The organism is Roseovarius mucosus (assembly GCF_002080415.1).
In the GTDB taxonomy this organism is placed as follows: domain Bacteria; phylum Pseudomonadota; class Alphaproteobacteria; order Rhodobacterales; family Rhodobacteraceae; genus Roseovarius; species Roseovarius mucosus_A.
In genome coordinates this window covers 223995-334835 of sequence record NZ_CP020474.1, presented here as the reverse complement: position 1 = coordinate 334835, position 110841 = coordinate 223995, and the positions used below count along the sequence as shown (strand labels likewise).

At 60.8% G+C, this 110841-nt stretch carries 109 protein-coding genes and 3 tRNA genes (2 of these 112 running past the window's edge); 81 read left to right on the top strand and 31 right to left on the bottom strand.

Annotated elements, in window-relative coordinates; all coding sequences use genetic code 11:
* A protein-coding gene (locus tag ROSMUCSMR3_RS01630) for a zinc-dependent alcohol dehydrogenase (RefSeq protein WP_237183511.1) crosses the window boundary here: on the top strand, nt 1-800 show its 3' portion. It extends 166 nt beyond the left edge of the window; 800 of the gene's 966 nt are visible here — the last part of the coding sequence; its start codon lies beyond the left edge, outside the window; its stop codon occupies nt 798-800.
* Nucleotides 790-1842: a glycosyltransferase family 4 protein gene (locus ROSMUCSMR3_RS01625; RefSeq protein ID WP_081506233.1), complete on the top strand. Its 1053-nt coding sequence runs from the start codon at nt 790-792 to the stop codon at nt 1840-1842. Before ROSMUCSMR3_RS01630 ends, ROSMUCSMR3_RS01625 begins: the two co-directional genes overlap by 11 nt.
* Here the strand turns inward: ROSMUCSMR3_RS01625 and ROSMUCSMR3_RS01620 are convergent.
* Complete coding sequence (locus tag ROSMUCSMR3_RS01620; RefSeq protein ID WP_008281088.1) at nt 1839-2846, bottom strand: GlxA family transcriptional regulator; 1008 nt, start codon at nt 2844-2846, stop codon at nt 1839-1841. The genes ROSMUCSMR3_RS01625 and ROSMUCSMR3_RS01620 overlap by 4 nt on opposite strands.
* Nucleotides 2847-2994: 148 nt before the next feature.
* Between ROSMUCSMR3_RS01620 and ROSMUCSMR3_RS01615 the strand changes: the two genes are divergently transcribed.
* The 7 genes from ROSMUCSMR3_RS01615 to ROSMUCSMR3_RS01585 all read left to right on the top strand — a co-directional run bounded on the left by ROSMUCSMR3_RS01615 (nt 2995) and on the right by ROSMUCSMR3_RS01585 (nt 10687).
* Nucleotides 2995-4230, top strand: a complete 1236-nt coding sequence (locus tag ROSMUCSMR3_RS01615) for an N-acetylmuramoyl-L-alanine amidase (RefSeq protein WP_081506232.1) — start codon at nt 2995-2997, stop codon at nt 4228-4230.
* A 112-nt stretch (nt 4231-4342) separates the two neighbouring features.
* A complete protein-coding gene (locus ROSMUCSMR3_RS01610; protein ID WP_037297660.1) occupies nt 4343-6847 on the top strand; it encodes a penicillin-binding protein 1A in 2505 nt (834 codons plus the stop codon).
* Nucleotides 6848-6917: 70 nt separating this feature from the next.
* The gene (prfB, locus tag ROSMUCSMR3_RS01605) at nt 6918-8045 is read left to right on the top strand and encodes a peptide chain release factor 2 (protein WP_081506231.1); all 1128 of its coding nucleotides are present in this window, start codon (nt 6918-6920) and stop codon (nt 8043-8045) included.
* Nucleotides 8046-8206: 161 nt separating this feature from the next.
* Nucleotides 8207-8431 (top strand): twin-arginine translocase TatA/TatE family subunit, encoded by a 225-nt coding sequence (locus tag ROSMUCSMR3_RS01600; protein ID WP_008281084.1) that lies wholly within the window; start codon nt 8207-8209, stop codon nt 8429-8431.
* A 7-nt stretch (nt 8432-8438) separates the two neighbouring features.
* On the top strand, nt 8439-8921 hold the full coding sequence (gene tatB / locus ROSMUCSMR3_RS01595) for a Sec-independent protein translocase protein TatB (protein WP_081506230.1): 483 nt from the start codon (nt 8439-8441) through the stop codon (nt 8919-8921).
* Nucleotides 8918-9847 (top strand): twin-arginine translocase subunit TatC, encoded by a 930-nt coding sequence (tatC, locus tag ROSMUCSMR3_RS01590; RefSeq protein ID WP_081506229.1) that lies wholly within the window; start codon nt 8918-8920, stop codon nt 9845-9847. The genes tatB and tatC overlap by 4 nt, the downstream gene beginning before the upstream one ends.
* Nucleotides 9848-10687: an ATP-binding protein gene (locus tag ROSMUCSMR3_RS01585; protein ID WP_008281081.1), complete on the top strand. Its 840-nt coding sequence runs from the start codon at nt 9848-9850 to the stop codon at nt 10685-10687.
* A gap of 26 nt (nt 10688-10713) precedes the next feature.
* On the opposite strand, the gene ROSMUCSMR3_RS01580 is transcribed toward ROSMUCSMR3_RS01585, so the two are convergent.
* The gene (locus tag ROSMUCSMR3_RS01580; RefSeq protein ID WP_081506228.1) at nt 10714-11145 is read right to left on the bottom strand and encodes a hypothetical protein; all 432 of its coding nucleotides are present in this window, start codon (nt 11143-11145) and stop codon (nt 10714-10716) included.
* The gene (locus tag ROSMUCSMR3_RS01575; RefSeq protein WP_081506227.1) at nt 11145-11513 is read right to left on the bottom strand and encodes a DUF6152 family protein; all 369 of its coding nucleotides are present in this window, start codon (nt 11511-11513) and stop codon (nt 11145-11147) included. The genes ROSMUCSMR3_RS01580 and ROSMUCSMR3_RS01575 overlap by 1 nt, the downstream gene beginning before the upstream one ends.
* Nucleotides 11514-11731: 218 nt before the next feature.
* Between ROSMUCSMR3_RS01575 and uvrA the strand changes: the two genes are divergently transcribed.
* Nucleotides 11732-14590: an excinuclease ABC subunit UvrA gene (uvrA, locus tag ROSMUCSMR3_RS01570; protein WP_008281078.1), complete on the top strand. Its 2859-nt coding sequence runs from the start codon at nt 11732-11734 to the stop codon at nt 14588-14590.
* A gap of 2 nt (nt 14591-14592) precedes the next feature.
* Entirely contained in the window at nt 14593-15591 is a 999-nt protein-coding gene (locus tag ROSMUCSMR3_RS01565) for a DUF4105 domain-containing protein (protein WP_081506226.1), read from the top strand.
* An 18-nt stretch (nt 15592-15609) separates the two neighbouring features.
* On the opposite strand, the gene ROSMUCSMR3_RS01560 is transcribed toward ROSMUCSMR3_RS01565, so the two are convergent.
* The 4 genes from ROSMUCSMR3_RS01560 to ROSMUCSMR3_RS01545 form a co-directional block, all read right to left on the bottom strand.
* Nucleotides 15610-15927 carry an excinuclease ABC subunit A gene (locus tag ROSMUCSMR3_RS01560; RefSeq protein WP_081506225.1) on the bottom strand — a complete coding sequence of 106 codons (318 nt, stop codon included), beginning with the start codon at nt 15925-15927 and terminating at the stop codon, nt 15610-15612.
* 87 nt (nt 15928-16014) lie between these two features.
* Complete coding sequence (locus tag ROSMUCSMR3_RS01555; protein ID WP_008281075.1) at nt 16015-16218, bottom strand: YgaP family membrane protein; 204 nt, start codon at nt 16216-16218, stop codon at nt 16015-16017.
* Nucleotides 16219-16329: 111 nt separating this feature from the next.
* A complete protein-coding gene (gene xth / locus ROSMUCSMR3_RS01550; protein ID WP_081506224.1) occupies nt 16330-17112 on the bottom strand; it encodes an exodeoxyribonuclease III in 783 nt (260 codons plus the stop codon).
* Between the two features lie 63 nt (nt 17113-17175).
* Nucleotides 17176-17499 carry a HesB/IscA family protein gene (locus ROSMUCSMR3_RS01545; RefSeq protein WP_008281073.1) on the bottom strand — a complete coding sequence of 108 codons (324 nt, stop codon included), beginning with the start codon at nt 17497-17499 and terminating at the stop codon, nt 17176-17178.
* 80 nt (nt 17500-17579) lie between these two features.
* Here ROSMUCSMR3_RS01545 and ROSMUCSMR3_RS01540 point away from each other — a divergent pair, with 80 nt between their 5' ends.
* The 8 genes from ROSMUCSMR3_RS01540 (at nt 17580) to ROSMUCSMR3_RS01505 (ending at nt 27588) form a co-directional block, all read left to right on the top strand.
* Nucleotides 17580-18830, top strand: a complete 1251-nt coding sequence (locus ROSMUCSMR3_RS01540) for a deoxyguanosinetriphosphate triphosphohydrolase (RefSeq protein WP_081506223.1) — start codon at nt 17580-17582, stop codon at nt 18828-18830.
* Nucleotides 18831-18931: 101 nt separating this feature from the next.
* Entirely contained in the window at nt 18932-19573 is a 642-nt protein-coding gene (locus ROSMUCSMR3_RS01535; RefSeq protein WP_081506222.1) for a hypothetical protein, read from the top strand.
* A 51-nt stretch (nt 19574-19624) separates the two neighbouring features.
* Entirely contained in the window at nt 19625-21370 is a 1746-nt protein-coding gene (gene argS, locus ROSMUCSMR3_RS01530; RefSeq protein WP_081506221.1) for an arginine--tRNA ligase, read from the top strand.
* A gap of 72 nt (nt 21371-21442) precedes the next feature.
* Entirely contained in the window at nt 21443-22372 is a 930-nt protein-coding gene (locus ROSMUCSMR3_RS01525; RefSeq protein WP_081506220.1) for an SPOR domain-containing protein, read from the top strand.
* Nucleotides 22369-23376, top strand: a complete 1008-nt coding sequence (gene nagZ, locus ROSMUCSMR3_RS01520) for a beta-N-acetylhexosaminidase (RefSeq protein WP_081508518.1) — start codon at nt 22369-22371, stop codon at nt 23374-23376. The genes ROSMUCSMR3_RS01525 and nagZ overlap by 4 nt, the downstream gene beginning before the upstream one ends.
* Nucleotides 23369-24157, top strand: a complete 789-nt coding sequence (locus ROSMUCSMR3_RS01515) for a segregation and condensation protein A (protein ID WP_081506219.1) — start codon at nt 23369-23371, stop codon at nt 24155-24157. The genes nagZ and ROSMUCSMR3_RS01515 overlap by 8 nt, the downstream gene beginning before the upstream one ends.
* A 4-nt stretch (nt 24158-24161) precedes the next feature.
* Entirely contained in the window at nt 24162-24818 is a 657-nt protein-coding gene (scpB, locus tag ROSMUCSMR3_RS01510; RefSeq protein ID WP_081506218.1) for an SMC-Scp complex subunit ScpB, read from the top strand.
* Between the two features lie 520 nt (nt 24819-25338).
* Nucleotides 25339-27588, top strand: coding sequence for a class I SAM-dependent methyltransferase (locus ROSMUCSMR3_RS01505; protein WP_081508517.1), 2250 nt, complete (start codon nt 25339-25341; stop codon nt 27586-27588).
* 37 nt (nt 27589-27625) lie between these two features.
* On the opposite strand, the gene ROSMUCSMR3_RS01500 is transcribed toward ROSMUCSMR3_RS01505, so the two are convergent.
* Entirely contained in the window at nt 27626-28642 is a 1017-nt protein-coding gene (locus ROSMUCSMR3_RS01500) for a hypothetical protein (protein WP_081506217.1), read from the bottom strand.
* Between the two features lie 104 nt (nt 28643-28746).
* Here ROSMUCSMR3_RS01500 and ROSMUCSMR3_RS01495 point away from each other — a divergent pair, with 104 nt between their 5' ends.
* Genes ROSMUCSMR3_RS01495 through ROSMUCSMR3_RS01485 form a run of 3 tightly spaced genes read left to right on the top strand, consistent with a single transcriptional unit; the run spans nt 28747 to nt 34140 of the window.
* Complete coding sequence (locus tag ROSMUCSMR3_RS01495) at nt 28747-30801, top strand: AMP-binding protein (protein WP_081506216.1); 2055 nt, start codon at nt 28747-28749, stop codon at nt 30799-30801.
* Nucleotides 30802-30851: 50 nt separating this feature from the next.
* Nucleotides 30852-32639, top strand: a complete 1788-nt coding sequence (locus ROSMUCSMR3_RS01490) for a polyketide synthase (RefSeq protein ID WP_237183510.1) — start codon at nt 30852-30854, stop codon at nt 32637-32639.
* A gap of 4 nt (nt 32640-32643) precedes the next feature.
* A complete protein-coding gene (locus ROSMUCSMR3_RS01485; RefSeq protein WP_198385565.1) occupies nt 32644-34140 on the top strand; it encodes a class I adenylate-forming enzyme family protein in 1497 nt (498 codons plus the stop codon).
* On the opposite strand, the gene ROSMUCSMR3_RS01480 is transcribed toward ROSMUCSMR3_RS01485, so the two are convergent.
* Nucleotides 34135-34914: a class I SAM-dependent methyltransferase gene (locus ROSMUCSMR3_RS01480; protein ID WP_087148857.1), complete on the bottom strand. Its 780-nt coding sequence runs from the start codon at nt 34912-34914 to the stop codon at nt 34135-34137. The genes ROSMUCSMR3_RS01485 and ROSMUCSMR3_RS01480 overlap by 6 nt on opposite strands.
* Before the next feature lie 70 nt (nt 34915-34984).
* Between ROSMUCSMR3_RS01480 and ROSMUCSMR3_RS01475 the strand changes: the two genes are divergently transcribed.
* Together ROSMUCSMR3_RS01475 and ROSMUCSMR3_RS21405 are read left to right on the top strand one after the other, a co-directional pair.
* Nucleotides 34985-35272 carry an acyl carrier protein gene (locus ROSMUCSMR3_RS01475; protein ID WP_081508516.1) on the top strand — a complete coding sequence of 96 codons (288 nt, stop codon included), beginning with the start codon at nt 34985-34987 and terminating at the stop codon, nt 35270-35272.
* Nucleotides 35273-35504: 232 nt separating this feature from the next.
* Nucleotides 35505-35681, top strand: coding sequence for a hypothetical protein (locus ROSMUCSMR3_RS21405; RefSeq protein ID WP_008281056.1), 177 nt, complete (start codon nt 35505-35507; stop codon nt 35679-35681).
* Between the two features lie 4 nt (nt 35682-35685).
* Here the strand turns inward: ROSMUCSMR3_RS21405 and ROSMUCSMR3_RS01470 are convergent, their stop codons facing one another.
* The 8 genes from ROSMUCSMR3_RS01470 to ROSMUCSMR3_RS01435 form a co-directional block, all read right to left on the bottom strand.
* Entirely contained in the window at nt 35686-36759 is a 1074-nt protein-coding gene (locus ROSMUCSMR3_RS01470) for a 2'-deoxycytidine 5'-triphosphate deaminase (protein ID WP_081506212.1), read from the bottom strand.
* A gap of 80 nt (nt 36760-36839) precedes the next feature.
* Nucleotides 36840-36916: transfer RNA gene (locus ROSMUCSMR3_RS01465), tRNA-Pro, on the bottom strand.
* Between the two features lie 67 nt (nt 36917-36983).
* Nucleotides 36984-37868: a MerR family transcriptional regulator gene (locus tag ROSMUCSMR3_RS01460; RefSeq protein WP_081506211.1), complete on the bottom strand. Its 885-nt coding sequence runs from the start codon at nt 37866-37868 to the stop codon at nt 36984-36986.
* A 14-nt stretch (nt 37869-37882) separates the two neighbouring features.
* Nucleotides 37883-38185, bottom strand: a complete 303-nt coding sequence (ihfA, locus tag ROSMUCSMR3_RS01455) for an integration host factor subunit alpha (protein WP_008281053.1) — start codon at nt 38183-38185, stop codon at nt 37883-37885.
* A gap of 111 nt (nt 38186-38296) precedes the next feature.
* Nucleotides 38297-39271, bottom strand: coding sequence for a beta-ketoacyl-ACP synthase III (locus ROSMUCSMR3_RS01450; protein WP_008281052.1), 975 nt, complete (start codon nt 39269-39271; stop codon nt 38297-38299).
* A complete protein-coding gene (gene plsX, locus ROSMUCSMR3_RS01445) occupies nt 39268-40374 on the bottom strand; it encodes a phosphate acyltransferase PlsX (RefSeq protein ID WP_008281051.1) in 1107 nt (368 codons plus the stop codon). Before plsX ends, ROSMUCSMR3_RS01450 begins: the two co-directional genes overlap by 4 nt.
* A gap of 23 nt (nt 40375-40397) precedes the next feature.
* Nucleotides 40398-40604, bottom strand: a complete 207-nt coding sequence (gene rpmF / locus ROSMUCSMR3_RS01440) for a 50S ribosomal protein L32 (RefSeq protein WP_008281050.1) — start codon at nt 40602-40604, stop codon at nt 40398-40400.
* 159 nt (nt 40605-40763) lie between these two features.
* On the bottom strand, nt 40764-41327 hold the full coding sequence (locus ROSMUCSMR3_RS01435) for a YceD family protein (RefSeq protein WP_081506210.1): 564 nt from the start codon (nt 41325-41327) through the stop codon (nt 40764-40766).
* Between the two features lie 88 nt (nt 41328-41415).
* Between ROSMUCSMR3_RS01435 and ROSMUCSMR3_RS01430 the strand changes: the two genes are divergently transcribed.
* The 3 genes from ROSMUCSMR3_RS01430 (at nt 41416) to ROSMUCSMR3_RS01420 (ending at nt 44549) form a co-directional block, all read left to right on the top strand.
* Nucleotides 41416-41874 (top strand): outer membrane protein assembly factor BamE, encoded by a 459-nt coding sequence (locus ROSMUCSMR3_RS01430; protein WP_081506209.1) that lies wholly within the window; start codon nt 41416-41418, stop codon nt 41872-41874.
* Nucleotides 41875-41952: 78 nt separating this feature from the next.
* Nucleotides 41953-42690 (top strand): GNAT family N-acetyltransferase, encoded by a 738-nt coding sequence (locus ROSMUCSMR3_RS01425; RefSeq protein WP_081506208.1) that lies wholly within the window; start codon nt 41953-41955, stop codon nt 42688-42690.
* A gap of 41 nt (nt 42691-42731) precedes the next feature.
* The gene (locus tag ROSMUCSMR3_RS01420; protein WP_081506207.1) at nt 42732-44549 is read left to right on the top strand and encodes an ABC-F family ATP-binding cassette domain-containing protein; all 1818 of its coding nucleotides are present in this window, start codon (nt 42732-42734) and stop codon (nt 44547-44549) included.
* Nucleotides 44550-44552: 3 nt separating this feature from the next.
* Here the strand turns inward: ROSMUCSMR3_RS01420 and ROSMUCSMR3_RS01415 are convergent, their stop codons facing one another.
* The 4 genes from ROSMUCSMR3_RS01415 to ROSMUCSMR3_RS01400 all read right to left on the bottom strand — a co-directional run bounded on the left by ROSMUCSMR3_RS01415 (nt 44553) and on the right by ROSMUCSMR3_RS01400 (nt 49218).
* Entirely contained in the window at nt 44553-45308 is a 756-nt protein-coding gene (locus ROSMUCSMR3_RS01415) for an SDR family NAD(P)-dependent oxidoreductase (protein ID WP_008281044.1), read from the bottom strand.
* A 108-nt stretch (nt 45309-45416) separates the two neighbouring features.
* The gene (locus tag ROSMUCSMR3_RS01410) at nt 45417-46469 is read right to left on the bottom strand and encodes an AbrB family transcriptional regulator (RefSeq protein WP_008281043.1); all 1053 of its coding nucleotides are present in this window, start codon (nt 46467-46469) and stop codon (nt 45417-45419) included.
* Between the two features lie 43 nt (nt 46470-46512).
* Entirely contained in the window at nt 46513-48753 is a 2241-nt protein-coding gene (locus ROSMUCSMR3_RS01405; RefSeq protein WP_081506206.1) for a xanthine dehydrogenase family protein molybdopterin-binding subunit, read from the bottom strand.
* A gap of 3 nt (nt 48754-48756) precedes the next feature.
* Complete coding sequence (locus ROSMUCSMR3_RS01400; RefSeq protein ID WP_081506205.1) at nt 48757-49218, bottom strand: (2Fe-2S)-binding protein; 462 nt, start codon at nt 49216-49218, stop codon at nt 48757-48759.
* A 112-nt stretch (nt 49219-49330) separates the two neighbouring features.
* Here ROSMUCSMR3_RS01400 and ROSMUCSMR3_RS01395 point away from each other — a divergent pair, with 112 nt between their 5' ends.
* The 9 genes from ROSMUCSMR3_RS01395 (at nt 49331) to ROSMUCSMR3_RS01355 (ending at nt 62851) form a co-directional block, all read left to right on the top strand.
* On the top strand, nt 49331-50230 hold the full coding sequence (locus ROSMUCSMR3_RS01395; protein ID WP_081506204.1) for a hypothetical protein: 900 nt from the start codon (nt 49331-49333) through the stop codon (nt 50228-50230).
* 53 nt (nt 50231-50283) lie between these two features.
* Nucleotides 50284-50359, top strand: a tRNA-Thr gene (locus ROSMUCSMR3_RS01390).
* Nucleotides 50360-50377: 18 nt separating this feature from the next.
* A complete protein-coding gene (locus ROSMUCSMR3_RS01385; RefSeq protein WP_217521283.1) occupies nt 50378-51835 on the top strand; it encodes a DUF6538 domain-containing protein in 1458 nt (485 codons plus the stop codon).
* A 137-nt stretch (nt 51836-51972) separates the two neighbouring features.
* Entirely contained in the window at nt 51973-53298 is a 1326-nt protein-coding gene (locus tag ROSMUCSMR3_RS01380) for a hypothetical protein (RefSeq protein ID WP_081506202.1), read from the top strand.
* 470 nt (nt 53299-53768) lie between these two features.
* The gene (locus ROSMUCSMR3_RS01375) at nt 53769-56762 is read left to right on the top strand and encodes a TrlF family AAA-like ATPase (RefSeq protein ID WP_081506201.1); all 2994 of its coding nucleotides are present in this window, start codon (nt 53769-53771) and stop codon (nt 56760-56762) included.
* Nucleotides 56763-57188: 426 nt separating this feature from the next.
* Entirely contained in the window at nt 57189-57737 is a 549-nt protein-coding gene (locus ROSMUCSMR3_RS01370) for a recombinase family protein (protein WP_081506200.1), read from the top strand.
* Between the two features lie 103 nt (nt 57738-57840).
* On the top strand, nt 57841-58287 hold the full coding sequence (locus tag ROSMUCSMR3_RS01365) for a hypothetical protein (protein WP_081506199.1): 447 nt from the start codon (nt 57841-57843) through the stop codon (nt 58285-58287).
* A gap of 184 nt (nt 58288-58471) precedes the next feature.
* On the top strand, nt 58472-58792 hold the full coding sequence (locus ROSMUCSMR3_RS01360) for a type ISP restriction/modification enzyme (protein ID WP_198385563.1): 321 nt from the start codon (nt 58472-58474) through the stop codon (nt 58790-58792).
* An 876-nt stretch (nt 58793-59668) separates the two neighbouring features.
* Nucleotides 59669-62851 carry a Hint domain-containing protein gene (locus ROSMUCSMR3_RS01355; protein WP_237183509.1) on the top strand — a complete coding sequence of 1061 codons (3183 nt, stop codon included), beginning with the start codon at nt 59669-59671 and terminating at the stop codon, nt 62849-62851.
* Nucleotides 62852-63089: 238 nt separating this feature from the next.
* On the opposite strand, the gene ROSMUCSMR3_RS01350 is transcribed toward ROSMUCSMR3_RS01355, so the two are convergent.
* The 4 genes from ROSMUCSMR3_RS01350 to ROSMUCSMR3_RS01335 form a co-directional block, all read right to left on the bottom strand.
* Nucleotides 63090-63166: transfer RNA gene (locus ROSMUCSMR3_RS01350), tRNA-Arg, on the bottom strand.
* 56 nt (nt 63167-63222) lie between these two features.
* On the bottom strand, nt 63223-64614 hold the full coding sequence (locus tag ROSMUCSMR3_RS01345) for a sensor histidine kinase (protein ID WP_008281035.1): 1392 nt from the start codon (nt 64612-64614) through the stop codon (nt 63223-63225).
* Between the two features lie 27 nt (nt 64615-64641).
* Nucleotides 64642-66060, bottom strand: coding sequence for a dihydrolipoyl dehydrogenase family protein (locus tag ROSMUCSMR3_RS01340; RefSeq protein ID WP_081506198.1), 1419 nt, complete (start codon nt 66058-66060; stop codon nt 64642-64644).
* A 2-nt stretch (nt 66061-66062) separates the two neighbouring features.
* Complete coding sequence (locus ROSMUCSMR3_RS01335; protein ID WP_081506197.1) at nt 66063-66803, bottom strand: TVP38/TMEM64 family protein; 741 nt, start codon at nt 66801-66803, stop codon at nt 66063-66065.
* Between the two features lie 294 nt (nt 66804-67097).
* Between ROSMUCSMR3_RS01335 and rpmH the strand changes: the two genes are divergently transcribed.
* From rpmH to ROSMUCSMR3_RS01305, 6 genes are all read left to right on the top strand, one after another.
* Nucleotides 67098-67232: a 50S ribosomal protein L34 gene (gene rpmH, locus ROSMUCSMR3_RS01330; protein WP_008281032.1), complete on the top strand. Its 135-nt coding sequence runs from the start codon at nt 67098-67100 to the stop codon at nt 67230-67232.
* A 23-nt stretch (nt 67233-67255) separates the two neighbouring features.
* Entirely contained in the window at nt 67256-67696 is a 441-nt protein-coding gene (gene rnpA, locus ROSMUCSMR3_RS01325) for a ribonuclease P protein component (RefSeq protein WP_081506196.1), read from the top strand.
* Nucleotides 67693-67941 carry a membrane protein insertion efficiency factor YidD gene (gene yidD / locus ROSMUCSMR3_RS01320; protein ID WP_081506195.1) on the top strand — a complete coding sequence of 83 codons (249 nt, stop codon included), beginning with the start codon at nt 67693-67695 and terminating at the stop codon, nt 67939-67941. The genes rnpA and yidD overlap by 4 nt, the downstream gene beginning before the upstream one ends.
* A 78-nt stretch (nt 67942-68019) precedes the next feature.
* Complete coding sequence (guaB, locus tag ROSMUCSMR3_RS01315; protein ID WP_008281029.1) at nt 68020-69468, top strand: IMP dehydrogenase; 1449 nt, start codon at nt 68020-68022, stop codon at nt 69466-69468.
* Between the two features lie 39 nt (nt 69469-69507).
* Nucleotides 69508-70659: an RsmB/NOP family class I SAM-dependent RNA methyltransferase gene (locus ROSMUCSMR3_RS01310; RefSeq protein ID WP_081506194.1), complete on the top strand. Its 1152-nt coding sequence runs from the start codon at nt 69508-69510 to the stop codon at nt 70657-70659.
* 98 nt (nt 70660-70757) lie between these two features.
* Nucleotides 70758-73067 carry an ATP-binding protein gene (locus ROSMUCSMR3_RS01305; protein ID WP_081506193.1) on the top strand — a complete coding sequence of 770 codons (2310 nt, stop codon included), beginning with the start codon at nt 70758-70760 and terminating at the stop codon, nt 73065-73067.
* A gap of 27 nt (nt 73068-73094) precedes the next feature.
* Here ROSMUCSMR3_RS01305 and ROSMUCSMR3_RS01300 read toward each other — a convergent pair whose 3' ends face one another.
* Nucleotides 73095-73748 (bottom strand): gamma-glutamyl kinase, encoded by a 654-nt coding sequence (locus ROSMUCSMR3_RS01300; RefSeq protein ID WP_081506192.1) that lies wholly within the window; start codon nt 73746-73748, stop codon nt 73095-73097.
* Nucleotides 73749-73939: 191 nt separating this feature from the next.
* Between ROSMUCSMR3_RS01300 and recA the strand changes: the two genes are divergently transcribed.
* From recA to ROSMUCSMR3_RS01275, 5 genes are all read left to right on the top strand, one after another.
* Complete coding sequence (gene recA / locus ROSMUCSMR3_RS01295) at nt 73940-75013, top strand: recombinase RecA (protein WP_008281025.1); 1074 nt, start codon at nt 73940-73942, stop codon at nt 75011-75013.
* Between the two features lie 137 nt (nt 75014-75150).
* Nucleotides 75151-77826, top strand: coding sequence for an alanine--tRNA ligase (alaS, locus tag ROSMUCSMR3_RS01290; protein WP_081506191.1), 2676 nt, complete (start codon nt 75151-75153; stop codon nt 77824-77826).
* A 9-nt stretch (nt 77827-77835) separates the two neighbouring features.
* On the top strand, nt 77836-78120 hold the full coding sequence (locus ROSMUCSMR3_RS01285) for a DUF1330 domain-containing protein (protein ID WP_008281023.1): 285 nt from the start codon (nt 77836-77838) through the stop codon (nt 78118-78120).
* A 24-nt stretch (nt 78121-78144) separates the two neighbouring features.
* On the top strand, nt 78145-78432 hold the full coding sequence (locus ROSMUCSMR3_RS01280) for a DUF1330 domain-containing protein (protein ID WP_081506190.1): 288 nt from the start codon (nt 78145-78147) through the stop codon (nt 78430-78432).
* Nucleotides 78433-78485: 53 nt separating this feature from the next.
* On the top strand, nt 78486-79031 hold the full coding sequence (locus ROSMUCSMR3_RS01275) for a histidine phosphatase family protein (RefSeq protein WP_081506189.1): 546 nt from the start codon (nt 78486-78488) through the stop codon (nt 79029-79031).
* Nucleotides 79032-79067: 36 nt separating this feature from the next.
* Here the strand turns inward: ROSMUCSMR3_RS01275 and typA are convergent, their stop codons facing one another.
* The gene (typA, locus tag ROSMUCSMR3_RS01270) at nt 79068-80888 is read right to left on the bottom strand and encodes a translational GTPase TypA (RefSeq protein WP_008281019.1); all 1821 of its coding nucleotides are present in this window, start codon (nt 80886-80888) and stop codon (nt 79068-79070) included.
* Between the two features lie 317 nt (nt 80889-81205).
* Nucleotides 81206-81718: a single-stranded DNA-binding protein gene (locus ROSMUCSMR3_RS01265; RefSeq protein WP_081506188.1), complete on the bottom strand. Its 513-nt coding sequence runs from the start codon at nt 81716-81718 to the stop codon at nt 81206-81208.
* A gap of 192 nt (nt 81719-81910) precedes the next feature.
* Between ROSMUCSMR3_RS01265 and ROSMUCSMR3_RS01260 the strand changes: the two genes are divergently transcribed.
* Nucleotides 81911-82501 (top strand): lytic transglycosylase domain-containing protein, encoded by a 591-nt coding sequence (locus ROSMUCSMR3_RS01260; RefSeq protein ID WP_081506187.1) that lies wholly within the window; start codon nt 81911-81913, stop codon nt 82499-82501.
* A gap of 12 nt (nt 82502-82513) precedes the next feature.
* Here the strand turns inward: ROSMUCSMR3_RS01260 and ROSMUCSMR3_RS01255 are convergent, their stop codons facing one another.
* Nucleotides 82514-84175 (bottom strand): ABC transporter substrate-binding protein, encoded by a 1662-nt coding sequence (locus tag ROSMUCSMR3_RS01255; RefSeq protein ID WP_081506186.1) that lies wholly within the window; start codon nt 84173-84175, stop codon nt 82514-82516.
* A gap of 93 nt (nt 84176-84268) precedes the next feature.
* On the bottom strand, nt 84269-85075 hold the full coding sequence (locus tag ROSMUCSMR3_RS01250) for a helix-turn-helix transcriptional regulator (protein ID WP_008281015.1): 807 nt from the start codon (nt 85073-85075) through the stop codon (nt 84269-84271).
* A 206-nt stretch (nt 85076-85281) separates the two neighbouring features.
* Between ROSMUCSMR3_RS01250 and ROSMUCSMR3_RS01245 the strand changes: the two genes are divergently transcribed.
* From ROSMUCSMR3_RS01245 to ROSMUCSMR3_RS01230, 4 genes are read left to right on the top strand one after another with little or no spacing between them, the layout of a single operon-like run.
* The gene (locus ROSMUCSMR3_RS01245; protein ID WP_008281014.1) at nt 85282-86445 is read left to right on the top strand and encodes an isovaleryl-CoA dehydrogenase; all 1164 of its coding nucleotides are present in this window, start codon (nt 85282-85284) and stop codon (nt 86443-86445) included.
* Complete coding sequence (locus ROSMUCSMR3_RS01240) at nt 86442-86918, top strand: lysozyme inhibitor LprI family protein (RefSeq protein ID WP_081506185.1); 477 nt, start codon at nt 86442-86444, stop codon at nt 86916-86918. Before ROSMUCSMR3_RS01245 ends, ROSMUCSMR3_RS01240 begins: the two co-directional genes overlap by 4 nt.
* Nucleotides 86919-86922: 4 nt before the next feature.
* Nucleotides 86923-87213, top strand: a complete 291-nt coding sequence (locus ROSMUCSMR3_RS01235) for a hypothetical protein (RefSeq protein ID WP_008281012.1) — start codon at nt 86923-86925, stop codon at nt 87211-87213.
* A gap of 5 nt (nt 87214-87218) precedes the next feature.
* On the top strand, nt 87219-88787 hold the full coding sequence (locus tag ROSMUCSMR3_RS01230; RefSeq protein ID WP_081508514.1) for an AMP-binding protein: 1569 nt from the start codon (nt 87219-87221) through the stop codon (nt 88785-88787).
* Nucleotides 88788-88858: 71 nt separating this feature from the next.
* On the opposite strand, the gene ROSMUCSMR3_RS01225 is transcribed toward ROSMUCSMR3_RS01230, so the two are convergent.
* On the bottom strand, nt 88859-89470 hold the full coding sequence (locus tag ROSMUCSMR3_RS01225; RefSeq protein ID WP_008281010.1) for an OmpW/AlkL family protein: 612 nt from the start codon (nt 89468-89470) through the stop codon (nt 88859-88861).
* A gap of 137 nt (nt 89471-89607) precedes the next feature.
* On the opposite strand from ROSMUCSMR3_RS01225, the gene ROSMUCSMR3_RS01220 reads away from it, so the two are divergent.
* The 29 genes from ROSMUCSMR3_RS01220 to nuoL form a co-directional block, all read left to right on the top strand.
* Nucleotides 89608-91212 (top strand): carboxyl transferase domain-containing protein, encoded by a 1605-nt coding sequence (locus tag ROSMUCSMR3_RS01220; RefSeq protein ID WP_081506184.1) that lies wholly within the window; start codon nt 89608-89610, stop codon nt 91210-91212.
* 170 nt (nt 91213-91382) lie between these two features.
* Nucleotides 91383-91817 carry a thermonuclease family protein gene (locus ROSMUCSMR3_RS01215; RefSeq protein ID WP_217521282.1) on the top strand — a complete coding sequence of 145 codons (435 nt, stop codon included), beginning with the start codon at nt 91383-91385 and terminating at the stop codon, nt 91815-91817.
* Between the two features lie 69 nt (nt 91818-91886).
* Nucleotides 91887-93827, top strand: a complete 1941-nt coding sequence (locus ROSMUCSMR3_RS01210) for an acetyl/propionyl/methylcrotonyl-CoA carboxylase subunit alpha (RefSeq protein WP_081508513.1) — start codon at nt 91887-91889, stop codon at nt 93825-93827.
* Nucleotides 93824-94483, top strand: coding sequence for a glutathione S-transferase family protein (locus ROSMUCSMR3_RS01205; RefSeq protein WP_081506182.1), 660 nt, complete (start codon nt 93824-93826; stop codon nt 94481-94483). Before ROSMUCSMR3_RS01210 ends, ROSMUCSMR3_RS01205 begins: the two co-directional genes overlap by 4 nt.
* Entirely contained in the window at nt 94483-95349 is an 867-nt protein-coding gene (locus ROSMUCSMR3_RS01200; protein WP_081508512.1) for a hydroxymethylglutaryl-CoA lyase, read from the top strand. Before ROSMUCSMR3_RS01205 ends, ROSMUCSMR3_RS01200 begins: the two co-directional genes overlap by 1 nt.
* Nucleotides 95350-95362: 13 nt before the next feature.
* Nucleotides 95363-96145, top strand: coding sequence for a crotonase/enoyl-CoA hydratase family protein (locus ROSMUCSMR3_RS01195; RefSeq protein WP_081506181.1), 783 nt, complete (start codon nt 95363-95365; stop codon nt 96143-96145).
* A gap of 220 nt (nt 96146-96365) precedes the next feature.
* On the top strand, nt 96366-96731 hold the full coding sequence (locus ROSMUCSMR3_RS01190; protein ID WP_037297635.1) for an NADH-quinone oxidoreductase subunit A: 366 nt from the start codon (nt 96366-96368) through the stop codon (nt 96729-96731).
* A complete protein-coding gene (locus ROSMUCSMR3_RS01185; RefSeq protein WP_008281002.1) occupies nt 96722-97255 on the top strand; it encodes a NuoB/complex I 20 kDa subunit family protein in 534 nt (177 codons plus the stop codon). The genes ROSMUCSMR3_RS01190 and ROSMUCSMR3_RS01185 overlap by 10 nt, the downstream gene beginning before the upstream one ends.
* The gene (locus ROSMUCSMR3_RS01180) at nt 97252-97854 is read left to right on the top strand and encodes an NADH-quinone oxidoreductase subunit C (protein ID WP_008281001.1); all 603 of its coding nucleotides are present in this window, start codon (nt 97252-97254) and stop codon (nt 97852-97854) included. The genes ROSMUCSMR3_RS01185 and ROSMUCSMR3_RS01180 overlap by 4 nt, the downstream gene beginning before the upstream one ends.
* The gene (locus ROSMUCSMR3_RS01175) at nt 97854-99074 is read left to right on the top strand and encodes an NADH-quinone oxidoreductase subunit D (RefSeq protein ID WP_008281000.1); all 1221 of its coding nucleotides are present in this window, start codon (nt 97854-97856) and stop codon (nt 99072-99074) included. Before ROSMUCSMR3_RS01180 ends, ROSMUCSMR3_RS01175 begins: the two co-directional genes overlap by 1 nt.
* Entirely contained in the window at nt 99074-99436 is a 363-nt protein-coding gene (locus ROSMUCSMR3_RS01170; protein ID WP_081506180.1) for a hypothetical protein, read from the top strand. The genes ROSMUCSMR3_RS01175 and ROSMUCSMR3_RS01170 overlap by 1 nt, the downstream gene beginning before the upstream one ends.
* Nucleotides 99433-99666, top strand: coding sequence for a hypothetical protein (locus ROSMUCSMR3_RS01165; protein WP_081506179.1), 234 nt, complete (start codon nt 99433-99435; stop codon nt 99664-99666). The genes ROSMUCSMR3_RS01170 and ROSMUCSMR3_RS01165 overlap by 4 nt, the downstream gene beginning before the upstream one ends.
* A complete protein-coding gene (locus tag ROSMUCSMR3_RS01160; RefSeq protein ID WP_008280997.1) occupies nt 99663-99944 on the top strand; it encodes a hypothetical protein in 282 nt (93 codons plus the stop codon). Before ROSMUCSMR3_RS01165 ends, ROSMUCSMR3_RS01160 begins: the two co-directional genes overlap by 4 nt.
* Nucleotides 99945-99946: 2 nt before the next feature.
* On the top strand, nt 99947-101137 hold the full coding sequence (locus tag ROSMUCSMR3_RS01155; RefSeq protein ID WP_008280996.1) for an NADH-quinone oxidoreductase subunit E: 1191 nt from the start codon (nt 99947-99949) through the stop codon (nt 101135-101137).
* 35 nt (nt 101138-101172) lie between these two features.
* Nucleotides 101173-101850 (top strand): NADH:ubiquinone oxidoreductase, encoded by a 678-nt coding sequence (locus ROSMUCSMR3_RS21845; protein ID WP_008280995.1) that lies wholly within the window; start codon nt 101173-101175, stop codon nt 101848-101850.
* Nucleotides 101847-102086: a DUF5337 domain-containing protein gene (locus ROSMUCSMR3_RS01145; RefSeq protein WP_008280994.1), complete on the top strand. Its 240-nt coding sequence runs from the start codon at nt 101847-101849 to the stop codon at nt 102084-102086. Before ROSMUCSMR3_RS21845 ends, ROSMUCSMR3_RS01145 begins: the two co-directional genes overlap by 4 nt.
* Before the next feature lie 4 nt (nt 102087-102090).
* Nucleotides 102091-103386, top strand: a complete 1296-nt coding sequence (gene nuoF, locus ROSMUCSMR3_RS01140; RefSeq protein WP_008280993.1) for an NADH-quinone oxidoreductase subunit NuoF — start codon at nt 102091-102093, stop codon at nt 103384-103386.
* 10 nt (nt 103387-103396) lie between these two features.
* Entirely contained in the window at nt 103397-103849 is a 453-nt protein-coding gene (locus ROSMUCSMR3_RS21550; RefSeq protein WP_081506178.1) for a TM2 domain-containing protein, read from the top strand.
* Between the two features lie 64 nt (nt 103850-103913).
* Nucleotides 103914-104240: a hypothetical protein gene (locus ROSMUCSMR3_RS01130; protein WP_237183508.1), complete on the top strand. Its 327-nt coding sequence runs from the start codon at nt 103914-103916 to the stop codon at nt 104238-104240.
* A 124-nt stretch (nt 104241-104364) separates the two neighbouring features.
* The gene (locus ROSMUCSMR3_RS01125; protein ID WP_237183507.1) at nt 104365-104775 is read left to right on the top strand and encodes a DUF5333 domain-containing protein; all 411 of its coding nucleotides are present in this window, start codon (nt 104365-104367) and stop codon (nt 104773-104775) included.
* Nucleotides 104776-104781: 6 nt separating this feature from the next.
* Nucleotides 104782-106770, top strand: coding sequence for an NADH-quinone oxidoreductase subunit NuoG (nuoG, locus tag ROSMUCSMR3_RS01120; protein ID WP_081506176.1), 1989 nt, complete (start codon nt 104782-104784; stop codon nt 106768-106770).
* A gap of 2 nt (nt 106771-106772) precedes the next feature.
* Nucleotides 106773-107156 carry a hypothetical protein gene (locus ROSMUCSMR3_RS01115; protein WP_081506175.1) on the top strand — a complete coding sequence of 128 codons (384 nt, stop codon included), beginning with the start codon at nt 106773-106775 and terminating at the stop codon, nt 107154-107156.
* A gap of 7 nt (nt 107157-107163) precedes the next feature.
* Nucleotides 107164-108201 (top strand): NADH-quinone oxidoreductase subunit NuoH, encoded by a 1038-nt coding sequence (gene nuoH, locus ROSMUCSMR3_RS01110; protein WP_008280988.1) that lies wholly within the window; start codon nt 107164-107166, stop codon nt 108199-108201.
* A gap of 3 nt (nt 108202-108204) precedes the next feature.
* Nucleotides 108205-108699 (top strand): NADH-quinone oxidoreductase subunit NuoI, encoded by a 495-nt coding sequence (nuoI, locus tag ROSMUCSMR3_RS01105; protein WP_008280987.1) that lies wholly within the window; start codon nt 108205-108207, stop codon nt 108697-108699.
* Nucleotides 108696-109109 carry a carboxymuconolactone decarboxylase family protein gene (locus ROSMUCSMR3_RS01100; protein WP_008280986.1) on the top strand — a complete coding sequence of 138 codons (414 nt, stop codon included), beginning with the start codon at nt 108696-108698 and terminating at the stop codon, nt 109107-109109. Before nuoI ends, ROSMUCSMR3_RS01100 begins: the two co-directional genes overlap by 4 nt.
* Entirely contained in the window at nt 109106-109714 is a 609-nt protein-coding gene (locus ROSMUCSMR3_RS01095; RefSeq protein WP_008280985.1) for an NADH-quinone oxidoreductase subunit J, read from the top strand. The genes ROSMUCSMR3_RS01100 and ROSMUCSMR3_RS01095 overlap by 4 nt, the downstream gene beginning before the upstream one ends.
* A complete protein-coding gene (locus ROSMUCSMR3_RS21770; protein WP_008280984.1) occupies nt 109714-109848 on the top strand; it encodes a hypothetical protein in 135 nt (44 codons plus the stop codon). The genes ROSMUCSMR3_RS01095 and ROSMUCSMR3_RS21770 overlap by 1 nt, the downstream gene beginning before the upstream one ends.
* 4 nt (nt 109849-109852) lie before the next feature.
* Nucleotides 109853-110158: an NADH-quinone oxidoreductase subunit NuoK gene (nuoK, locus tag ROSMUCSMR3_RS01090; RefSeq protein ID WP_008280983.1), complete on the top strand. Its 306-nt coding sequence runs from the start codon at nt 109853-109855 to the stop codon at nt 110156-110158.
* 4 nt (nt 110159-110162) lie between these two features.
* Nucleotides 110163-110841 carry the start of an NADH-quinone oxidoreductase subunit L gene (gene nuoL, locus ROSMUCSMR3_RS01085; RefSeq protein ID WP_008280982.1) on the top strand. 1406 nt of this gene lie beyond the right edge of the window, so 679 of the gene's 2085 nt are visible here — the first part of the coding sequence; it begins with the start codon at nt 110163-110165; the stop codon falls past the right edge of the window.

The following is a 110841-nucleotide window of genomic DNA, read 5'->3' as shown; positions in this document are numbered from 1 at the left end:
AGCATGGCACGATGCGCGCGCCCTTGCAGGAGGGAGATTTTCCCTATCCTGTCAAATATGGGTACTGCGCCGTGGGGCGCGTGACCGGCGGGGCTGCGACGGGGCAGGTGGTGTTCGTGCTGCATCCGCATCAGACGCGGTTTGCCTGTCCTGCACCGATGGCGGTGCCGGTGCCCGAGGGCGTGCCGCCGGGGCGTGCGGTGCTTGCGGCCAATATGGAAACCGCGCTCAATATCCTGTGGGATGCGCAGATCGCTGCCGGGGACCGGGTGGCGGTTGTGGGTGCGGGCACGGTGGGGGCGTTGGTTGGATATCTTGCAGCGCGGGTGCCGGGCACAGAGGTGACCTTGATTGATCGCGACGCGGCGCGGGGGCCTTTGGCTGAGGCGTTTGGCTGTGGCTTTGCGGCACCGGAGCAGGCCGAGGGCCGCGCGGATGTGGTGATCCATGCGACGGCCAGCGCAGCGGGATTGGCCACAGCGATCCGCCTTGCTGGGATTGAGGCGCGGGTGGTTGAGGCCAGTTGGTATGGCAGCGGCGATATTCCCGTGGCGCTTGGCGGGGCATTTCATCAGCGGCGGTTGCAGGTTGTCTCGTCGCAGGTGGGGCGAATTCCGGCGAGCCATGCGGCGCGGTGGGATTACCGGCGGCGGATGGAGGTTGCGCTGCGACTGCTGGCCGATCCGGTGCTGGATGCGTTGATTTCGGGGGAAACGCGGTTTGATGATCTGCCGCGCGCCTATGCGGGGATCTTGGCGGCGGCGGGGACGCTGTGCCATCGGGTGCGCTATGGCGACTGAGGAGGGGCGCGACATCGCCTTTGCCGTGCCGGGTGATCCGGGGTTGACGACGGGCGGCTATCTTTATGATCGGCGGTTGGGAGAGGCGCTGGTTGCGCGGGGTCTCAGGCTGCGGCATCTGCGGCTAGGCGATAGTTTTCCGCATCCCGATGCGCAGGATATGGCGGATGCCTTGGCGCAGCTTTCGGCGTTGCCGCGTGATTGCCCGGCCTTGGTGGATGGGCTGGCGTATGGTGCGCTGGATCCTGAGGGGGTGGCGCGGTTGGCGGCACCCATGGTGGCGCTGGTGCATCATCCGCTGGCGCTGGAGCCGGGGTTGAGTGCGGCGCAGGCTGCGGATATGGCGGCGCGCGAGCGGGCCAATCTGGGCCGGGCGCGGCATATCGTGGTGACAAGCGGGCATATCGCAGGCCTTTTGCGCGAGGCCTATGGCGTGGCCCCAGAGCGGATCAGCGTGGCGCGACCGGGGTTCGTGGCACCCCGAGCTAACGCAATGCCCGATGTGCCGCCACTGATCCTGTCGGTGGGATTGCTCGCGCGGCGCAAGGGGCATGATGTGCTGTTGCGGGCCTTGGCGCGGATTGCCGATCTGGACTGGCGGGCGGTGATTGTCGGGCGCTTGCATGAGCCCGAGACGGTCACAGAGTTGCAGGGGCTGCGCGATGTCTTGGGGCTGGCGGAGCGGGTCGAGATTGCGGGGGAGGTATCGCAATCGGATCTGGACTCGCTTTATGGGCGGGCGACGGTTTTTGCACTGGCGACGCGCTATGAAGGTTATGGCATCGTGTTTGACGAGGCGATGGGCCACGGGTTGCCGATCGTGAGCACGCAGGCGGGGGCGGTGCCGGATACCGTTGCCGCCGGTGCGGGAATTTTGGTGCGCCCCGAGGATGACGCGGCCTTTGCAGAGGCGCTGCGGCGGATGCTGAGCGAGCCTGCGTTGCGGGCGGGCTGTGCCTGCGCGGCGCGGAAGGCGGCGCAGGGTTTGGGCGATTGGGCAGCGGCGGCAGAGGTTGTGGCGGCGGCGCTTAACCGCCCTTAGACATCGGCGGAGTAGTCAAGCACGCGTTCGCGGTGTTTGCCGCGCATATCCGAGGGCGTGACGCCGTAGAATTTCTTGAAGGCGGTGGCGAGCGTGCCGGTCGAGCCAAAGCCGGTGGCGGTGGCGATGTCGATCAGCGGCAATTTCGTGCTTTGGATCAGGTGATGGGCACGGCGCACGCGCAATTGCTTGTAATAATGCCCCGGTGAGGTTTCAAACACCGCGCGAAAGCGGCGCTCGAGACAGCGTTGCGAAGTGTCCACCTCATCGGCGATTTCCGCGATGGAGAGTGGATCGGTCAGATTGTCCTCCATGATGGCGAGCGCATCTGACACGGCCTTGTCGTAGAATTTGTGAAACGCCTCGGGGGCGAAGGGCTGAGTGCTGGAGCTGGTGCGGATTTCCGGCAAGAGCAGGTGGCGGCCAATCTCGGTGATGTCGGACACGGGCAGATCACGGGCCAGAAGGCCGATGACAAGCTCTGCTGTGGCGCCGCGTCCCGCGGCCGTGATGATGCCGTTGGAAAATTCTGACAGGTTTTCCGTAAGGCGCGGTTGATCTTGGGTCTCGCGCAGCACCACGGCATCGGCCCAATGGGTGGTGACCGCGCCCGTCTCGATTTGGGTGCGGGCGATGAAGGTGGTGGAGGCATCCGCCAAGAGGATCACCGAGCGCCCGAGCCGCCGCATGCTGCGGATGCGGGCCATCCAGACGGCGGGATCGGCGGTTTTCGATGCGATGACAATCAGGAAATCGGCCATGCAGTGATCGGGGATCACCGGCTCTGCGCGCACGAGACAAACGCCGTTACCCTGAACGAGCCCCGGTCGGTCCGAGATGATCCGCCAGCCAAAATGCGCGGAGCCATGCACCATATTGGCGGTTTGCAGGGTGTGGATGACCGACGCAAGTTCGAGATCGCAGAATTTTCGCTGCACAAAGATTTCAAAGAGAACCTTTGGGTCCTCATGGGTGACAACGGGGCGTGGCGTCTGGTTGGTCATGGCGATTCTATAGACTGGAACGTGCGGGATAAAAACCTTGATTGAATGCGCGGCAGGATCAAGCGCTTGTTACAGGTGGGACATCGGGGCTGTTGCGCGGGGCGGTGCTCGTGTATTCTGCGCGGGAAAACGAACCGGGAAACGGCGTATGAGCAGGATCATTGGCATAGGGCTAGCGCTTGCGCTGGTGATGGGCGGCGCGGCTGTGCGGGCGCAGGAGAGCGTGTTTAGCGGTTTGGCGCGGCTGGAGGCGGAAACCAGCAGCATCACGGACAGCCGGCGCGGGGTGGAGGTGACCTTGAGCCTGTCGCAGGGAGTGCCCTATCGCGTCTATACGCTTGATGCGCCGCCGCGTCTGGTGCTTGATTTTCAAGAGGTGGATTGGCAGGGCATCGGGGCTGGGGATTTGATCGCTGGCGCGCGCGTCAAAGGCTTGCGACTGGGACAGATTCGGCCGGGCTGGTCGCGCATGGTGGCCGATCTGGACGCGCCTTATCCGCTGGAGCAGGCGGGGTTGGAGATTGACCGCGTGAGCGGGCGGGCGACGTTGAAGGTTGCCCTTGGGGCGGCGGATTCCGAGCGGTTTGCCGCCACTGCGGGCACGCCTGCGTTGCCCGGCTGGGACCTGCCCGATCCCAAGGATGCGCTGGCGGCGGTGCCTGTGGGGGTGCCGGGCGAGGGGCCGTTGGTGGTGGTCCTTGATCCGGGCCATGGCGGCATTGATCCCGGAGCACAGGAGGGAGAGCTGACCGAAAAGGCGCTGATGCTGCAGTTTGCGCAGGAATTGCGCGATGAATTGCTGCGCGCTGGCGGATTTGAGGTGGTGTTGACGCGCGAGCGTGACGAATTCGTGAGCCTTGAGCGGCGGGTCGCCCTAGCGCATTGGGCCGGGGCGGATGTGTTCTTGTCGCTGCATGCGGATGCGCTGTCGGGGGCGCAGGCGCGGGGGCTGTCGGTTTATACCCTGTCCGAGAGCGCCTCGGACAAGGCGAGTGCGGCGCTTGCCGAACGGCACAATCGTGCCGATATGCTGGCGGGTGTGGACCTGAGCGGTAAGGATGATGTGGTGGCAGATGTGCTGATGGATCTGGCGCGGGTCGAGACGCAGCCGCGCACCGCGCATCTGGCCCAAGCCTTGATCGAGAGCTTTGCCGCGCATGAGCTGCCGCTGTTGTCGCGCCCCCTGCGGGAGGCAGGGTTTTCGGTGCTGAAAGCCCCTGATATTCCATCTGTTTTGATCGAATTGGGGTTTCTGTCTAGCCCGCGTGATCTGGCGCGGTTGCGCGATGAGGAAGGGCGGGCCCGGATCGCCGCAGCGCTGCGCGCGGCGCTGACTGCCTGGCGCGACGCCGATGCGGCGCGCGCGGGATTGGTGCGGCAATGAGGGGGACGCGCGGCGATACCCGGCGGACAGTGACGCGACGCTTGGCCCATTCCCTTTTGACCCTGAGGCCCACTAGGCCTATACCCGGCGCAGCAAGCATGCGGGGGCCCTTGTGATACGTGCGATTCTCAGCCTTTTTGGGACTGTGTTCAGTTTGATCACGCTGGTTGTGGTGGTGATCGGCCTGAGCATTGGTGCCGTGCTGCATATCTATGGTCAGGATTTGCCGAGCCATGAGAGCCTTGCCAATTACACGCCGCCGACCATCAGCCGGATTTATTCGGGCGAGGGGCGGATCATCGACGAATTCGCGCGCGAGCGGCGGTTGTTCACGCCCGCTGAGGATATTCCTGATCTGGTAAAGCAGGCGTTCATCAGCGCGGAGGACAAGAATTTCTACACCCATGGCGGCTATGACGCCGTGGGTATCGCCTCGGCTATCGTGGATGCGGTGAAGTCGCGCGGGCGCAATGTACGCGGTGCCTCGACCATCACGCAGCAGGTGATGAAGAACTTCCTTTTGTCCGGCGACCGGCAGATGGAGCGCAAGATCAAGGAGATTATCCTTGCCACGCGGATTGAGGAAACTCTGAGCAAGGATGATATCCTTGAACTCTATCTCAACGAGATTTTTCTGGGTCAGAACAGCTATGGCGTGACTGCCGCGGCACAGACCTATTTCAACAAGACCCTCACGGACCTTGCGCCGCATGAGGCCGCCACCATTGCTGCGATGCCGAAAGCCCCGAGTGATTATCATCCGGTGCGCGAGAAGGAGCGGTTGCTGGAACGGCGCAATTTCGTGCTGCGCGAGATGTGGGAGAACGGGTATCTGACGCAGGCCGCCTATGAGGAGGAGCGGGCCGCACCGCTGCGCTCTGTGCAGAATGGGGATTTTCCGCCGTTCAGCGCCGAATTGCCGCCGCGCGACTATTTCACCGACGAAATCCGACGGCAGCTGAGCCTTGATTTCGGTGAGGGCGAGTTCTTTAGCGGTGGTTTGTCGGTGCGCGCGACCATTGATCCCGAATTGCAGGTTCATGCCGCGCGGGCGTTGCGGCGGCAGTTGGAAAATTATGACCGGGGGCAAGGACGATGGCGCGGCACGGGCGAGAGCCTGCCCGCCGAGGCGTTGGGGGATGAGGCCGCTTGGCGAGCGGCGCTGGCAAGCGTCAGCGTGGCCCGGGATGTGGATCTGGATGGGGTCTGGCATCCGGCGGTAGTGCTGGGCATCGGCGATCAGGCAATGCAGGTGGGCATTGAGGGCGTCGACGGCGTGCAGGAGGTGCCGCGCAGCGATATCAAATGGTTGCCCGGCGATTTCGAGGCGACCTTTGATCTGGGCGATGTGGTGCATGTGCGTGCCGTGACCCAGGAGGGGACCTTTGTGAATTGGTCGTTGCGGCAGGTGCCTGAGGTTCAGGGCGGCTTTGTCGCAATGGATGTGAACACGGGCCGCGTGATTTCCATGCAGGGCGGGTTTTCCTATCAGGCCTCGGTCTTTAACCGCACGACGCAGGCGTTGCGGCAGCCGGGATCGTCGTTCAAGCCGTTTGTGTATGCGGCTGCGCTGGACAGCGGCTATTCACCCGCCACCATCGTAATCGACGCCCCGATTGAGATCAACACGCCGCAAGGCCTGTGGAGACCACGGAATTCGTCGAACAAGTTTTACGGCCCCACGCCGTTGCGCACAGGCATCGAACAGTCGCGGAACCTTATGACCATCCGTCTGGCGCAAGAGGTGGGCATGGATGTGGTCGCGGATTATGCCGAGCGGTTTGGCGTCTATGAAAACATGGGCCGGTTTTTGGCCAATTCGCTGGGGTCCGAAGAGACCACGCTTTATAATATGGTTGCGGCCTATGCGATGTTTGCCAATGGCGGCGAGCGGGTGCGCCCAACGCTGGTTGATCGCGTGCAGGACCGTTATGGCAAGACAGTTTACCGCCATGATCAGCGCGATTGCGTCGATTGCGGTGATGCCGGAATCCCTGCGGATCGCGGCCCGCGCATCGTGTCGGATCGGGAGCGGGTGATGAATGCGGTCACGGCCTATCAGTTGACCTCGATGCTCAAAGGCGTGGTGGATCGCGGCACGGCGTCGGGGGCCATCAACCTGCCGGTGCCGGTGGCGGGCAAGACCGGCACCACCAATGACGCGCGCGATGTGTGGTTCGTGGGCTTTACCAGCAATATCGCGGCGGGCTGTTACATTGGCCATGACCAGCCTCGGGGCCTTGGACGGTCGGCCTATGGCTCGTCGCTGTGCGGGCCGGTGTTTCAGGATTTCATGGTCGAGGCTGTGAAGAAATATGGCGGTGGTCCGTTCGAAGTGCCCCCCGGCGGGCATTTCATCAAGATCGACCGGTTCACCGGCGCGCGGCTGCCGGATACTGCCGAGGGCGACAATGTGGTGGCCGAATATTTCCGCGACGGCGAAGAGCCGGTGTTTGGTGTGGCCTATGACGGGGGCTTTGCCATGGGCAATGACCTTGAGCTGTTCAGTGCGGGCGAACGCGAGCAGGTTCAGGAGGTTACGACCTCGACCGGCGAAAAGGCGCGTGTGGGGGGCAAGGCCAGTTTCGGGTCTATGAGTTCGGGCGGGCTTTACTAGGCTTCGGGCTCTCTTGCCCGGCCCGGCGCGCTGCGCTATCACCCGCACCTGACCAGACAAGGACATTCCGATGCGCGCAGAAACCCAGAACCTCGTGGCTGAGATCGAAAAGTCGTTGGAGCTCTTGCGGCAGCGGCTGGGGTGGGAAACGGCCCGCCACCGGCTGGAGGAATTCAACGCGCGTGTCGAAGATCCCACGCTTTGGGATGATCCCGCGCGGGCGCAGACACTGATGCGCGAGCGGCAGGCGCTGGTGGATGCGCTGGAGACCCATGACAGCATCAAGAACGAGCTAGAGGATAATCTTGGGCTGATCGAGCTGGGCGAGGCTGAAAGTGACGCCGAGGTCGTGGGCGAGGCCGAGGCCGCGATCAAGGCGCTGGCCAAGGTGGCCGCCGCCAAGGAGTTGGAGGCGCTGCTGGATGGTGAGGCGGATTCCAACGATACGTTTCTGGAGATCAACGCAGGCGCTGGCGGCACCGAGAGCTGCGACTGGGCGTCGATGCTGGCGCGGATGTATGTTCGCTGGGCGGAAAAGCGTGGCTATACGGTCGAACTGCAATCGGAATCGGCGGGTGACGAGGCGGGGATCAAATCCGCTGCCTATAAAATCAGCGGTCACAATGCCTATGGGTGGCTGAAATCCGAATCGGGCGTGCATCGTCTGGTGCGGATTTCGCCGTTTGATTCGGCGGCTAAGCGGCACACATCGTTTTCGTCGGTCTGGGTTTACCCGGTGGTGGATGACAATATCGAGATCGAGGTGAACCCGTCTGATATTCGCATCGACACCTATCGTTCGTCTGGTGCGGGTGGGCAGCACGTGAACACCACCGACTCGGCGGTGCGGATCACGCATATGCCCACGGGCATTGTTGTGACGAGCAGCCAGAAATCGCAGCATCAGAACCGCGACATCGCCATGAAGGCGCTGAAATCGCGGCTTTACCAGTTGGAATTGGACCGGCGCAACGCGGCCATCAACGAAGCCCATGATGCCAAGGGCGATGCGGGCTGGGGCAATCAGATCCGGTCGTATGTGTTGCAGCCCTATCAGATGGTCAAGGATCTGCGCACCGGTGTTGAAACATCGGATACCAAAGGTGTGCTGGATGGTGATCTGGATGAATTCATGGCCGCCACGCTGGCGATGAATGTGAGCGGCAAGAGCCGGGCCGAGGCGCAGGGGGGTGATTGACCCATGCGGGTCGGCCTGCGTAGGGTATGGTCCGGGCAAATAAGTAGGGAATCCGGGGGGCATCGCTGCTTTGCCGCTTTTATCCGCCGGGATGACCCATTAGATACGAAGCTGAAATTCCCGGGGACGACAACCGACCCCCGAGAAAGGGAGAAATTGAAATGCTGAACAATATTGGCCTTCCGGGGCTTCTTCTGATCGCGGTGGTGGTGCTTGTGCTTTTTGGGCGCGGCAAGATTTCGTCGCTCATGGGCGAAGTGGGCAAGGGTATCACCTCTTTCAAAAAGGGCGTGGCCGAGGGCACCAAGGAACTGGATGACACCAGCAAAGAGTCTGCTGAGACCGCGCGCGACGTGACCCCGACCGAAGACAAAGACAAGGTCTGATCCTTAAATGTTCGATCTTGGCTGGACGGAGCTTTTGCTTATCGGCATCGTGGCCTTGATCGTGGTGGGCCCCAAGGACCTGCCGGGAATGTTTCGGGCTGTGGGGAATTTTGTGGGCAAGGCCAAGGGCATGGCCCGCGAATTTAGCCGCGCGATGAATGATGCCGCCGATCAATCCGGCGTTGGCGACATTCAAAAAACCTTTAAATCCGCGGCAAACCCGATGAAGACCGCGATGGATGAGGTGCGCAAGACGACGGACAGCGTCACGCGCGATCTGAACGATGTGACCAAGCCCACACTGAGCCCCGAACAGCAGGCCTCGGCCGAAAAGGGCCGCGCCGCCACCGCTGAGATGGCAGAGGCGCGCAAGGCTGCGAAAGCCGAGGCTGAGGCCGCACCGGAAAAGGTGGCGTCCAAGCCCAAGGCCGCCGCGAAGCCCAAGGCTGCGCCGAAAGGGAAGACGTCCAAGCCAGAGGACGAGGCATGACCCCGCGCGACGAGATCGAGGACAGCAGTGCGCCGCTGATCGAGCATCTGGCCGAGCTGCGCACCCGGCTGATCCGGTCGGTGATCGCCTTTATCATCGGGATCTGTTTGGCCTTTGCCGTGGCCGAGCCGATTTTGCAATTCCTGCTAGAGCCGATCGAGGCGACATTGCGCGAGTTGGGCGACCCATCGCCCACGATGCAATATACCAGCCCGCAGGAATATCTCTTTACGTTGTTCCGCATTTCGATGGTGTTCGGCTTTGCGCTGGCCTTTCCGGTGATCGGGTTCCAGATGTGGCGCTTTGTGGCGCCGGGGCTTTATAAGCAGGAAAAGAACGCGTTTTTGCCGTTCATGATCGCGTCGCCGATGATGTTCCTGTTGGGGGCATCCTTTGCGCATTTGGTGGTGACGCCACTTGCGATGGCGTTCTTTCTTGGCTTTGCCGATGTGCCCTCGATCATTGCCGATCTGATGACCGGGTTGGTTGGGCCAGAGGTGGTGCCGGGGGCGGCGGCGGCCCCTGAGGCTACGGGCATTCGCATCACCTTTTTTGGCAAGGTCAACGAAAGCCTTGATATCACGCTGAAATTCATCATCGCCTTTGGGCTTTGCTTTCAATTGCCGGTCTTGCTGACGCTGATGGGGAAAGCGGGGCTGGTGAGTGCGATTGGTCTGAAATCGGTGCGCAAATATGCCGTGATCGGTATCCTTGTTCTGGCCGCGCTGGTGACGCCGCCTGATGTGGTGACGCAACTGATCCTTTTCGTGGTGGTTTACGGCCTGTACGAGATTTCAATCCAACTGGTTACTTGGGTTGAGAAAAAGCGTGAGGCGGAATTGCGCGCGCAGGGGCTGTGGTTTGACGAGGAAGAGGCGGCGGATGCTGCTGAGGCCGACGCGTCCGAGGAAAAAGGCAAGAATTGAATGAGTGATCCGTTGGACCGTATCGCCGCCGCGCTGGAGCGGATGGCCCCGGCACCGCTTTCGGCCCCTGATTTCGATACTGCGGATGCCTTTGTCTGGCATGTCAGCCCGGATAGGTTGGAGCCTGTGCGCCACGTGAGCCGGGTCGATATGGGCCTTTTGGTGGGGGTGGATCGGTCGCGCGATACGCTGTTGCAAAACACGCTGCAATTCGCGCGGGGGCTGCCCGCCAATAACGCCCTCTTGTGGGGCGCGCGGGGCATGGGAAAATCCAGCCTTGTGAAAGCGGTGCATGCGGCGGTGCGGGCAGAGGGCCTGCCGCTCAAGATCGTGGAATTGCAGCGCGAAGACTTGCCGTCGGTCAGCCGGTTGCTGAACCTCTTGCGCGGTGCGCAAACCCGGTTCTTGCTGTTTTGTGATGACCTCAGTTTTTCCCATGACGATCAGCATTACAAATCGCTCAAGGCGGTTCTGGATGGCGGGATTGAGGGGCGGCCAGACAATGTGGTGTTCTATGCCACCTCAAACCGTCGGCATCTGATGCCCCGCGACATGATCGAGAATGAGCGGTCATCGGCGATCAACCCGTCTGAGGCGGTCGAGGAAAAGGTGTCTTTGTCGGATCGGTTCGGGCTTTGGCTTGGGTTCCATGCCTGCGATCAGGATCAGTATCTGGCGATGATCCGGGGCTATTGCGATGCCTACGGTGTCGAGATTGACGAAGACACGCTGCGCGCTGAGGCGATTGAATGGCAGGCCACGCGCGGGGCGCGGTCGGGCCGGGTGGCGTGGCAGTATTTCACCGATTTGGCGGGGCGGCGGGGCGTCAGCGTCGCTTAGGGGCGGGATGCCGTGCCTGCTGCGCCTCAGGAATAGGCGATGATCCGACCGCAGAGCAGGACGGCGATCCACAGGCAAAGCGACAGTATGGCCGCCGCGCATTGGCGGGGGCGTGACAGGGCCAGCGGATGCAGATGCAAGGCCGCGTTCACCAGAGCCGCGACCAAAAGTGCGATTTTCCAGCGGAACCAGCTATTTGCCACATAGTCCGACGCTTGCGCCGCAAAGAGCAGGCTGCCGCAGGCAAGCGCGAGACAGAGCCCGCCAATCGCATAGACGCGCAGCATCCTGATCGCGCGCAGATCGCCGCGCAAGAGCCGGACATCCATGGGCACGACGGCCCCGATCAACAGGGCCAGACCAAGGATGTGACCCGCATTCACCAGCGGATATGTCCAGCGCGAGGCCCGCAGGGCCTGAGCGAAGGGCTGGGCCTCAAGCGTTGCCGCCCAATCCATCAAAGGCGTTCGGGGTACAGCTCAAAGAGCGCGCCTAAAAGCTCGATCGCCTCGGCCTTGACCAGACGGTCCTTGGGATCAGCGGCGCGTTTGCCAATGATCTTTATGTCTGTGCCGGGGGCAAGCATGGCGTCGGTTAGACCGGCGCGTTCGTTGCGCCAAGGCTGGCCGACCTCGGCCTTCCAGATCTCGCCCTCTGCGTCGATGGTCAAGACGCCATGCGGATTGCCCAAGCGTGCCTCGGTGATGAGGCCCCGCAATTCGAACCGCCCATCGTCGGTCCAGCGCCAGCCGTGATGGGCGTTGGCGGGCCGGGCAAAGAGGAGCGCGGGTAGGCCAAGCGCGATGAAACGGCGTGTCAGGGTCATAGCGGTCTCCTTTCGTGCTGTGCCAAGTAGGTGGGGGCGCGGCAGGGCCAGGTCAAATGAATTTTGCCTGACCATCTTGCGGCGCGGTTCTGTACGGGCGGCGATGTGCCGAGGACGGGCAGGGCGATTGTTGCATGTTCGCGCTATGTTCACAAAATTACCTTGGAAGCGGCGCGGCTCTCGCCTATGTGTGGGGAATGGTGATCCGGGGGGTCAGAATGGCCGATCTGAAATATATCGAGGTGCGCGGGGCGCGCGAGCATAACCTCAAGAATATCGACGTGGATATTCCACGCGATCAGCTGGTGGTGATCACCGGGCTGTCGGGCTCTGGCAAATCCAGCCTCGCCTTTGACACGATCTATGCCGAGGGGCAGCGGCGCTATGTCGAGAGCTTGAGCGCCTATGCGCGGCAGTTCCTCGACATGATGGAAAAGCCGGATGTGGATCATATCAGCGGTCTGAGCCCGGCGATTTCGATTGAGCAAAAGACGACAAGCAAGAATCCCCGTTCGACCGTGGGCACGGTGACGGAGATTTACGACTATCTCCGGCTGCTTTTTGCCCGCGTCGGCACGCCCTATTCGCCCGCCACCGGCCTGCCCATCGAGGCGCAACAGGTGCAGGATATGGTGGACCGGGTGATGGCGATGGAGGAGGGCACGCGCGCCTATCTGCTGGCCCCCATCGTGCGCGACCGCAAGGGCGAGTATCGCAAGGAATTTCTGGAACTGCGCAAATCCGGGTTTCAGCGGGTTAAGGTCGACGGGCAGTTTTACGAATTGGATGAACCGCCCACGCTCGACAAGAAATTCCGCCATGACATTGATGTTGTGGTGGACCGGCTGGTGGTCAAAGACGGGTTGCAGACCCGGCTTGCGGATAGTTTCCGCACGGCGCTTGATTTGGCGGATGGCATTGCCGTGCTGGAAACCGCGCCCAAGGAGGGTGACCCGGAGCGGATGATCTTTTCCGAGAAATTCGCCTGTCCGGTCAGTGGCTTTACCATTCCGGAAATCGAGCCGCGGCTTTTTTCGTTCAACGCGCCCTTTGGGGCCTGTCCCGAGTGTGACGGGTTGGGGGCGGAGCTGTTCTTTGATGAGCGGTTGGTGGTGCCGGATGAGGCGCTGAAGCTGGCGGATGGGGCGATTGCACCCTGGCGCAAGGGCAAGAGCCCCTATTTCACGCAGACCATCAATTCCATTGCCAAACATTACGAATTTGATCGCAACAGCCCGTGGAAAGACCTGCCTGCGCATGTGAAGCAGGTGTTCTTGCACGGGTCTGGTGAGGAAGAGATCGGATTTCGCTATGATGAGGGCGGGCGTGTCTATCAGGTGAGCCGGGTGTTCGAGGGCGTTATTCCCAATATGGAACGCCGCTATCGTGAGACCGATTCAAGCTGGGTGCGCGAGGAATTCGAGCGCTATCAGAACAACCGCCCTTGCGGGGCCTGCGGTGGCTATCGCCTGCGGGCCGAGGCGCTGGCGGTGCGGATTGCGGGCCTGCATGTGGGCCAAGTGGTGCAGATGTCGATCCGCGAGGCGCTGGAGTGGTGCCGCACGGTGCCGGATCATCTGGGCAAGCAGAAGAACGAGATTGCGCGCGCCATTCTCAAGGAAATCCGCGAGCGGTTGGGGTTTCTCAACAACGTGGGGCTGGATTACCTGACGCTGAGCCGCAATGCGGGCACGCTGTCGGGTGGTGAGAGCCAGCGCATTCGGCTGGCCAGCCAGATCGGCAGCGGGTTGACGGGCGTGCTTTATGTGCTGGATGAGCCGTCGATTGGCCTGCATCAGCGCGACAATGGGCGACTGTTGGAAACCCTGCGCAATCTGCGGGATCAGGGCAATACGGTGATCGTGGTCGAGCATGACGAAGAGGCCATTCGCACCGCCGATTACGTGTTTGACATCGGCCCCGGTGCCGGGGTGCATGGCGGCCGGGTGGTGAGCCATGGCACGCCTGACGCGGTGGCGGCTGATCCTGCGTCGCTGACCGGGCAATACCTGTCTGGCGCGCGCGAGATTGCGGTGCCCGAGGTACGGCGCAAGGGCAACAAGAAGAAGCTGACGGTGGTCAAGGCGACGGGCAACAACCTCAAGGAGGTGACGGCGACTTTTCCGCTGGGGCAGTTTGTTTGTGTGTCGGGCGTGTCGGGTGGGGGAAAATCCACGCTGACGATTGAGACGCTGTTCAAGACCGCCTCGATGCGCCTCAATGGCGCGCGGCAGACGCCCGCGCCCTGTGAGACGATCAAGGGGCTGGAGCATCTCGACAAGGTGATTGATATTGATCAGCGGCCCATCGGGCGCACGCCGCGTTCGAACCCCGCGACCTACACGGGGGCGTTTACACCGATCCGCGATTGGTTCGCCGGTCTGCCAGAGGCCAAGGCGCGCGGCTATAAGCCGGGGCGTTTCAGCTTTAACGTCAAGGGCGGACGCTGCGAGGCCTGTCAGGGTGATGGTCTGATCAAGATCGAGATGCATTTCCTGCCGGATGTCTATGTGGAATGCGAGACCTGCAAGGGCGCGCGCTATAACCGCGAGACGCTGGAAATCCGCTTTAAGGGCAAGAGCATAGCGGACGTTCTTGATATGACGGTGGAAGAGGCGCAGGAGTTTTTCAAGGCGGTGCCAAGCATCCGTGAAAAGATGGACGCGCTGATGCGCGTGGGGCTTGGCTATATCAAGGTGGGCCAGCAGGCGACGACCCTTTCGGGGGGCGAGGCGCAGCGGGTCAAGCTGTCGAAAGAGCTGGCCAAGCGGTCCACGGGTCGCACGCTCTACATCCTTGACGAGCCGACGACGGGGCTGCATTTCGAGGATGTGAACAAGCTGTTGGAAGTGCTGCATGAATTGGTCGATCAGGGCAATTCGGTCATTGTGATCGAGCATAACCTTGATGTGATCAAGACGGCTGATCATATTATCGACATTGGCCCCGAGGGCGGCGATGGCGGCGGCGAGATTGTGGCAGTGGGCACGCCGGAAGAAGTGGCCGAAGAGCCCCGCAGCCATACCGGGCGCTATCTCAAGGAGATATTGGCGGCGCGGCGCGTGGCTGCGGAATAGGGATGCGGCGCGCTGCGGCGATCTGTGGACGCGGCTTGGGGATCGCTTGGCTTTTGGGGCTTGCGGTCTGGATTGGGCTAAGCCTGCATTTCCAGATCGCGGCACCTTGGGTTTATCTGCTCTATCTGGTGGGAGTGTTCGTCTGGCTTGCGCTTGTGCGGATTCTGTTGCGGGGGCGTTTGCGCCTGGCCTTGGGGCTGAGTGCCGTGGTTTTGGCGGTCTGGGCGCTGTGGTGGGGCGGGATTGCGCCGCGACAGGACCGGGATTGGATGGCGGAAGTGGCGCGCGGCGTCACCGCAGAGCCGGCGCGCGAAGGCGCGGTTCTGGTGCGCAACATCCGGGATTTTCGCTGGTCAAGCCCGACCGAGGCGGTTGAGCGCTGGTATGATCTGGAGGTTCAGCCGGAGCAGATCACCTCTGTTGATATGATCATGTCGGTCTGGGATAGTCCGGAGATCGCGCATACGCTGGTCAGTTTCGGGTTTGCCGATGGGCGGCATATCGTGTTTTCCGGCGAGATCCGCAGGGAAGTGGGCGAAGAATTTTCGGCCATTGGCGGTTTTTTCAAGCGGTATGAGCTGGTGTTGATCGCAGCCGACGAGCGCGACATCGTGCATCTTCGCACCGATGCGCGAGGCGAGTCAGTGTCGCTCTATCCGGTGGCGATGGGTGCTGGGCAGCGCGCGGCGTTGTTTCGGGCGTTTCTGGACTATGGCAACGCCTTGGCCGAGGAACCGCGTTGGTATCACACGCTTTGGACCAATTGCACGACAATGCCCTATCGGTTGGTGCGCGGCATTGCGGAGGGTCTGGTGTTTGACCTGCGGGTCATCTTGTCGGGGCGGTTGCCCGGATATCTTTATGATCTGGGGGTTTTGCCGGGGGCAGGGACGGTGCCCTTGGCAGAGCTGAAAGCGCGCGCCGTCTTGCCGCCCAGCCCGGTTGACGGGCTGAGCAGTCAGGAGTATTCGCGGCTGCTGCGGCAGGGGTGGCGCGACTAGCGCCTTGTCGCGAAACGGTCAGTTCAGAACCGCCGCCGCAGCGCCGATCAGGTCGAGAATTTCGCGTGTTTCGCGGTTCACGCGGTAAATCTGATCGCCAACGCGGTAGTAGGTCTCGTTCCGGTCCAGACCGTAGCGACCGGGATTAAGCAGAATGATGTAATCCTCGTTGATGCGGTCGCCGATGCGGTAATATCCTTGCTTCTTCGCCTGACCGGGGGGCTGACAGCCGTTGTGTTTCTTGGCCAGTCCCGGCGGGCAATGGCCGTTGCCCGCAAAGGCCGGGGCCCCGCCAAAGGTGATACCCAATATCAACAGGATCATCGTGTGTTTCATGGCCTGTCCTTTCGTGTGTACGACAGACATGGGCCGTGTCACGCCCGGTGCCAAGACGGGGCGTGCGCCTTGGGCGAAACCTTGCCGTTATTTCTTGAGCGGGCAGGTCGAGAGGCCGAGGATCGAATAGAGCGGGCAGGAGGACATGAGACCTGTCACCAGCGGGATGATCCCGATCAGATAGAGCCAGCTATAGGCGCCCTCGCGGTTGAGCGCGAAACCTGCCAGCAGCGCGAGGCCAAAGAGGATGCGCAGGGCGCGGTCGATAGAGCCAACATTTTTCTTGAGCATGGGATCACCTATGGATTGAGGGGCGCGGAGGCCCGGTTGATGCGCCATAGTCGCATGCGGGTGGGGGCAGCGTCTGTGATCTGGTCACAGAGGGGGGGATAGATTGGTGGCTCAGGCGTTGAGTTCAACCCAGAGCGGGACGTGATCCGAGGGTTTGTCGCGGCCACGTATATCCTTGTCGATGCCGCAATCGGTCATCAGGTCTGCTGCCTGCGGGCTGAGCAGGAAGTGGTCGATTCGAATTCCGTCGTTCTTGTTCCAAGCGCCGGCCTGATAATCCCAGAAGGTGTAATGCCCCGGCCCCTGCACCTGCGCGCGAAACGCCTCGGTAAAGCCGAGGTTGAGGATGCGGCGAAAGGCGGCGCGGCTTTCGGGGCGGGCCAGCGCATCCTCGCGCCATGCGTCGGGGCGGGCGGCATCCTCATCCTGCGGGATGATGTTGTAGTCGCCGCCCATCAGCACCGGTTCTTCGCTGGCCAGAAGGTCGCGGGCGCGGGCGTGCAGGCGGTCCATCCATGCGAGTTTATAGTCGTATTTCGGCCCCGGTGCGGGATTGCCATTGGGTAGGTAGAGACCGCAGAGGCGCAACGCGCGGTGATCGCCGACAACTGTTGCCTCGATCCAGCGGGCCTGTTCGTCTGTGTCGTCGCCGGGCAGACCGCGCGTGACATCCTCGAGCGGGCGCTTCGAGAGGATCGCCACGCCGTTAAAGCCCTTTTGCCCATGGGTTTCGACGTTATAGCCGCGCTCTTCGAAAATCTCGCGCGGGAAGCCGTCATCGACGGATTTGATCTCTTGCAGAAGGACCACATCGGGGGACGCCTCGTCAAGCCAAGCGGGCAGGGCGTCAATCCGGGCTTTGATGCCGTTGATATTGAACGTGGCGATTTTCATGGCGCGGCCCCCTTTTGTCCTCTGGCAGTCTCTATCGCGCAGGGGGGCGGGGGTGACAAGCGGTCACATCGAAAACGACGTGCCGCAGCCGCAGGACGAGGAGGCGTTGGGGTTGTCGATGATAAAGCGCGCGCCAATCAATTCCTCGGAGAAATCAATCGTGGCCCCGGCAAGAAACGGCAGGGAGGTGGAATCAACCACGACCTTTTGCCCGTCGCCTTCGAGAATCAGATCGTCTTGGGCGGGCTCGTCGAGTTTGATTTCGTATTGAAAGCCAGAGCAGCCGCCGCCCTCGACGGCGACGCGCAGGGCTTGACCCTGATCGCCTGCACCGATTTCGGCGAGGCGGGCAAAGGCGCGGGGGGTCACCTTGGGCGGCAATTGCATCGGAATGCTCCTGACTGGTTCACGTTTGCTGTCAGGTGCAATATATGGGGCCTGACCTCTGGCGACAAGGATAAGCAGCGATGACGGCCCCCTATGCCTCTGATCCCGCGCAGGTGCGTGGGCGGCGTGTTGCGGAAGAGGAAAGCGCGTTTCGCTCGCCCTTTCAGCGCGACCGGGATCGCATCATCCATTCCAGCGCGTTTCGGCGGCTCAAGCACAAGACGCAGGTGTTTGTGGCGCATGAGGGGGATTATTTCCGCACACGGCTGACCCATTCCATCGAAGTGGCGCAGGTCGCGCGCACGATTGCGGGTGCGCTTGGGCTGAATGGCGAGCTGACCGAGGCGGTGGCGCTGGCGCATGATCTGGGGCATCCGCCCTTTGCCCATGCGGGTGAGGACACGCTGGATGCGTTGATGGCGCCCTATGGCGGGTTCGACCACAACGCGCAGGCGGTACGGATCGTGACATCGCTAGAGCGGCATTACGCCGAGTTTGACGGGCTGAACCTGACATGGGAGACGCTGGAGGGGTTGGCCAAGCATAACGGGCCTGTGACGCCCCTCCGGGGCGATGGGCCTGTGACGCCCCTCCGGGGCCATGGCCCTGTAACGCCCCTCAGGAGTGATGACCCTGTGACGGGGTCGTTGCCCTATACCTTGGCGGATTACAATGCGCGGCATGATCTGGAATTGCACACGCATGCCAGTGCCGAAGCGCAGGTGGCGGCCCTGTCGGATGATATCGCCTATAACAATCACGATCTGCATGACGGGTTGCGCGCGCGGTTGTTTGACGATGACGAAATCGCAGGATTGCCCATTGTGGGGGATTGTTATGCCGAGGTGGACCGGCTCTATCCCGGGCTCGATCGCAAACGCCGCAGGCATGAGGCGCTGCGCCGCGTGTTTGGGGTGATGGTGGGCGATGTGATCACGCGGTCACGGTATCTTTTGGAAGACGCTGCTCCGGCTTCGGTGGCGGAGGTGCGGCATCTGGGGCGTCCGGTGATCCGGTTCTCGGATGCGCTTTGGGGGGATTTAAAGCAAATCCGGGCGTTTCTTTTTGCGCGCATGTATCGCGCGCCCGAAGTCAACGACATGCGCCTGCGGGTGCATGGGGTGGTGAGCACGCTGTTTCCCCATTATCTGAACGCGCCGGATCACCTGCCCGAGGAATGGCGCCGCGACTTGGCGCAGGCGGCGGATGAGACCGCGCTGGCGCGGCTGGTTAGTGACTATATCGCAGGGATGACGGATCGGTTTGCCCTGCAGGAATATGCAAGCCTAACGGGTGAAGGCGCGCGTGATTTCTCCGATAACGGTGTCTAAGCTCTTATAACGAAAAAGTTTATACGCTTCTGCGTGCAGCCTGCGTTGTGTGCTGTGCGGCCTGATGCTAACCATCTCATGCTATTTGGGGCGCTTTGGTGATGGTGGGTTTCGCGGAGCATGTTGCGGGCAAGACCGTGCTGATCGCTGCGGCGGGCTGTGCGGCGGGTGTTGTGCTCGCGCAGGGGTTGGCGCGGGCCGGGGCGCAGGTGATCGTGATTGACCGTGAAGATCGGCGGTGTCAGGCACTGGCGCGGTTGGTTCCGGGGCGCATCGAGACGCTGGCGCTGGATGTGCTGCGCCCGTCGGTCTGCGCGCGGTTGGGGGCGCTTTGGGGGCAGACACCGATTGATTTGCTGATCCATTTGCAACCTTTGCGCATGGCGGCGCGCTTGGGGGCGGTGACGCTGGGCATTGCCGGGTTGAGCCGCGCGCTGCGCCCCGGTTTGCGGGCCGGGCAGGGCCGGAGCTTGATTGTCAACGCAGTCCCCTGCGCGGGGGCAGGGGCGGCGGAACGGGCGTGTCGTCTGGGTCTGGATCATTTGGGCGGCTATCTGGCGCAAGAGGCAGGTGGTGCGCAGCCGGTGCATACGCTGCGTTTGCTGCGGGCCGAGGGGCTGCGACGGGGTACGACGGCTGCGCTGTCGGTGGTGTTAGAGCCTGCTATATTTCTTGGCTTTGCACCCGGGGGCAAGGATGGGGTGCAGTCGTCTTGCGTGACGGTTTGCGCCGCTTGTGATTGACGCGCCGCGCGCCGTTGGATAACCCGAGCCAAGGCAGCAAGGATAGCTTTTATGAACCTTTTTACCGATATGCGCGACCTCGTGCTGGAAACGCTGGCGGCAATGCAGGCAGGCGGCCAGTTGCCCGCTGGGCTGGATATGGCCAGTGTGACGGTCGAGCCGCCGCGCGATGCGGCGCATGGCGATATGGCAACCAATGCGGCGATGGTGCTGGCCAAGCCTGCGGGCCTCAAGCCGCGCGAGATTGCCGATGCTTTGGCGGCACGGCTGGCCGAGGATGGCCGTGTCGAGAGCGCCGAGGTGGCGGGGCCGGGGTTTCTTAACCTGCGGCTGGTCCCTGCGGTGTGGCAGCGGGTGGCGCGTGCGGCGCTGACCGAGGGCACGGGCTATGGTCGCTCGACCCTTGGGGCGGGCAAGCGGGTGAATGTGGAATATGTCAGCGCCAATCCGACGGGGCCACTGCATGTGGGCCATACGCGGGGCGCGGTGTTTGGCGATGCTCTGGCGCGGCTGTTGGATTATGTGGGCTATGAGGTCACGCGCGAATATTACATCAATGATGGCGGTGCGCAGGTCGATGTGCTGGCCCGGTCGGTTTATCTGCGGTATCTTGAGGCGCATGGGCAGGCGGTGGCCTTTGCCGATGGCACCTATCCGGGTGATTACCTGATCGAGGTGGGCGAGGCGCTGAAGGTGCAAGTGGGCGATGCCTATGTTGGGCAGCCCGAGGAGGTTTGGCTAGAGCCGATCCGCGATTTTGCCACGGACAAGATGATGGCGCTGATCCGCGAGGATCTTGCGGCGCTTGGCGTTGAGATGGACGTGTTCTATTCGGAAAAGTCGCTTTATGGCACCGGGTTGATCGAGGCGGCGATCGAGGATTTGCGCAGCAAGGGCTTGATCTATCGCGGTGTGCTGGAGCCGCCCAAGGGCAAGATGCCCGAGGATTGGGAGCCGCGCGAGCAGACGCTGTTCAAATCCACCGAACATGGCGATGATGTGGACCGCCCGATCATGAAGTCGGACGGTGGCTGGACCTATTTCGCCCCTGATATCGCCTATCATTATGACAAAATCAGCAGGGGCTTTGACCTATTGATCGACGTCTTTGGCGCGGATCATGGCGGCTATGTCAAGCGGATGAAGGCGGCGGTGTCGGCGCTGTCGAATGGCCGGGTGCCGGTGGATATCAAGCTGTGCCAACTGGTGAAGCTGTATAAAAACGGCGAGCCGTTCAAGATGTCGAAGCGCGCGGGCACCTTTGTGACGCTGCGCGATGTGGTTGATCAGGTGGGCGCGGATGTGACCCGCTTTGTGATGCTGACGCGCAAGAACGATGCGCCTTTGGATTTCGATTTCGACAAGGTTTTGGAGCAATCCAAGGATAACCCGGTGTTCTACGTGCAATATGCCAATGCGCGGGTGAATTCGGTGCTGCGCAAGGCGGCAGAGGCCGGAATTGCGGTGGAGGATGCCACATTGGCGCAAGCGGACCTCAGCGGGTTGACCCATGAGGCAGAGCTGGCGGTGGCGCGCAAGATCGCGGAATGGCCACGCTTGGTCGAGATTGCCGGGCGCAGCAATGAGCCGCATCGCGTGGCATTCTATCTCTATGATCTGGCGTCTGATTTGCATGCTTTGTGGAACCGGGGCAATGACGATGCGTCGTTGCGTTTCATCCAAGAGGGCGATGTGGCCACATCACAGGCGAAAATCGCCCTTGCGCGTGCTGTAACCGTTGTTATTTCCGCAGGCCTTGGTATTCTGGGCGTAACTCCGGCGGAAGAGATGCGTTAACGCACCAAGCCGGGGATGAGGCAGAACAGTACATCCCCGGCGACCATGTATCGCCGGAGAGCAAGAGGCGACATGGCAGATATGCACTATGCACGGCCCGAACCGGGGCCTGAGCGCGCAAAGCTCATTGTCAGGCTGACCAATCTGACCGGCGCGGCACTCTCGCTTGCGCTGATCGCGGGCGTTGGGGTGTGGGGCACCAAGATGGTCCTGCGCGATGTGTCAGGCGTGCCGGTGGTGCGCGCGGCCGAAGGGCCAATGCGCGAGGCGCCTGCCGATCCCGGTGGCGATGCTGCGGCCAATCAAGGGCTGTCGGTTAATGCCGTGGCCGCCGAAGGCACGGCAGCGGCCCCGGCAGATCGGTTGGTTCTGGCCCCTCCGCCGCTTGAATTGTCGTTGGAGGATGTGGCCCCGTTGACCCCGACGGCGGAGGTCGCAGAGGCCACCCCGCGTGCAGAAGTCACAGAGCCTGCGCCACAGGCTGTGCCGGAGGAGGTTCAGAACGCCTCAATCCTTGCGCTTGCGGATCAGATTGCGGCGGGGGCCGCGCCGATAGCCCCGCTGGAGGAAGAGGTGACGGGCCCGGAGGCGGTCGAGACCCCTGACGTAGAAGACGTGGCCGTTGCGCAAGCGGTCGTGCGCCCGCGTGCGCGCCCTGCATCGCTTACCTCGGTGTCCGAAGCAGTCGCCCTTGCGGTGGCGGCGGCGCGATCTGCGCCCTCGGATGAGGTGGATGCGGAAACGATCCCGCTTGGCACGCGGTTGGCGCAGCTTGGCGCGTTTGACTCGGCGGAAGTGGCGCGCGCAGAATGGGACCGTCTGGCGGGGCGGTTCGGTGATTTTCTTGATGGAAAGCAAAGGGTTATTCAGCGCGCTGAAAGTGGCGGGCGCACATTCTACCGGTTGCGGGCCATGGGCTTTGCCGATCTGGGGGACGCGCGGCGGTTTTGTTCGGCACTGGTCGCTGAGCGCGCCGAGTGCATCCCGGTGGTCACGCGGTGACGCGGTTTGGGGCGACGATCCTCGATGCGGAGGGTCTGCGGCTGACGACAGAGGAAAAGGCGTTGTTTCGCGACACGCGCCCGTTTGGGTTTATCCTCTTTGCGCGCAACATCGACAGCCCGGATCAGGTGCGCGCCCTTGTGGCAGAGATGCGTGAGGCCGCAGGGCATGATGCGATGGTCACGATTGATCAGGAGGGAGGGCGCGTGCAGCGATTGCGCGCGCCGCTCTGGCGCGAGTGGCCTGCGCCGTTGGATCAGGCAGAGGCGGCGGGCAGCCTCGCGGCTGAGGCGATGTATCTGCGCTATCGTCTGATTGCGGCAGAGTTGCACGCGCTTGGCATCGACAGCAATTGCGCGCCGTTGGTGGATGTGGCGGGGCCTGCGACGCATCCGTTCCTGAGCAATCGCTGCTATGGCGTTGATCCCGATACGGTGGCGCATCTGGGCCGTGCGGTGGCGAATGGATTGCTAGACGGGGGCGTATTGCCCGTGGTCAAGCATATCCCCGGACATGGCCGCGCCGAGGCGGATAGCCACCATGATCTGCCGGTGGTCACGGCGCTGAAGAGTGATCTGCAAGATACTGATTTTGCGCCTTTTAGAGCGCTGAACGACCTGCCTTTGGGGATGACGGCGCATCTGGTCTATAGTGCGATTGATGCCGCGCCTGCGACCCTATCCGCATCTATGATGCAGGTGATCCGGGACGAAATCGGCTTTGACGGGCTGATTATGACTGATGACATTTCCATGAAAGCGTTGCGTGGCACCTTGCCGGACCTGTCGCGGGCGGCCTTGCAGGCCGGGTGCGATGTGATCCTGCATTGCAACGGGACGCTGGCGGAACGGCAGGCGGTGGCAGAGGCTGCCGGCGAGATGACCGAGCCTGCGCAAATCCGTGCCGACCGGGCGTTGACATGGCGCAAGACCCCCCAAGAGATTGACATTTCCGCCCTATCGGCACAGCTTGATGCGCTGACGGGCGGGTGTGCGCATGAGTGAGGACGATTTCGACAGGGATGAGGGGCCGGTCAATGTCGCCGAGCGGTTGGCCGCTGAGGCGCTGATTGTCGATGTCGATGGGTTCGAGGGGCCGCTTGACCTTTTGCTGACGCTGAGCCGGACGCAAAAGGTGGACCTGCGCAAGATTTCGGTGCTGGAACTCGCGCGGCAATATCTGGCCTTTGTGGAACGCGCCAAGGCGCTGCGGCTGGAACTGGCGGCGGATTATCTGGTGATGGCGGCGTGGCTTGCCTTTCTCAAATCGCGGCTGTTGTTGCCGCCAGACCCGAGCGAAGACGGACCCTCGGGCGAGGAGTTGGCGGCGCATCTGGCGTTTCAGTTGGAGCGCTTGCAGGCGATGCGCGATTGCGCGGCGCGTCTGATGGGACGAGACCGGCTGGGGCGCGATTTCTTTGCACGCGGGGTGCCAGAGGACGTGGCGCGCCTGCGGCGTGTGACCTATACGGCGACGCTGCTTGACCTCATGCAGGGCTATGCCCGGATCAGGACGCGCGACGAATTCCGCCCCTTTGTGATGGATCGCGATGCGATCTTTACCATGGAGCAGGCGTTGGAGCGGATGCGGGGTTTGATCGGCTATGCAGGCACCTGGACCGATATCCTGAGCTATTTGCCAGAGGGGTTCACCACCGATCCGGGGCGGCGGCGATCGGCCACGGCCTCGACCTTTGCGGCGGCGCTGGAACTGGTCAAGGAAGGGCGGGCAGAGGTGCGGCAAGCGGAGGTTTTCGCCGCTATCGAGCTGCGGCGCAAGGATTAAGAGTATGTCGGAAGCACCTGAAGAAAAAGAAAAAAGCCTGTTTCAAGCGCCGCCCATTGGCGAGCAGGAGCGGATGATTGAGGCGATGCTGTTTGCGAGCACCGAGCCGCTGACCACCCGCGACATGGCCGAGCGGATGCCGCATGGCAGCGATCCTGCCGAAGCGCTGGTGCATCTGCGCAAACGCTATGAGGGGCGCGGCGTGCGTGTGGTCAAGGTGGGCGATGCCTGGGCCATCCGCACTGCGCCGGACCTTGGCTATTTGATGAGCCGCGAGACGGTTGAGACCCGCAAGCTGAGCCGGGCTGCGATCGAGACATTGGCGATCATCGCCTATCACCAGCCGGTGACGCGTGCCGAAATCGAGGAGATTCGCGGCGTGGCGGTCAGCCGGGGCACGGTGGATCAATTGCTGGAGATGGAGTGGATCCGGTTCGGGCGTCGCAAGATGACGCCCGGGCGGCCTGTGACCTTTGTGGTGACGCAAGAGTTTCTGGATCATTTCGGGCTAGAGAGCGCGCGGGATCTGCCGGGGCTCAAGGAGTTGCGGGCTGCGGGCCTGTTGGACAATCGCCCGCCGCCGGGGACCATGCCGCAGATGGGCAGCGAAGAGGACGAGGACGAGAGTGCGCCGGGACAAAACGAGCTCTTCGAGGACTGACGCGGCAGATCCGTGCCGTCGGCGCGATTGCGGCGGCGATTGAAGGGCGTCGGCCATGGATAAGAGGGATCGCCAGTCTTCCGCCAGAGTACCCTAAGCGTGCGGGCCGTCTTGGTTGCAGGCCTGCGGCGGCTACATTCTTCTTTTGCAATCCGAACCTGCGCGGCATCTGTCCAGTGCTGATGGTGGCCTTTATCGGTGAGATGTAAGATCTCGACTTTGAGTCTATACCGATGGCCGGAGAGGGTGTCAGATCCGGGGCAAAAATCCTCAGCCCAAAAGACGGCGCTTTCCGGATGAATACAATTGACAAGGCAAGTGCCGGTCTCAACTATCGAGCTGCGTGCAGGCGTCCGGTTGGGTTTTTCGGCCATCTACCCAGTCTAAAAGGAGAAATATATTCGTGCCGGAGAATGAATTTCAGGGTCTGTGCGCGATTTGCGGCCATGTGGGCGTATTTCGACGTGGCGATCACCGCTCTTTGCGCGAGTCCTATCCTTGCCCAAATTGTCGGTTCACGATGCGCTGGCGTGACCAGGCGGCCGTTATCCTTGATGAATTCGGACGCGGACAGGCTTTGTCGATTGACGAATTGGTGGCACGAGGCTTTCTGTCCAATGTCGCTGTCTATGAGCCAGCCTTGCGGGGACCTTTCGTTGCGCGTTTCAATACGCTGCCGCACTATACACGATCCTATTTTCGGCCCGACCTTGCGATCGGGGCACTAGCACCTGATGGCGTGCGTAACGAGAACCTGACCAAGCTGACCTTTGACGAGGACAGCTTTGATCTCATCATCACGAGCGATGTGATGGAGCATCTTCCCGATGTCGAAAGCGCATTTGCCGAAACCCTGCGCGTTCTTCGGCCCGGCGGGATTCACGTCTTTACCATTCCGAATGACTATCCCTTTCCTGACCGGACCGAACCGAGGGTTCGGGTAGAGGAGGGGGCGGAGGTGCACCTGAAGCCGGAGCGCTACCACAACGCTGGCGACGGGACGAAATGCTTGGTCTATACGGATTACGGGGCCGATCTTGCGGACATGATCCGCTCGCTTGGGGGCAGGCTGACCATCACGCGCCGCGGCGGTCCTGTCGAACCTCTCAACACCAACGCCACATTCATCCTGCGCAAGATTGCATCGGCGGGCAGACGGCGCCCGGTGTCCTCGCTCTCTGGTGCGGACAAACCTGTGGCCGAGGTGAAATCCGTTCAGGGTGCCCCCACGATCCGGACGGTTGACGAGGATCTTTGTTGCCCGATCTGTCACGGGACCGAGTTCGAGGATTTCAACGGTCGCTCCCATGCGCGGTGTTCATCCTGTCGGGGGGTGGAGCGCAACCGGCTTATGTGGATGGTGCTTGATCGACTGGGCGCTTTCGAGAAAGGCAAACGCATCCTTCATCTTGCGCCGGAGTTGGGACTGGCCCGAAAATTTGTCGAGCTTTCAGGGGATGCCTATCATGGTGCGGATCTTGATGCGGAGCGCTACAAGAGCAAGTTTCTCACGGTCCGAAAGCTTGATCTGTGCGTCGATCTGGCCGGCATCCCGGATGCAAGTTATGACCTGATCGTGCATAGTCATGTTCTGGAACATCTGCCTTGCTCAGTTGATGGCGTGCTGCAGGACCTTGACCGCATTCTTGCACCCGGCGGGTTGCATTTCCTGTCAGTTCCAGTCCGCGGCGAACACACGCTAGAGGATCTGTCGCCAGATCTTCGCCCGGTCGATCGACTGACGCGCTTTGGTCAAGAAGACCATATGCGTATTTTCGGGGCGGTGGATCTACAGGCGCTTCTGACCAAAGTATGGGGGCCGGGACAGCATCTGATCGTGCCTGTCGAGTTGTTCGCGCGCGACGATCTGCGCCGCGCCGTCATTCCGACGGTTGCTTGGCAAGGCGTGTCGGGTCACAGCATCTTTCACTATCGCAAGGGTGCCAGACCTCCGGCAGAGATGCTGACTACGCAGGTGGACGCGGCACCGCCGTCTGATGTGGGGCGGTCGCTGGCCCCAAATGTTGCGAGCTGGCCGCAGGGCGCAAAGCCCAAGACGCAAGAGGCCGATCTTGCCGCGAACGCCCCAACGGGATCGCGCGTCATCCTGGGCCTCGACGCCTTGCAGAGGGCTAATCCCTGGCCGGAGTTTCCATTGGATGAACACGCAGCGTTTCACCTTGCGCGCGACGCCGACGGTGATGGCGGTCGCGAGATTATCTTGCGACAGATCCTGAACCGGGACATCCGATTGATGGCCGAGGTGGGGTGTTTCCTTGGGGGGTCTTTGCTGCATTGGCTCAAGGCAAAGCCTGATCTGACGGTCATTGGGATAGACCCGTGGGATGGAGATTGGGCCAGCTTTGTCGAAGGGATGGCGCCCCATGCCAATCATCTGTCCGACGCTGAGATCACGCGCATCGCCCGCCTGCTGCGAAAGTACGGCAATTTCGCCGTTGCCCTGAACGCTCTACGCTTGTTCAAGGATCGCTTTGTTCCGGTGGGCTGTGCCTCTCCAGAGGCGTTGCACGACTTGCGGCGGCGCGACATCCCTATTGAGCTGATCTACCTTGACGGCTTCAAGAACCGCGACGAGCTTGATGTGGCGCATGACCTCTTTCCCGACGCCGTGTTGTGCGGCGATAACTGGCTGTGGCAGGACCAGACAGGTGCATTTGTCGTGCAACACAGCATCACGGCATTCGCGCAGGATCATGGGTTCGATATCGAGGACCTGCGGCAGTCTTGGATCTTGCACCGTGAGAGGTAGGCCGGGCGACCATCGGGTAATTGCCAAGGGGGGGGCGTCAGGACGGGGTCGCAGGCTCGAGCGTGAGAAGCGGGCCGATGTAGCTGCGCAAGGGCCGCTCTGGTTCGCCCTTGAGCAGTTTGATTTCGGGGGCTTCCAAGGTGGGGGATATCGTTATCTCACGCAGGTGGAGGCCGCGGTAGAAATCGAAGGCGACGGATCCGATTCTGGGTGCGTAGCTGAAAGGATCGACGGTGGAGACTTGCAGACTATGGCCCGATGGGTCGAGGCGCAGGTTGATGTGCCCGCCAGCCCGGTGGAACAGGTGGACGAGAGCCTGGGCATGATACTCTTGCCCAAATCGCAGGACTGCGCCCGTGTCTTCGAGACGCATGTAGTGGAGGGGCAAATCCATGCAGTCATGACGCTCCATCGGGTGGTCGTGCTGAATTGCATCGGTGTCGAGGAGACCGCGGCGCCAGATCGGTTTGGGCAAGGAAACGGCGTGGAACCAAGCAGCCTGATCGAGGCAGCGTTTCAGGAACGGGGTGACGCGGTCTGCCATGACCTCACCACCTTCGTAGGTCGTGTGGACATCATCGCGCAGGAGGCCCGCCACGACATCGGCCCCAACCTCGGCAAGCCATTCTTCGGCCATGTCCAAAAATGGGATGCGAAACTCCTTGCAGAATTCGCGGGTTTGGGCGTTGAAATCGTGATGAACCGGCGATGTCCAACGGCGGTGGTGAAGAAAAAAGGCCGGGTCGGCCCCGATATCCTGAGCCACAAGTGCCATGTCGAGAAGCAGTTCGCGCCCGCGCGCCGGGGTCGTCAGGGGATGCAGGGCAAAGGCCGACGCGTTTACCTCGAACAGAACGTGGCTGAATGGCCCGAGCTTTGCGGCGGCAAGGCGCAGGTAGGGGGGGATCACGTGCGGCTGTTGGGCGCCCAGCCCGACCCGAAGCACGGTAACGTCTGGTGTCTCGGCACGAAGCCGGTCGGTGGTGGGATCGGAGAAGCCGGATCTTGTGGCCACGTTAGAGAAGCCGATGATCAAGAGACGGCGGGTTGGCATTTAGGTCCCCTTGCAGCGATGTTGGGACACACCTTGCGCGGCGGCCAAACCATGACCGAGGCGCTGACGATACCCCCGCCCTTGATCAGACCTGAGGTTGCGCCATGACGCAATCGCTTTTCGAACACTGCGTGGCGCGTGCTGAAGGTGCCGCAGCGGCACTGCCAAGCCAAACTGTGCCGGGCAGGGTGCTGGCGCATGCAGCGGCACGGCCAGATGCGGCGTGCTATTTCTTTCACAACCCGGCCGGACCACCGGATGTGCTGAGTTTCGAGGATCTGGTTGCACGTGCGTCACATGTTGCGGGGGTCTTGACCGCAGCAGGCTGTAGCCATGGCGCGCGCGTGGCGTTGATCTTTGAGCATGGACCGGGTTTTGTGATCGCCCTGTTCGGGGCCTTCTTTGCGGGCTGTGCTGCGGTGCCGGTCGCGGTGCCGACCAATGAGACGAAAAGAACGCGGGCGGGCGCTATTTTGGCCGAGGCTGACTGTGCGGTTCTGCTGACGTCGCCTGCCATCGCCAAAACACTTGCCGAGGACGGGATCGGCATCGCGGCCTTGCCGCCGATCATTGCGCTCGACACCGTCGACCGTGCCGCATCGGTAATTCCTGACAGGATTGTGCCCGAGGATGTGGCCATCATTCAGTATACATCCGGCTCGACAGGGCATCCGCGGGGGGTAGTGGTGACGCAAGGCGCGCTCTATGCCCAGATGTGTGCGATAGACCTCTGTCTGCGAAGTGAGGGTGAGGAGCGCGTGGTCACATGGCTGCCGCCCGAACATGATATGGGGCTTATGGGCGGGCTGCTCTTCAATCTCTGGCGTGGCGATCCGACTTATGTTCTCGCGCCCGAAAGCTTCATACGGCGTCCCTATCTCTGGCTTGATACAATCAGCAAATGGCGCGGCACGGTTTCGGTTGCACCGAATTTCGCCTTTGACCTCTGCGTGCGCGGTATTCCTTCTGACCGCCTAAAAACCCTTGATCTCTCAAGCTGGCGTGTCGCGTTGAACGGGGCGGAACCTGTCCAGCCCGAAACCCTTGCCCGCTTTGCCGACGTGTTCAAGCCTGTGGGCTTTGATCCTCAGTGCTTTCTGCCGTGTTATGGACTGGCCGAGGCGACGCTCTTGGTGTCGGGTGCTGCACGCGGCGGCGGGGCCACGACCCACTGGTTCGATCCGGAGGCCCTGGAAGCAGGCAGGGTTGTGCCACTGGTGGCAGGAACGGGGCGCTGTCTTGTTTCGTCCGGCCCGGTTCGCACGACCGGCGGGGTCCGGATTGTCGAGCCGGAAACTGGCGTTCCCTGCCGCTCTGACCGCATCGGCGAAATCTGGATTGCAGGGGAAAGCGTAGGCTCTGGGTATCATGACCGACCCGAGGAAAGCGTTTCGACATTCCGGCAGTTCACCGCGACTGGCGACGGACCATATCTGCGCAGCGGGGATTTAGGATTTCTTTGGAACGATGAATTGTATGTGACGGGGCGCATCAAGGACATCGTGCTCTGGCGGGGACGGACCCTGCACGCGGCTGACCTGGAACTTTTGATCACCGGCGCAGATCCAGCCATCCGGCCCGGCCGGATCGCGGCCTATCAGCGGGACGCAGGAAATGTCGATCTGGTTGTTGAGATCGCGCAGGGCCGGCTTGGGGCGGATGGCGGCACCGGTGTGGCCGAACGGATCTGGCGCGACCTCATGGCAGGGTCTGGGGTTGATGTGGCGCGCGTGCGTCTGGCGCGGCCCGGAACATTGATGTGGACCTCAAGTGGCAAGCTCCGGCGCCGCGACACGCACGCAAGGCTGGAGACCGAGAGCGGGCTGCTGGTGCTCGATTGGGAGCCGGGACCGCTCAGAGCGCGCCGCGCACAGATCGAGGCGACCCGGACCCTTGCCGGGGCTATCGCGCAGAAGAGCGTAGGGCCGGGCGCATATCTGCGTTTTCTGACCGATTGGGTTGCCGCAGCGGTCAATTGCGCGCCGCAAGACGTTGATCCCCATCTGCCCTGGGCGGACCAAGGCATGGATTCCTTGATGATCACGGAAATGGTGGTGGATTTGGAACAGGCGGTTGGGCGCGACATTCAGCCCGAACTGCTTTTCGAAATTCCCACCCCGTCTGGCTTGGCGCTTGCGCTCGCGCAAGGTTCGTCATGAGGCCGGACGAACCGATCGCTGTTATTGGTCTTGCGTGCAGGTTCCCCGGAGTGGACGGACCCGAAGAGCTGAACCGGCTGCTCCGCTCGGGGCAGACAGGCATCCGCGACATTCCGCCCGACCGATGGGCCTTGTGGGGACTGTCCGAAGACCTGTCCTCGCGCGAAGGTTTTCCCGTCATGCGGGCCGGTACTCTGGATGATATCGCGTTCTTCGACCGGCGTCCGTTTCGGATCTCGGCGAACGAAGCCCCGCTGATCGACCCGCAGCAACGGCTTGCTCTGGAAACGAGCTGGCACGCGCTTGAGGATGCCGGGTTTTCGCCGGCTTGCCTTGAGGATGCGCCCATCGGCGTCTTCATGGGGGCTGGGTCGTCTGACTATGCGCTCCGGATGGCCCAAGCGGGCATATCCGGTGCTGGAAACCCCCATTGTGCGAATGGCGCGCAGAATGCTGCGATTTCGGGGCGTATCAGCTATTGCTTGGGTCTGACGGGGCCAAGCCTGACTATCGATACTGCCTGTTCCTCGGGGGCCGCCGCCGTCGCGTTGGCGGGGGACAATCTGCGCCTTGGTCATTGTGATGTTGCGCTTGCGGGCGGCGTGAATGCTCTTTTGTCGGTTGAGCCCTTTCGGGCACTTTCCGGGATGAGTGTGTTGTCGGCCAAGGGTGAAACCCGCAGTTTCGACGCGACCGCATCAGGCTTTGTCCGCAGTGAGGGCTGTGGCGTGCTGGTTCTGAAACGGCTGTCATGCGCGTTGGCGGCTGGCGACCGCATCCATGCCGTCTTGCCCGGCTGGGCCATGGGACAGGATGGCCGCAGCAACGGGCTGAGCGCGCCCTCGCGCCGGGCGCAGGCGCGCGTCATTCTGCAAGCGGTGGAGGCGGCCGGACTAACGCCCACCGATATCGGGGCCATCGAGGCACATGGATCTGCCACCGTATTGGGTGACACGATTGAGATATCGGCATTGGCAGACGTCTTTGGTGATCGGGTTGACACAAAGGTTGTCGTGGGATCGGTGAAGGCGACGCTCGGCCATCTAGAGGCTGCGGCTGGGGTGGCCGGTCTGATCAAGGCCATCTTGATGGTCCGCGACGGTTTCATGCCAAGGCAGCCCTGCTTTGCGACGCCGTCGCCACGGATCAACTGGGACGAGGTGCCATTCGAGATTGTGCGGGATCAGAGGGTCTGGCCCGGTCCCCGCCGGGTGATGGGGGTCAATTCCTTTGGCATGAGCGGTCTGAATGCGCATATCCTTGTGTCCAATGCCGACATGTCACTCCATCGGGCGTTGCCTGCCGGTGGTCGTCATCTTTTCCTGCTGTCCGCCGCATCGCCCGACAGTCTGAGAACGCGCATAAGCCAACTGCTGGAGACGCTCCGCGCGCCGGGCGCCGATCTGGGAAAGATCGCCTTGGCGACGCGGCGCCGATGGGTCGGACTGAGCTACCGATCCGGATTTGTCGCGGCATCGCTGGAGGAGGCGCAGGAGGCCCTCACGCGCAGTCTCGCGTCGCCCTCTCCGGGGCCCGTCGCACCGGCGGCAGAGATTGCGCTCAATATCCCCTCAGACCGGGCTGATCTGCATCGGGTGTTGCAGCAGGTCTGGCCCCGCTACGCTCTTGGCTTGTCGCAGGCGGCGGTGCCCGATCCGGGCACCCGTCCCGAGACGATGGAAGACGCGGTCCTTGCCCTGCACCTTGCCGGCGCGACGCTTTGCCTGGATGCGATCAGCCCGTCAGCCGCGGGTGGAGCGGACCTGCCGGGCTATCCTTTTGACCGACAGCGGCACTGGTTCGACGCAGTACGACCGGCCCGAGCACCTAGGGGATGAGACATTGACCTTTTATCAGCGACTTAAGGCAGGCTGGGCCAACGCGGATGCCATTGCTTTTGACGACGGGGTGGTCACGCTTACCTATGGTGAATTGGACGCAGCGACGGGACGCGCGGCCTCGGCGTTGCTTGCCCAAGGTCTTGAACCCGGTAACCGGGTTTGCCTTGCCATGCAGAAATCGCTGGCGCAGATCGTCGTGCTGCTTGGGGCTCTGAGGGCGGGGCTTGTGGTGCTACCGCTGAACCCGGATAGCCCCGCAGAGGTTGTGGCGGACCAGATTTCCCGAACCGGGCCTGTTCTGCTGATCGGGGAGCGCGAGGACGGATGGCGCGCGCGGACGGAGAGCGGACCTGCGGCGGTGTCCCGATGTCTTGACGCTGATCCCGCAAGGCCGCACGATCCCCTCCACGCGACGGAGCACACCGACCCGGACAGATTTTCCGTGGATGACGAGGCCGGTGCCATCATCCTGTTTACCTCTGGCAGCACCGGGAGGCCCAAGGCCGTGATCCACAGTCACGGTGCCTTGTTCGCCAACACGGATGCGCTGAGGATCATCTGGGATCTCGACGCGTCCGATCGCCTGCTGCATGTCTTGCCGACGACGCATGCTCATGGCCTGATCGTTGCCCCCATGCCGATCCTGCTGGCAGGCGGCACCGTGGTTTTGCGACCCCGCTTTGATCCGGGCGATGCTGTCGCGTGGTTGCCTCGGGTCACCTGCTTTATGGGCGTGCCCTTTTACTATGGGCAGTTGCTTCAGCATCCGCAGTTCACGGCGGGCGCGGCCCGACAGCTGAGGCTCGCTATCTGCGGCTCGGCTCCGATCCTTCCAGAGGTCCGGGAACAGGTCGAAGACAGGCTGGGGCTGCCGTTGCTCGAACGTTACGGGATGACAGAGACGCTGATTATGACTGCCAACAGCCCCGCACGAAACCGGGCCGGATCGGTCGGTCTGCCTCTTCCGGGGTGGAGCCTGCGCATTAGGTCCCTTGTGACGCACGAAACCGCGCCTCCGCAAGAGATCGGAGAGGTAGAGGCCCGCGGCCCTCTCGCACTGCCCAGCTATCTCGATGACTGGGCGGAAACGGCGCGTAAAACCGCGCCTGACGACTTTTTTCGTACCGGAGATGTCGGATGGGTCGACACGGACGGCTTTCTGCATATCACGGGGCGTGCCGATGACCTCATCATCTACGCAGGCCTGAACATCCAGCCCTCCGAAGTCGAGGCTGCGCTTGTCGCGATCGACGGGGTCGTTGATGTCTGCGTGTTTGGCGTTCCGCATCCGCACGCAGGCCAGGCTGTCATGGCCGCGGTTGTCTCGGCGGCGGGCACAACCCTGACACCTGCCGCCATCCGCGCGGAATTGATCGGCAAATTGCCCGCAACCAAAATCCCCAAGCGTGTCTATGTCGTGTCGACCTTGCCCCGAAACGCCATGGGCAAGCTTCGGCGCGATCTTCTTCGCAAGGCCTTCGAGCACGGCACCTTATGACCCATCCGGTCTTTCGGCGACGGCAATCACGTATGCTTTGATGGACCGCTCAAGCCCGCGCGCATAGGCGGCCATCGCGTTGCGTTTCAGCATCCTGACAAAGGGTAGGGTGGTGTCTGCGTGAATATCCTCGACTGTCACGGGCATCAGACCTGCGGCTTCGAGAGCCGAGCGGTAGGCCCCGACCGTGGGAAGAACATTCTCGTGGGGCACAAAGCTCGTTGGCTTATCAACAAGGACATCGGTAAGGATCAACCGCCCACCGGGACGCAAGAGCCGACGCGCCTCTTCAAGGAATTGCTGGCGCGTGCGGAAATGCATGGCGGTCTCGATAGCATGAATGCAGTCGAAGGTATCATCCTGAAAGGCGATGCTTTCGGCGCGCATCCGTTGGAAGGAGATGCGCGGGCCTGCGTAAAGACGGCTTGCATGGTCAATCTGCGCGCTGGAATAATTGATCCCGATCACGTCTGCCTGCGGATAGGCGGATGCGATCTGCGCCGTGCAGGCCCCCAGCCCGCACCCCACATCAAGCACGCGGCGTGCCCGCGCGCGGTTGGGATCTTGTGCGATGTGGCGGCGGACCAATTCGCGGGCCGCTTCGCCGGGATGGTCAATCCGCTGCCCATCTGCGTCATGCCAAAAGCCAAAGTTGTAGAGGTCGCTCTCACCATAGAACTGCCGGAACCGTGGATGGAAAATGGCGGTGTCATAGGCTTGCTCTGACAACCGGAGGCTTTCGTTCGCGTCTTGATCTGCTGGGTGTGATTGCATAGCATTAGTTTTTGTTGAATACTGCTGTGCAGGCAATACACAATCGCATTCCAGCTCTGAAAGGTCGATCATGCCCTCTGAAACGCAGCAGCCGGCACGTGCCGACGCGAAGAGCATCGAAACTTGGATGGCAAGTTACATCAGTTCTGTGATCGATGTGGCGCAAGACCCGTTTCCGTTGGATGATCGGTTTGACACTTACGGTTTGGATTCGGTCGAGATCACCATCATGTGCGGCATGATGGAAGAAGAGTTCGAGATCGAAGTGAACCCCGATCAAGTGTTCGACCACCCAAGCGTCACCGCCTTTTCCCAACATCTGGCCAAGCGCTTGGACGAGCGGTCCGTCGCCGCCTGAAGAGGCGTGATGATGGTGCAGTGGGGCGGGCCCTGTGAATGGCAGCAGTCCTTGATTCTGCCGCCGCTGCGGTTGCCTGTCATCCGGACATCAGGTGCTCGGGCGTTGTCGGAGCCTCTGACGGGGGGGTGGGCAAAAATGATACGAAAGTTGCGGATTAATTCTGACTTGCCCTCAAATCGGCACGTTTAGGCATTATGTTGATGCCAGAGGCAGCAAGAGGAGTGGCGCGATGAACGCCAATCAGATGATCAACATGGTGGTGCGGATGATCCTGCAACGGGTGACGCGCAGTGGCATGAATGCGGTAAGCAAACGCATGAGCGGCGGCGATGACGCGGCGGCCCGCAAGACCGTGCAGCGGGGGCGGCAGGCGATGAAGATCGGTCGCAAGATGGGGCGCTTCTGAGGCGTTACGCCTTGAAATGCTTGGACAGTTTCAATCCTTGGCCTTGGTAGTTCGAGGCAATGCCCGCGCCATACAAATGGTCGGGCACCTGATCCATGCGTTCATAGACCAGCCGCCCGACGATCTGGCCATGTTCCAAAACAAAGGGGGCCTCGTGGCAGCGGACCTCAAGCACGCCGCGTGATCCGGTGCCGCCAGCGGCGGCATGGCCAAAGCCTGGATCGAAAAAGCCTGCGTAATGCACCCGGAATTCGCCCACCATGGCCACGTAAGGGGCCATTTCGGCGGCGCATTCGGGCGGGATATGCACGGCTTCTCGACTGACAAGGATATAGAACGCGCCGGGATCAAGGATGATCTGGCCGTTTTCGGAATGCACCTCTTCCCAATAGGCGGCGGGATCGTAGTGGCCGATGCGGTCAAGGTCGATCACGCCGGTATGCGGCTTGGCGCGGTAGCCCACCAGCGTGCCCGAGACAGGACGCAGATCGACGGAAAAGCCAAGCCCGTCGTCGATCATCGCGGTGCCATCCACCAGCGGCGTTTGTGCGTGGAGCGCGCGCAGGGCATCATCCGAAAGCACCGCCTGACCGGCGCGAAAGCGGATTTGATTGAGGCGCATGCCGGGGCGGACCAGAACGGAAAAGGAGCGTGGGCAAATCTCGGCATAGAGAGGGCCAGCATAGCCGGGCGTCACGCGGTCAAATTCCACACCACCATCCGTGATCAAGCGCGTCAGCAGATCGAGTCGCCCGGTCGAAGATTTGGCGTTGGCCACAGCCTGCACGCCCATGGGCAGGGCAAGCGATTCCATCAGCGGCACGACATAGACGCAGCCTTTTTCCAGCACGGCCCCGGCCTTGAGGTCGATGCGGTGCATCTCGAACTCTGCGAGGCGGTCCGTGACCGTACGCCCGGCCCCGGTCAGAAAAGAGGCGCGCACGCGGTAGGCCACCTGACCCAAGCGCAGATCGAGGCTGGCGGGCTGGACCTGTTCGGGCAGGATCGCGGGCGTGCCCGACAGGGTGCCCGTTTCGATCATGGCGCGGATTTGTTGGCTGGAAAGAACCCCGGTCATCTCTGCCCCCCCTCTCGTTGCGCCCCGCGATTTGGTCAGGGTGCCCGAGGGGCCGAGGCGGGCAGGATCGTCGGTAATTATGGTCGGGCTAGCAGGACTTGAACCTGCGACCTTCCGTCCCCCAGACGGACGCGCTACCAGGCTGCGCTATAGCCCGACGATGGGCCGTTCATAGCGATTTTGACCGCAGGGGCAAGAGGTAAATCCCGAAATCGGGCAGGGATTTAGCGGTCTTTTGTGCCAGAGGCTGCATGGGTCCGGAGGGCCGCGACCAGCGGGGCCAGACGTGCGGCCAATTGCGGCGATACCGGGCGGGGCAGGGCGCTGAGGGCCGTGAGCAAACCCGGAGCGGCAGCCACATCATCAGACGGATCGGCGGGCAGATCAGAGGGCGCGCGTGGATGCGGCGCGGTTTGCGTAGGGGGCGCGTCCGGTTCCAAGGGCGGAGTTTCATCCTCTGCGCCCGCTGCGGTGTCGCCCTCGGGTTCGGGTTCCGGCGCCGTGTGAAAAGAGGGGGCTGTTTCGGACAGTTCTGGCGCGGCGGGTGGTGCCTCGTGAGGCGTCTGGTCTTCTATTGGCGGTAAGGCAGGCGCGTCCAAGTCTTCTTTGGGCGCGGGGGCCTTGGTCTGCGGCGAAAGCGGGGCCTCTGCGTCTGCCTCATATGCGCCGTCCTCCAGTGCCTCAGGCTCTACTGCGACCTCAGCCGTGTCCTCTGGGTCAGCGGCGGGGTCATCGGCCCCGTCGGGGCGGGTAAAGGCCAGCACATCGGCGGGGCGGGCGGGAATAGAGGGCACATCAAGCGCAATGCCGCTGAGCGCGCCTTGGGCCTCTTCATCCAAGGGCGGCGACATATCGGACACTTGTTGGATGCCATTCTCGCGCAGGAATTTCTGCGCGCCCTTGATGGTCATGCCTTGATCGTGCAGCAAAACCTTGATGCCCCCAAGCAAGGCCATATCCGCGGGGCGATAGTATCGGCGCCCACCTGCGCGTTTGACCGGCTTGATCTGCGTGAACTTGCTCTCCCAAAAGCGCAGAACATGCGCCGGGACTTCAAGCCAATCCGCGACTTCGCTGATGGTTCGAAAGGCGTCGGCGGCTTTGCCCATGGGCGGCGATATCCTTAGCTTTTGGTGCCGTCGGCGACGCGGTCTTTCATGAGGTGAGAGGGCCTAAAGGTCAGCACACGGCGCGGGTTGATCGGCACTTCTTCGCCAGTCTTGGGGTTGCGGCCCACGCGCGCTGTCTTGTCACGCACCGAGAAGGTGCCGAAAGACGATATTTTAACCTGCTCGCCGCGCACCAGCGCGTCGGACATATGGCCCAGAACGCTTTCGACCAGTTGGGCCGCATCATTGCGCGATAGCCCCACCTCGCGAAAGATGGCCTCGCTCAAATCCATCCGTGTCAATGTCTTGTCAGTCATCACATCCCCGCGATTTTTTTCGGTTACTTTGCGGCGAAGAATTTTACGAGTCAATCTCAACCACTTAGCGGCAGCCGTTCACCCGCGTGTTTTCGCCCATTTTCCGACGTTTTACCAGCGCAGGGCCACCGCACCCCACGCCAGACCGCCGCCAATCGCCTCGGCAAGGAGGAGATCGCCGCGTTTGATCTTGCCCGAGGCCACGCCAACCGAGAGCGCGAGGGGGATGGAGGCGGCGGAGGTGTTGCCATGATCCTGCACGGTGACGATCACGCGTTCCATCGGCAGGCCCAGTTTTTTGGCCGTGCCCTGGATGATGCGGATATTGGCCTGATGCGGGACGATCCAATCCACGTCTGAACCGCTGAGGCCAATTTTTGCCAGGGCTGTTTCGGCGGTTGAGGCCAGTTTTTCCACCGCTTGACGAAAGAGCGGGTTCCCTTGCATGCGCAATTTGCCCGCCTCGCCGGTGGTGGACACGCCGCCATCGACATAGAGCATGTCGCGGTAGCGCCCGTCGGAATTCAGATCGGCAGAGAGGATGCCGCGATCCTCGGATGTACCAGCCCCCTCTTCGAGGCCCAGCACCAAGGCCCCTGCGCCATCGCCGAACAGCACGCAGGTGGAGCGGTCTGTCCAGTCCATGATGCGGCTGAAGGTTTCTGCGCCGATCACCAGCACGCGCTGCGCCTGACCCGACAGGAGGAGGGCGTTGGCGGTGGTGAGCGCGTAGATAAAGCCTGCGCAGACGGCCTGCACGTCAAAGCCGAAGCCGCGGGTCATGCCCAATTCGCTTTGCACCATGGTTGCGACCGAGGGAAAGGTCAGATCCGGGGTAGAGGTGGCCACGACGATACCGTCGATGTCATCGGGCGTGAGGCCCGCATGTTCGAGCGCGGCGCGGGCGGCGCGCACGGCAAGATCCGAGGTGGGTTGATCCTTGGCCGCGAAATGGCGGCGTTCTATGCCAGAGCGCGTGCGAATCCACTCATCCGACGTGTCGAGGGTTGCTTCGAATTCCGCGTTGGGAACGATACGTTCAGGCAGATAATGTCCGATGCCTTGGACGACGGCGCGCAGTGTCATTCAGATTCGGCCTCTGGTTGGGGCTCTGGGTGGGCATCCTGATCGAGCAGGGCGGCGGAGGCAACCCGCGCCGCCAGCCGTTCAGAAAAGCCGGATTGGGCCAGCTCGAACGCCAGCTTGATCGCCGAGGAGACGCCCATGGAATCGGCGGCACCATGCGATTTGACCACGGTGCCGTTCAGCCCGAGGAAGACCCCACCATTGGCGCGGCGCGGGTCGATCCGCTTTTTCAGGCGCGCAAGCGAGGTATAGGCCAGCACCGAGGCCAGCCGCGAGAGAAAGGAATAGGCAAAGGCCTCGCGCAGAAGGTCGGCGATCAGTTTGGCGATGCCTTCGCCGGTCTTCAGAGCGACGTTGCCGGTAAAGCCGTCGGTGACGATCACATCGCATTTGGTGCCGGGCAGGTCGCGGCCTTCGACGAAGCCCACGAAATCGAAATCTGCAATCCGGGCATTGGCGGCGATAAGATCATAGGCCTCTTTCAACTCGGCGCGGCCCTTGTGCTCTTCGGTGCCGACATTGAGCAAGCCAATGCGCGGGCGCTCGAGCCCAAAGCCGTTGCGGGCATAAGACGCACCCATCAGGGCGTATTGCATGAGGTCCTTGGCATCGGCGCGGATATCCGCGCCACCGTCGAGCATGATGTTATGCTTTTGCGGATTTTTCGAGGGCCACATCACGGCAATGGCCGGGCGGTAGATGCCCGGCAGTTTGCGCAGGCGCAGCACAGACATGAGCATGAGCGCGCCGGTATTGCCGCAAGACACACATACGGTTGCCTCGCCCATGCGCACCGATTCGAGCGCGGACCACATAGAGGTGTCACGCCCGTGGCGCACCACATGCGACGGCTTGTCGTTCATAGTGACGACTTCGGGGGCATGCCGGATTTCGCACCGTTCGGCCAAGCCGCGACGCTTGGCTATCAGACGCTCAAGCTCTTCTTTCGGGCCGTGAACGATAAAGCCGATATCGGGGTTTTTGGACGCAGAATAGGCAATGCCGGCAACAACCGTTGCCGGCCCCTGATCCCCGCCCATGGCGTCAATCGAGATGATGGTGCGTCCTGCACCCGCCTTGGAATGGTCCCTGCGAGCGGTCATGCAGCAAATCGCCTATTGCGGGTTCAGGCCGCGTCGTCTTCCAGGTCGATTTCTTCCACCAATGCCACGACCTCACGGTCGGCATAGTGTCCACACGCCGAGCACACGTGATGCGGGCGCTTCAGTTCGCCGCAGTTGGTGCACTCGTTCGGGTTGCCTGCAACCAGCGCGTCATGGGCGCGGCGATTGTTGCGGCGCGATTTCGATACTTTGTTCTGTTGGACGGCCATGTCGCAACCTCAATTCCTGTGGGCCGATCTGGCCCTGTTTCACGGGTGTTCGCGGCTCTTAGTATGTTACGAGCCGCCGGTTCAACCCCAAATTCCGGTGAGAGCGGGAAAATACAGAGATTTAATGCCGGGGCAAGCGATTCTTGGCGTGCGGCGGGATCATTCCGTGTCGGGCTTGCCCAGCTTGTCGCGCAGGCCCGAAAGGGCGGCGAATGGTTTGGTTTCCTCGTCCTGCATCGGGGTCACGCCCTCTTCGGCCACGGTCAGTTGACCAAGTTCGGCCCCATCCTTGCGAGGATAGGGGGGCAGGGCGAGGCTCAGCGCCTCGATCATCACGCGCGCAAGGTCGATTTCCGTGCCCAGCGGTTCGAGTGTGTCATCCTCGGGCATCTCGATCTCGGCGCCCGGATCCGGGGCGTCAAGCCGCGCGTCGGGGGAAAAGCGGCGCATCACCGACTCGTCGATGCGGGTCTGCACAGGTTCAAGCGTGACGACACAGGGCTGCGAGACGGTGGCACCCAGTTCGGCCTGCAAGAGCCAGTCGGCGCGCCCCTCTGCCGTAAGCGTGCCGCGCAGGCTCAGCTTGCGCAGAGCCAGCACCCCAAGATCGCTTGCGATGCGAGCCATCTCTGCGGCGTCGGGGGCGATATCGAAGGTCACGGGACGGCGCGCCGAAAGGTCGGCCACGCGGATCGCTCGGGTGTTTTGCGGGTGTTGTGACATCTTTCCCCTCGCTTCCTTTCTTGAACCATTGCATCACCTTGCTGTAAACGGGATAAAAGCCGAAGCAGGCCGATACAAGAGGGCAGAAATGACAGCGATCCGAAACCGAGTGATCAGCGCCTTGGCGCTGTGCTGTCTGATGGTCGTCACGGGCTGCGCTGCCACCTATCGCAATCACGGTTATGTTCCACCCGAAGAAGATCTGCAAAACCTCGTGGTGGGCGTGGATAGCCGCGCCACTGTGGATGATGTGATCGGGCCGCCATCGCTCTCGGGGGTGCTGGCGGATGGCAATTATTATTATGTGCGCAGCCGGGTGCGGGAATATGGCATGTTCCGCCCACAGGTGGTGGAGCGCCGCGTTCTGGCGATTTCCTTCAATGACAATGACACGATCGCCAATATCGAGGAATTCGGGCTTGAAGATGGTCAGGTTGTCCCGCTTGCGCGGCGCGTGACCGATTCTTCGGTGGTCAGCAACGGCTTCTTGCGTCAGCTCTTGAGCAATATCGGCAATATCAACCCTGTCGAAGGGTTCGGCAACTAGGCCGGGTCATGCCGCTGTCACAGCTTGCGTGCTAGAGCGACCGGGACTAGGGTCGCTCAGCGCAGACGAGGTCGCGGCATGACAGGGCTTGGCAATCAGCGGTATCAGGCACGGATCGGCACCACGCCCGAGGATCGGGTTGCTGCACAACGGTTGCGCGCACGGGCCTTTCTGGGCGAGGCCGATGGGCTGGATTGCGACCGCTTCGATGAAATCTGCACGCATGTTCTGATTGAAGAAACGGGCAGCGGCGCGTTGGTGTGTTGCTTTCGGATGCTGATGCTGAATGGCGGGGCCGAGATTGCGCAGAGCTATTCGGCGCAATTCTATGACTTGTCAGCGCTTGCGGGATTCGAAGGCAAAATGGCCGAGATGGGGCGGTTCTGTATCGCACCGGGGCGGCTTGATCCCGATATCTTGCGGGTGGCATGGGCCGCTATGACGCGGTTTGTCGATGACAATGGCGTTGAGATGCTGTTTGGCTGCTCCTCCTTTCATGGCACCAAGACCGAGACCTATCTGGATGCCTTTGCCATGTTGCGTGAACGGCATCTTGCGCCGCGACGCTGGTGGCCGCAGGTCAAGGCCCCGGCCGTGTTCCGCTTTGCAGAGCGGCTGCGGCGACACAAACCCGACCTGAAGCTGGCGATGCGGCATATGCCGCCCCTCTTGCGCACCTATTTGATGATGGGCGGATGGGTCAGCGATCATGCGGTGATCGACCGGCATCTGAACACCTTGCATGTGTTCACCGGTGTCGAGATCGGGGCCATTCCGGCGACGCGCAAGCGGCTGCTGCGCGCGCTTGCCGGTTGAGGTCCCTTGACGCTGGCGAGGCGGCAGGATAGCCCGCGCCCATGGCACGCGCACCTCTTTTACAGCTCACCGACATTTCGCTTACCTTTGGGGGTGAGCCTGTGTTTCATGACCTCTCGCTAGTGGTGCAACCCGGCGACCGGGTGGCGCTTGTGGGGCGCAACGGGTCGGGAAAATCGACGCTGATGAAGGTGATGGCCGGTCTGGTCGAGCCAGATCGCGGGCTTCGGGTTGTGACGCCGGGGATCAGCGTGGGCTATATGGAACAAGAGCCCGATATGGTCGGGTTCACCACGCTCGGCGACTATGCCGCAAGCCTGTTGGACCCGGCTGAGGCCTACCGCGTTGAGATGGCGGGTGAGGGACTGAAATTTGATCCTGCGCGCCCGGTCAGCACGGCGTCGGGGGGCGAGCGGCGGCGCGCGGCCCTGGCCAAGCTGATGGCCGAGGCCCCGGATCTGATGCTGCTCGACGAGCCGACCAACCATCTTGATATCGAGGCGATTGCCTGGTTGGAAAATGAGCTGCGCGAGACGCGCAAGGGCTTTGTTCTGATCAGCCATGACCGTGCGTTTTTGCGTGAACTGACGCGCGCAACCCTCTGGATTGACAGGGGAATGACGCGGCGACAGGAAAAAGGGTTCGAGAATTTCGAGGCTTGGCGCGACAAGGTTTGGGATGATGAGGATCAGCAGCGCCACAAGCTGGATCGCAAGATCAAGTCCGAGGCGCGGTGGGCGGTCGAAGGCATCAGTGCGCGGCGCAAGCGCAATCAGGGTCGGGTGCGCGCCTTGGCCGAATTGCGCGCCGAGCGTAGCAGCCAGATCCGGCGTCAGGGCACGGCGGCCATGGCGTTTGATTCGGGGCCAACGTCGGGCCGCAAGGTGATCGAGGCCGTCGATATTTCAAAGGCTTACGGTGACAAGCTCATCTTGCAGAAGTTCAGCATCAAGATCCTGCGTGGGGATCGCGTGGCCTTTGTCGGCCCCAATGGGGTGGGCAAGACGACATTGCTCAAGATGCTGCTCAAAGAGATAGAGCCCGACAGCGGTGCCGTGACCCATGGCACAAATCTGGTGCCGGCGGTCTTCGATCAGGCAAGAGCGCAGCTTGACCCCGAGATGACCCTTTGGGAGAGCCTGACGGGGGATGCCGATATGCGCGTCTCTGGGCAGGCGGATCAGGTGCTGGTGCGCGGGCAGCCCCGGCATGTGGTGGCCTATCTCAAGGATTTCCTGTTTGACGAGCGGCAGGCGCGTGCGCCGGTCAAGTCGTTGTCCGGGGGAGAGAAGGCCCGGCTTTTGCTGGCCAAGCTGATGGCGCGCGAAAGCAATCTGTTGGTCTTGGACGAGCCGACCAACGATCTCGACATCGAGACGCTGGACCTCTTGCAAGAGTTGCTGGATGATTTCGACGGCACCGTCCTTTTGGTCAGCCATGACCGTGATTTTCTCGACCGTGTGGCGACCACGACCATCGCGATGGAGGGGGATGGCCGGGCCACCACCTATGCCGGGGGCTGGTCGGATTACCGCGCGCAGCGGGGCGCGGATGCCGCCATGGAAGCTGATAAAAAGGCAAATAAAACAGACACCAAGTCACCGGAGTTGAAGCAATCCAAGGCCGCTGTCACGCGGCTCAGCTTTACGGAAAAGCACCGATTGGAGGAGCTGCCGGCCGTGATGGCACGGCTTGCCGCCGAGATTGGCAAGCTCGAAGAGCTGCTTTCGGATGCCGCGCTTTTTACCCGTGAGCCGGTCAAGTTCAAGAAAGCCACCGAGGCGCTGACCGCCCGTCAGAGCGCCCTGGCCGAGGCGGAAGAGGAATGGCTGGCCTTGGCGGAGCGCGCAGAGGGCTGAGCGTTACTGCATCCGCAGCGCGCCATCGAGGCGGATCACCTCGCCGTTGAGATAGCCGCAGTCGATGATGAAGGCGGCAAGCCGGGCATATTCTGCCGGATCGCCCAAGCGTTTGGGAAATGTCACCTCAGCCGCCAAACTGTCCTGCACCTCTTGTGGCAATCCGCGCAGCATCGGCGTCGCAAAGGTGCCGGGGGCAATCGCCATAACACGGATGCCTTCGCGCGCCAGATCGCGCGCCATGGGCAGCGAGAGGCCAACAATTCCCCCCTTGGAGGCGGCATAGGCGGCCTGGCCCTTTTGCCCGTCAAAGGCGGCGATGGAGGCGGTGTTGATGATCACGCCGCGCGCGCCGTCTGCGTCGGGCGTGTTCAGCGCCATTTGCGCCGCGGCCAGCCGTGCCACGTTGAACGAGCCCACAAGGTTGATGTCGAGCGTGCGACGAAAGAGATCGAGCGGGTGGGGGCCGTCGCGGCCCAGCACCTTGGCGCCGGTGGCGATGCCTGCGCAATTGATTGCGGCGGTGATCCGTCCCATGGCGGATGTGGCTGCTGCGATGGCGGCGGCGACTGATGCCTCATTTGTCACATCGGTTTCGACGAAATATGCGCCAATGTCGGCGGCGATGGCCGCGCCACGCTCTGCATCGCGGTCGAGCAGCGTCACCTGAGCGCCCATGGTGCGGAAATGCCGCGCGGTCGCCTCGCCCAACCCCGAGGCCCCACCGGTGATGATCGCGGCTGTATCCTCTATGCGCATGGTGCCCTCGTTTGTTTTAAATGAACATATGTTCAAATACTGCGTGCGACCTGTCCTGTCAAAGACTGTCTTGGGCCTCTTCTTGGTACAAATACTCGACTCCGTCGCTTACCCTTTGCGCTGTCGCAGGCGGGTGATGACCCCCAGCGTCAGCACGGTCAGCACGATGCGGTAGATATGGTGGATCGTCACGAAGGCCGGATTTGCCTGAAGGCTGAGCGCCACCAGCGCCATTTCGGTGACACCGCCGGGGGCAAGCGTGATGAGGAGCACATCAACCGCCTCGCCTGTCATCTCGTGCAGCGTAACGGCCAGCACCACACCCAAGGCCAACATGGACCCGACCGCCGCCAAGGCCAGCGCCGTTCCGCGCAGCAAGAGGCCACGGCTGAGCCCGGTAAAGCGCATGCCCAGCGCTGTTCCAAGCACGATTTGTGCCATATTTACAAGCCATTGGGGGATGTCAAAGCTGAGCCAGCCGCTAAGTGACAGGGCTGCGGCAAGGGCCATCGGCCCGGTCATCTGCCCCGCTGGCAGGCGCAGCAGATGGCCTAGCCCCAATCCCCCCAGCCCCGCCAGCACGATCAACGGCAGGTCGGACCAGGGCACATCCGGGCGGGCCATGGTCATGCCCGCCGAGCTGCCCACAGGGGCCCCAAGCCAGAGCGAGAGGCCAAGGGGCAGGGCCGTCACCACCACGATGATGCGCAGGAATTGCTGCATCATCAGGCGGGTCACGTCGGCACCTGCTGCCTCGCCCATTTCGATGCTTTCATAAAGCCCGCCGGGAGTGCTGGCGTAAAAGGCGGTGGTGGGGTCATAGCCGCCGAGATGCCGAAAGATCGTATAGCCCATGGTATGGGCCAGAACGACGAAAAGTGTGACAGCACCGAAGGTTAGCGCGTAGTGATGGGCCTCGGTGAATAGGGCGGGTGTGACTTGGGCCCCGATCATCAGGCCGATGATGGCGATGAACATCAGGCGCAGTTTTTGGGGAAAGCGGTAGCCAGAGGGCAAGCGTTCGGGCAGGGCGGTGGCGATCAGGGCAGAGATCGCCAACGGACCCAACAGGAAGGGCAGAGGCAGGCCAATGGCTTGGCCCACAAAGCCCGAAAGAGCAGAGCAGGTCAGCAGGAGGAGGGTGGTTGCGTGGATCGGCATGGCGCCTCTTCAAGCACCGGGCGCGGGCGGGGGCAAGGGGCGGTCAGAGGAATTTGACGAATTTATCAAAGGGCATTTCACGCAGGCGTTGCCCCGTGGCGGCAAAGATCGCATTGGCCAGCGCGGGGGCTGCGGGGGGCACGGGTGGCTCTCCGATGCCCTTGATCTTGGGGCCGTTTTCCAGCCCGCGCACGGTGATTTCAGGGCATTGATTGATGCGAAGCGATTGAAATGTATCGAAATTCATCTGCTGTGCTGCGCCACCGGCATAAGTGATCTGACCGTGCATCGCATGGCCCAGACCAAAGAGGACACCGCCTTTGACCAGCCCTTCGAAGTTGATGGGATCTAGGATGCGGCCCACATCGGCGGCGACGAAGACGTGGTCTAGGCGCAGGCCGTTTTCGGTGTTTGTGACCTCGACGACTTGCGCGCAGGGCACACCGAAGGAGAGGCAGAAGGCCACGCCACGCCCTTGATTTTCGGAAAGCGGGCTGCCCCAGTTCGACATCTCGCCCACCGCCTCGAGCACCTGCCGCGAGGGGGCGTGATTGCAGAGGCGCAGGCGCTCGGCCAAGGGATCGGCCCCGGCGGCGTGGATCAATTCGTCAAGCAGGCTGTCGTGAAAAAAACCGTTGGACGAGGCCCCGACCGAGCGCCAAGACGAGATTGGGGCCAATTCGGGCGCACGGTATCCGGTGACACGGTAGTGAGGAATATCAAAGGGTTGATCCCATGCCCCGGCGACGATTTGCAGGTCTGGACCGGGGGCGGGGATGCCTTGGCGGCCCATTTGCGAGGCGAGAACCGAGGGCATGGCGATGCCCAGATCATAGGCCGCGACCTGACCGTTGGCGACGCGCCCGCGCCCGCGCGCCATAGCGATCTGGCGGGGGAAGTCGTGGGTCATATCCTCTTCACGGGAATAGGTGAGTTTCACGGGCCTGCCGGGCAGTTCCATGGCGATGCGAGTGGCGTGGCGCGTCACCTCGTCTTCGAGGCGGTGGCCAAAGCTGCCGCCGATCATCAGGGCGTGAACGTGGATTGCGTCAGGCGTAAGGTTTGTAAGCTTTGCCACGTTATTTTGTACAAAGCGCGGCACTTGGGTGCCGGTCCAGATATCGACCCGGTCGGGTGTGTAGAGCACGGTCGCGTTCAGCGGCTCAAGCGGGGCGTGGGCGAGGTAGGGCGCGCGGTATTCGACCTCAAAATCGGAGCCCTCTGAGAGGGCGGTTTCCACATCGCCCGCGTCGCGGAATTGGCTGTCTTGGCGGTCGGGGGTGAAACTGTCGGAGAGGGCCTGCCAATGGGCGTCCATCTCGGGCGGGATGGGGGCGGGGCCCCATTCAACGGGGATGGCGGCGACCGCCTGCATTGCCCGCCAAGTGTTGTCGGCGATGACGGCGACGCCTTCGGGTAGGGCCACGACCTTGATCACGCCGCGCATCGCGAGGGCGGGGGTGGCATCATGGCTAAGGCGTGCGCCGCCCATAGCAGGGTTGAGGCGCAACGCGGCATGGGCCATATCTGGGAGGGTGACGTCGATGCCGTAGCTTTGCGTGCCGGTGGATTTGGCGACGATGTCGATCCGTTGCATCGGTTGGCCGATCAGGCGCCATTCGGAGGGCGCGCGCAGGGTGACATCGGTTACGGGATCGGTGTTTGCGGCCTCGGCGGCAAGGCTTTGGTAGCTGAGACCGGTGCCATCGGGCAGGATCACCGCGCCACGGTCGGTGCGTAAATCGGTTACGGAGATGTTATGCAGCCGCGCGGCGGTGGCTTTGAGCGTTTCGCGCGCGACGGCCCCGGCGTGGCGCAGTTTGTCGTAACTATCAGGCACGGTGGTGGACCCGCCGGTGATCTGCATGCCCAGAAATTTCATCGGCGCGTCGGCAAGGCCGCGCACGGTTTCGGCAAGCCAGCTATCGTCGGTGGCGCGGAAGGGCACGGCATCGCCCGACAGGGCGGTGTTGTAATAGGCGGGGCTGGGGGGGCCGGGATCGGTTTTGATCTGGTCCAGATCCACATCGAGTTCTTCGGCGATCAGGGCCGCCTGGAGGGATACCGCCCCTTGCCCCTTGTCGGCGCGGGGGGTGGTGAGGGTGATCGCGTCCGAGGTGATCAGCACATAGGGGGTGAGGGCCGTCGCCCCCTCGGGCAAATCGGTCAAGAGCGGATTGGCATAGGGCGTCTTGTACCGCCAGACACCGAAGGCCACGCCGCCCGCAATCGCGGCGGAGCCGATCAGGAATGTGCGGCGGGCGATGGTTTTGGCGCGACCCATGAGTCATGCCCCCTTGAGCGTGCGCGCGGCGGTTTTGACCGCCTCGCGGATGCGCGGATAGGTGCCGCAGCGGCAGAGATTGCCGGAGAGTGCGTCGTCAATCTCGGTATCGGTGGGATCGGGGGTTTCACTCAGGAGGCTTGCGGCCTGCATGATCTGGCCGGACTGGCAATAGCCGCATTGCGCCACCTGATGCGCGATCCACGCGGCCTGCACGGGATGCGGCACGTCGGGGGTGCCCAGCCCCTCGATCGTGGTCACAGGCCCCCAGACATCGCCCACCGCCACCTGACAGGAGCGGGTGGCCACGCCGTCAATATGGACGGTGCAGGCACCGCACTGGGCGATGCCGCAGCCATATTTCGGCCCGGTGAGGCCCAGAACATCGCGCAGCGCCCACAGGAGCGGCATCTCGGGTTCGAGATCCTCAAGAGAATGTGCGGTGCCGTTGACGGTGAGTTGCATGGGTGGCCTTTGTGACAGGGATAGGGTCAAGGATAAACTGATCGGTTCAGTTGTCCAGATGGCATGGCAATTGCTGTTTCACTCGGGCGCAAAGACCGTATAGTGAGGGGCAATGATCCAAGAGACCGGAAAACGGATGCAGGTTGTCATTCACGCAGGCGCCCATCACACTGACGAGGACAGGCTGATCAACTGCCTGTCCGCCAATCGCGAGATGCTGGCGCGTCACGGAACCAATGTTCCCGATCCGCAGCGCTATCGCCGTTTGGTACGCGATGTATTGCACCACGCGCAGGACTCGGGGCTTGCCCCGGATGCGCGTGATGTTTTGGTGGATGCGATCAGCAACGAGGGGGCTGTGGATCGGCTGGTCCTGTCCAATCCGGGGTTTTTCGGCACGCCCAAGATGGCGGTTAATGGCGGCGTATTGTACGGCGCGGCCGAACATCGGTTGAACCTGTTTCGGCAGTTGTTTCCGGATGATCATCTGGAACTGTTTATCGGGGTGGTCAATCCGGCGACGTTCCTGCCGCCTCTTCTGAAAGAGACAGACTTTGACACGGTGGAGGCGCTGTTGCGGGGCCATGATGCGGCGCATCTGCGCTGGTCCGAGTTGATCACGCGGGTGCTGCGGCATCATCCGGATATTCCAGTGACGGTATGGTGCAACGAAGATACGCCACTGATCTGGAGCCAGGTTGTGCGGGAAATGGCGGGCATTGATCCGACGGTCGCATTTGAAGGGGAATTCAGCCTGATCGAAGAGATCATGACCCCGGCGGGGCGTGAGCGGTTTCGCGGCTATCTGGCGTCGCATCCCGGCCTGACCGAGGTGCAGAAGAGGCGGGTGGTGGCGGCCTTTCTTGACAAGTTCGCCGATGAGGCGGCGATCGAAGAAGAATTGGATGCGCCGGGCTGGACCGATGCGCTGGTGGCCAAACTGACGGAACTCTATGATGAGGACCTGTATACGATCCAACGCATGCAGGGTGTTCAAGTTATCACGCCCTGAGCACGCGATTTCTGCTTGCAGAGGTGGAAAGGCTTGGCTAATCAGGCGCGCAAGCCCCTATAGCTCAGCTGGTAGAGCAACTGATTTGTAATCAGTAGGTCCGCGGTTCGAGTCCGTGTGGGGGCACCACAAATCCGGCATTTGTTGTTGAATATCAATGACTTAGGGTATTTCTGGTTGTCTCAAGGTGACACAGAAGGTATCGCAATGTCTGTAGTCGTCCTAGAAGTCGGAGCATATGTGCTCATGGCAAAGTACCTTTTTCAGAAAAAGGGCAGTGACCTGTTCTATTTTCGTCGACGGATTCCCGATGATGTTCGACGCCATTATCCGAATCGGACCAATAGTTACTTGATCGAATCCTTGCAAACCAAGGACAGGGCTTCCGCTGCCAAGCTGGCCCATCGCAAAGCTTTGGAACAAGATGCCTTATGGAAAGCAATTCGAAGTGGAGATGTAGCGGAGGGGCCGGAACGTATAGAAGCGGCAAAAGCGCTACTTGCGTCCTATGATCTAAAGCCGGGACAGCATAAGTCGTTTGAGGCGGTAGGTTTGGAGCCAGACGAGTTTTTAGAAGAACTGCGGTTTCAAGCTGGTGCTCGGGATTCGACAGAGAGTAGGCCCAACTGGCATGAAGATTTGCCGCCAGTGCATAGGCTTGCGGGCGACCTTTTTTACGGGGCAAAAGAACCGATCTTCCTTTCGTCAGCTCTTAAAGAATTCCAAAGCCTGAAAGGTGAGGATGAATCGTCTAGAGCGGGAACGGATCGAGTACGTGTCGTCAACGATTTCATTGAGTGTTATGGCGATCTTCCGATTGTTCAGTACAGCCGGGAAAATGCCAATGCCTTTGTCAAACACTTGGCCGCAAAAGGTAACAAGACAGCGACCATCCAGCGCCGCATAAACTCTATCCGTCCTGTCTTCAGGACAATGTGTAGGGAATACGAGTTAGAGGATCGGCGGATTTTTGAGGGGATTAATATCCCTAACCTCGGGCAAGATACCAAGGACCGACTTCCCTACACCTTGAATGAGATTTCTATGATCCAGAAAGCCTGTAGGGCACGGGATGATGACATTCGATGGATCATTGCGTTGCTCTCGGACACTGGGATGAGGCTCAGCGAGGCAACAGGGCTGATGACCAACGATTTGGTTTTGGACAGCCCAACGCCTCATGTCATCCTTAGGCCAAATAAAGTCAGGCGACTGAAAACGAATGGTTCTGAAAGGACTGTTCCATTGGTCGGGGAGGCATTGTGGGCGGCAGAGCGAGCCGTACAAAAAGCTCAAAATGGGTTCCTGTTTCCACGCTATATCGACTTCACTAAAACACCGCCTTCTCACAAGGGCACATATGCATCCAATGCGCTGACCAAATGGCTCAGAGGCTTATCCATCGCTGAAAAGGATCAAAAGGGAACACATTCCTTTCGGCATAGCGTGCAGGATCGGCTGAGAGAGGCGCAGGTGCCAGAGGAGATCAGGAACGTCATCTGTGGCTGGACCAACAAAGGCATCGGCTCGGCTTATGGGCAAGGCTATAGCATCGCTAAACTGACCGAACACATGAGAAAGATTGCTCTTGATAGTTCCGATTGATGGGACGTGCAGCCCAAATCCCTTTCGAGACAAAGAACAACGCGCGGTCCTAACCAACCCTCATCAAATGGTTGCTTTGGACTGGGTCCAATGCAGACACGCAACGCGAGAGAACGCCGAAGGAAACGGAGGCAGGCATGAAGATCAAAACCCCTGACAGAGATGTACTGAACAAGGCCAAGATGGCAAATTTCAACCGTGCAGCAAAGACTGCCCCGGCGAAGAACTGGGTTGACTGGCTGGTCAGGCAAACCTTGGCTTACGAAGCTGCGCATGACCCTCGAAAACGAGTGCGTCAAAGGAAAGCCCATGATGGATTTGAAGCAGCCATAGGAGCCTTGGGTGCTGATCTACTCCGAGCCTATGGGCATGAGGAGGCGGAGGGGTTCATGTATCGGCCAATGCATCGGGAAGAACTGGCGGACACCTTTGTTACCTCTGACAGTTTTGATAAGCTTATAAAATTCTGGGGAGGGCTTGGCTGGCTGGAAATGACGGGCCACATCAATTCAACTGACGACTGGGAAGGCCAAGACATACCGGGATATTCCAAAGTGAGACGATACCGGGCAACTGCATCCTTTGTCGCGTCAGCACAAGAATTTCAGCTTACGCCAGACACGATGACCGACAACTTCGAAATCAGTCACAAACACGCTGATCTTGTTCAGGTTCGAAAAACAAGCAGGAGGGCATATGGTCAGAAAACAAGTGGACAGCGTGTTCGGCCAAAAGGGCCAAAGGTCGCCGATCAGAAAAGGCTCATGCAGCGCCTAAATCAGGGACTCTTGGCTCATACCTACAGCTTAAAGGAGCCGCCGATGATGCGCCGTTTGTTCAACTGCGCTGATCGTGCTGGTTTTGATTTCAACCTCGGTGGCCGGTTCTACTGCATATCAAGCGACAATTGGATGGACATGCCAAAGCCGGAACGCAAAAAGATCATGATCGACGGAGAGACTACCTCTGAAATCGACGTAAGCGCCAGCCACCTTTTCATTCTCTATGCGCTACATGGTGAGCATCTGGACTATGGCTCAGACCCGTATCGCGTTGCTGACTATCCCCGTGAAGTCATCAAGCAAATCGTTGTGTCAATGATTGGCGCAGGCAAGGTGCCGGAAAGATGGCCAAAGGATTTCAACGCCGCATATAAGGAGGAGCATGGGCATCTGCCAAATGATGACTACAAGCTCAAAGACGTGGTTACGGCAATATTGAGGAAACACCCAATCCTAAAGAAACTAAAGAAAGACAAGCTCGACTGGGCAAATCTTCAATTCGAAGAATCTGAGTGCTTTCTTTCAACCATGCTGGAGCTTCATGAATTATACGACGTCACGTCTCTGCCCATCCATGACAGCTTGATCGTCCGACAATCTGACAAGACAATGGCTGAAAGGGTTTTGGGGCAAGCCTATAAATTCAGGTTTGGGCATGTCCCAAAAATCAAAACGGCATAGGGGTGAGTGAGGGCCTAGGGGTCGAAGGTCTAGTCTAGGGGATATACTATTGTAGGGGCTATGATGGTATTGAAATAGACACCTCATCTACGACTGATTTTATTCATTTAAGGAGCACATTGGCATTACTATGAAACGTAAGAGCGTTTGGACCTAGGCCGCCGTGCTCTGGGCAAATTAAGAAGGCTCCTATCATGCAGCATTAGACATTACGCGCGCGGAGCTGCCGTTCTCTGCACGGCGCACAAATGACTGGGATGCGCAGAAACTGGACTTTGGAAAGTTCGGCGCGGTGGCTCTCTGCAGTCATTATACCGGTTGGCCTTGGTTTTCGAGTTGCATCTGGCTTCCTACCCTTTCATTCAACATGCGCTCTTTCCACCCGCGCAACTAAAGCGTGATTGAATTCCATAATCCTTCGGATAGATTGCAGCTCGGACACTAGAGAGTATTTTTTAGGCAGATAGAATATGACGGTCAATTCTAAGCAAGGTTCCATTTGGCGACGTTGGGACCTCCACCTCCATACCCCTGAAACAAAGCTCGCCAATCACTACAAGGTCGAGGTTGGGGATGTCTGGGATACATATTTGGATGCCCTTGAAGCTTCAAACATCCAAGTCTTTGGCCTCACAGACTATTTTAGCTGCGAGAACTACTTCATTGCCGTCAAGAAATACCGCGCGCGTTTTCCAGAGGGCAAGAAGGTTTTCTTTCCGAATATTGAACTCCGACTTTCGGATGCAATTGGAAAAGCGGGCAACAGCCCGGACATGCATGTGCTCTTTGACAACAATCCAGACGTTTGCCCTCAGGCGAAGATCGAGACCTTTCTTCAAAACCTCAAAACTCATCTCACTGATGCGAGCGGTGTTGAGGTTTCCTGCGCTGATCTCGCCTCCAAGGGAAATTACGATGAGGCAACAGTGAGCCTCAAAGATATTCGTAGCGCACTAATGAAGACCTTCGGTGAGTCGAAGCCCTACCTTCTGATCTTCCCAGCCAAGAATGATGGGATGAAGTCGCAGGATACGGGATCACCGCGAAAAGTCAGCATTGCTGAAGAAATCGATAAGACTGCGCATGGTTTTTTTGGTGGAAGCGATAGCACCGGGTATTTCCTTGAAACGGAGCGATACAAGGAAGGAGAGGCAAAGAAGAAGCCAGTTTTTGACGCTAGCGATGCACACAGTTTTGATGACCTAGAGCGCCTCAGTGGTGATGTTACCGGCTATGAGGCAACTTGGATCAAAGCGAACCCTAGCTTTGAGGGCCTCAAGCAGACACTCTTCGAGCCGGAAGCTCGGGTGTTCATCGGAGAGGAACCTCCTGTACTACAGCGGAGGAGTAAAGAAGCGACAAAGTTCATTGATCATTTGAGAATAGAGAAAGTTCCGGCCTACGGGAACGAGAATGGATTGTGGTTTAGGAAGGTCGATGTTCCGCTCAATCCTGAGCTCACAGCGATTATTGGTAACAAAGGAAGTGGAAAAAGCGCTCTAGCCGACATTCTCGGACTTCTAGGAGATTCCCGCGCAGAAGATAGCTTTTCGTTCCTAGCAAATTCTCGCGGAAACATAAAATTCAAACAGCGAGGGTATGCGGAAAACTTCCATGCAACGCTTACCTGGGCGGATGGAAATTCAGTTTCAAAGAACCTCAGCGAGGGCGTTCGGCTCACAGAACCCGAAAAGGTCAAATACCTCCCTCAGAACTACTTCGAAACGCTGACCAATGAAATTCAAGAAGTTCGCCAGTTTCAAACCGAGATCGAAAACGTTGTATTTTCACATGTTGAAGAGACTGACCGTCTAAACCAGAGCAGCTTCAAGGAACTCGAAGAGCTTAAAACCCAGGAAAGCCGAGAAAAAGTCAGTGACTTTAAGCAGAAGCTTCGCGAGTTGAATCATAGGCTTGACGAGCTAAAGAGCCGAAGTAAGCCAGAATTTAAGGACACGCTGCAAAGGGAGCTTGAAAAGCTCAAGGCTGAGTTCAAGGCGCTCGAAGCCTCCGCACCGGCTGAGGTTCAAAAGCCTTCTGAAGAGAGTCCTGATCAGCAAGCTATCAACGGGAAGATCGAAGCGTTCAGTACATTGCTTATTGACCTTGAAGCGCGAAGAAAGGAACTGACTGGAAAACTTGCAAATGCGAAGGAACGGTCAGAAAAGCTTAAGCGTTTGTTCGGCAAACTCAGCGAACTCCGGGTCTATGTCCAGAGTGAAAAGGAGAGTTTCGCGGCCCTCTGCAAGGAACTTGGCCTCAAAGCAGATGAAATCATCATGCTCAGTTTCGACACCTCATCGCTTATTCAGCTCAACAGTTCGATAAAGGATGAAATTGCAACGCTCACGACAGACAGCAATCTTCAATTCCCCGAGGAAGAAGTATTTGGGAAAGCGCGAGAATACTATAGCGTTCCAGACGTTGACGCGGTGATAGAGGCGCTGAAACAAAAGATTTTATCGTTAAGAGAGCAACTGAGTGCTCCGGGTAAGAGGTATCAGACCTATCTCCACAAGATAGCTGAACTCGAAAAACAAAAGGCTACTCTTCTTGGGGATGAAGAGCAGCCCGCACCAAAAACGATCCGTCATACGGAAAACCAAATCACGTATATCGAGCAACAGCTCGCATCGGAAATTGCCGCACTCGATGCAGAGCGCAAGACCATTTCGAAGAATATCTTTCAAGCGAAAGAGCTGATCCTTTCCTTCTATACGGAACTCAAGCAAAGCGTCGAAGACAAGCTGTGCATCTTCAAGGAAGACAATTTTCACGTAAGCCTTGAGGCGTCCTTTGTTCTTACCACCAACTTTTCTGACCGATTTTTCGAGTTTATCAGCAAATCGGCTCGCGGCCCATTCCAGGGAGATGGGGAAAAGGTCCTTCGAGACTTCGTATCCGAAGTGGATTGGGGGAATTTTGAGTCTGTCTATAGTTTTTGCGAGATGGTCCTGGAGAAAGTCGAGGAACATGATGTTGCAAAGCAAATCAGGCAGAATAAAACGGGCAAGGAATTCTGTGACTTCCTGTTTTCACTCGATTTCATCCAAACGATGTACGAGTTGCGGCTTGGGGACAAAAACCTTCCCCAGCTATCTCCAGGCGAGAAGGGTCTTCTTCTCTTGGTTTTCTATCTTCATCTTGACATGGAGAACACGCCTCTCGTTATCGATCAGGCTGAAGACAACCTGGATAACGACAGTATCTTCTCTGTCCTTGCTAAGTGCATTCGTAGCGCGAAAAAGAACCGTCAGGTCATCTTGGTGACACACAATCCCAACCTGGCTGTTGGGGCGGACGCTGAGCAGATAATCTATGTCCAGCTAGAGAAGCACAAAAACTACAAATTCTCTTACGAATCTGGAGCTATCGAAGAACCTCGAACCAATGGCAATGTGGTGAAAGTTCTTGAAGGTACGAAACCGGCTTTCGTACAGCGACGGCTTAAGTACCAAATCTAGCGATAACCTGGTCAAAACTCGACCTAAATATCCGCCGCGGTCTATGAGCTGCTGCGAAGGGCTGGTTTCCGCCCTGGCACCCGAAAACCCATGTCCACTTTGGGCTGGAACCGTTCATACGCGGCACTAGGCACGAAGGCCGTTCTATTCTGCTCCTAAGCCTTCAGAATGTCGTCGATAACAAATCTCAATAATAAGTCCAATAATAACACCTCTTTTTTGAAGTCGATTTTTCTAACCCCCCACCCCTTCCAGAACTCATGAAAAACCCAATGCCCAGCGCCTCAAAGGCCTGCCAATAGACCTTGCCCATGTGTCAGCCTCAGAAGGTGGCGCGATAGCCTGTAAGTGAAGTCGGTTTCGGCTTTTGGCAGACACCCTGCCTCAACATCTTAACTATCAATGGCAGACAAGGAGGGCAATCAAATGCTCATCGGATACGCACGGACATCGACCCTAGAACAGAAAGCAGGCTTAGAGGCTCAGAGAGAGTCACTGAGGGTCATTGGCTGTGAAAGGGTGTGGGAGGAGCAAACAAGCTCAGTCGGCCTCAGGGAGTCGCTCAGGGACGCTGTGGGCTTCTGTCGGGATGGCGATACTTTGGTGGTGACAAAACTGGACCGATTGGCACGGTCTGTGCGACATCTCGGGGAAATCATCGAAGAGCTTGACGGCAAGAATGTCGGCCTTCGCATCCTCGACCTAGGCTTGGACACCACTAACGCTACGGGCAAGCTGATGCTCAATGTCCTAGGGTCTGTCGCTCAGTTTGAACGGGAAATGATGCTGGAACGTCAGCGCGAAGGCATCGCCAAGGCAAAGGCTCTGGGCAAATACAAGGGGAGAAAGCCCACTGCAATCCTGAAGGCCGATGCAGTTCAAAGCCTCTTGCGTGCTGGAGAGACGAAACGAGGAATTTCAAAAAAGCTTGGAATTTCAGAGCGCTCAGTTCACCGCATCTGTTCGATGAAGTGAAGTTTGAGCGTCTTTCAAGGGCAAAACCTACAAAGCTGCACACCATCAAGGATCACTTTCCTTTTTGAAAAGCAGCATACACACGCAAACAAAAGAGGAAAACATGAACATGAAAGCTATGATGCTTATTTGGGTGCTCAACCTATTTGCTTCGACAAGCCTATGGGTTCCAGAGGCCAATGCAGACTATCCAAAACCCCTTTCTGAACATGTCGGAGAAAGCGACCTGTCTTACATCGCGAATAGATGTGGTGGTTTGGTCGTTTCGATACTGTCTGTCTCTGGCGAAGAAAGCAGCGTTTCAAGCCATTTAGCCAGCATATACGAGTTCTATCAAGGGTACTCGGTGCTTTATCTAGGAGAAACGCAAGGCTTGTCAGATGGCGATGCAGTCAGAAGCGTTTTGAGAAACTTCAAGGAATTTGCGCGCGTTTACGTAGAGTACTTGAATGCTTCATACGTCGCGACAGGGGAGTATGTTACTGACCCGCTTGTGCTGGGTGACATCTCGACGTGTTCGGGGATCAAAGACCATATACAAGGCAACTGAGAGTAGGCCTCTGAGTGGTCAGTCTATCGCGTAACAGCGATGGCTGTATGGATGTTGTTGTTATTGCCTCTTGGTTGGCTACATTTAGTGGAGGACTAACGCTGGCCAAGGGGCAACTTACAACGGCAATCTGTTATTAAGGCGCATCCACTGTTCTTTTCTTCTAAACAGGTCACCCAAGCCTGTGCTCAAGGCCGACAAGGACGCGGGCACGATCACCCTCGACAGTGAAACCACCCTATCGGGCATCCCCGAGGCGTGCTGGGACTACAAGCTGGGCAACCGCTCGGGGCTGGAATGGATACTTGACCAGTACAAGGAAAAGACACCCAAAGACCCGACCATTCGCGAGAAATTCAACACCTACAAGTTTGCCGATTACAGGGAACAGGTGATCGACCTGATCACAAGGGTCACTCGGGTGAGCGTCGAGACCATGGCCATCACAGAAGCCATGAAAGCGGCCAAGAGGGAATCGAATCCAGAGGTGGTTGCTCAGGAATGATGATTCTACTGGGGCGGTCTTGGATGCAAAGGTCTGAGAAGAGGTGACACAAAGGGTAGCAAGGCAATTTGAGGCGTCTTGATAAATACATAAATATCATATAGATAAAGGCAATATTCCCTGCAATCTTCACCGTGTGGGGGCACCATTTCCCAAAATGTGATCAAGACGGCGGCAGGCTTAGGCCGGTCATGCGGATGTGTGGCCGGGGATGTTATCCACAGCTATTCAGAGATTCGCGGCTATCTTTGGAGAGTCGTGTTTCCAATCTGGCAACAGAGACGTTTTGTGTGGTGCATTGTTGCCGAATTTTCCGCTCTGCCTTTTTTTAAACACAGAGGCGCCCTGAAGCCCGTGTTTGCGCGGATATGTCATGGGATCCGAAACAAACACACGCTATGCGTGTGAGTCGTGCTGAAATCCGAGCGTTTTTCTTTAATTTCGCGTAATTTTTGATGAATCCCTGCCCAGAGACAGAAACAGTTGGCGTGTCTTGGGAGGGGGATTTGTGGCGATAACAAGGCCAAAATTAACCTAAGAGGCGTATTTTCGGCACGTTTGCGCCAGATTCCACTTGGGCCAGACTATTCAAAAGGATAATGTCTGGACAGCCCATCTGGGGGGTCATGTCTGTAGGTCGCGGGGGCGACCGCACAAAACCAACGCGATGTTTCGTGGAAAGCTGCCGCAATCCCCGACTCTTTAATGATCGCTGTTATTGGAAGTTTTGGGCTGTTTCGTCCCGTTGTGTAATGCCGTTGGGCATTCCTTCCCTTTGGTTCTGTGCCGGTCGCTCTTGTTCCGTTGAATCGGGATCGATGCAGGCGTTTTGAACAGGGTCGCAAGCATGTGTCGGTGAGGCACGGGAGATGGAACATGGCAATTAACAGAGTCGACGGCGACAATTCCGGAAATAGAATTGATATTGCCTACGCGGGCGATCCCGAGGGGGATCGGATTGATGCAAATGATGCGCCCGACGGGTCTAACGATGACGTCGTGGACGGATTTGGCGGCGATGACACCATTCTAGCGGGTGCTGGTAACGATACGGTATTTGCCGGATCGGGAAGCGACTCGGTCGAGGGCGGCGCGGGCAATGATCTGTTGGTGGGCGACACGCCCGATGCGACGGCGGGTGCGCGGGAAGTGTTCCAGTGGAGCGAGGCGCCCGATCCCAATGGTGCCGATCCGATCGACGCGGGCGATCCAATCACAGCGTTTACCCAGAATACCGGCTCTGTCGATGTGACCTTTTCGGTGCTGACCAGCACAGTGACCGATGATACCACCTTTGCTGACAATCCGCAGAATGTGACAGGGGTTGTCACGGATGGCACCGTGGCTGATGGGGGCAGTTCGCTGTCGGCGGATCTGGCGGCGCCGGGATCGACCGATCTCAAGCTTGAATTCTCGTCCGAAGTTTCGAATGTTTCGTTCAATATCAATGACCTTGATGGCACAGAGAATGTGCAGATCTTTGCCTTTGACGCGGCGGATAACCTGATCCCCGTGACCCTTGTCGGCGGCTCTGCCGTGACGGTGCTGAGCGCGGAGCAAGCGATGGGTGCGGGGTCGGGCACCGATGATGGTCCGGCGCATAGTCTTACGGTTTCGATTGCGGGACCGGTATCGCAGCTTGTGATCCGGTATTCTGATGCCGATGGCACATCGGATGGTCTGAATGTCACGGATGTATATTTCGGGCTGACGGGGGGCGTGGTCGATGCCGGATTGCCGGGCGACGATACGCTGGTTGGCGGCGAGGGTGACGATACGCTCTTGGGTGAGGCCGGGAACGATGTTCTGTCGGGCGGTGCCGGTGCGGACAATATCTCTGGCGGGGCTGACGAAGACTTGATCATCGGCGGCACGGCAGGCGATGTGGTGGATGGCGGCAGCACGGGCGTGGACAATGACACGCTTGATCTGCGCGGTGCAGGCCCCCTGCGCGTGGTGGATGAGACGGTTGATCCGGATGGCAATTCGACCTCTGGTCGGGTCGAATTTCTGGGCAGCGATGGGGCTGTGACCGGCGACATGACCTTTGCCGAGATCGAAAACCTGATCCGGCCCGACAATACCGTGCCGGATGCTGTCAATGACGACGGTGTCACGACAGGATTTGAAACAGAGGTTACGATTCCGGTTCTGGCCAATGATACCGATGCGGATTTCGACCCGCTGTCGGTGACAGGAGCCACGGATGGGGCCAATGGCACCACCACGGTCAATGGCGACGGCACCGTGACCTATACGCCGAACGCCGGGTTCAGCGGCACGGATACGTTTGATTACACGATTTCGGATGGCAATGGCGGCACCGATACGGCCACCGTGACAGTCACGGTGGGCATCGCCCCGCCGCCGCCGCCGCCCACCCGTGACGGGATTGTGGATGGCACTGCTGGAGACGATCTGATTGATCTGGGCTATGCAGGCGATCCGGACGGCGATTTCGTTGACAACGATGACGCGCTTTTGCCGGGGGCTGCGCCGAATGATGACAGCATCCGGGCGGGTGCCGGGGATGACGTGGTCTTTGCCGGGGTTGGCGATGATCAGGTTGACGGGGCTGACGGGGCTGATCTGATCTTTGGCGAGGATGGCTCTGATACGATTGACGGCGGCGCGGGCAATGACACCATTGATTCCGGCACTTCTACGTCGACCTTGCCTTTGCCTGATCTTGGTTTTGGCACCACGGTGCCGGCCGATCTTGATCCCGAGAATGACCGCGATCTGGTGTTTGGCGGTGATGGCGACGATGTGATCACCACCGGCGACGATGCGGATACGATTTCCGGCGGGGCCGGGGCGGATTTGATCGACGGGGGCATTGATGCCGATGTGATCGACGGCGATGACGGCAATGACACGCTGATCGGTGGCGAAGGGTCTGACACGATCAACGGCGGTGCCGGGGACGATGTGATCTTTGGCGGGCTTGAAGAAGGCTTTCCCGACTCGATCAATATTCCTGATGCGACCGATCCGGAGCCGGGCAATGGCCGGGACCTGATCGACGGTGGCGATGGCAATGACACGATCTTTGGTCAGGACGATGATGACACAATTCTCGGCGGTGCCGGGGATGATGTGATCGACGGTGGCATTGACGACGATTTCATCGTGGGCGCTGACGGCAACGACTCTTTGATTGGTGGTCAGGGGGATGACACGATCACCGGCGGTGCCGGCAATGACACGATCAGCGGTGGTCTGGGTGCAGATCGTCTTGTTGGCCTCGATGACCGCGATGTGTTCGTCGATGTTGGCGCGGGTGACACGATTGATGGTGGCACCGGCGGCGACGATTTTGACACGCTCGACCTGCGCGGTCTGGGTCGGTTCGAGATTGTCGGGCAAACAACGGACCCGGACGGCGATTCGACCTCGGGCACGGTCAACTTCCAGGATCGTGATGGGACGGTTACCGGATCTTTGGTGTTCGGCGAGATCGAGAACCTTATTCCTTGCTTTACCCCCGGCACGGCGATTGCCACGCCGCGTGGCGAAAAGCTGGTGGAAGAGTTGAAGGTTGGAGACAAGGTGATTACCCGCGACAACGGTCTGCAAGAGATCCGTTGGATCGGTCAGCGGGGGCTGAGCGGGGACGAATTGGCGCGCTCGCCGCATCTGCGCCCAATCCTGATCCGTGCCGGTTCGCTGGGGCATGGTTTGCCGGAGCGGGACATGCTTTTGAGCCCGCAGCACCGCATCCTGCTCAATTCGGATCGTGCCGCGCTCTATTTCGAAGAGCGTGAGGTGTTGGCCGCGGCCAAGCACCTGATCGGGATCGAGGGTGTGAGCCAAGTCGAGACACGCGCAGCGACCTATATCCACTTTATGTGCGATCAGCATGAGGTGGTTCTGTCGAACGGCACCTGGACCGAGAGTTTCCAACCCGGTGAGCAGGTTCTGGACGGCATGGGCGCGGCACAGCGGGACGAGATCTATGACCTCTTCCCGGAGTTGCGCGCAGTCGAGGGGATCGAAGCCTATCAGGCGGCGCGGCGCTCGCTCAAGCGGCATGAGGCGCAATTGCTGGTACGCTGAACGGCGGGCCTGATTGTTATCAAAACGTGGACAATCCCGGTTAAGAGCCGGGATTGTTTCGTTTTGATGGGTGGTTTGCGAGGGGCAGCTGGGGCAGGGGCGTGAGGGGTGTTTTGTGCGCAGAGGGGCGGCAAAGCACCGCATCTTGCATCGACACGCCTAGGCAAACGCCCCAGATTTTTGGGCCAGCGGGCAGATCAGATTGTTAGAAGAATTTCAGCTGGATCAAGGGGATAAGTGGCGGACCGAGGAGGATTCGAACCCCCGACCCCTTGATTCGTAGTCAAGTACTCTATCCAGCTGAGCTATCGGTCCGTGAGGGCAGCAATTAGACTCTGACGTCGGGCAATGCAAGGGCGTTTTGGAAGAAATTATGACGTCGCGCCGAAATTTCCCTTGGGCAGGGTGATACAGAAGGCGGTGCCCGTGGCGTCGCTGCGTTCGAGAATGAGCGTGCCGCCATGGCCGCGCACCAGTTCTGCGGCGATGGTCAGGCCAAGGCCGCTGCCGCCCTTGGTGGTGCCGCCCTGAAAGGGTTTGAAGAGATGTTCGCGCGCCCGTCGTGGCAGGCCGGGGCCGGTGTCCGCAACGCGGATCATCCATTCGGCGGCATCCTCATCGGCCATCACGCTGATCTCGCCGGGGCGGCCACTATTGACGATGGCTTGGCGGGCGTTGCGCACGAGGTTGCCGATGATGCGATAGAGCTGTTCGGCATCGGCCAGCACGACGAGGTCGCCGGGCACATCCTCGGCAAAGCTGACATCGGCATCGCCTGCGGCGAGACGCTCGCTGTCGATCACATCGGCCACGACATCCGCGAGATAGAGGCGGGCAAAGACGGGCCCCGGCTCTTCGGCCTTGCCATAGGCCAGCGTGGCTTCGCACAGATGCACGGCGCGGGTGAGGGCGTTGATGAGTTTGGGGGCGAGGCGTTTGACGGTGGGATCTTCGCTGGTTTCGATCCGGTCGGTGAAAAGCTGGGCGGAGGTGAGGATATTGCGCAGGTCATGATTGACCTTGGCGACGGCCCCGCCCAGCTGGGCGAGATGCTCTTTTTGCTTGAGGGCGCCGGTGAGTTGGGTTTGCAGAGATTGCAGGGTTTCCTCGGCCTCGCGCAGTTCCTTGACGCGGGCGGTGGGGCGCAGCACGCGGCGCACATCCTCGGGGGCGGCGGCATAGGTCTGCATGGCGGCAACCACGCGCTTGATCGGTTTGACGAGGGTCACGCGCACGGCGAGAAAGAGCAGCACAGCCGTGAAGATGGAAATCACCAGCGAGAGCCAGAGGATGCGCAGGCCGTAGTCGATCATCGCTGCGCGCAAGCCGGAGGAATCGAGGGTGATCTCGATCAACATCCCGCCCATGCGCACCGGCTCGCCGATGACACGGATGATCTGGCGGTCGGGTGTGACGAGCCGCATCATGGCATCGCGGATCAGGGTAATGGCGGGGGCGTCGCGCAAGTCGAAGGTTTGCGCCACGGGTTCGGGCACGGGGGAGGACAGGATCAACTGGCGGGCATCATCGCGCAGCAGCACGACGTTGAACACCTCGGCGTTGCGCAAGAGTTCTTCTTGCAGGTCAGGCGTTACCTCTTCATCGGCCAGAAGCACGAGCGAGGCGATTTGGGACCGTTCCAGCCGGGTCAGCAGGTAATCTTCGCGAAAGCGGGCGATGGAGGGGACAAAGATCAAAATCTCGGCCAACATCACGAAAATGGCCGTCAGGATCAGGAAGCGCCCGGAAAGCGAATTCAGCAAAATGTCCCCTCCCGAGGATGGCTGCGATCAGGGTAGCCAGCGTTGCACAAAGCCAACGATACGCTTGACGCCTGCGCTGTCAAACAGGCGGGGCGAGAAATAGGCCCCGGCGGCGCGTTTGTTGATTTCGCCCATGGTGGGGTAGGGGGCAACCATATTGGCCACGTGTTTCATCTTGAGCCCGTTGGCGAGGACGAGCGCCCAGAGATTGATGAGTTCGCCCGCTTGCGCGCCCGCGATAGAGACACCGACGGGGCGGCCGCGCACCACCATGACCTTGATCAGACCGGCTGTTTTGCGGTCTGCAATGGCGCGGTCGTTGTGGGAATAATGGAAGCGGACGACTTCGAGATTGCCGCCGTGTTCCTGCCGCGCCTGAGCCTCGGTTAGCCCGACTTGGGCCAGTTCGGGATCGGTGTAGGTGGCCCAAGGAATGTGATCGGTGCGATTCTTCGCGGGCAGACCCAAGAGCGCCTGACGGATGATGAGGCCCGCGTGATAGCCCGCAACATGGGTGAATTGCAGCCCGCCCGCGACATCGCCAATGGCATAGACGCGGCGGTTGGTGGTGCGCATGGACGCATCGACCTTGATGCCGCGTTTGGTGGTTTCGATGCCTGCGGCGTCGAGATTGAGGCGATCTGTGTTGGACTTGCGGCCCACGGCCATGAGCAGGTGAGAGCCTTTGAAAATGCGCCCGTCTTTGGCCTCGATCTCGATGGTGCCCGCCTGTCCGCGAATTTCGGCGGCCAAGGCCCCTTCTTCGATCTGGATGCCCTCGGCGCGGAATTGGTCGATCACCACGGCGGCCATTTCGGGATCGTCATTGCCGAGCACCTTGGCCCCCTCGATCACCGTTACGGCGCAGCCCAAGCGGCGGTGCGCCTGCGCCATTTCCATGCCGATCGGGCCGCCGCCCACAACGAGCAGATGGTCGGGGCGTTCGCGCAGATCAAAGAGGGTTTCGTTGGTTTCATAAGGCACGGTGTCGAGCCCCGGAATGGGCGGGACGAAGGGCGATGAGCCGGTTGCAATGACGATGCGGCGGGCGGTGATGATGTGCTCGCCGGCCTTGACATCGGTCGGTGAGAGGAATTCGCCGTAGTCACGCAGAACGCGCACGCCCAAGCCTTCGAAGCGCTCTTGGCTGTCGACGGGTTCGATCTGGGCGATGATATCTGCCACATGGTCCTTGGCGGCAGCGTAATCCACCTTGGGGCTTTGGTCCGCGATGCCGAATTGGGCGGCGTGCGATTGGGCATAGGCCGCTTTGCCGCTGGCGATCAGCGCCTTGGAGGGCACGCAGCCAAAGTTGAGGCAGTCGCCGCCCATCTTGTGCCCTTCGAGCAGGATCACGTTTGCGCCCATTTGCACTGCGCCAGCGGCCAGCGACAGGCCGCCGGAGCCGGCCCCGATGACCAGAAGATCGGTCTTCAATCGTGTCATGTTCAGATTTCCTTTTTGCCACGCAGGGCCTTGAGGATCATCGGCATGGCGGCAAGCGCGCTGAGGCCCAGAATAGGCCCGATGATTTGGGGTTCCCAGAGCAGGGAAAGATCGGGGGTTCCACCCCGGTCAAACACCTCGCCCAAGCCCACGCCAATCCAAGTGAAGACAACGGCACCGGGAATGATGCCCAACACGGTGGTGAAGGCGAAGTTGAAAAAGCGCACGCCGACCAGAGCGGGCAAGAGATTGGCCACGAAAAACGGCACGGCTGGAACGAGGCGCATGAGAAAGAGCACGCTGATCTCGTTCTCATGCAGCCCTTCCTTGAGCCGTTTGAGCGTGCCATCGGAGGTTTCGAGCTTGGCGGCTAGGGTTTGGCCCAGCCCGGCGCGGGCCGCAAGAAAGATGGCGAAGGCCCCGAGTGAGGCGGCGATCACGTTAAAGCCTGTGCCCAGCACGAGGCCGAAGAGAAAGCCGCCCGTGACCGAAGCCACCGCCGCGCCGGGAAGCGAAAAGGCCACGATCACGAAATAGATTGCGATGAAGGCGAGCGCCATCAGGGTGATATTCGCGTCGCGATAGGCGAGGAGCGCCTCGCGATTGTCGCGCAGCGTATCGAAGGTGAGATAATCGCGGAGCGTGATGAACCCGACCACCGCTACGATCAGAATGATCGCCAGCGGCAGATGCCGTGCGACGGAGGGCTTTGCCCGTTTGCTGTTGCCTGTACTGTGATCCATGATCGCTATCGTCTCGCTTTGGGTTGGGCCTCTGACATCTAGTTGCATGCTGCGGGTGCCCTGCGCCAGTGGCCTCACGCGGGGGTGATCATGGGTGATGGGATGACGCGGTGTTGGGCCTGTGTTATGCAGAGTTTGTAACATTCATTGGCCCGGTTGGAGCATGTTTTTGTTGCAAATCTCTGGCCCGGGGTTTGACACGGGAAAATGGGCGCTCTATAGGACGGGCTTCGGATAGATATGATCGTTGCGCGATTCCTCAGACGCGTGGCCCAATAAGTCGGAGACGGAGCGATGAAACGCACCTTTCAACCCTCGAACCTCGTTCGCAAGCATCGCCACGGTTTCCGTGCGCGTATGGCAACCAAAGCTGGCCGCAAGATTCTGAATGCGCGCCGTGCACGGGGCCGCAAGTCGCTCTGCGCATAAGCGCGCGCGATAGCGAGACGAAAATGACACCGCCGGAGGCCCCCCGCAGTGATGCAGGGATAACGCCACCGGCGGTTTCGTCATGTTCACCGCGAGCCACTGAGCCGCAAGGCCATGTACCGGAAAAATGGACAGTGCTGCGCAAGCGCGCTGATTTTCTGGCGGCGGCGCGGGCGCGGCGGCAGGGCACCGGATCAATGCTGGTGCAGGGGCGTGACCGGCGCGATGGTGATACGGCAATCCGGGTTGGGTTTACCTGTTCCAAGAAGGTTGGCAATGCCGTGGCGCGCAACCGTGCCAAGCGGCGGCTGCGCGCCTTGGCGCGCGAGCTTTTGCCCGCTCAGGGCCTGCCGGGATGGGACTATGTGCTGATCGGCAAGGCGGAAGAGACCGGCGCGCGCCCCTATGAGGCGCTTAAGCGCGATCTGTCTTATGCGCTGCGCAAGCTGTCGGGGGGGGCATGAGCCCGCTTGCGCATGTGCTGGCGCTGCCTATTCGGGCCTATCGGCTGATCCTGAGCCCTTGGGTGGGCTGGCATTGCCGCTATCATCCGACGTGCAGCCAGTATGCGCTGGACGCGCTGGAAAAGCATGGCGCGTTGCGCGGGGGGCTGTTGGCGGGCTGGCGTATCCTGCGGTGCAACCCCTGGGGACAATGTGGCCATGACCCGGTGCCCGAGCCGCGCAAGAGGCGGGGCGCTGCGGAATAAAAGGACGAATCGCCCTTTTACCTCATGCCTATCCATGCAATAGGGAAGCGCCAAACGAGCTGTCCATGGAGATATGCGATGGAGATTCGCGAGGCCCTCACCTTTGATGATGTTCTGCTGGTGCCGGCGGCATCGAGTGTGCTGCCCAACACGGCGGATACACGGACGCGCGTGACGCAATCCATCACGCTGAACATTCCACTTTTAAGCTCGGCCATGGATACCGTGACCGAGGCGCGCATGGCGATTTCCATGGCGCAATCGGGTGGCATGGGGGTGATCCATCGCAACCTGACCATCGAGGAACAGGCGCGCGAGGTGCGCCGCGTGAAGCGGTTCGAAAGCGGGATCGTCTATAATCCCATCACGCTCAGCCCCGATCAGACGCTGGCCGATGCCAAGGCGCTGCAGGACCGCTATAACGTCACGGGTTTTCCGGTGGTGGATGAGACCGGGCGCGTGGTGGGGATTGTGACCAATCGCGACATGCGCTTTGCCGAGGATGACCGCACGCCGGTGCGGGTGATGATGACGAGCAATGATCTGGCGATCCTGCAAGAGCCTGCGGATCGCGACGAGGCCAAGAGCCTGATGAAGGCGCGGCGGATCGAGAAACTGCTGGTGACAGACAAGGCGGGCAAGTTGACCGGCCTTTTGACGCTGCGTGACACAGAGCAAGCGGTGCTCAATCCGACGGCCTGCAAGGATGATCTGGGTCGGTTGCGGGTGGCGGCGGCGTCAACCGTCGGCGATGCCGGGTTCGAGCGGTCGCAGGCGTTGATTGATGCGGGCGTCGATATGGTGGTGATCGACACTGCGCATGGCCATTCCGAGGGCGTGGCGCGCGCTGTTGAGCGGATCAAGGCGCTGTCCAATGCCGTTCAGGTGGTGGCGGGCAATGTCGCCACAGCCGAGGCCACGCGCGCCCTGATCGGGGCCGGGGCCGATGCCGTCAAGGTGGGGATTGGCCCTGGCAGCATCTGCACCACGCGGATGGTGGCGGGTGTGGGCGTGCCACAGCTGACCGCTGTGATGGACAGCGCGCGCGCCGCTGGCGACGTGCCGGTGATCGCCGATGGCGGGATCAAGTTTTCGGGTGATTTCGCCAAGGCGATTGCGGCGGGTGCGTCTTGTGCCATGGTGGGCAGCATGCTGGCGGGCACCGATGAAAGCCCCGGTGAGGTCATTCTATATCAAGGGCGGTCGTTCAAGGCCTATCGCGGCATGGGGAGCCTTGGGGCCATGGCGCGCGGTTCGGCGGATCGCTATTTTCAAAAGGATGCCGCCAGTGACAAGCTGGTGCCCGAGGGTGTCGAGGGCCAGGTGCCCTACAAAGGCGCTGCGGGAAGCGTGATCCATCAGCTTGTGGGGGGGCTGCGGGCCGCGATGGGCTATACCGGCTGTGCCACGGTCGAAGAGATGCGCCATAACTGCCAATTCGTGCGGATCACCGGTGCGGGTCTCAAGGAAAGCCATGTGCATGATGTGCAGATCACCCGTGAGAGCCCGAACTATCGGATTGGCTAGGGTTTTCATTGTGTTGTGCGGTGTTCTTGAGGTGAAGCGGTGACGCCCGGCGCGCGCGTCGCCGCAGCCATCGAGGTTTTGGAGCGTATTCGCGGGGGCGAGCCTGCGGAAAAGGCGCTGACCAATTGGGCGCGGACGGCGCGCTATGCTGGCTCCAAAGATCGCGCGGCGTTGCGCGACCATGTGTTTTCGGTGCTGCGCTGTTGGTGGTCTTGTGCTGCGTGGGGTGGCGGTGAGGATGGCCGCGCCCTCTTGCTGGGCAGTTTGCGCCTGCAAGGGATTGATGCAGATACAGTTTTCACAGGAGAGGGGCATGCGCCCGCGCCGCTGACGGAGGTTGAGCGCGTGTTGGCTGTGCCGGATGCGACTGCGGTGCGTGACTTGCCCGACTGGCTCTGGGAGCGGTTTGAGGCGTCTTTGGGGGCCAATGCAGAGGCTGCTGTTGAGGCTCTGCGCGTGCGGGCCCCGATCATGCTCCGGGTGAATGCAAGGCGTGCCACGCGCGCGGCGGCGCAGGCGCGGCTGGCCAGTGAGGGGATCGTGGCACAGCCGGTAGAAATTGCCAGACATGCGCTGCAAGTGATTGACGGCGAGAGGAAAATTACAACATCGCAGTGCTATGCCGAGGGCTGGGTCGAGCTTCAGGATGGCAGCAGTCAGGCGGCAATGGAGGCGCTTGAGCTGCCGGACGGGGCGCGGGTTCTGGATTATTGCGCAGGTGGCGGCGGGAAGGTTCTGGCCTTGGCCGCGCGCGTGACTGGCGCGTTCTTTGCCCATGATGCGGCCCCGCAACGGATGCGCGACCTGCCGGTTCGGGCGGCGCGAGCCGGGGTTGATGTGGGCCTTCTCACGCAGCCCGAGGGGGAATTTGACCTTGTTTTGTGCGATGCGCCCTGTTCGGGCAGCGGCACTTGGCGGCGCACCCCCGAGGCGAAATGGGCGTTGACACCGGAGCGGTTGGAAGAGTTGACGCGGCTGCAGCTGCGTATTCTGTCAGAGGCCGCACCGTTGGTCGCCCCGGCCGGACGATTGGTCTATGCGACATGCTCTGTCTTAAAAGAAGAAAATCAAGACGTTATAGCGCGTTTTGCAAGTGAAAATCCCGAGTGGACGGTGCGCGAAATGCAGCACTGGCCGATTTCGGAAACGGGTGACGGGTTTTTTCTCTCTCAATTAGAGAGAGTATGTTAACAATCCATCAACCTTGACGGGTGGATTTGGCCACCGTTAAGTCTGGCTTAACTGTTCGTCCGTAAAACGGTGCAGGAATCGTGAAGCGAGGGCACGGCGTGGCGTTCATCCCGCAGGCAGGAGGACAATTTCAGCAAGCGGCGCGGCGGCTTGGGCCGCGTGCCGGTCTGTTGATGCTGGCGGCGGCGTTTTTTGCGGCTACGGCCTTCTTTGTGCCACCGGGTCAGGGGCAATGGCTTTTGGTGCTGGTCGCGGCGACGCTTGGCGGTGTCGCGCTCTGGGTTATGGTCATCACGAGGGGGATCAACCGGCGGGCCAAGGGAGGGCGGCAGGCGGTGGCGCATCTGGCACAAGACATGCTGGAGGCGGATCCGGTGCCGCTGGTTTTGACCGGGGGCGCGGGCCATCTGATCCATGCCAATGCCGCCGCGCGGCGCCTGTTGGCGGCGGATCGTGCAACGTCGCTTGTGGGTGCGCTGCGCGAAGTTCTGGCCAATCCCGAACCTATCCTGTTTCGGATGGAGGCGCGCGCGCTGGCCAAAGGGGCGGCGGTTGAGGATTTGGTGACGCGGGGCGGGCATCTGCGTATCGGTGTGCATCGGAGCGGCGACGAGCATTTCCTATGGCGGATCGAAAAATCTACTGAAAATGTGCCGCGCGAGGCCGAGGCGCAGGCCCTGCCGATGCTTACATTGGGCCGTCGCGACGCGGTTCTCTTTATGAATGCGGCGGCGCGGGATCTGGTGGGCGAGCGGGTACGGACGCTGGACCGGCTGTGCGTCACGCCGCCGCTGCGCCCCGGTGCGGTCAATGACATCGCGACCCCGGATGGCCCCATGCCCTGCCTTGTGGTGGTGCGCGAGGGGATGGCGGGGCGGCGTGAGATGTTTCTTTTGCCGGGGGTCGAGGGCGGCGCACGCGCGCCGGATGGCTGGGCGTTTTTCGATGCGCTGCCGGTCCCTCTGTTGAAGGTGTCGGCACGGGGGCTGATCCAGCTGTCAAACCGGCCTGCCCGCGAATTGCTGGGTGTTGAAAGCGTGACAGCCTTGAGTTTAGGAGATACGCTTGAGGGTCTGGGCCGGTCGATCACGGATTGGCTAGGGGATGCGGCGGCGGGGCGTGGCACGGTGCATGCCGAGTTTCTGCGCGTACGCCGCCAGGATCGCGAGGTTTTCGTGCAGGTCACGCTGAACCGTACAATGGAGGGGGACGAGCCGGTTTTGATCGCGGTGCTGAGCGATGCCACCGAGCTCAAGACATTGGAGGCGCAATTTGTCCAAAGCCAGAAAATGCAGGCCATCGGGCAGCTTGCAGGAGGGGTTGCGCATGATTTCAACAACCTTTTGACGGCGATTTCAGGGCATTGCGACCTCTTGCTCTTGCGCCACGATCAGGGTGATCCCGATTACGGTGATCTCATGCAGATCAACCAGAATGCCAATCGCGCGGCGGCGCTGGTCAGCCAATTGCTGGCCTATTCGCGAAAACAGACGTTGCGCCCCGAGGTGATTGACCTGCGCGACACGCTTGCAGATCTCACGCATTTGCTAAACCGGCTGGTGGGAGAGAAGATTTCGCTCTCGCTCAGCCACGATCCAACGCTGGCCGCAATTCGTGCCGATAAGCGGCAGCTGGAACAGGTGCTGATGAACCTTGTGGTGAACTCGCGCGACGCCATGCCAGCGGGTGGGGAAATTCGGATTGTTACCCATAACCTGACCTTGACCGAGGCACTGTGTCGGGATCGGGCCGTGGTCCAGCCGGGGCGGTATGTTTCGGTGCAGGTGATCGATGCAGGAGCGGGGATCGCACCGGACAAATTGCAAAAAGTGTTCGAGCCCTTCTTTACCACCAAGCGCACGGGTGAGGGCACGGGCCTTGGTCTCTCGACAGCCTATGGCATTGTAAAACAGACTGGCGGTTTCATCTTTGTGGATAGTACTCTGGGCGAGGGCACCTGTTTTCAGTTGCTGTTTCCGGCCTATCTGGGCGAGCCGCAGAGCGTGCGCGAGGTGCCCCGCCTGGCGGTATCGGAAACGCGCGGCTGTGGCGTTGTACTGCTGGTGGAAGACGAGGCCCCTGTGCGCGCCTTTGCCAGCCGGGCGCTGCAATTGCGCGGCTTTACCGTGCTCGAGGCTGAATCGGCGGAAGAGGCTCTGGAAATCCTCGAGGATCCGGATCTTCAGGTTGATGTGTTTGTGACCGATGTGGTCATGCCGGGGATCGACGGGCCTGGCTGGGTGCGGCGGGCGCTGACGACACGCCCTGCGGCACGGGTGGTGTTCATGTCGGGCTATGCCGAAGAGACCTTTGGCGACCGGCAGGCATGCATTCCGCAATCGGTTTTCCTGCCCAAGCCGTTTTCGCTCAATGAATTGACAGAGACGGTGCAGCGCCAGTTGAGGTAGGCGCCGAGGTTGGGAGGGTGCGGGCGATCAGGTCTGCGCGTCTGGCTCGGGCTTTGCTCGGGCGGGTTGGGGCGTATAGGCACCGCCGGCACCGATCCCGGACCAGAGCGTGAAATCCTCGGCATATTTGCGCCGAAGCCGGGTCTCGATCCGAGGTGAGAGGCTGAGGGGCAGGGCGGGGGAGCGGTTGAGCGGTGCAGGGTCGACCGCCACGCCAAGCCGAGCCGCGAGAAAGCTGCGCAACCCCGGCTGATCCTCGTAACGGAAAAGATGGGTAACCTGGGCCCCGCTGCGTTGGGGCTCTAGAAACTTGGCCTGACTGCCGACCCGGGCGTAAGCTGGTGGCTCGCCGGTGCAATAGGCGCTCACGAAATCATCAAAGCTAAGCCCCTGGGTGCTGTTGGCGTGGCCGGCAAGTTCCGGGCGCTGGCGGTAGCGATACCAACTCCCAAGCCAGTCGCGCGGTTCACGCATCACGGCAACGATATCAAATGGGCCGTCAAAGAAGCGCTCGATCATCGGTCGAAAGAATCGGTTGTAGCGAAACACTGGCGCATGTTTGAGCTCGGGCGGGGCCGAGACGGCAATCGCGGCATGGGGGGCGAGGGCGGTCTCATAGGCGGTGCTGCCGGTCTTGGGGACCGACAAGAGCACCAGCCGCGCCTTGGAAAACACCAGCATTTGCGCCTCTCGCAGGGAAATTTCATCGGTTTCGGCTTGTGTAAACTACTTGTTAATCTTGCGCGCCGAAAGTGGGGACATCAGAATTTTCTTGAAATGTTCACATTTTGTCCGCATAGAGATGAGAACAAGAGGTGAACGCAGGCAATGATTGCCGCCCGTGACAGGGTGTGGAATAAGGGACCGAACAAATGGCAACGGCAGATCTTCTCTCGATGGATAACAAGCGGAACGCGGACAAGCAAAAGGCGCTCGACAGCGCGCTGGCGCAGATCGAACGGCAGTTCGGTAAAGGCTCGATCATGAAGCTGGGCGGCGACAACGCCGTCAAGGATATCGAGGCCACGTCGACCGGCTCGCTCGGGCTCGACATCGCTCTGGGTATTGGCGGAATTCCCAAAGGCCGGATCGTTGAGATTTATGGCCCCGAAAGCTCTGGCAAGACCACGCTGACACTGCATTGCGTGGCCGAAGAACAGAAGAAGGGCGGGGTTTGCGCCTTTGTCGATGCTGAACACGCGCTCGACCCGGTCTATGCGCGTAAGCTGGGTGTTGATCTGGATGAATTGCTGATCTCGCAGCCCGATACTGGCGAACAGGCGCTCGAGATTGTCGATACGCTGGTGCGCTCGGGCGCAGTGAGCATGATCGTGGTCGATTCCGTCGCCGCCCTTACGCCCAAGTCGGAACTTGAGGGGGAAATGGGTGATAGCAGCGTGGGCGTGCATGCCCGCCTGATGAGCCAAGCAATGCGCAAATTGACCGGCTCGATCAGCCGCACGAATTGCACGGTGATTTTCATCAATCAGATTCGCATGAAAATCGGTGTCATGTTTGGCAGCCCTGAGACCACGACCGGTGGGAATGCCCTGAAATTCTACAGTTCCGTGCGCCTCGATATTCGGCGCATCGGCTCGATCAAGGACCGGGACGAGGTGGTTGGCAACACAACCCGCGTCAAAGTGGTCAAAAACAAGGTGGCGCCCCCCTTCAAGCAGGTGGAATTCGACATCATGTTTGGGGAAGGGATCAGCAAGACTGGCGAGTTGATCGACATTGGCGTCAAGGCGGGCGTGGTGGAGAAATCTGGCAGTTGGTATAGCTATGGCGACCAGCGAATTGGACAGGGGCGCGAAAACACCAAGGGGTTTCTGCGCGACAATCCGGCCATGGCGATTGAGATCGAGGACAAGATTCGCGCCTCGCATGGGCTTGATTTTCACATGACCGAAAGCTCTGATGACGGCGATGTAATGGAGGCTTGAGGGCCGCTGAGGCGGAACTTGACCGACTGCAAGAGGCCCGTGCGCTGCGCGGGCCTTTTTCTTGCGGTGGACATGCCCGGACGGCCCCGTTAAATCAGCGGAACGCAGGCCCACACACGCCCCGGAAAGAGATGCCCATGCCCACGCTGAATGAAATCCGTTCCACCTTTCTGAGCTTTTTCGAGCGTAACGATCACCGCGTTGTCGAAAGCTCGCCGCTCGTGCCGCGCAACGATCCGACGCTGATGTTCACCAATTCCGGCATGGTGCAGTTCAAGAACTGTTTCACTGGCGTGGAACATCGCGATTATGTGCGCGCCACCACCAGCCAGAAATGTGTGCGCGCGGGCGGCAAGCACAATGATCTGGACAATGTGGGCTATACCGCGCGGCATCACACGTTTTTCGAGATGCTGGGCAATTTCAGCTTTGGCGATTATTTCAAGGAACAGGCGATCCCCTATGCTTGGGACCTCTTGACCAAGGATTTCGGGATCGACAAATCCAAGCTCTTGGTCACGGTCTATCATACCGATGACGAAGCGGCGAACATCTGGAAGAAATACGCAGGCCTCAGCGATGACCGGATCATCCGGATCAAGACGGATGACAATTTCTGGTCGATGGGATCGACCGGCCCCTGCGGCCCCTGCACCGAGATTTTCTATGATCACGGCGACAGCATCTGGGGTGGCCCGCCGGGCAGCGCGGATGAAGATGGGGATCGGTTCATCGAAATCTGGAACCTTGTTTTCATGCAGAATGAGCGGTTCGAGGATGGCTCGATGCGGGCGCTTGACATGCAGTCGATCGACACGGGCATGGGCCTTGAGCGGATTGGCGCGCTGTTGCAGGGCAAGCATGACAATTACGACACGGATTTGATGCGCAGCCTGATTGAGGCGAGCGCGCATGCGACAAGCCAGGATCCCGATGGGCCGGGCCGGGTGCATCACCGGGTGATCGCGGATCACCTGCGCTCGACCTCGTTTTTGATGGCCGATGGGGTGATGCCGTCCAACGAGGGGCGCGGCTATGTGCTGCGCCGGATCATGCGGCGGGCGATGCGGCATGCGCATATGCTGGGCGCGAAGGACCCGGTGATGTATCGCCTTGTGCCCGCGCTGGTGGCACAGATGGGGCAGGCATTCCCCGAACTGGGCCGCGCGCAGGCGATGATCGAAGAGACGCTGAAGCTGGAAGAAACGCGGTTCAAGCAGACGTTGGAGCGGGGTTTGCGCCTGCTCGATGACGAGTTGACGGGGATGGAAGAGGGCGCGGCGCTGCCGGGGGCGACGGCGTTCAAGCTTTATGACACCTATGGATTTCCGCTCGATCTGACGCAGGATGCGCTGCGCGAGAAAGGGCGCGAGGTGGATACCGACGGCTTTGACGCAGCCATGGCCGAGCAAAAGGCCAAGGCGCGGGCGGCTTGGGCGGGCACGGGCGAGGCGGCGGATCAAGCGGTCTGGTTCGATATTGCCGAGGAAAAAGGCACGACTGATTTTCTGGGCTATGACACGGAGCGGGCCGAGGGACAGATCGTGGCGCTTGTGACCGAGGGCGCGCGCGTTGGCAATGCGGCCAAGGGGGCGAGCATTCAGATCGTGCTGAACCAGACGCCGTTTTATGCGGAGTCGGGCGGTCAGGTGGGTGATAGCGGCACGCTCAAGACCGAGAGTGGCCGCGTGCGCGTGACCGACACCAAGAAGGTGGCGGGGCTTTTCGTGCATATGGCTGTGGTTGAGGAGGGCGAGATCAAGGCGGGGCAGGCTGCCCAGTTGGAAGTGAGTCACACCCGCCGCAGCGCGATCCGGGCCAACCATTCGGCGACGCATCTCTTGCATGAGGCGCTGCGCGGTGCGCTTGGCGAGCATGTGGCACAGCGTGGCTCGCTGAATGCGGAGGACCGGCTGCGGTTCGATTTCAGCCATGCCAAGGCGCTGAGTGCTGCGGAGTTGGAGCGGGTCGAGCGCGAGGTTAACGACTATATCCGCCAGAACGCGCCGGTTGAGACGCGGATCATGGCCCCCGATGACGCGCGTGCGCTTGGCGCACAGGCGCTTTTTGGTGAAAAATACGGCGATGAGGTGCGCGTCGTGTCAATGGGGCAGGCCGAGGGATCGGGCAAGGGTGCTGATGGTCGGACCTATTCGATCGAGCTGTGTGGCGGCACGCATGTGCGGCGTACGGGGGATATCGGTGTTTTCGTGGCGCTTGCGGAGTCGGCGTCGAGTGCTGGCGTGCGCCGGATCGAGGCGCTGACCGGTGCGGCGGCGTTCGATTATCTGAGCGGGCAGGCGGCGCGTTTGGGGCAGGTGGCCTCGGACCTGAAGGCGCGGCCCGAGGATGTGGCGGAGCGCGTCAAAGTGCTGATGGAGGAGCGCCGCGCATTGGCCAATGAGGTGGCGCAGCTGCGCCGCGAATTGGCGATGTCAGGCGGGGCCGGGCAGGGAGGCGGCGCGGAGGCGCGCGAGGTGGGCGGTGTCAAGCTCATCGCGCAGGTGCTAACGGGCGTGCAAGGCAAGGATCTGCCGCCGCTTATCGACGAGCATAAGGTGCGGCTTGGCTCTGGTGCGGTCTTGCTTATTGCCGATACCGGCGGCAAGGTGGCTGTAGCGGCGGGTGTGACCGAGGATCTGACCGACAGGATATCGGCGGTGGAGATGGTGCGCGCGGCGGTGGCCGAACTGGGCGGCAAGGGCGGCGGTGGCCGCGCGGATATGGCGCAGGGCGGCGGTACGAGCATGGACGGGGCGGAGGCCGCGATTGCGGCGGCCACCGGGGTTATCGAGGGGGTCATGACCTCCTAGGGAGGATGGATGAGCGCCTATATCATTGCCCGGATCACGGTTACGAATCCGCTGGATTATCAATCCTATGCCAGTCAAACCGTGGCGACAGCCGAAAAGTTCGGCGGGCGGTTTCTGGTCAAGGGGGGCGCGCAGCAGGTGCTGGAGGGCAATTGCCCCGACCGGCATGTGATCATCGAATTCCCCGACCGGGCAAGGGCACTGGAGTGGTATGGCTCTGACGCCTATCGCCGCATTTTGCCACTGGCGCTGAACAGCAGTGAGCGTGATATCGTCCTTGTGGACGGTATCTAACTGAAACTACAGGAGAGTTCTACAATGCCTGCCCTCTGGATTGCCCATGTGACCGTGACTGACACCGAGGCCTATGGCCGGTATGCCGCCCTTGCCGGGCCTGCGATTGCCAAGCATGGCGGCGTGTTTATCGCGCGCGGCGGGCGGTTCGTGCAGTTGGAGGGCAAAGAGCGGCCGCGCAATGTGGTGGCGCGGTTCCCGAGCGTTGAGGATGCCGAGGCGTGTTACCACAGTCCGGAGTATCAAGCGGCGCTTGATCATGCGCGCGGGGCCTCTGAGCGGGAGTTGGTGATCGTCGAGATCACTGAATAGGCTGGACCAGCTGCCGCGTGGCCCTAGCTTTTGCGTCAAAGCAGGAGTGGGCGATGCGGTTTTTACTGACATTTTGGATGATCGTGGCGGGCAGTTTGGCCGGGGCTGCGGATCTGTCTGCACTCAAGGCACCGGGGGTGGTGGCGTTGATGCGGCATGCTTTGGCACCTGGAACGGGTGATCCGGCAGCGTTTCGGCTCAGAGACTGCGCAACGCAGCGCAATCTGGATGCGCGGGGGCGGGCGCAGGCGCAAGAGACCGGAGCAGCCTTGCGGGCGGCGGGGGTTACTTTTGATCACGTCTGGTCCAGCCGCTGGTGCCGCGCGCTCGACACAGCGGCGTTGATGGAGATGGGGACGGTGGTGGAACAACCGCCGCTCGATTCCTTTTACGCGGGGCAGGGTGACCCCGAGGGGCAGACCAAGGCGACGTTGCAGATGATCGAAACATTGCCCGAGGCGGCGCGGGTGCTGATCGTGACCCATCAGGTCAATATCACGGCGCTGACCGGCCTTGGTGTCGGATCGGGCGAGATTATCGTGACGCGGCGGGGGGGCAAGGGGCTGATCCCCGTCGGGCGTTATATGATCGTGCCTTGAAACAAAGTCCCCGGCGCGGGGCCGGGGACAATCGTTTTAGTCTTTCTTGGACATGCGCTTGCGCTCATGCGGATCGAGATAGCGTTTGCGCAAGCGGATCGATTGCGGTGTCACCTCGACCAATTCGTCATCGTCGATATAGGCGATGGCCTCTTCCAGGCTCATGGTGATGGGCGTGGTCAGGCGCACGGCCTCGTCAGTGCCCGAGGCGCGCACGTTGGTCAGCTTTTTGCCCTTGAGGGGGTTCACCTCGAGATCGTTGTCGCGGCTGTGCTCGCCGATGATCATGCCGGTATAGACCTTGGCCTGTGCGCCAAGGAACATGCGGCCACGCTCTTCGAGGTTCCAGAGGGCGTAGGCAACCGCCTCGCCATTCTCCATCGAAATGAGAACGCCCGCGCGGCGACCGGGGATCGGGCCGCGATGGGGGGCCCAAGAGTTGAACACACGGTTGAGCACGCCTGTACCGCGCGTGTCGGTCAGGAATTCGCCATGATAGCCGATGAGGCCGCGCGACGGCACATGCGCGATGATGCGCGTTTTGCCGGCACCCGAGGGCTTCATTTCGACCAGATCGCCACGACGCGGGCCGGTGATTTTCTCGATCACGGCACCGGTGTATTCGTCGTCCACGTCAATCGTGACTTCTTCGATCGGTTCCAGACGTTCGCCCTTGTCGCCTTCGCGCATCAGAACCTGCGGGCGCGAAATGCTGAGTTCAAAGCCTTCGCGGCGCATATTCTCGATCAGAACGCCCATCTGCAATTCGCCGCGCCCGGCCACCTCAAAGGCGTCACCGCCGGGGGTATCGGTGACTTTGATGGCGACGTTTGATTCGGCCTCTTTCATCAGGCGTTCGCGGATCACCCGGCTTTGGACTTTTTTGCCTTCGCGCCCGGCGAGGGGGCTGTCGTTGATGCCGAAGGTCACGGTGATGGTGGGCGGATCAATCGGCTGTGCTTCGATCGGCTCTTCGACGGCGAGGGCGCAGATCGTATCGGCCACGGTTGCCTTGGACATGCCCGCGAGGCTGACGATATCGCCGGCTGTCGCCTCGTCGATGTCTTGGCTGGAAAGGCCGCGGAACGCTTGAATGCGGGTCACGCGGAACTGTTCGATTTTCTGGCCGATGCGGCTCAGGGCTTGCACGGTCTGGCCCACCTTGAGGCGGCCTGATTCGACGCGGCCCGTCAGCAGACGACCGACGAAGGGGTCAGCACCAAGCGTGGTGGCCAACATGCGAAAATCTTCGTCGATATGGGCGAGTTGCTTCGGCGCGGGCACGTGGTTGACGATCAGGTCGAACAGCGCCGAAAGATCTTTGCGCGGGCCTTCAAGATCGTGATCGGCCCAACCGGCGCGGCCTGAGGCATACATATGCGGGAAATCGAGCTGATCGTCATTGGCATCGAGCGAGGCGAAAAGATCGAAACATTCGTTGAGCGCGCGGTCAGGCTCTGCATCGGGTTTGTCGACCTTGTTGAGCACGACAATGGGGCGCAGCCCGAGGCGCAGTGCCTTGGAGGTTACGAATTTCGTTTGCGGCATCGGGCCTTCGGCGGCATCGACAAGCAAAACGACACCATCGACCATGGACAGGATCCGCTCTACCTCGCCACCGAAATCGGCGTGGCCGGGGGTGTCGACGATGTTGATGCGGGTCTTTTTATAAAGAACGCTGGTGGGTTTGGCGAAGATGGTGATGCCGCGCTCGCGTTCCAGATCATTGCTGTCCATGGCGCGTTCATCGACGGCCTGATTGGCGCGAAAGGCACCGGATTGTTTCAGCAATTGGTCGACGAGCGTGGTCTTGCCGTGGTCGACGTGGGCGATGATGGCGATATTGCGCAGATCCATGGGGTGTAGCTGTCCTGACATTGTTCGCCTGCGCCCTATACGCCGCGACGCGGAAAGACCAGAGGCAAAGCATCCCTCGGGCCGGATCATGCCGCGTGGTTGTGTCGCTTTGGGAACAGGGGGGTGACACGGGGCAAGGCCAGCATACTCGGACCAAGGCGTTGTGCCAAGGCACCGCTGCCCAGTTTGAGGCGGGCAAGGCAGGGCGATTGCGCGGTATCGGCGGGGCCGGGGCGGGTGCCGGGGATCACAGATGTGCCGGTTCCTGCGCCCGATCAGAGCGCAGGAACCGGCGAGGGCGCGTTAAAGGCAGCGCATCAGAACGGGATTTCGTCATCCATATCGCGCGCGGGGCGCGACCCACCGCCGCTTGATGCGGGGGCCGGGGAAGACCCGTAGTCGCCGCCATAATCGCCGCCGTAGCCCTGATCCTGACCGCCGCCATAGCTGCCGCCGCCGCCACTGGCCCCGCCTTCGCCACGCCCATCAAGCATGACGAGGGTTGCATCAAAGCCTTGCAGCACGATTTCGGTGCTGTACTTGTCCTGACCGGACTGATCCTGCCATTTGCGGGTTTGCAGCTTGCCCTCCAAATAAACCTTGGAGCCTTTGCGCAGATACTGCTCGGCCACGCGCACCAACCCTTCGGAGAAGATGGCGACGGTGTGCCATTCGGTGCGCTCGCGGCGTTCGCCGCTGTTGCGATCCTTCCACGTTTCGGAGGTGGCGATGCGCAGGTTGCACACCTTGCCGCCGTTCTGAAAGGTCCGGACCTCGGGGTCGCGGCCCAGATTGCCGATGAGAATTACCTTGTTAACAGAGCCGGACATCGCGCCCTCCTTGAATCATGCCGTGGTTCGCGTCTGACGGTTACACCACCGCATCGGCGTGAAGGAAAGGTTAAAATTGTCGGTAAATACGACGAAAGCTGCTGATCCGGGGCCAAGGGGCAAAAGAAGTCTCGAATTTTCGAAATTATTGCATATAGTGCGGCCAAAGTGGTGGATGAGGGCAGGACAGTAATGCGGTGGATCGCAAGCGCGCTTGTGGCCTTTGGGCTGATTGTTCCGGGTGTGTCAGAGGCGGATGTTCTGTCGAGCAAGAGCCGGGTCAGCCTGTTCAAATCTCAGACCAAGGTTCTGGATAACCGCGCGCGCCAGCAATACAACAATTCTGTGCGGCTTCAGCCAGAGCGGGTCAAGACGCCGACGATGTGGGATGATCTGTCCCCGACGTTCCGGGGGGCCTATCGCGGGCCATATCTTGATTTGGCCAAGCAGGCGGCGCGACGGTATCAGGTGCCTGAGGATTTGTTTTTGCGGTTGGTGCAGCAGGAATCCGGCTGGCGGGCGGATGCACGCTCGCACAAGGGGGCGATTGGGCTTGCGCAGCTGATGCCCGATACGGCGCGCATTCTGGGTGTCAATCCGCATGATCCGCGTGAAAACCTAGAAGGTGGCGCACGCTATCTGGCGGAGCAGTACCGCACGTTTGGGTCGTGGCGTCTGGCGCTTGCGGCCTATAACGCGGGGCCGGGGGCAGTGTCGAAATACGGCGGGGTGCCGCCGTTTAAAGAGACGCGCAATTACGTCAAGGTGATCTTGGGCAGCTGATCCTGTGCGCAGTCAGGCGGCAAAACCGATCCGGTAGAGGTGAATCTCGTTGGCGGGATGCTTTTCGGCATTCACGACTTGGCCGTTGTGATGGTTGAAAAGCGCGCGCCAATAGGGCTGAATGATCACGCCCTCGTCGCGCAGGATGGTTTGTAGCTGTTCCATCACCGTGCGGCGGCGGTCGGCATCGCTCAGGCGGTTGGCCTCATCGAGCAGGGCATCGAATTTCTCATCCGCAAAGCCGCTTTCGTTCCAGGCGGCGTTAGAGCGATAGGCAAGGCTGAGCACCTGCACATCAAGCGGGCGGTGGTTCCACTGTGTTGCGGAAAACGGAAATTCGCGCCAATTGGACCAAAATTCCGGGCCGGGCAGGATGCGGCGGCGCACGGTAAGGCCAGCGTCACGCAATTGCGCTGCGACCGCGTCGCCGGTGTTGCGCTGCCATTCGTCATCGACGGTGACTAGCTCGTGCTCAAAGCCCAAAAGCCCTGCCGCCTCGATGGTCGCGCGGGCCTGCGCGGGGTCATAAGGGGCTGGGCCGATATCGGCATAGGCGGGATGAATCGGGCTGACATGGTGATTGGCCGCTACCGTGCCGCGCCCGCCATAGCCCAGTTCAAGACAGATTTCGTTATCGACAGCGAGCGCCATGGCGCGGCGAATGTCGCGGTTGAGATAGGGGTTGGTGCCAACCATGCGCGCAGATTGTGAGGCGCGGATCACGGTTGTGGCGGCGGTTTCGGTGCGGGTGCTGGCCCAGCCAATCCCGTCCATCGCATCAATGAAATCGCCGACTGTTTCATAGAGAAGGTCAATCTCTCCGCGTTCCGCAGCGCCAAGCCAAGCCGAAGGGTTAAGGCCAAGGTCCACGAACTCTACCCGGTCAAGATAGGGCCCGCCGAACACTTCGGTGCCCCACCAGCGATGCTCGGGATGGCGTTCGAGAATGCACCGTTCGCCGGGAATAAGGCTGACGGGGCGGAACGGGCCGGTGCCGATGCCATTGAGGAACGGATCACCGCCCTCGTAGCTTTCGTGCACAAGGGCGGCGGGATAATCGGCCATATTGGCGATGACCGAGATATCAGGTTGCGAGAGGCTGAGCACAAGGGTCAGATCATCAAGCACGGTGATGGCATCCTTGCGCGCCTGACCGGTATCGGGGTCGATCAGCCCTGCAAAGCGGCCAGCCATTGAATTGCGCTCGGCCGTGGTGTCGCACCAGCGGGCGATGTTTCGGGCAACATCCCGCGCTGTAAAGGGATCGCCGTTGTTCCATGTCACATTGGCGCGCAGGTGCAGCAAATAGCGGGTGGCGTCCTCATTCACCTGCCAATTGTCGAGCAGCATGCCGGTAAAGGTGCCGTCGGTTTGGTATTCGACAAGATATTCCAGAAACCCGCGCGTTTGGTTGCCCAGTTCGCTCCAGTCATAGCTGCGCGGATCGCTCAGGGGTTTTACATTTTGCTGGATACGTAGGGTGCCGCCCTGAGCGATGGCGGGCTTTGCGTGCAAAGGTTGGCTGAGACCACCCAGCGCATAGGCTGCACCGGCGCTAAGGCCCAAGGCCGTGGCGCGCGTCAGGAATTCGCGCCGCTGCATCCTGCCTGCGCGCAGGGCCTGCGCATCGCAAAGGGTGGCGGAGTGCGGAACGGGGGGGATTTGGCGCGGCATCAGGGGCTTTCGGTCTATGCGAGGCAGTCTGTTCTGCTTCATTAGATAATGCGCGTGCTCAAAGCGCAACCCGCTGCACGATATCGTGCACGCTCAGTGTGCTGCAGCCATCGGTTTGCGTGTGGTCGCGGCCTGACGCAGCGCCGATGGGGTAACGCCCGTGTGTTGCAGGATGAAGCGCGAGAAATAGGCGGCGCTGCCAAAGCCCAAGCTGGCAGCAATCTGGCCAATAGGTAGCTCGCCCGCTTCGAGCATGTCGCGGGCGGCGTGCAGGCTGCGTTCTGTCAGCAGGTCAGCGGCGGTCAGGCCTGAGGCCTGTTTGCACACGCGCGTAAGGTGGGTTGGCGTGACGCCCAGCGCGCGCGCATAGACCGCCATGGCACGCCCGCTGGTGAAATCGCGGGCCACAAGGGCCGCATAGGCCTGCATGAGCCGGGTGCTGGAATTGGGCCGCTCTTGCGGTCCTTGGGCAATCATAGCGCGACGCAGCCAGACGGTCAGCATCCGCGCCTGTGCATTAAGCGCCTCGTCCATGAACTCGCGGCGGGCGGATTGCTCGCGCTGCATCGCCTCGAGAATGGCGGTGAGTTCATTTTGGCTGGTAACATCGCGGATGCGCAGATGTTGCGCGTGATCCGGCATCAAGATGGGGCCGCCCGCAGGCAGGATGCAGACCAGACCAAAGCCGGTCTTGCCCAGATCGAGGGAAAACATCGACCCTGCGGGAATGGCCAGCGCATTATGCACGCCGATACCGCGCCGCACCCCATCGACAATGGCGATTCCCTGCCCACGGGTGATCCAGATGAGCGCGTGATCGGGGCATGTGTGCTGAAGCGTGAGGTGCCAATCGGTGCCCCGCGCCCATTGCGCCACGGTCTTGATCTCGGCATGTGGCATTCTGCGTGACCTCAAAAGTCGGGTTTTGGCAAGTATTGCACGTCAAATATGGCAAGTCAGGGGACAAAGTCTGAAAAATCTAAATAATGGGCCTGTTTCGGCGGTGCTATGCCCAAAGCCTGAGCAGGCTTGTGATTGACGGGTGACAGCATCTGTGTATAAAATGAACAAGTGTTCAATAAATCCGTTTCGAGGGAGGAAGCGCGATGTTCAATGCGGTCATGCAGTTTGATCTGGGCGAGGATGTGAACGCCCTGCGTGAGATGGTGCATCGCTGGGCGCAGGAGCGGGTCAAGCCGATGGCGGCGGAGGTGGACCGCAGCAACGCCTTTCCCAATGCGCTCTGGCAAGAGATGGGGGATCTGGGCCTTCTTGGGATCACCGTGCCCGAGGAATACGGCGGGGCCGGGATGAGCTATCTTGCGCATGTGATCGCGGTCGAGGAAATCGCGCGGGCCTCTGCCTCTGTTTCGCTGAGCTATGGCGCGCATTCCAACCTCTGTGTGAACCAGATCAAGCTGAACGGCACAGAAGCGCAGAAGCGGAAATATTTGCCCGGTCTGGTAAGTGGTGCGCATGTGGGCGCGCTGGCCATGTCGGAGGCGGGTGCGGGCAGCGACGTAGTGAGCATGAAGCTGCGCGCCGAAAAGCGCAATGATCGCTATGTTCTGAATGGCACGAAATACTGGATCACCAATGGGCCGGATGCCGATACTTTGGTGGTCTATGCCAAGACTGATCCAGAGGCGGGCAGCAAGGGGATTACCGCCTTTCTGATTGAGAAGACGATGACCGGGTTCAGCACATCGCCGCATTTCGACAAGCTGGGGATGCGGGGCAGCAATACGGCCGAGTTGATCTTTGACGATGTGGAAGTGCCGTTCGAGAATGTGCTGGGCGAAGAGGGGCGCGGCGTGCGCGTGCTCATGTCGGGCCTTGATTATGAGCGGGTCGTCTTGGCGGGGATCGGGACGGGCATCATGGCGGCCTGTCTGGACGAGATCATGCCCTATCTGGCGGAGCGCAAGCAATTTGGCCAGCCGATCGGGAATTTTCAGCTCATGCAGGGCAAGATCGCGGATATGTACACGGCGATGAATTCGGCGCGCGCCTATGTCTATGAGGTGGCCAAGGCCTGTGACCGGGGCGATGTGACCCGACAGGATGCGGCGGCCTGTTGTCTTTATGCCAGTGAGCAGGCGATGGTGCAGGCGCATCAGGCGGTTCAGGCGATGGGCGGGGCGGGGTTTTTGGCCGATGCGCCGGTGGCGCGCCTGTTCCGGGATGCCAAGCTGATGGAGATCGGGGCGGGCACGTCGGAGATCCGGCGCATGTTGGTGGGCCGCGAGTTGATGGGAGCGATGGCATGAGAGCGATCATCTTCGCCGCATTGATGCTGCCGGTTCCTGCCATGGCGCAGGACCTTATTTTTGATATCGCGCCGGTGGCGGCCTGTTTGCAATCGGGTGGTGGCGAGGAGTGCGTAGGCATCGCCGCAGAGGCTTGTATCAACGCCACTCCCGGCGGCTATTCCACTGTGGGCATGGGCGCCTGCACGGAGTACGAGCGGGCCGCTTGGGATGGCTGGCTGAATGAGGTGTATCAGGCGCTGTCCACGAAATTTAAGGCGCAGGATGCCGAAGCCCCGCCCTATGCTCCAAAGCAGGCCGACGCCTTGCGCGAGATGCAGCTGGCGTGGATCGGGTTCCGCGATGCGAAATGCGCCTATGTCGCGTCGCAATGGGGGGGCGGCACGGGGGCGGGACCGGCCTCGGTCAGTTGTCATCTGCATGAGACCGCGCGCCAGATGCTCTATCTGCAATCGAGCCAATTGGGGGAATGATCCCATGCCGCGCCGTCTGTTCTTTGTGCCGGTGCTGGCGCTGATTGCGGCGGTGGCTGGCATCGGGCTTTTGCTCGGGGGGCGGGCGGTGTTGACGACCGAGACCGCGGTGATCGAGCGGGTCGCCGCCCGATATCTGGAAGAGGCGGGGCAAGGGGCGTTGCGCAGCGATTGCGCGGCGCGCCCGGCAACCAGCGCCGATCTGTGGTTGGTGGTGGTGTGCGGGCGCTATGAATATTTCGTCGATGCCTATGGGCGGGTGGCGCATGTGAATGTGGCGGAGGTGACATCATGAGCGGGATGCGCCCTTTGCTGCGGTCTGCGCCCTACGCGCAGCTTTGTGATGGGTTTCGGTGGAGCATCCCGGCGCGTCTGAACATGGCGGCGCAGGTCTGTGACAGTTGGGCCGAGGCAGAGCCGAAGCGCGTGGCGATCATTGATCTGTCGGGCGAGGGGCCGCGTGATGTGACTTATGGCGCGCTGCGCATCATGGCGGATGGGCTGGCGCATATTTTGGTGGCGCGCGGAGTGCAGCGCGGCGACCGGGTGGGCGTGCTGCGCAGCCAAGGTGGCTGGTGTGCGGCTGCGCATATTGCGATCTGGAAGATTGGCGCGATTTCGACCCCGCTCTTCAAGCTCTTCAAGGAGGATGCGCTGGTCAGCCGGGTGGGCGATGCGGGGGCCAAGGTGGTTGTGACCGATGTCGAAGGTGCTGCGATGCTGCGCGCCTTGCCGGGGGTGACACCGCTTATACCTGAGCAGGAGGCACTGCCTGAGGGACGATTCGCAACCGTGGACACAGGGGCCGAAGAGCCCGCCGTGCTGATCTATACCAGCGGCACCACGGGCAGCCCCAAGGGCGCGCTGCATGCGCACCGCCTGCTGACCGGGCATTTGCCCGGCGTCGAGATGAGCCATGATTTTCTGGGTCAACCTGGCGATTGTCTTTGGACGCCCGCAGATTGGGCGTGGATCGGCGGGCTGTTTGATGTGCTGATGCCGGGCTTGGCGATTGGTGTGCCGGTGGTGGCGGCGCGCATGGCCAAGTTCTCGCCTGAAGACTGCGCGAGCATCATATCGCAAGGCTCTGTTAAAAATGTGTTTTTTCCGCCCACTGCGCTGCGGATGCTCAGGGCTGCTGAGGCGCGCATCGCGGGCCTGCGCAGTGTTGCCAGCGGCGGCGAGCCGCTCGGGGCTGAAATGCTGGAGTGGGGGCGCCGCGCCTTTGGCGTGACCATCAACGAGTTTTACGGCCAGACCGAATGCAATATGGTGGGCACGTCTTGTGCGGCGCTCTATCCGGCGGTGCCGGGCAGTCTGGGGCGCGCGGTGCCGGGGCATGATGTGGCGGTGATTGATGCCGAGGGTGCCATGACGGAGAGCGAGGGCGAGATTGCGGTGCGGCGTGGTTCCGCCTCGATGATGCTGGAGTATTGGCAAAGACCGCGTGAGACAGCAGAGAAATTCCGTGGGGATTGGTTGCTGACCGGCGACCGAGGGGTGATCGAGGGCGGGCATATCCGCTTTGTGGGCCGCGAGGACGATGTGATCACGAGTGCGGGCTATCGGATCGGACCGGCGGAGATCGAAGATTGCCTGCTGACCCATCCGGCTGTGGCGACCGTGGGCGTGGTGGGCAAGCCCTGTGCCCTGCGCACCGAAATTGTCAAAGCCTATGTGGTCTTGAAACCGGGTCACGCACCGTCCGAGGCGCTGACGCGGGCGCTACAGGATCACGTCAAAGGGCGGTTGGCGGGCTATTCCTATCCGCGCGAGATTGCCTTTCTCGACGCGCTGCCCATGACCGTGACCGGCAAGGTCATCCGCAAGGACCTGAAGGCGCGGGCGGTGGCGGAGGGGCAGACGTGATGCGCGTTGATCATGAAAAAAGGGCTGGCGTATGTGCCAGCCCTCAGTGTCCGATCCAATTTGGGAGGGGATCAGAATTTCATCACATAGGCGACGTTGAAGACCCACGGGTCGATCTTGACCTTGCCGATCTGCGCGCCGCCAACTTTGACGTCGGTTTCGATGTCGATGTAGCGCACATCAAGACGCACAGCGGATTTCTCGCTGATGGCGTAATCGGCACCTGCGTGCAGCGCGAGACCCCAAGAGTCGTCGAGGTCAAGCGAGACACCGGCCAGCGGACCTTTGCCTTTTTCATCGAAGAAGTAGGTGTAGTTGACGCCGACGCCGACGAAGGGGGTGAAGGCGCTGGAATTGGTGAAGTGGTATTGCAGCGAGAGGGTCGGCGGCAGGTGCTTGACCTCGCCAACCTGACCGGCACCGGCGAGGTCGACGTCATGCTCGAAGGGCAGCGAGGCCAAAAGCTCGATGCCGACATTCTTGGCAATGAAGTATTCCACCGTGATCGTCGGGCTGAGCGCGCCATCGGCGCTCACGCGGCCCACGGCGGTTGTCGTGGCGCTATCGGGTTCGATCCAGCCAAGACCGAGGCCGAGCAGGAAGTCGCCCTTTTCCTGGGCGAAGGCCGGAACTGCCGCAGAGGCAAGCAGAGCCGAAAGGGTGAGGGCGGTAAAATGTTTCATGGTCTGTCCACTCTTGTTCTTACAAGGGGCGGTATGCGCGCATTCGACTCGGAAAACTTTGATATGGGTCAAGTAGGCCCTTGGCCGCGAGGGCGCGGTATATTTGCAACAATCGTGCCAAGGCAGGGAGAGGCTCTATGCGTTTGACATCATCGGTTCTGACGGGGTCTGAGGCGTTCAAGGCCAATCGGGCCGGGCATCTGGAGGCGTTGCGCGTGGTGCGCGAGGCTGCCGAATGGGCGGCGGCGGGGGGCGGTGCGCAGGCCCGCGAGCGGCATGTGTCACGCGGCAAGATGCTGCCCCGCGACCGGGTGGCGGGATTGCTTGATCCCGGCAGCCCGTTTCTAGAGGTGGGGGCCACGGCGGCGCATGGGCTTTATGAGGGTGCGGCACCCTGTGCGGGCGTGATTGCCGGCGTCGGGCGCGTCATGGGGCGCGAGGTGATGGTGGTGTGCAATGACGCCACTGTGAAGGGCGGCACCTATTATCCCATGACGGTCAAGAAGCACCTGCGCGCGCAGGAGATCGCCGAGGAATGCCATCTGCCTTGCGTCTATCTGGTAGATAGCGGTGGTGCCAACCTGCCCAATCAGGATGAGGTTTTCCCGGACCGCGACCATTTCGGGCGGATTTTCTACAATCAGGCGCGGATGAGCGCGAAAGGCATCGCGCAAATCGCGGTGGTGATGGGCAGTTGCACCGCAGGCGGTGCCTATGTGCCCGCGATGAGCGATGTCACCATTATCGTGCGCGATCAGGGGACGATCTTTTTGGCCGGGCCCCCATTGGTCAAGGCCGCGACGGGCGAGGTGGTCAGCGCCGAGGATCTGGGCGGCGGCGATGTGCATACGCGCCTGTCGGGTGTCGCGGATTATCTGGCCGAGGATGACGGGCATGCGCTGGCATTGGCGCGGCGCGCTGTGGGATCGCTGGGCGTTGGGTTGGCACCCACCCTACAGTGGGAGGCACCCGAGGAGCCGGCCTATGACCCCGAGGACTTGCTGGGCGTCGTGCCTGCTGATCTGCGCACGCCCTATGACATCCGCGAGGTGATTGCGCGCGTCGTCGATGGCTCGCGTCTGGATGAGTTCAAGGCGCGGTTCGGCGAGACGCTGGTTACGGGCTTTGCCCATATCAAGGGCTGTCCAGTGGGGATCATAGCCAATAATGGCGTCTTGTTCTCAGAGGCTGCCCAAAAGGGTGCGCATTTCGTAGAATTGTGCAGCCAGCGGCGTATACCCCTGATCTTTTTGCAAAATATCACTGGTTTCATGGTGGGTCGCAAATATGAGAACGAGGGCATCGCGCGTCACGGGGCCAAGATGGTGACGGCTGTAGCGACGACCTCTGTGCCCAAGATCACCATGGTGGTGGGCGGCAGTTTTGGCGCGGGCAATTACGGCATGGCGGGGCGCGCCTATCAGCCACGCTTCATGTGGTCCTGGCCGAATTCCCGCATTTCGGTGATGGGCGGCGAGCAGGCGGCGGGGGTGCTGGCCACGGTCAAGCGGGACGCCATCGAGCGCAAGGGGGGCACCTGGTCGGCCGAGGACGAGGCCGAGTTCAAGCGCCCCACGGTCGAGATGTTCGAGCGGCAGGCGCATCCGCTTTATGCGTCGGCGCGGCTATGGGATGATGGGATCGTGGACCCACGCAAAAGCCGCGATGTGCTGGCGCTGTCCTTGCGCGCGGCGCTCAACGCCCCGGTGGAAGAAACGCGCTTTGGCGTGTTTCGGATGTGAGGGGGCGTATGCGAAAAGGCAAGATCACCCGCCTTTACAAGGGCCCGCGCCGAGATCCAAAATGGGACGTTGGAACGCCGCCGAACCCGCGCGACCGCTCGCCGTTGCGTCCTGCGCGGCGTAGGTTGCGCGATCGGCTGCTTGATCCCGCGCTTTTCAGGCGCGGTGTGATGGTGGCTGCAGCGGTCGCCTTGGTCATCCTGCCGCTTGGGGCGGATGCTGTTGCGACGGTGCGGATCGGTTTGATCGGGCTCACCGGGGCGCAGAGCACTAAGTGTCGTCTGGTGAGTGTGACCGATGGAGACACACTGCGCCTCTATTGCCCAAACCGAGGGTTGATTCAAGCGCGCTTGACGGGGTTCGACACGCCTGAGTTCTTTTCGCCAAAATGTGCGGCCGAGTTCAAGAACGCGCTTCGGGCGAAATGGGCGTTGCGATGGATGCTGATGACATCCAGAGATTTGAAATTTGTCCGCGAAGGGACCGATCATTATGGTCGCGCCTTGGTTTTTGCTTCGGCGGACGGGGTGCCAGTGGCACGCGCCATGATCTCGCGCGGATTGGCGCGACCCTATGATGGCGAGGCGCGGCTGGGATGGTGCTGAGAGGGATCAAAATGAGGCAAGCCGTGGAATTTGAGTATTTGAAGACCGATGAATGCGGGGGCGCGCGCCATGTTTGAACGTATCTTGATCGCGAACCGGGGAGAAATTGCCTGTCGGATCATGCGCACGGCGCGGGCGATGGGCGTCGAGGTGGTGGCGGTCTATTCCGACGCGGACCGGGATGCGGCGCATGTGGCGTTGGCGGACCGCGCGGTATGGATCGGCGGCGCGGCCCCGGCGGAGAGTTATTTGCGCGGTGAGGCACTCATTGCGGCGGCGCTGGAAGCTGGGGCTGAGGCCATTCATCCGGGCTATGGGTTTCTGAGTGAGAACCCCGATTTCGTTGAGGCGGTCGCGGCGGCGGGGCTGGTCTTTATCGGGCCATCGGCGCGGGCCATTCGGGCGATGGGCCTCAAGGATGCCGCGAAAGTGCTGATGGAGCAGGCGGGCGTGCCGGTGGTGCCGGGCTATCACGGGGCCAATCAGGACCCCGAGCATCTGGCCGGGGCGGCGGAGGCTATCGGCTATCCGGTGCTGATCAAGGCCGTGGCGGGCGGCGGCGGCAAGGGCATGCGTCTGGTCGAGCAGCCCGAGCACTTTGCCGATGCTCTGGAAAGTGCACAGGGCGAGGCGCGTACGGCCTTTGGCAATGCCGCCGTGCTGATCGAGAAATACATCCAAAAGCCCCGGCATATCGAGGTGCAGGTGTTTGGCGATGGCAGCCGCGCGGTGCATCTTTTTGAGCGGGACTGCTCGCTGCAACGGCGGCATCAGAAGGTGATCGAAGAGGCCCCCGCGCCCGGCATGACCGAGGCGATGCGCGCGGCGATGGGACAGGCGGCAGTGCGCGCGGCAGAGGCGATTGGCTATAGTGGGGCGGGCACGGTCGAGTTTATCGTCGATGGGTCTGACGGGCTGCGCGCCGACCGGTTCTGGTTCATGGAGATGAACACCCGGTTGCAGGTGGAGCATCCGGTGACCGAGGCGATCACCGGCGTCGATCTGGTCGAATGGCAATTGCGGGTGGCGGCCGGTGAGGGGCTGCCCGCGCAGCAAGAGGAACTGACGATCAACGGCCATGCCTTTGAGGCGCGGCTTTATGCCGAGGATGTACCGAAGGGGTTTTTGCCCGCGACGGGGCGGCTCTCGCATCTGGAGTTTCCGGCGCTGGCCCGCGCCGATAGTGGCGTGCGGGCGGGCGATGAGATCAGCCCTTGGTATGATCCGATGATCGCCAAAGTGATCACCCATGGCCCGACGCGCGCTGTGGCGCTGCGGCGTCTATCCGCAGCACTGGAAGGCACAGAAGTGGCTGGCACGGTCACGAACCTTGGGTTTCTGGGGGCCTTGGCGCGGCATGCGGGCTTTGCCGGGGGGCAGGTTGATACCGGGCTGATCGCGCGCGATATCGAGACATTGGTGGTGGTGCCTGAGGCGGGGCCGCAGCATGTGGCCTTGGCCGCACTGGCGGGGCTGGGGCTGCTGGAGGGCGTGCCGTCTGATGCGGGCTTTGTTCTATGGGCCCCGCTGGAGCGTGAGGTGCGATTGATCCATGGCGGTGCAGAGATCGTGGTGCGGGTGGCCACGCAGGGCGCTGCGGCGCATGATCTGCAGGTTGCTGACGTGCGGGTCGAGGCGCGGCATGTGGGCGGCAGTTGGCGGCTGGATGGTCAGCCTGCACCGGCAGTGGCGGTCGATGGCCACCGGATCACGGTATTTGCACGCTATGGGCTGGTCTTTGATCTGGTTGATCCCTTGGCGCGGGAGGGGGCCGCCGGGGGTGATGCCACGTTGATCGAGGCCCCGATGCCGGGGCTGGTCAAGGCGGTCTATGCCACGCCGGGGCAGGCGGTGGTGAAGGGCGACCGGCTGGCGGTGCTGGAGGCGATGAAGATGGAACACAGCCTTTTGGCCGCGCGCGATGGTGTGGTGGCCGAGGTGCTGGTTGCGCCCGGGGATCAAGTCAGCGCCGGGGCGGCGTTGGTGCGGCTGGAGGAGGAGGCCGCATGATCCGGCTTCATCATGTGCCGCTGGCGCGGTCGCTGCGGGTCATGTGGCTTTTGGAGGAGCTGGGGCTGGACTATCAGGTCGCGTATTATTCGATCCGCGACGGCTCGATGCGCAGCGCGGAGTTTCTGGCGCTGTCGCCTGCCGGTCGCGTGCCGGTGCTGGAGCATCAGCGTGCGGTCTGGTTCGAGAGCGGCGCGATTGTGCAGCTTTTGTGCGAGACCTATCCGGAGGCTGGCTTGATGCCTGCGCTAGGGAGTGCGGAACGGGCGCGGTGTCTGGAGATTTTCGGCTATGCCGAAACGGTGGGGTGTCTTTTGGAAAACCTTAATCTCAATCAGGTCTTTTTGCGCCCGCCCGCGCAGCCCGCGCCGGTGGTGGTCAAGCTGCTGAATGCCCGCCTGCGCGCCAGCCTTGCGGCGATGGAGGCGCGGATGGAAGAGGAGTATCTGTTGCCTTCCGGCTTTTCGGCGGCGGATGTGATGTTTGCCTATGGGTTTGAATTGGCGCGATATTACGTTGATCTGGACGCTTATCCGCGCCTTATGGCCTATTGGGCACGATTGCGCGCGCGGCCTGCCTATGTGCGGGCCAAGGCGCGGGACGGGGTGCAGGATCTCTATACCCAAGAGTTTTATCCGGTGCCGGAGGGGGCATGATGGGCGCGCGTGTCGAGATTTTCGAGGTTGGTCCGCGAGACGGGTTGCAGAACGAGGCGCGGCACATTCCCACGCGAGACAAGATCGCTCTGGTGGATTGTCTGAGCGATGCTGGCTTTGCGCGGATCGAAGTGGCAAGTTTCGTCAGCCCCAAATGGGTGCCACAGATGGCGGATTCGGGCGAGGTGCTGCGCGGTATTCGGCGCGCGCCGGGGGTGCGCTATGCAGCACTTGCACCGAATATGCGCGGGCTTCACGATGCGCTCGAGGCGGGGGCAGATGAGGTGGCGATCTTTGGTTCTGCGTCAGAGGGGTTCTCGCGGGCCAATATTAACGCCACGATTGACGAAAGCCTTGCACGGTTCGCGCCGGTGATGGCGGCAGCGGGGGCCGAAGGGCTGAGGGTGCGGGGCTATGTGTCTTGTGTGGTCGAGTGCCCCTATGACGGGCCAGTGGCCCCGTCCGAAGTGGCGCGGGTGGCCGAGGCGCTTTGGGCGATGGGGTGTTACGAGATCAGCCTTGGCGACACCATCGGGCGCGGCAGCCCCGAGGCGGTTGCCGCGATGCTGGCGGCGGTTGCCGAGGTGGTGCCGGTGGAGCGTTTGGCGGGGCATTTCCACGATACGTCGGGCCGTGCCCTTGAGAATATCGAGGTGGCCTTGGCGCAGGGGGTGCGGGTGTTCGATGCGGCTGTGGGCGGTCTTGGGGGGTGTCCCTATGCGCCGGGTGCGGCGGGAAATGTGGCCACTGAAGCCGTTCATGCGCGGCTTGCGGCGCTTGGGTATGAGACGGGGCTGGATGCGGGCGTGTTGGCGCGGGCGGCAGATATGGCGCGGGCGATGCGCGGTGCGGGGCAAGACTCGTGACAAGGGGATGGCGATGAGCGAGACGATCAGCATCGAGAGAGACGCGCGGGGGGTGGCAACCCTTACGCTGGCGCGGGAAGACAAGCACAATGCCCTGTCGGCGCAGATGATTGCGGAATTGCATGAGGCCGCCGAAGCACTGGGTGCGGATGACGGCGTGCGGGTTGTTGTTCTGGCGGCGCGCGGCAAGACATTTTGTGCGGGGGGCGATCTGGGCTGGATGCGCGATCAGTTCGACGCCGAACCCGTGCAGCGCGGGTGTGAGGCCGCCAAGCTGGCGCAGATGCTGCGCGCGCTCGATTCGATGCCCAAGCCATTGATTGGCCGGGTGCAGGGGAATGCCTTTGGCGGCGGTATCGGCCTGATGAGCGTTTGCGATGTGGCGATTGGGGCGGATCACGCGCTGATGGCGCTGACCGAGACGCGTCTTGGGCTGATCCCGGCCACGATTGGCCCTTATGTGGTGGCGCGGATGGGGGCGGCCCGCGCGCGGCGCGTTTTCATGTCTGGCCGCCGGTTCGATGCCGCCGAGGCGGTGCAGCTTGGCCTATTGGCGCGGGCGGTGCCCGAAGCGGACCTAGAGGCCGCTGTTGAGGCGGAAGTGGCGCCCTATCTTGACTGCGCGCCGGGTGCTGTTGGGCAGGCCAAGGCGTTGGTGCGCGCGCTTGGTCCGCGCATTGACGAGGATACGATTGCCATGACGATCAGCGCGCTGACGGACTGCTGGGAAGGGGCGGAGGCACGCGAAGGCATCGGGGCTTTTTTCGAGCGACGCAAACCGCACTGGCAGGGCTGAGTCGCGCGGATTTGCCGCGTTCCGGCATGTGAAAACGCTGCTCTGCGGAGTTTTCTGGGCTTATTCGGCATACCGTCGCATGCAAAACGCGAAAATCCGGCGTTTGGGGGGGGCAAACCTGCGCGCGCTCGGTTGACCCCTGACCGGGGCGGGTTTAAACCCGGCGTAGTCATGCAGCCATCTTGATGCGCCGATCCATGCGCATGAAAGGAGCCACCTCGTGGAAGAGATGCTGAGGGAATACCTTCCCATCCTCGTTTTCCTGGCCGTTGCCATTGGATTGGGCCTTGTTCTGATCCTCGCCGCCGTTGTTCTGGCCGTGCGCAACCCCGATCCCGAAAAGGTCAGCGCGTATGAATGCGGCTTTAACGCCTTTGACGATGCGCGGATGAAGTTCGACGTGCGATTCTACCTCGTGTCGATCCTGTTCATCATTTTCGACCTCGAAATTGCGCTGCTGTTTCCATGGGCTGTCGCGTTTCAGGATCTGAGCATGACGGCGTTCTGGTCGATGATGGTGTTTCTGGCCGTGCTGACCGCCGGGTTTGCCTATGAATGGCGCAAAGGAGCGATGGAATGGCAGTGATGACGGGTGCCCATACCGCAGGGCCGGATCGCGAGGTTGCAACGCAAGCGCTGAATGCCGAGTTGCAGGACAAAGGTTTTCTGCTGACCTCGACCGAGGATATCATCAATTGGGCGCGCACCGGGTCGTTGCACTGGATGACCTTTGGTCTGGCCTGCTGCGCGGTCGAGATGATGCACACCGCCATGCCGCGCTATGATGTGGAGCGCTTTGGCTTTGCGCCGCGCGCCAGCCCACGTCAATCGGATGTGATGATCGTGGCGGGAACGCTGACCAACAAGATGGCCCCGGCGCTGCGCAAGGTCTATGACCAGATGCCCGAGCCGCGGTATGTGATCTCGATGGGTTCCTGTGCCAATGGCGGCGGCTATTACCACTACAGCTATAGCGTTGTGCGCGGCTGCGACCGCATCGTGCCGGTTGATATCTATGTGCCGGGTTGCCCGCCGACCGCCGAGGCGCTGGTTTACGGTATCCTGCAATTGCAACGCAAGATTCGCCGCACGGGGACGATTGTCAGATGAGCGCAACACTCAAGGAACTTGGCGGCTATATCGAGCATAAGCGCGGCGATTGTGTGCTGGGCTGGGATGTCGCCTTTGGCGAATTGACGGTGGATGTGGCGCTGAACCATATTGATGGGTTGGCGGAGTTTCTGAAAACCGACCAGAACTGTGCCTTTTCCACGCTGGTGGATATTACGGCGGTGGATTACCCCGACCGGGCCAAGCGGTTCGATGTCGTCTATCATTTCCTCAGCATGTATCAGAACCACCGCATCCGTTTGCGCGTGGCTGTGCGTGATGAAGATATGGTACCCTCGATCACCGAGGCCTATCCGGCGGCCAATTGGTTCGAGCGCGAAGTGTTTGATATGTTTGGGATCCTCTTTTCTGGCCACCCGGATTTGCGGCGTATCCTGACCGATTACGGGTTTCGCGGGCATCCGCTGCGCAAGGATTTCCCGACCACGGGCTATACCGAAGTGCGCTATGACGAGGTGCAAAAGCGCGTGGTTTATGAGCCTGTGAGCCTGGTGCAGGAATACCGGCAGTTCGATTTCATGAGCCCGTGGGAGGGTGCCGAATACATCCTGCCCGGTGATGAGAAGGGGGCGAAGTGATGGACGGCAGCAAAGGTTTCGATGACGCCCTGACCGGCGAGCAGAAGATCCGCAATTTCAACATCAACTTTGGGCCGCAACACCCTGCAGCACATGGCGTTTTGCGTCTGGTGTTGGAGCTGGACGGCGAGTTGGTGGAGCGCTGTGATCCGCATATCGGCCTGCTGCATCGCGGCACCGAAAAGCTGATGGAGAGCCGCACCTATCTGCAAAACCTGCCTTATTTTGACCGGCTGGATTATGTGGCGCCGATGAATCAGGAACATGCCTGGTGTCTGGCCATCGAAAAGCTGACCGGGGTCGAGGTGCCGCGCCGCGCGAGCCTTATTCGGGTGCTGTATTGCGAGATTGGGCGGGTTCTTAATCACCTGTTGAATGTCACCACGCAGGCGATGGATGTGGGCGCGCTGACGCCGCCGCTCTGGGGCTTTGAAGAGCGCGAAAAGCTGATGGTGTTCTATGAGCGGGCCTGCGGCGCGCGTTTGCACGCGGCCTATTTCCGCCCCGGTGGCGTGCATCAGGATCTGCCGCCGGCGTTGATCGACGATATCGAGACCTGGGCCAATGAATTCCCCCGCGTGCTGGATGATATCGACGGGCTTTTGACCGAAAACCGCATCTTCAAGCAACGCAATGCTGATATTGGCATTATCAGCCAGCAAGAGGCGCTTGATTGGGGCTTTAGCGGTGTGATGGTGCGCGGGTCTGGCATGGCGTGGGATTTGCGCCGCGCGCAGCCCTATGAGTGCTATGACGAGTTCGATTTCCTCATTCCGGTGGGCAAGAATGGCGACTGCTATGATCGCTATCTGTGCCGGATGGAAGAAATGCGCCAATCCCTGCGGATCATCCATCAGGCGATTGCCAAATTGCGCGCGCCCGAGGGGCAGGGCGATATTCTGGCGCGGGGCAAGATCACCCCGCCTGCGCGCGCTGAGATGAAGCGCTCGATGGAAGCGCTTATTCACCACTTCAAGCTCTATACCGAAGGCTTCCGCGTGCCTGAGGGCGAGGTTTATGCCGCTGTCGAGGCCCCCAAGGGTGAGTTTGGCGTGTATCTGGTCGCGGATGGCACCAACCGCCCTTACCGCGCCAAGCTGCGCGCGCCGGGGTTTTTGCATTTGCAGGCGATGGACCATGTCGCCAAAGGGCATCAACTGGCCGATGTGGCGGCGATCATCGGGACGATGGACGTCGTCTTTGGGGAGATCGACCGGTAATGAGCTGGGCGAGTCTTGCCATAGCGCTTTCGGGCGCGGGAGTGCTGGTGACGGGGACGTTGGCGGCCCTGTTCCTGCGCGACCCGGTGGCAGGCATGGTGGCAACAAGCCATCGCGCCGAGCAACTGCCGCAGGTGATGGCCAATCGCTATGTGGCAATGCTGGTGCTTGCGGTCGGGGCGACTGTGTACGGGGATTTAAAGGTGATCGCGCTTCTTTTCGCGGCGTTCGCCTATATGGCGTTTCATGATTCCTGGATCTACGCCCGTGCGGGGCAGGCGGTGAGCAAACACATCGGCGCGGGAATCGCAGCTTTGATCGTGTTCGGTGTAACGGTTTTGGCGATTGGGCAGGGGTCATGAGCGGTTTTGATACGCTGACGGTTTGCGCGCCGGTCGCTGATTTCGCGGGTGCGCGTGGCGCGCGCGCCGGTCACCTATCGCCCTCTCAGCCCAGCAAGAGGGTACCAGAGGCCGGGTTGGCCGACACGGGGCTGCATCTGGTCATCGGCAGGATTTTTCAAGAGGGGGAGGTGGTGACGAACACCAATCATATCTCCGCCTCGATTTCACAAGAGGTGTGTGCCCTATGATCATGGTGCGTCTTGCGGCACTGGCCGCGTTTGGAGTTTTGGCCGGATGTGCCTTGCCGCCAGAGGGTGTGGGCGCAGAGGGTATTGCCCGTTATGATGCGGCCGCAAAATCCTTGGGGTGCCGCCTTGTGACCGAGCCAGACTATCTGGCTGCTGAAATCCAGACCGGGTTGGAGCGGCAGCAACTGCTTGACATCACCGCCTATAAACTGTCCTCGGGCGGAGCCGTTCGGCTGCCTGATGGGGGCGTGAAACTGACTACAGGAGCCTGTGCCTGAGAATGCTACGTCGTCTCTATCATCAACAGCCCGAGAGTTTTGCCTTTAGCCCCGCCAATCAGGCCTGGGCCGAGGGGCAGATCAGCAAATATCCCGAGGGTCGTCAGGCCAGCGCGATCATCCCGCTTTTGTGGCGCGCGCAGGAGCAGGAGGGCTGGCTGAGCCGTCCGGCAATCGAGCATGTGGCTGACATGCTGGCGATGGATTACATCCGCGCCCTTGAGGTGGCGACGTTCTATTTCATGTTCCAGTTGCAGCCCGTGGGCAGCGTGGCACATTTCCAGATTTGCGGCACCACCACCTGTATGATCTGCGGTGCCGAGGATCTGATTGCCGTATGCAAAGACAAAATAGCGCCCAAGGCGTTTGATCTGTCGGCGGATGGCAAGTTTTCCTGGGAAGAGGTGGAATGCCTTGGGGCCTGTGCCAATGCGCCTATGGCGCAGATCGGCAAGGATTATTACGAGGATCTGACCGCCGCGCGCTTTGCCGAGATTATCGACGAATTGGCGGCAGGCAAGGTGCCTGTGCCGGGGCCGCAGAATGGCCGCTATGCCGCCGAGCCGAAATCGGGGCTGACCAGCCTCAAGGATTTTGACAGTGGCCGCGCACAGTATAATGCCAGCGTGCAAGCGGCGGTTGATATTGGCGATACGGTCAAGCGGATTGATGGGACTGAGGTGCCGCTGTTGACACCCTGGCGTGACAAGGGCGCGATGCACAAGCCCGCGCCATCAGCCGTCAAGCAGAACGCAGAGCCTGTGGCCATTGTGACCAAGGTTTCCCCTGCCACGCCTGCGGATGCCACCGGAGCCACAAAGGCCGAGGCACAGGCCACACCGACGGCGAAGCCAGCGGTTGAACCGGCGGCCAAGCCCGTGAAGGCCGGGGCCGAGCCCACGCCGGGCAAAAAGCCCAAAGTGCTGAGCGCACCGCGCAAGAGTGGCGCGGATGATCTGAAGATGATCAAAGGTGTCGGCCCCAAGCTGGAGCAGCTTTTGCACAGCATGGGTTTTTACCACTTTGACCAGATCGCAAAATGGACGGAGGAAGAGATCAGTTGGGTCGATCAGAACCTTGAGGGTTTCAAGGGGCGGGTCAGCCGGGACAACTGGGTTGAGCAGGCAAGATTGTTGGCTGACGGCAAGGAGACGGAGTTCTCTGCCCGGGCCAAGAAAGGTGGCGTCTACTGAATACGCCTGGCTGAACACAACAGGGGGTAACTGTCATGTCTGATACGTCGAAACTGAGCACTTGCCAGATCATAAGCTGGGGCCTCGCGCTCTTGTCTGGGGTTCTGGTGATCTGGTCCACATCCGGAGCGGTTGGGTTCTTTGCCGCGCTTTTGTTGGGGCTGGCCTTTGCGGTGTTCTTTGGTCTGGTCATCACCGGTCTGGTCTGCACCGGCTATAACGCTGGGGATCGCGGGATCGAGGTGCGGGATGTCGAGGCGACGTTGCGGGATATGACGGGGATTACCGGCTACAAGGCGCCGGATGTCGAGGAGGAGGCCCCAGCACCTGCCGCCTCTCCGGTGGCCTCTCCGGCGCAATCGGCGTCTGTGAGTGTGGCGGCGGCACCGGTTGAGGTGGAAGCAGAGGCAGATGCAGAGGGCACGAAGCCTGCGGCGCTTGCGGCCCCGCGTGATGGTGCGGCGGATGATCTCAAGCAGATCAAGGGCGTAGGGCCCAAACTTGAAGTACTGTGTCACGAACTGGGCTTTTATCACTTTGACCAGATCGCGGGCTGGTCGGCAGCAGAGGTTGCGTGGGTCGATCAGAACCTTAAAGGGTTCAAGGGCCGGGTCAGCCGGGACAATTGGGTCGAACAGGCCAAGATTCTCGCCGCAGGAGGCGAGACAGAGTTTTCCAATCGCGTCGCACATGGCGGCGTTTACGAGGAATGATGCAAGCGATGCGCGGGCAAGACAGAGACAGGCAAATGGCACGCAAGGGCCGCACCGTGGGTGTGGTGATTGCGGCGACCATGCTGATCTGGATGGCGGCGCAATGGCTGGGCGCGCAGATGGGATGGCCGATCCGGTTCGTCTTTCTGTTCGATCTGGCCGCCATCGCCGCCTTTATCTGGGCGTTGGTGGTGACTTATCAAATCTGGCGCTTGCGCCGGGATAATCAGGGGTAGCGGAATGCTCAAGGACCAGGACCGTATCTTTACCAATCTCTACGGGATGCATGATCGCAGCCTCAAGGGGGCCTTGGCGCGTGGGCATTGGGATGGCACGGCCAAGATATTGCAGAACGGGCGTGACTGGATCGTGAACCAGATGAAGGCCAGCGGGCTGCGCGGGCGCGGCGGCGCGGGCTTTCCAACGGGCCTGAAATGGTCGTTCATGCCCAAGGAAAGCGACGGGCGGCCATCCTATCTGGTGGTGAATGCGGATGAATCCGAGCCGGGCACCTGCAAAGACCGCGAGATCATGCGCCATGATCCCCATACGCTGATCGAAGGGTGTTTGATCGCGTCCTTCGCGATGAATGCGCATGCCTGCTATATCTATATTCGCGGCGAATATATACGCGAGAAAGAGGCGCTCCAGACCGCGATTGACGAGGCTTATGCCGCCGGTCTGGTGGGCAAGAACGCCTGCAAATCCGGCTGGGATTTCGACATCTACCTGCATCATGGCGCGGGCGCCTATATCTGTGGCGAGGAAACGGCCCTGCTTGAAAGCCTTGAGGGCAAGAAGGGCATGCCCCGGATGAAGCCGCCGTTCCCGGCGGGGGCGGGTCTTTATGGTTGCCCGACGACGGTGAACAATGTGGAATCGATTGCGGTGGTGCCCACAATCCTGCGGCGCGGGCCAGAGTGGTTTTCAGGCTTTGGCCGACCCAACAATTCGGGCACCAAGCTTTTTGCGATTTCGGGACATGTGAATAACCCCTGCGTGGTTGAAGAGGCCATGTCGATCACGTTCGAGGAATTGATCGAGAAACATTGCGGCGGCATTCGCGGCGGTTGGGACAACCTCAAGGCGGTTATTCCCGGCGGGTCGTCTGTGCCCTGTATTCGCGGCGAATTCATGCGCGAGGCGATCATGGATTTTGATTACCTGCGCGAGCAGCGGTCGGGCCTTGGCACCGCAGCGGTGATCGTGATGGATAAATCGACCGATATGATCAAGGCGATCTGGCGGCTCTCGAAATTCTACAAGCATGAAAGCTGTGGACAGTGCACGCCCTGCCGGGAGGGCACCGGCTGGATGATGCGGGTCATGGATCGTCTGGTTCGGGGCGAGGCGGAGGTCGAGGAAATCGACATGCTGCTTGACGTGACCAAGCAGGTTGAGGGCCACACAATCTGCGCGCTTGGCGATGCGGCGGCGTGGCCCATTCAGGGCCTTATCCGCAACTTCCGCGACGAGATCGAGGACCGGATCAAGGCCAAACGCACCGGTCGCGTCAGCGCAGTGGCGGCGGAATGAGGAACGTGTGATGGAAGGCAAGATCCTCGCCTACAACCCTAAGACGGCAAAAGGCTATATCAGCGGCGCCGATGGCGTGAGGTATAAGTTTCGGGGTGCATCCTTTCGCGACAACGCAAAGAAGCTGACCAAGGGAACAGCAGTTGACTTCGTGCCAAATGGTGAGTTTGCGACGTCGATCATGTTGGGTGCGCGCACCTCTTCATCGAGTGGCGAGAAAAGCCGAATAACAGCAGCGCTTCTGGCTTTCTTTCTTGGCTTCATGGGCATTCACAAGTTTTATCTTGGGAAGACCGGTGCTGGAGTGATCATGCTACTGTGTTTTTTCCCTGGGATATTCCTTTTGTGGATACCCTTTGGAGTTGTGCGGATCATCTCGTTTATCGAGTTCATTATTTACCTCTTGAAATCGGATGAAGAGTTTGAAGAAACCTATGTTGCGGGAGACAGAGCATGGTTTTGATAGTCTGTCTTGCGCCGTATTGCAGGGTTCAAACGCAATGAGAGCCTTTGCATCATATCGCGGAGTGGGGCTCGTCTGTTTAGCTATCGTCCTGCTGACAGGCTGTGCCCAGCGCGAAGAGCGTGTGCTGTTCAACGGCAACTATTACCCCGGCAAGGCGCGGGCCGAAAAGGAAGACCGACGCAATTTCACCGCCTTTGTGCGGCGGGCCGGTCGTGGGGTCGAAGGCGCACAGCAAGCGGCGCTTTATGAGGCGACGCGCTATTGTCTGGATAATTTCGGCACGTCTGAGATTGAATGGATTGGCGTTCCTGCGGGTGCAGAAGGGCCTGTCTATGCGCGTTCCGGGGATACGGTATCGGTGAGGGGACGCTGTATCATATGGTCATAAACCGTTTCATATCAGGGGTTTGCCACGCTTGCTATTGCATAGCAGGCGGCATCGGACCCATCTGCGATGCAGATGGGCGTGCCGTGATGGCCTGCGCCTGCACTGATATGAAAGGAATGATCTGATGCGTATGATCCTGTCTTTTGTCCTAAGCCTTGGTCTGGGTGTTTCGAGCGGCGTGGCCGCTGTGCGTGCCGGATCGCTGGCGCAAGAGGCCGATATCAATCAGGGCCTGTTTTACATGGCGGTCGCCGATGAAATCCGCAAACGCTGTGCTGACATCTCGCCACGGGTTATGACCGCGATTTCTTATATGCGCGCGCTCAAAGCCGAGGCGCAGTCGCGCGGTTACACCGAGGCCGAGATTGACGCCTATATCTCGGACAAAGCCGAGAAGAGAAAGATACGCGGGCGCAGTGACGACTATATCCGGTCGATGGGGGCGATGCCCAATGACGGCCCGAGTCTGTGCGACCTTGGCCGAGCAGAAATCGCGAAACAGAGCCCGATCGGCAAGTTTCTGAAAGCAAAGTGAGATACCATGGCTGACCTACGCAAGATCATCATCGACGATCAAGAGATCGAGGTCGAGGGCGCAATGACCCTCATTCAGGCTTGTGAACAGGCCGGGGTCGAAGTGCCGCGTTTTTGCTATCACGAGCGTCTGTCGATTGCTGGGAATTGCCGGATGTGTCTGGTCGAGGTCGTGGGCGGGCCGCCGAAACCGGCCGCAAGCTGTGCCATGCAGGTCAAGGATCTGCGGCCCGGCCCGGATGGCACGCCGCCGGTGGTCAAGACCAACAGCCCCATGGTCAAGAAGGCCCGCGAGGGGGTGATGGAGTTTCTGCTTATCAACCACCCGCTGGATTGCCCGATCTGCGATCAGGGCGGCGAGTGCGACTTGCAGGATCAGGCCATGGCCTATGGCGTTGATTTCAGCCGCTACCGCGAACCCAAGCGGGCGAGCGAGGATCTTGATCTTGGCCCGCTGGTCGAGACCCATATGACGCGCTGCATCTCTTGCACGCGCTGTGTGCGCTTCACCTCTGAGGTGGCCGGCATCATGCAGATGGGCCAGACCGGGCGCGGTGAAGATGCCGAGATCACCAGCTATCTGGGTCAAACGCTCAATAGCAATTTGCAGGGCAATATCATCGACCTGTGTCCGGTGGGGGCGCTTGTAAGCAAGCCTTATGCCTTTACCGCGCGCCCGTGGGAATTGACCAAGACCGAGACCATCGACGTGATGGACGCGCTTGGCAGCAATATCCGCGTTGATTGCAAGGGGCGCGAGGTGATGCGCATCCTGCCGCGCAATCATGACGGCGTGAACGAGGAATGGATTTCCGACAAGACACGGTTTGTCTGGGACGGGTTGCGGCGTCAGCGCCTGGACCGGCCCTATATCCGGGAGAATGGCAAGCTGCGGGTGGCCACATGGCCCGAGGCCTTGGCCAAGGTGGCAGGTGCCATCAAGGGGGCCAAGAAACTGGCCGGTTTGGTGGGCGATCTTGTGCCGGTCGAGGCGGCCTTTGCGCTCAAGGCGTTGATCGAGGGGCAGGGTGGCCATGTGGAATGCCGCACTGACAGTGCCCGTCTGCCCGCAGGCAATCGCAGCGGCTATGTTGGGAATGTCCGTATCGAGGATCTTGATACGGCCAAGAATGTGGTGCTGATTGGCACCGATCCTCGGGTTGAAGCGCCGGTGCTGAATGCGCGTTTGCGCAAGGCGTGGATCAAGGGGGCCAATATCACGCTGGTTGGCCCCAAGGTTGATCTTACCTATGACTACACCCATGCGGGCACGGATCGTGCCGCGCTTGGCGGGCTGAGCGTGCCTGAGGATACGATTGTCATCGTCGGCATGGGCGCACTGCGCGAGGACGATGGCGCGGCGGTGCTGGCTGCGGCGATGGCGCTGTCTGGCCGGATGCTCGTGCTGCATACTGCGGCCGGGCGTGTTGGTGCGATGGATGTGGGCGCTGTGACCGAGGGTGGGCTAGAGGCCGCAATCGACGGCGCCGATGTGATCTATAACCTTGGGGCGGATGAGGTTGATATCGCGGCGGGGCCGTTGGTGATCTATCAGGGCAGCCATGGTGATCGCGGCGCGCATCGCGCCGATGTGATCCTGCCGGGCGCTGCCTATACCGAGGAGCAGGGGCTGTTCGTCAATACCGAAGGTCGCCCGCAATTGGCGTTGCGCGCCGGTTTTGCCCCCGGTGACGCCAAGGAAAACTGGGCCATTCTTCGGGCGCTGAGTGGCGAATTGGGCGCGGTTCTGCCCTATGACAGCATCGCGCAGTTGCGTCAGGCGCTGGTCAAGGCGGTGCCGCATCTCAAGAAGGTGGATCAGGTGCCCGCGAATGACTGGCAACCGCTGGAAACATCCGCGCTTGGCAAGGCTGATTTCCGGTTGGCGATTGCGGATTTCTACCTAACCAACCCGATTGCCCGCGCGAGCGAGCTGATGGCGGAATTGAGTGCCAATGCCAAGGCGCGTGGCACGCAACCGATGGCGGCAGAGTGAGGATGGTCATGGCCCTCATATCGCCTGTGGCGCTTGGGCTGGCGGGCTGCGCAGAGAGTGCATCCCCTGTGCCCTTTGCACCTGACTATCAGGGGATCGAGACGCGGCTCTTGGATGGGGATTTGGTGAATTTCCACGTGTCCATGCGTGGTGCGCGCGATGCCCTCGACGTTGAACGCTATGCCGAATGCGCCGCTGCGCAATATGCGCTGATCCGGGGTTACGGCTTTGCGCGCCACCTGCGCACAAGCGTCTCGGAAGAGGCTGGCATCTGGCAGGGCGATGCGGTTTATACGATCTCGGCGGCGCTGCCCCGAGGACTACTGACAATCGACGCCGAAGTCGTCGCCGCCAATTGTGCGGAAAACGGAATACCGATGGTGTGAGGACCTGATGGCTGAATTCTTTACAACCCCGCTGGGAACCTTCGTGATCATCCTGGCACAATGCCTTGCGGTGGTGGGCTTTGTCATGGTCTCGCTCTTGTTCCTTGTCTATGGCGACCGCAAGATCTGGGCCGCCGTGCAGATGCGCCGGGGTCCGAACGTCGTGGGCACCTGGGGCCTGTTGCAGACGGTGGCGGATGCGCTGAAATACGTGGTCAAAGAGGTCGTGGTTCCGGCGGGGGCCGACAAGGCCGTGTTCATGCTGGCCCCGATGACGAGTTTCGTTCTGGCGGTGCTGGCTTGGGCCGTTATTCCGATGAATGAAGGCTGGGTGCTGTCGGATATCAACGTGGCGGTGCTCTTTGTTTTCGCGGTGTCCTCGCTTGAGGTTTATGGCGTGATCATGGGGGGCTGGGCGTCAAACTCCAAATACCCATTCCTCGGCTCTTTGCGCTCTGCTGCGCAGATGATTTCCTATGAGGTGTCGCTGGGCTTGATCATCATTGGTGTGATTATTTCGACCGGATCGCTTAACTTCAGTGCCATCGTGGGTGCGCAGGATACGGCCTATGGGTTCTTTGGCTGGTATTGGCTGCCGCATTTGCCGATGGTGTTCCTGTTCTTTATCAGCGCATTAGCCGAGACCAACCGCCCGCCGTTCGACCTGCCTGAGGCGGAATCCGAGTTGGTGGCTGGCTATCAGGTGGAATATTCCTCGACGCCGTTCCTTTTGTTCATGGCGGGGGAATATATCGCGATTTTCCTGATGTGCGCATTGATGAGCCTGCTGTTTTTCGGCGGCTGGCTGTCGCCCATTCCGGGCCTGCCGGATGGCGTGCTGTGGATGATTGGCAAGATGGCGTTTTTCTTCTTCCTCTTCGCCATGGTCAAGGCGATCACGCCGCGCTACCGCTACGATCAGCTTATGCGGATCGGTTGGAAAGTGTTCCTGCCCATGTCCTTGGGCTGGGTGGTGATCGTGGCGTTTCTTGCGAAATTCGAAGTGCTGGGCGGCTTTTGGGCCCGCTGGGCGATTGGAGGCTGATCCATGACCAAGATAGATTACGGCCGTGCGGCGGGGTATTTCCTGCTCTCCGACTTCTTCAAAGGGTTCAAGCTGGGGCTGAAATACTTTTTCGCGCCCAAGGCCACGCTCAACTATCCGCATGAAAAGGGGCCGCTGTCGCCGCGCTTTCGCGGAGAGCATGCGTTGCGCCGCTATCCCAATGGGGAAGAGCGCTGTATCGCGTGCAAGCTGTGCGAGGCCATTTGCCCCGCACAGGCCATCACCATTGATGCAGAGCCGCGCGACGACGGCAGCCGCCGGACCACGCGCTATGACATCGACATGACGAAATGCATCTATTGCGGCTTCTGCCAAGAGGCCTGCCCGGTTGATGCTATCGTCGAAGGGCCGAATTTCGAGTTTGCCACCGAGACCCGCGAAGAGTTGTTCTATGACAAGGCGCGGCTCTTGGCGAACGGCGACCGTTGGGAGGCCGAGATTGCCCGCAACCTAGAGATGGATGCACCCTACCGATGAGCGATCCCAGCAACCCCTTCGAGATGATGATGCGTCAGGCTCAGGAAATGGCCAAGGCGCTCAATCCGGCGCTTGAATCCTTTTCGCCCAAAGGGTTCGAAACGCTGTGGCCAACCATGCCCAAGGATTTCATGGAAATGAGCTTTGGCAAGGGGTTGAACAAGGAGGGGCTGGATGCCAAGACGCGCCTGCTCTTGACCCTTGCCGGGCTGACGATGCTGGGGGCGCAGAGTGACACGCAAATCCGCATGACCGTGCGCCATGCGCTGGAGGCCGGGGCAACCCGTGACGAGATTGCCGAGACCATTGCGCAGATGGCGATGTTCGCCGGCATCCCCTCGATGACGCGCGCCATGGATTTCGCCCGCGAGGTCATGGACCAGGGCGATAAAGAAGGAAAAGACAAATGACGTTTGCGGCCATGGCCTTTTATCTCTTTGCGGTGTCGCTGCTGACCGGCGGGTTGATGACCGTGATCAGCCGCAACCCGGTGCATTCGGTGCTCTGGCTGATCCTGTCGTTCATCAGCGCTGCGGGGCTTTTCGTGCTTTTGGGGGCAGAGTTCGTGGCGATGCTGCTCATTATCGTCTATGTGGGCGCGGTCGCGGTGCTGTTCTTGTTCGTGGTGATGATGCTTGACGTCGATTTCGCCGAGTTGAAGGCGGAAATGGCGAAATACATGCCCTTGGCACTGCTGATCGGGGTGATCCTGCTCATGCAATTCGGGCTGGCGTTCGGCAATTGGGAAATGGCGGATGGGGCCGAGGCGGCGCGCCGCGCGGTGACACCCGAAGGGGTTGAGAATACCGCCGCTTTGGGCCTCTTGCTCTATGATACCTATTTCATCCTGTTCCAGCTTTCGGGTCTGATCCTGTTGGTGGCGATGATCGGGGCGATTGTGCTTACGCTGCGGCATCGCACGGATGTCAAACGGCAGGATGTGCTGGCGCAGATGTACCGTGATCCGGCCAAAGCCATGGAACTGCGGGATGTGAAACCGGGGCAGGGGCTGTAATGGCGGATCTGCTGCATCATGCGGTGTCAGCCCTCGGGCTGGCGGGGTTGGCCGCGATCTGGAGTGTAAAGATGGTGCTGGGATTTTTCATCCTGCGCATCATGAAAAGAAGAAGATTGAGGGTCAGAGGGTGAAACGATGATCGGACTTGAACATTATCTGACGGTGGCGGCAGCGCTGTTCGTCATCGGTATCTTTGGCCTTTTCCTGAACCGCAAGAATGTCATCATCCTGTTGATGTCTATCGAACTTATGCTGCTTTCGGTGAATATCAACCTTGTGGCGTTTTCGTCGCATCTGGGCGATATGGTGGGGCAGGTGTTCACGCTTTTCGTGTTGACCGTTGCCGCCGCAGAGGCCGCGATTGGCCTTGCGATCCTCGTTTGTTTCTTCCGCAATCGCGGCACGATTGCTGTCGAAGATGCCAATGTGATGAAAGGCTGAAGCCATGGAAACCATTCTCCTCTTCGCGCCTCTCGTGGGCGCGCTCCTTGCGGGTTTTGGCTGGCGCATCCTGGGTGACAAGGGCGCACAATGGCTGACGACGGGCCTGCTGTTTCTGTCCTGTATCCTGAGCTGGATCGTGTTTCTGGGGCATGACGGGGTCATGCATCAGGTGCATCTGCTTGATTGGGTGCAATCGGGCACGCTGGATACGGCTTGGGCCATTCGGATGGACCGGCTGACCGCGATCATGTTGATCGTGATCACCACCGTCTCGGCGCTCGTGCATCTGTATTCCATGGGCTACATGGCGCATGACGAGAATTTCCGCGAGAACGAGAGCTATCGGCCCCGCTTTTTTGCGTATCTGTCGTTCTTTACATTCGCGATGCTGATGCTGGTCACGTCGGACAACCTGCTTCAGATGTTCTTTGGCTGGGAGGGTGTGGGCGTTGCCTCTTACCTGCTCATCGGCTTTTACTTTCGCAAGCCGAGCGCCAATGCCGCGGCGATCAAGGCGTTTGTGGTCAACCGGGTAGGTGATTTCGGCTTTGCCCTTGGGATCATGGCGATTTACTTTCTGACGGACTCGATCAAGTTCGATGATATCTTTGCCGCAGCGCCCATGCTGGCAGAGACGCAATTGACGTTCCTGTGGACAGAGTGGAATGCGGCCAATCTGA

What these genes read in the sequence shown, in the direction of transcription:
- ROSMUCSMR3_RS01625 (WP_081506233.1), top strand. Translation starts at nt 790, where the DNA reads ATGGCGACTGAGGAGGGGCGCGACATCGCCTTTGCCGTGCCGGGTGAT.
- ROSMUCSMR3_RS01620 (WP_008281088.1), bottom strand. Translation starts at nt 2,846, where the DNA reads ATGACCAACCAGACGCCACGCCCCGTTGTCACCCATGAGGACCCAAAG.
- ROSMUCSMR3_RS01615 (WP_081506232.1), top strand. Translation starts at nt 2,995, where the DNA reads ATGAGCAGGATCATTGGCATAGGGCTAGCGCTTGCGCTGGTGATGGGC.
- prfB (WP_081506231.1), top strand. Translation starts at nt 6,918, where the DNA reads ATGCGCGCAGAAACCCAGAACCTCGTGGCTGAGATCGAAAAGTCGTTG.
- ROSMUCSMR3_RS01600 (WP_008281084.1), top strand. Translation starts at nt 8,207, where the DNA reads ATGCTGAACAATATTGGCCTTCCGGGGCTTCTTCTGATCGCGGTGGTG.
- tatB (WP_081506230.1), top strand. Translation starts at nt 8,439, where the DNA reads ATGTTCGATCTTGGCTGGACGGAGCTTTTGCTTATCGGCATCGTGGCC.
- tatC (WP_081506229.1), top strand. Translation starts at nt 8,918, where the DNA reads ATGACCCCGCGCGACGAGATCGAGGACAGCAGTGCGCCGCTGATCGAG.
- ROSMUCSMR3_RS01585 (WP_008281081.1), top strand. Translation starts at nt 9,848, where the DNA reads ATGAGTGATCCGTTGGACCGTATCGCCGCCGCGCTGGAGCGGATGGCC.
- ROSMUCSMR3_RS01580 (WP_081506228.1), bottom strand. Translation starts at nt 11,145, where the DNA reads ATGGATTGGGCGGCAACGCTTGAGGCCCAGCCCTTCGCTCAGGCCCTG.
- ROSMUCSMR3_RS01575 (WP_081506227.1), bottom strand. Translation starts at nt 11,513, where the DNA reads ATGACCCTGACACGCCGTTTCATCGCGCTTGGCCTACCCGCGCTCCTC.
- uvrA (WP_008281078.1), top strand. Translation starts at nt 11,732, where the DNA reads ATGGCCGATCTGAAATATATCGAGGTGCGCGGGGCGCGCGAGCATAAC.
- ROSMUCSMR3_RS01565 (WP_081506226.1), top strand. Translation starts at nt 14,593, where the DNA reads ATGCGGCGCGCTGCGGCGATCTGTGGACGCGGCTTGGGGATCGCTTGG.
- ROSMUCSMR3_RS01560 (WP_081506225.1), bottom strand. Translation starts at nt 15,927, where the DNA reads ATGAAACACACGATGATCCTGTTGATATTGGGTATCACCTTTGGCGGG.
- ROSMUCSMR3_RS01555 (WP_008281075.1), bottom strand. Translation starts at nt 16,218, where the DNA reads ATGCTCAAGAAAAATGTTGGCTCTATCGACCGCGCCCTGCGCATCCTC.
- xth (WP_081506224.1), bottom strand. Translation starts at nt 17,112, where the DNA reads ATGAAAATCGCCACGTTCAATATCAACGGCATCAAAGCCCGGATTGAC.
- ROSMUCSMR3_RS01545 (WP_008281073.1), bottom strand. Translation starts at nt 17,499, where the DNA reads ATGCAATTGCCGCCCAAGGTGACCCCCCGCGCCTTTGCCCGCCTCGCC.
- ROSMUCSMR3_RS01540 (WP_081506223.1), top strand. Translation starts at nt 17,580, where the DNA reads ATGACGGCCCCCTATGCCTCTGATCCCGCGCAGGTGCGTGGGCGGCGT.
- ROSMUCSMR3_RS01535 (WP_081506222.1), top strand. Translation starts at nt 18,932, where the DNA reads ATGGTGGGTTTCGCGGAGCATGTTGCGGGCAAGACCGTGCTGATCGCT.
- argS (WP_081506221.1), top strand. Translation starts at nt 19,625, where the DNA reads ATGAACCTTTTTACCGATATGCGCGACCTCGTGCTGGAAACGCTGGCG.
- ROSMUCSMR3_RS01525 (WP_081506220.1), top strand. Translation starts at nt 21,443, where the DNA reads ATGGCAGATATGCACTATGCACGGCCCGAACCGGGGCCTGAGCGCGCA.
- ROSMUCSMR3_RS01515 (WP_081506219.1), top strand. Translation starts at nt 23,369, where the DNA reads ATGAGTGAGGACGATTTCGACAGGGATGAGGGGCCGGTCAATGTCGCC.
- scpB (WP_081506218.1), top strand. Translation starts at nt 24,162, where the DNA reads ATGTCGGAAGCACCTGAAGAAAAAGAAAAAAGCCTGTTTCAAGCGCCG.
- ROSMUCSMR3_RS01505 (WP_081508517.1), top strand. Translation starts at nt 25,339, where the DNA reads ATGCGCTGGCGTGACCAGGCGGCCGTTATCCTTGATGAATTCGGACGC.
- ROSMUCSMR3_RS01500 (WP_081506217.1), bottom strand. Translation starts at nt 28,642, where the DNA reads ATGCCAACCCGCCGTCTCTTGATCATCGGCTTCTCTAACGTGGCCACA.
- ROSMUCSMR3_RS01495 (WP_081506216.1), top strand. Translation starts at nt 28,747, where the DNA reads ATGACGCAATCGCTTTTCGAACACTGCGTGGCGCGTGCTGAAGGTGCC.
- ROSMUCSMR3_RS01480 (WP_087148857.1), bottom strand. Translation starts at nt 34,914, where the DNA reads ATGCAATCACACCCAGCAGATCAAGACGCGAACGAAAGCCTCCGGTTG.
- ROSMUCSMR3_RS01475 (WP_081508516.1), top strand. Translation starts at nt 34,985, where the DNA reads ATGCCCTCTGAAACGCAGCAGCCGGCACGTGCCGACGCGAAGAGCATC.
- ROSMUCSMR3_RS21405 (WP_008281056.1), top strand. Translation starts at nt 35,505, where the DNA reads ATGAACGCCAATCAGATGATCAACATGGTGGTGCGGATGATCCTGCAA.
- ROSMUCSMR3_RS01470 (WP_081506212.1), bottom strand. Translation starts at nt 36,759, where the DNA reads ATGACCGGGGTTCTTTCCAGCCAACAAATCCGCGCCATGATCGAAACG.
- ROSMUCSMR3_RS01460 (WP_081506211.1), bottom strand. Translation starts at nt 37,868, where the DNA reads ATGGGCAAAGCCGCCGACGCCTTTCGAACCATCAGCGAAGTCGCGGAT.
- ihfA (WP_008281053.1), bottom strand. Translation starts at nt 38,185, where the DNA reads ATGACTGACAAGACATTGACACGGATGGATTTGAGCGAGGCCATCTTT.
- ROSMUCSMR3_RS01450 (WP_008281052.1), bottom strand. Translation starts at nt 39,271, where the DNA reads ATGACACTGCGCGCCGTCGTCCAAGGCATCGGACATTATCTGCCTGAA.
- plsX (WP_008281051.1), bottom strand. Translation starts at nt 40,374, where the DNA reads ATGACCGCTCGCAGGGACCATTCCAAGGCGGGTGCAGGACGCACCATC.
- rpmF (WP_008281050.1), bottom strand. Translation starts at nt 40,604, where the DNA reads ATGGCCGTCCAACAGAACAAAGTATCGAAATCGCGCCGCAACAATCGC.
- ROSMUCSMR3_RS01435 (WP_081506210.1), bottom strand. Translation starts at nt 41,327, where the DNA reads ATGTCACAACACCCGCAAAACACCCGAGCGATCCGCGTGGCCGACCTT.
- ROSMUCSMR3_RS01430 (WP_081506209.1), top strand. Translation starts at nt 41,416, where the DNA reads ATGACAGCGATCCGAAACCGAGTGATCAGCGCCTTGGCGCTGTGCTGT.
- ROSMUCSMR3_RS01425 (WP_081506208.1), top strand. Translation starts at nt 41,953, where the DNA reads ATGACAGGGCTTGGCAATCAGCGGTATCAGGCACGGATCGGCACCACG.
- ROSMUCSMR3_RS01420 (WP_081506207.1), top strand. Translation starts at nt 42,732, where the DNA reads ATGGCACGCGCACCTCTTTTACAGCTCACCGACATTTCGCTTACCTTT.
- ROSMUCSMR3_RS01415 (WP_008281044.1), bottom strand. Translation starts at nt 45,308, where the DNA reads ATGCGCATAGAGGATACAGCCGCGATCATCACCGGTGGGGCCTCGGGG.
- ROSMUCSMR3_RS01410 (WP_008281043.1), bottom strand. Translation starts at nt 46,469, where the DNA reads ATGCCGATCCACGCAACCACCCTCCTCCTGCTGACCTGCTCTGCTCTT.
- ROSMUCSMR3_RS01405 (WP_081506206.1), bottom strand. Translation starts at nt 48,753, where the DNA reads ATGGGTCGCGCCAAAACCATCGCCCGCCGCACATTCCTGATCGGCTCC.
- ROSMUCSMR3_RS01400 (WP_081506205.1), bottom strand. Translation starts at nt 49,218, where the DNA reads ATGCAACTCACCGTCAACGGCACCGCACATTCTCTTGAGGATCTCGAA.
- ROSMUCSMR3_RS01395 (WP_081506204.1), top strand. Translation starts at nt 49,331, where the DNA reads ATGATCCAAGAGACCGGAAAACGGATGCAGGTTGTCATTCACGCAGGC.
- ROSMUCSMR3_RS01380 (WP_081506202.1), top strand. Translation starts at nt 51,973, where the DNA reads ATGAAGATCAAAACCCCTGACAGAGATGTACTGAACAAGGCCAAGATG.
- ROSMUCSMR3_RS01375 (WP_081506201.1), top strand. Translation starts at nt 53,769, where the DNA reads ATGACGGTCAATTCTAAGCAAGGTTCCATTTGGCGACGTTGGGACCTC.
- ROSMUCSMR3_RS01370 (WP_081506200.1), top strand. Translation starts at nt 57,189, where the DNA reads ATGCTCATCGGATACGCACGGACATCGACCCTAGAACAGAAAGCAGGC.
- ROSMUCSMR3_RS01365 (WP_081506199.1), top strand. Translation starts at nt 57,841, where the DNA reads ATGAACATGAAAGCTATGATGCTTATTTGGGTGCTCAACCTATTTGCT.
- ROSMUCSMR3_RS01355 (WP_237183509.1), top strand. Translation starts at nt 59,669, where the DNA reads ATGGCAATTAACAGAGTCGACGGCGACAATTCCGGAAATAGAATTGAT.
- ROSMUCSMR3_RS01340 (WP_081506198.1), bottom strand. Translation starts at nt 66,060, where the DNA reads ATGACACGATTGAAGACCGATCTTCTGGTCATCGGGGCCGGCTCCGGC.
- ROSMUCSMR3_RS01335 (WP_081506197.1), bottom strand. Translation starts at nt 66,803, where the DNA reads ATGGATCACAGTACAGGCAACAGCAAACGGGCAAAGCCCTCCGTCGCA.
- rpmH (WP_008281032.1), top strand. Translation starts at nt 67,098, where the DNA reads ATGAAACGCACCTTTCAACCCTCGAACCTCGTTCGCAAGCATCGCCAC.
- rnpA (WP_081506196.1), top strand. Translation starts at nt 67,256, where the DNA reads ATGACACCGCCGGAGGCCCCCCGCAGTGATGCAGGGATAACGCCACCG.
- yidD (WP_081506195.1), top strand. Translation starts at nt 67,693, where the DNA reads ATGAGCCCGCTTGCGCATGTGCTGGCGCTGCCTATTCGGGCCTATCGG.
- guaB (WP_008281029.1), top strand. Translation starts at nt 68,020, where the DNA reads ATGGAGATTCGCGAGGCCCTCACCTTTGATGATGTTCTGCTGGTGCCG.
- ROSMUCSMR3_RS01300 (WP_081506192.1), bottom strand. Translation starts at nt 73,748, where the DNA reads ATGCTGGTGTTTTCCAAGGCGCGGCTGGTGCTCTTGTCGGTCCCCAAG.
- recA (WP_008281025.1), top strand. Translation starts at nt 73,940, where the DNA reads ATGGCAACGGCAGATCTTCTCTCGATGGATAACAAGCGGAACGCGGAC.
- alaS (WP_081506191.1), top strand. Translation starts at nt 75,151, where the DNA reads ATGCCCACGCTGAATGAAATCCGTTCCACCTTTCTGAGCTTTTTCGAG.
- ROSMUCSMR3_RS01285 (WP_008281023.1), top strand. Translation starts at nt 77,836, where the DNA reads ATGAGCGCCTATATCATTGCCCGGATCACGGTTACGAATCCGCTGGAT.
- ROSMUCSMR3_RS01280 (WP_081506190.1), top strand. Translation starts at nt 78,145, where the DNA reads ATGCCTGCCCTCTGGATTGCCCATGTGACCGTGACTGACACCGAGGCC.
- ROSMUCSMR3_RS01275 (WP_081506189.1), top strand. Translation starts at nt 78,486, where the DNA reads ATGCGGTTTTTACTGACATTTTGGATGATCGTGGCGGGCAGTTTGGCC.
- typA (WP_008281019.1), bottom strand. Translation starts at nt 80,888, where the DNA reads ATGGATCTGCGCAATATCGCCATCATCGCCCACGTCGACCACGGCAAG.
- ROSMUCSMR3_RS01265 (WP_081506188.1), bottom strand. Translation starts at nt 81,718, where the DNA reads ATGTCCGGCTCTGTTAACAAGGTAATTCTCATCGGCAATCTGGGCCGC.
- ROSMUCSMR3_RS01260 (WP_081506187.1), top strand. Translation starts at nt 81,911, where the DNA reads ATGCGGTGGATCGCAAGCGCGCTTGTGGCCTTTGGGCTGATTGTTCCG.
- ROSMUCSMR3_RS01255 (WP_081506186.1), bottom strand. Translation starts at nt 84,175, where the DNA reads ATGCCGCGCCAAATCCCCCCCGTTCCGCACTCCGCCACCCTTTGCGAT.
- ROSMUCSMR3_RS01250 (WP_008281015.1), bottom strand. Translation starts at nt 85,075, where the DNA reads ATGCCACATGCCGAGATCAAGACCGTGGCGCAATGGGCGCGGGGCACC.
- ROSMUCSMR3_RS01245 (WP_008281014.1), top strand. Translation starts at nt 85,282, where the DNA reads ATGTTCAATGCGGTCATGCAGTTTGATCTGGGCGAGGATGTGAACGCC.
- ROSMUCSMR3_RS01240 (WP_081506185.1), top strand. Translation starts at nt 86,442, where the DNA reads ATGAGAGCGATCATCTTCGCCGCATTGATGCTGCCGGTTCCTGCCATG.
- ROSMUCSMR3_RS01235 (WP_008281012.1), top strand. Translation starts at nt 86,923, where the DNA reads ATGCCGCGCCGTCTGTTCTTTGTGCCGGTGCTGGCGCTGATTGCGGCG.
- ROSMUCSMR3_RS01230 (WP_081508514.1), top strand. Translation starts at nt 87,219, where the DNA reads ATGCGCCCTTTGCTGCGGTCTGCGCCCTACGCGCAGCTTTGTGATGGG.
- ROSMUCSMR3_RS01225 (WP_008281010.1), bottom strand. Translation starts at nt 89,470, where the DNA reads ATGAAACATTTTACCGCCCTCACCCTTTCGGCTCTGCTTGCCTCTGCG.
- ROSMUCSMR3_RS01220 (WP_081506184.1), top strand. Translation starts at nt 89,608, where the DNA reads ATGCGTTTGACATCATCGGTTCTGACGGGGTCTGAGGCGTTCAAGGCC.
- ROSMUCSMR3_RS01215 (WP_217521282.1), top strand. Translation starts at nt 91,383, where the DNA reads ATGGTGGCTGCAGCGGTCGCCTTGGTCATCCTGCCGCTTGGGGCGGAT.
- ROSMUCSMR3_RS01210 (WP_081508513.1), top strand. Translation starts at nt 91,887, where the DNA reads ATGTTTGAACGTATCTTGATCGCGAACCGGGGAGAAATTGCCTGTCGG.
- ROSMUCSMR3_RS01205 (WP_081506182.1), top strand. Translation starts at nt 93,824, where the DNA reads ATGATCCGGCTTCATCATGTGCCGCTGGCGCGGTCGCTGCGGGTCATG.
- ROSMUCSMR3_RS01200 (WP_081508512.1), top strand. Translation starts at nt 94,483, where the DNA reads ATGGGCGCGCGTGTCGAGATTTTCGAGGTTGGTCCGCGAGACGGGTTG.
- ROSMUCSMR3_RS01195 (WP_081506181.1), top strand. Translation starts at nt 95,363, where the DNA reads ATGAGCGAGACGATCAGCATCGAGAGAGACGCGCGGGGGGTGGCAACC.
- ROSMUCSMR3_RS01185 (WP_008281002.1), top strand. Translation starts at nt 96,722, where the DNA reads ATGGCAGTGATGACGGGTGCCCATACCGCAGGGCCGGATCGCGAGGTT.
- ROSMUCSMR3_RS01180 (WP_008281001.1), top strand. Translation starts at nt 97,252, where the DNA reads ATGAGCGCAACACTCAAGGAACTTGGCGGCTATATCGAGCATAAGCGC.
- ROSMUCSMR3_RS01175 (WP_008281000.1), top strand. Translation starts at nt 97,854, where the DNA reads ATGGACGGCAGCAAAGGTTTCGATGACGCCCTGACCGGCGAGCAGAAG.
- ROSMUCSMR3_RS01170 (WP_081506180.1), top strand. Translation starts at nt 99,074, where the DNA reads ATGAGCTGGGCGAGTCTTGCCATAGCGCTTTCGGGCGCGGGAGTGCTG.
- ROSMUCSMR3_RS01165 (WP_081506179.1), top strand. Translation starts at nt 99,433, where the DNA reads ATGAGCGGTTTTGATACGCTGACGGTTTGCGCGCCGGTCGCTGATTTC.
- ROSMUCSMR3_RS01160 (WP_008280997.1), top strand. Translation starts at nt 99,663, where the DNA reads ATGATCATGGTGCGTCTTGCGGCACTGGCCGCGTTTGGAGTTTTGGCC.
- ROSMUCSMR3_RS01155 (WP_008280996.1), top strand. Translation starts at nt 99,947, where the DNA reads ATGCTACGTCGTCTCTATCATCAACAGCCCGAGAGTTTTGCCTTTAGC.
- ROSMUCSMR3_RS21845 (WP_008280995.1), top strand. Translation starts at nt 101,173, where the DNA reads ATGTCTGATACGTCGAAACTGAGCACTTGCCAGATCATAAGCTGGGGC.
- ROSMUCSMR3_RS01145 (WP_008280994.1), top strand. Translation starts at nt 101,847, where the DNA reads ATGATGCAAGCGATGCGCGGGCAAGACAGAGACAGGCAAATGGCACGC.
- nuoF (WP_008280993.1), top strand. Translation starts at nt 102,091, where the DNA reads ATGCTCAAGGACCAGGACCGTATCTTTACCAATCTCTACGGGATGCAT.
- ROSMUCSMR3_RS21550 (WP_081506178.1), top strand. Translation starts at nt 103,397, where the DNA reads ATGGAAGGCAAGATCCTCGCCTACAACCCTAAGACGGCAAAAGGCTAT.
- ROSMUCSMR3_RS01125 (WP_237183507.1), top strand. Translation starts at nt 104,365, where the DNA reads ATGCGTATGATCCTGTCTTTTGTCCTAAGCCTTGGTCTGGGTGTTTCG.
- nuoG (WP_081506176.1), top strand. Translation starts at nt 104,782, where the DNA reads ATGGCTGACCTACGCAAGATCATCATCGACGATCAAGAGATCGAGGTC.
- ROSMUCSMR3_RS01115 (WP_081506175.1), top strand. Translation starts at nt 106,773, where the DNA reads ATGGTCATGGCCCTCATATCGCCTGTGGCGCTTGGGCTGGCGGGCTGC.
- nuoH (WP_008280988.1), top strand. Translation starts at nt 107,164, where the DNA reads ATGGCTGAATTCTTTACAACCCCGCTGGGAACCTTCGTGATCATCCTG.
- nuoI (WP_008280987.1), top strand. Translation starts at nt 108,205, where the DNA reads ATGACCAAGATAGATTACGGCCGTGCGGCGGGGTATTTCCTGCTCTCC.
- ROSMUCSMR3_RS01100 (WP_008280986.1), top strand. Translation starts at nt 108,696, where the DNA reads ATGAGCGATCCCAGCAACCCCTTCGAGATGATGATGCGTCAGGCTCAG.
- ROSMUCSMR3_RS01095 (WP_008280985.1), top strand. Translation starts at nt 109,106, where the DNA reads ATGACGTTTGCGGCCATGGCCTTTTATCTCTTTGCGGTGTCGCTGCTG.
- ROSMUCSMR3_RS21770 (WP_008280984.1), top strand. Translation starts at nt 109,714, where the DNA reads ATGGCGGATCTGCTGCATCATGCGGTGTCAGCCCTCGGGCTGGCGGGG.
- nuoK (WP_008280983.1), top strand. Translation starts at nt 109,853, where the DNA reads ATGATCGGACTTGAACATTATCTGACGGTGGCGGCAGCGCTGTTCGTC.